Annotated in this window: 105 protein-coding genes, 1 tRNA gene and 9 pseudogenes (2 of these 115 only partly in view); 47 read left to right on the forward strand and 68 right to left on the reverse strand. The window is 65.0% G+C overall.

What is annotated here, in order from left to right; genetic code table 11:
- From LRS12_RS09200 to LRS12_RS09215, 4 genes and pseudogenes are all read right to left on the reverse strand, one after another.
- A protein-coding gene (locus tag LRS12_RS09200; protein WP_257844328.1) for a [protein-PII] uridylyltransferase crosses the window boundary here: on the reverse strand, nt 1-2614 show its 5' portion. Its footprint begins 125 nt before the window's first position; only the first 2614 of its 2739 coding nucleotides appear in the window; it begins with the start codon at nt 2612-2614; its stop codon lies off the left edge, out of view.
- Between the two features lie 162 nt (nt 2615-2776).
- Nucleotides 2777-3325 (reverse strand): nucleotide exchange factor GrpE, encoded by a 549-nt coding sequence (gene grpE, locus LRS12_RS09205; RefSeq protein ID WP_257844329.1) that lies wholly within the window; start codon nt 3323-3325, stop codon nt 2777-2779.
- Between the two features lie 24 nt (nt 3326-3349).
- A pseudogene (gene hrcA, locus LRS12_RS09210) lies at nt 3350-4392 on the reverse strand (heat-inducible transcriptional repressor HrcA).
- 30 nt (nt 4393-4422) lie between these two features.
- A complete protein-coding gene (locus tag LRS12_RS09215) occupies nt 4423-4935 on the reverse strand; it encodes a DUF6438 domain-containing protein (RefSeq protein ID WP_257844330.1) in 513 nt (170 codons plus the stop codon).
- A gap of 91 nt (nt 4936-5026) precedes the next feature.
- Between LRS12_RS09215 and rph the strand changes: the two are divergent.
- From rph to LRS12_RS09230, 3 genes and pseudogenes are all read left to right on the forward strand, one after another.
- A pseudogene (gene rph / locus LRS12_RS09220) lies at nt 5027-5742 on the forward strand (ribonuclease PH).
- On the forward strand, nt 5739-6407 hold the full coding sequence (gene rdgB, locus LRS12_RS09225) for an RdgB/HAM1 family non-canonical purine NTP pyrophosphatase (protein WP_257844331.1): 669 nt from the start codon (nt 5739-5741) through the stop codon (nt 6405-6407). The pseudogene rph and the gene rdgB overlap by 4 nt, the downstream one beginning before the upstream one ends.
- 18 nt (nt 6408-6425) lie before the next feature.
- Nucleotides 6426-7103: a hypothetical protein gene (locus LRS12_RS09230; protein ID WP_257844332.1), complete on the forward strand. Its 678-nt coding sequence runs from the start codon at nt 6426-6428 to the stop codon at nt 7101-7103.
- 73 nt (nt 7104-7176) lie between these two features.
- Here LRS12_RS09230 and LRS12_RS09235 read toward each other — a convergent pair whose 3' ends face one another.
- A complete protein-coding gene (locus LRS12_RS09235) occupies nt 7177-7728 on the reverse strand; it encodes a CAP domain-containing protein (protein ID WP_257844333.1) in 552 nt (183 codons plus the stop codon).
- A gap of 39 nt (nt 7729-7767) precedes the next feature.
- On the opposite strand from LRS12_RS09235, the gene hemW reads away from it, so the two are divergent.
- Entirely contained in the window at nt 7768-8907 is a 1140-nt protein-coding gene (gene hemW / locus LRS12_RS09240; RefSeq protein WP_257844334.1) for a radical SAM family heme chaperone HemW, read from the forward strand.
- Between the two features lie 135 nt (nt 8908-9042).
- Here hemW and LRS12_RS09245 read toward each other — a convergent pair whose 3' ends face one another.
- Nucleotides 9043-10242, reverse strand: a complete 1200-nt coding sequence (locus LRS12_RS09245; RefSeq protein WP_257844335.1) for a penicillin-binding protein activator — start codon at nt 10240-10242, stop codon at nt 9043-9045.
- 11 nt (nt 10243-10253) lie between these two features.
- Here LRS12_RS09245 and rsmI point away from each other — a divergent pair, with 11 nt between their 5' ends.
- The 4 genes from rsmI (at nt 10254) to LRS12_RS09265 (ending at nt 13177) form a co-directional block, all read left to right on the forward strand.
- Entirely contained in the window at nt 10254-11087 is an 834-nt protein-coding gene (gene rsmI, locus LRS12_RS09250) for a 16S rRNA (cytidine(1402)-2'-O)-methyltransferase (protein WP_257844336.1), read from the forward strand.
- Nucleotides 11084-11437 (forward strand): YraN family protein, encoded by a 354-nt coding sequence (locus tag LRS12_RS09255; RefSeq protein WP_257844337.1) that lies wholly within the window; start codon nt 11084-11086, stop codon nt 11435-11437. Before rsmI ends, LRS12_RS09255 begins: the two co-directional genes overlap by 4 nt.
- Nucleotides 11438-11504: 67 nt before the next feature.
- A complete protein-coding gene (gshB, locus tag LRS12_RS09260) occupies nt 11505-12578 on the forward strand; it encodes a glutathione synthase (protein WP_257844338.1) in 1074 nt (357 codons plus the stop codon).
- On the forward strand, nt 12575-13177 hold the full coding sequence (locus LRS12_RS09265; RefSeq protein ID WP_257844339.1) for a DedA family protein: 603 nt from the start codon (nt 12575-12577) through the stop codon (nt 13175-13177). The genes gshB and LRS12_RS09265 overlap by 4 nt, the downstream gene beginning before the upstream one ends.
- Here LRS12_RS09265 and gloB read toward each other — a convergent pair.
- Genes gloB through LRS12_RS09295 form a run of 6 tightly spaced genes read right to left on the reverse strand, consistent with a single transcriptional unit; the run spans nt 13174 to nt 16976 of the window.
- The gene (gloB, locus tag LRS12_RS09270; protein WP_257844340.1) at nt 13174-13902 is read right to left on the reverse strand and encodes a hydroxyacylglutathione hydrolase; all 729 of its coding nucleotides are present in this window, start codon (nt 13900-13902) and stop codon (nt 13174-13176) included. The two genes, LRS12_RS09265 and gloB, sit on opposite strands and share 4 nt — an antisense overlap.
- Nucleotides 13844-14116, reverse strand: coding sequence for a hypothetical protein (locus LRS12_RS09275; RefSeq protein ID WP_257844341.1), 273 nt, complete (start codon nt 14114-14116; stop codon nt 13844-13846). The genes gloB and LRS12_RS09275 overlap by 59 nt, the downstream gene beginning before the upstream one ends.
- Before the next feature lie 17 nt (nt 14117-14133).
- A complete protein-coding gene (locus LRS12_RS09280) occupies nt 14134-14988 on the reverse strand; it encodes a nitronate monooxygenase family protein (RefSeq protein WP_257844342.1) in 855 nt (284 codons plus the stop codon).
- 7 nt (nt 14989-14995) lie between these two features.
- On the reverse strand, nt 14996-15460 hold the full coding sequence (locus LRS12_RS09285) for a VOC family protein (RefSeq protein WP_257844343.1): 465 nt from the start codon (nt 15458-15460) through the stop codon (nt 14996-14998).
- A gap of 53 nt (nt 15461-15513) precedes the next feature.
- Entirely contained in the window at nt 15514-16254 is a 741-nt protein-coding gene (locus LRS12_RS09290; RefSeq protein ID WP_257844344.1) for a hypothetical protein, read from the reverse strand.
- On the reverse strand, nt 16254-16976 hold the full coding sequence (locus tag LRS12_RS09295) for an alpha/beta fold hydrolase (protein ID WP_257844345.1): 723 nt from the start codon (nt 16974-16976) through the stop codon (nt 16254-16256). Before LRS12_RS09295 ends, LRS12_RS09290 begins: the two co-directional genes overlap by 1 nt.
- 73 nt (nt 16977-17049) lie before the next feature.
- On the opposite strand from LRS12_RS09295, the gene LRS12_RS09300 reads away from it, so the two are divergent.
- Nucleotides 17050-17943, forward strand: coding sequence for a tyrosine recombinase XerC (locus LRS12_RS09300; protein WP_257844346.1), 894 nt, complete (start codon nt 17050-17052; stop codon nt 17941-17943).
- 61 nt (nt 17944-18004) lie between these two features.
- Entirely contained in the window at nt 18005-18589 is a 585-nt protein-coding gene (locus LRS12_RS09305; protein ID WP_257844347.1) for a superoxide dismutase family protein, read from the forward strand.
- 85 nt (nt 18590-18674) lie between these two features.
- Here LRS12_RS09305 and thpR read toward each other — a convergent pair whose 3' ends face one another.
- A complete protein-coding gene (gene thpR, locus LRS12_RS09310) occupies nt 18675-19211 on the reverse strand; it encodes an RNA 2',3'-cyclic phosphodiesterase (RefSeq protein WP_257844348.1) in 537 nt (178 codons plus the stop codon).
- Nucleotides 19212-19341: 130 nt separating this feature from the next.
- Between thpR and LRS12_RS09315 the strand changes: the two genes are divergently transcribed.
- Together LRS12_RS09315 and LRS12_RS09320 are read left to right on the forward strand one after the other, a co-directional pair.
- Entirely contained in the window at nt 19342-20088 is a 747-nt protein-coding gene (locus LRS12_RS09315) for a Bax inhibitor-1/YccA family protein (protein WP_257844349.1), read from the forward strand.
- A gap of 141 nt (nt 20089-20229) precedes the next feature.
- Nucleotides 20230-20466, forward strand: a complete 237-nt coding sequence (locus tag LRS12_RS09320) for a hypothetical protein (protein WP_257844350.1) — start codon at nt 20230-20232, stop codon at nt 20464-20466.
- 60 nt (nt 20467-20526) lie between these two features.
- Here LRS12_RS09320 and LRS12_RS09325 read toward each other — a convergent pair whose 3' ends face one another.
- The 4 genes and pseudogenes from LRS12_RS09325 to LRS12_RS09340 form a co-directional block, all read right to left on the reverse strand.
- Complete coding sequence (locus tag LRS12_RS09325) at nt 20527-21840, reverse strand: amidohydrolase (RefSeq protein WP_257844351.1); 1314 nt, start codon at nt 21838-21840, stop codon at nt 20527-20529.
- Nucleotides 21841-21887: 47 nt separating this feature from the next.
- Nucleotides 21888-22511 (reverse strand): DUF4893 domain-containing protein, encoded by a 624-nt coding sequence (locus LRS12_RS09330; RefSeq protein WP_257844352.1) that lies wholly within the window; start codon nt 22509-22511, stop codon nt 21888-21890.
- A pseudogene (locus LRS12_RS09335) lies at nt 22508-23292 on the reverse strand (3-hydroxybutyrate dehydrogenase). The gene LRS12_RS09330 and the pseudogene LRS12_RS09335 overlap by 4 nt, the downstream one beginning before the upstream one ends.
- A gap of 15 nt (nt 23293-23307) precedes the next feature.
- Nucleotides 23308-24456, reverse strand: a pseudogene (locus LRS12_RS09340) (patatin-like phospholipase family protein).
- 107 nt (nt 24457-24563) lie between these two features.
- Here LRS12_RS09340 and LRS12_RS09345 point away from each other — a divergent pair.
- Nucleotides 24564-25454 (forward strand): neutral zinc metallopeptidase, encoded by an 891-nt coding sequence (locus tag LRS12_RS09345; RefSeq protein ID WP_257844353.1) that lies wholly within the window; start codon nt 24564-24566, stop codon nt 25452-25454.
- A gap of 10 nt (nt 25455-25464) precedes the next feature.
- Nucleotides 25465-25932 carry a GreA/GreB family elongation factor gene (locus tag LRS12_RS09350; RefSeq protein ID WP_257844354.1) on the forward strand — a complete coding sequence of 156 codons (468 nt, stop codon included), beginning with the start codon at nt 25465-25467 and terminating at the stop codon, nt 25930-25932.
- 72 nt (nt 25933-26004) lie between these two features.
- On the opposite strand, the gene LRS12_RS09355 is transcribed toward LRS12_RS09350, so the two are convergent.
- A complete protein-coding gene (locus LRS12_RS09355; RefSeq protein WP_257844355.1) occupies nt 26005-26904 on the reverse strand; it encodes a DUF2171 domain-containing protein in 900 nt (299 codons plus the stop codon).
- Nucleotides 26905-27121: 217 nt separating this feature from the next.
- Between LRS12_RS09355 and LRS12_RS09360 the strand changes: the two genes are divergently transcribed.
- Nucleotides 27122-27197 (forward strand) — tRNA-Ala (locus tag LRS12_RS09360).
- A gap of 200 nt (nt 27198-27397) precedes the next feature.
- Here LRS12_RS09360 and LRS12_RS09365 read toward each other — a convergent pair.
- Nucleotides 27398-27898: a helix-turn-helix transcriptional regulator gene (locus LRS12_RS09365; RefSeq protein ID WP_066581672.1), complete on the reverse strand. Its 501-nt coding sequence runs from the start codon at nt 27896-27898 to the stop codon at nt 27398-27400.
- Between the two features lie 313 nt (nt 27899-28211).
- Between LRS12_RS09365 and LRS12_RS09370 the strand changes: the two genes are divergently transcribed.
- The 3 genes from LRS12_RS09370 (at nt 28212) to LRS12_RS09380 (ending at nt 31480) form a co-directional block, all read left to right on the forward strand.
- On the forward strand, nt 28212-28835 hold the full coding sequence (locus LRS12_RS09370; protein ID WP_257844356.1) for a GntR family transcriptional regulator: 624 nt from the start codon (nt 28212-28214) through the stop codon (nt 28833-28835).
- Between the two features lie 235 nt (nt 28836-29070).
- Nucleotides 29071-29730: a lasso peptide biosynthesis B2 protein gene (locus LRS12_RS09375; RefSeq protein WP_257844357.1), complete on the forward strand. Its 660-nt coding sequence runs from the start codon at nt 29071-29073 to the stop codon at nt 29728-29730.
- A 133-nt stretch (nt 29731-29863) separates the two neighbouring features.
- Entirely contained in the window at nt 29864-31480 is a 1617-nt protein-coding gene (locus LRS12_RS09380) for an asparagine synthase C-terminal domain-containing protein (RefSeq protein WP_257844358.1), read from the forward strand.
- Here the strand turns inward: LRS12_RS09380 and LRS12_RS09385 are convergent.
- The 5 genes and pseudogenes from LRS12_RS09385 to LRS12_RS09400 form a co-directional block, all read right to left on the reverse strand.
- A complete protein-coding gene (locus LRS12_RS09385) occupies nt 31462-33870 on the reverse strand; it encodes a prolyl oligopeptidase family serine peptidase (RefSeq protein ID WP_257844359.1) in 2409 nt (802 codons plus the stop codon). The genes LRS12_RS09380 and LRS12_RS09385 overlap by 19 nt on opposite strands.
- Nucleotides 33871-33912: 42 nt before the next feature.
- Nucleotides 33913-34437, reverse strand: coding sequence for a TonB-dependent receptor domain-containing protein (locus LRS12_RS20335; protein ID WP_374581274.1), 525 nt, complete (start codon nt 34435-34437; stop codon nt 33913-33915).
- Nucleotides 34335-36956 (reverse strand): annotated as a pseudogene (locus tag LRS12_RS09390) (TonB-dependent receptor plug domain-containing protein); the annotation flags it as partial. The pseudogene LRS12_RS09390 and the gene LRS12_RS20335, both read right to left, overlap by 103 nt.
- Before the next feature lie 535 nt (nt 36957-37491).
- Nucleotides 37492-38049: pseudogene (locus LRS12_RS20340) on the reverse strand (FecR domain-containing protein); the annotation flags it as partial.
- A gap of 13 nt (nt 38050-38062) precedes the next feature.
- Entirely contained in the window at nt 38063-38758 is a 696-nt protein-coding gene (locus LRS12_RS09400) for an RNA polymerase sigma factor (protein WP_257844362.1), read from the reverse strand.
- A 599-nt stretch (nt 38759-39357) separates the two neighbouring features.
- Between LRS12_RS09400 and LRS12_RS09405 the strand changes: the two genes are divergently transcribed.
- The 3 genes from LRS12_RS09405 to LRS12_RS09415 all read left to right on the forward strand — a co-directional run bounded on the left by LRS12_RS09405 (nt 39358) and on the right by LRS12_RS09415 (nt 41189).
- On the forward strand, nt 39358-39624 hold the full coding sequence (locus tag LRS12_RS09405) for a transcriptional regulator domain-containing protein (RefSeq protein ID WP_257844363.1): 267 nt from the start codon (nt 39358-39360) through the stop codon (nt 39622-39624).
- Between the two features lie 55 nt (nt 39625-39679).
- Nucleotides 39680-40201 (forward strand): DUF2285 domain-containing protein, encoded by a 522-nt coding sequence (locus LRS12_RS09410; protein ID WP_257844364.1) that lies wholly within the window; start codon nt 39680-39682, stop codon nt 40199-40201.
- Nucleotides 40202-40289: 88 nt separating this feature from the next.
- Nucleotides 40290-41189, forward strand: coding sequence for a HEPN domain-containing protein (locus LRS12_RS09415; RefSeq protein WP_257844365.1), 900 nt, complete (start codon nt 40290-40292; stop codon nt 41187-41189).
- A 247-nt stretch (nt 41190-41436) separates the two neighbouring features.
- Here LRS12_RS09415 and LRS12_RS09420 read toward each other — a convergent pair whose 3' ends face one another.
- The 4 genes from LRS12_RS09420 to LRS12_RS09435 form a co-directional block, all read right to left on the reverse strand.
- Nucleotides 41437-42618: a hypothetical protein gene (locus tag LRS12_RS09420; RefSeq protein WP_257844366.1), complete on the reverse strand. Its 1182-nt coding sequence runs from the start codon at nt 42616-42618 to the stop codon at nt 41437-41439.
- Complete coding sequence (locus LRS12_RS09425) at nt 42594-44486, reverse strand: hypothetical protein (protein WP_257844367.1); 1893 nt, start codon at nt 44484-44486, stop codon at nt 42594-42596. The genes LRS12_RS09420 and LRS12_RS09425 overlap by 25 nt, the downstream gene beginning before the upstream one ends.
- Before the next feature lie 59 nt (nt 44487-44545).
- Nucleotides 44546-45664 carry a hypothetical protein gene (locus LRS12_RS09430; protein ID WP_257844368.1) on the reverse strand — a complete coding sequence of 373 codons (1119 nt, stop codon included), beginning with the start codon at nt 45662-45664 and terminating at the stop codon, nt 44546-44548.
- Nucleotides 45665-45772: 108 nt separating this feature from the next.
- Entirely contained in the window at nt 45773-46108 is a 336-nt protein-coding gene (locus LRS12_RS09435; protein ID WP_257844369.1) for a helix-turn-helix transcriptional regulator, read from the reverse strand.
- Nucleotides 46109-46183: 75 nt separating this feature from the next.
- Between LRS12_RS09435 and LRS12_RS09440 the strand changes: the two genes are divergently transcribed.
- On the forward strand, nt 46184-46681 hold the full coding sequence (locus LRS12_RS09440; protein WP_257844370.1) for an NADAR family protein: 498 nt from the start codon (nt 46184-46186) through the stop codon (nt 46679-46681).
- Between the two features lie 9 nt (nt 46682-46690).
- Here LRS12_RS09440 and LRS12_RS09445 read toward each other — a convergent pair whose 3' ends face one another.
- Entirely contained in the window at nt 46691-47581 is an 891-nt protein-coding gene (locus LRS12_RS09445) for a PfkB family carbohydrate kinase (protein ID WP_257844371.1), read from the reverse strand.
- A 73-nt stretch (nt 47582-47654) separates the two neighbouring features.
- Nucleotides 47655-49580, reverse strand: a complete 1926-nt coding sequence (locus tag LRS12_RS09450; RefSeq protein WP_257844372.1) for an HAD family hydrolase — start codon at nt 49578-49580, stop codon at nt 47655-47657.
- Between the two features lie 218 nt (nt 49581-49798).
- Here LRS12_RS09450 and LRS12_RS09455 point away from each other — a divergent pair, with 218 nt between their 5' ends.
- From LRS12_RS09455 to LRS12_RS09470, 4 genes are all read left to right on the forward strand, one after another.
- Nucleotides 49799-50014, forward strand: coding sequence for a hypothetical protein (locus tag LRS12_RS09455; RefSeq protein ID WP_257844373.1), 216 nt, complete (start codon nt 49799-49801; stop codon nt 50012-50014).
- 352 nt (nt 50015-50366) lie between these two features.
- Nucleotides 50367-52634, forward strand: a complete 2268-nt coding sequence (locus tag LRS12_RS09460) for an FdhF/YdeP family oxidoreductase (protein ID WP_257844374.1) — start codon at nt 50367-50369, stop codon at nt 52632-52634.
- A gap of 23 nt (nt 52635-52657) precedes the next feature.
- Nucleotides 52658-53362, forward strand: coding sequence for a Dyp-type peroxidase (locus LRS12_RS09465; RefSeq protein WP_257844375.1), 705 nt, complete (start codon nt 52658-52660; stop codon nt 53360-53362).
- Entirely contained in the window at nt 53256-53657 is a 402-nt protein-coding gene (locus tag LRS12_RS09470) for a Dyp-type peroxidase (protein ID WP_257844376.1), read from the forward strand. Before LRS12_RS09465 ends, LRS12_RS09470 begins: the two co-directional genes overlap by 107 nt.
- Nucleotides 53658-53676: 19 nt before the next feature.
- Here the strand turns inward: LRS12_RS09470 and LRS12_RS09475 are convergent, their stop codons facing one another.
- The 6 genes from LRS12_RS09475 to LRS12_RS19980 form a co-directional block, all read right to left on the reverse strand.
- Nucleotides 53677-54204, reverse strand: a complete 528-nt coding sequence (locus LRS12_RS09475) for a molybdenum cofactor guanylyltransferase (RefSeq protein WP_257844377.1) — start codon at nt 54202-54204, stop codon at nt 53677-53679.
- Complete coding sequence (fdhD, locus tag LRS12_RS09480; RefSeq protein ID WP_257844378.1) at nt 54201-54977, reverse strand: formate dehydrogenase accessory sulfurtransferase FdhD; 777 nt, start codon at nt 54975-54977, stop codon at nt 54201-54203. The genes LRS12_RS09475 and fdhD overlap by 4 nt, the downstream gene beginning before the upstream one ends.
- Nucleotides 54978-55293: 316 nt before the next feature.
- A complete protein-coding gene (locus LRS12_RS09485; RefSeq protein ID WP_257844379.1) occupies nt 55294-55848 on the reverse strand; it encodes a hypothetical protein in 555 nt (184 codons plus the stop codon).
- 111 nt (nt 55849-55959) lie between these two features.
- Nucleotides 55960-56454, reverse strand: coding sequence for a hypothetical protein (locus tag LRS12_RS09490; protein ID WP_257844380.1), 495 nt, complete (start codon nt 56452-56454; stop codon nt 55960-55962).
- 364 nt (nt 56455-56818) lie between these two features.
- Nucleotides 56819-57130 (reverse strand): MarR family transcriptional regulator, encoded by a 312-nt coding sequence (locus tag LRS12_RS09495; protein ID WP_308222997.1) that lies wholly within the window; start codon nt 57128-57130, stop codon nt 56819-56821.
- Nucleotides 57124-57264, reverse strand: coding sequence for a hypothetical protein (locus LRS12_RS19980; RefSeq protein ID WP_308222998.1), 141 nt, complete (start codon nt 57262-57264; stop codon nt 57124-57126). The genes LRS12_RS09495 and LRS12_RS19980 overlap by 7 nt, the downstream gene beginning before the upstream one ends.
- A 142-nt stretch (nt 57265-57406) precedes the next feature.
- Between LRS12_RS19980 and LRS12_RS09500 the strand changes: the two genes are divergently transcribed.
- Nucleotides 57407-58177, forward strand: coding sequence for an alpha/beta hydrolase (locus LRS12_RS09500; RefSeq protein ID WP_257844381.1), 771 nt, complete (start codon nt 57407-57409; stop codon nt 58175-58177).
- A gap of 143 nt (nt 58178-58320) precedes the next feature.
- On the opposite strand, the gene LRS12_RS09505 is transcribed toward LRS12_RS09500, so the two are convergent.
- A complete protein-coding gene (locus LRS12_RS09505) occupies nt 58321-58491 on the reverse strand; it encodes a hypothetical protein (RefSeq protein WP_257844382.1) in 171 nt (56 codons plus the stop codon).
- Nucleotides 58492-58752: 261 nt separating this feature from the next.
- On the reverse strand, nt 58753-59982 hold the full coding sequence (locus LRS12_RS09510; protein WP_257844383.1) for an NAD(P)/FAD-dependent oxidoreductase: 1230 nt from the start codon (nt 59980-59982) through the stop codon (nt 58753-58755).
- Between the two features lie 336 nt (nt 59983-60318).
- Here LRS12_RS09510 and LRS12_RS09515 point away from each other — a divergent pair, with 336 nt between their 5' ends.
- Entirely contained in the window at nt 60319-61800 is a 1482-nt protein-coding gene (locus tag LRS12_RS09515) for a class I adenylate-forming enzyme family protein (protein ID WP_257844384.1), read from the forward strand.
- A 75-nt stretch (nt 61801-61875) separates the two neighbouring features.
- Here LRS12_RS09515 and LRS12_RS09520 read toward each other — a convergent pair whose 3' ends face one another.
- The 3 genes and pseudogenes from LRS12_RS09520 to LRS12_RS09530 all read right to left on the reverse strand — a co-directional run bounded on the left by LRS12_RS09520 (nt 61876) and on the right by LRS12_RS09530 (nt 65172).
- Nucleotides 61876-63243 carry a TonB-dependent receptor gene (locus LRS12_RS09520; RefSeq protein ID WP_257844385.1) on the reverse strand — a complete coding sequence of 456 codons (1368 nt, stop codon included), beginning with the start codon at nt 63241-63243 and terminating at the stop codon, nt 61876-61878.
- A gap of 466 nt (nt 63244-63709) precedes the next feature.
- Nucleotides 63710-64192: pseudogene (locus LRS12_RS09525) on the reverse strand (TonB-dependent receptor plug domain-containing protein); the annotation flags it as partial.
- A gap of 164 nt (nt 64193-64356) precedes the next feature.
- Entirely contained in the window at nt 64357-65172 is an 816-nt protein-coding gene (locus LRS12_RS09530; protein ID WP_257844386.1) for a metal-dependent hydrolase, read from the reverse strand.
- A 133-nt stretch (nt 65173-65305) separates the two neighbouring features.
- Here LRS12_RS09530 and LRS12_RS09535 point away from each other — a divergent pair, with 133 nt between their 5' ends.
- The gene (locus LRS12_RS09535) at nt 65306-66844 is read left to right on the forward strand and encodes an acyl-CoA synthetase (protein ID WP_257844387.1); all 1539 of its coding nucleotides are present in this window, start codon (nt 65306-65308) and stop codon (nt 66842-66844) included.
- Here the strand turns inward: LRS12_RS09535 and LRS12_RS09540 are convergent, their stop codons facing one another.
- From LRS12_RS09540 to LRS12_RS09555, 4 genes are all read right to left on the reverse strand, one after another.
- Nucleotides 66845-67585, reverse strand: coding sequence for an SDR family NAD(P)-dependent oxidoreductase (locus tag LRS12_RS09540; protein WP_257844388.1), 741 nt, complete (start codon nt 67583-67585; stop codon nt 66845-66847).
- Complete coding sequence (locus tag LRS12_RS09545; protein ID WP_257844389.1) at nt 67582-68919, reverse strand: MFS transporter; 1338 nt, start codon at nt 68917-68919, stop codon at nt 67582-67584. Before LRS12_RS09545 ends, LRS12_RS09540 begins: the two co-directional genes overlap by 4 nt.
- 90 nt (nt 68920-69009) lie before the next feature.
- Nucleotides 69010-69558 carry a glutathione peroxidase gene (locus tag LRS12_RS09550; protein WP_257844390.1) on the reverse strand — a complete coding sequence of 183 codons (549 nt, stop codon included), beginning with the start codon at nt 69556-69558 and terminating at the stop codon, nt 69010-69012.
- Nucleotides 69555-70406, reverse strand: a complete 852-nt coding sequence (locus tag LRS12_RS09555) for an amidohydrolase (RefSeq protein WP_257844391.1) — start codon at nt 70404-70406, stop codon at nt 69555-69557. Before LRS12_RS09555 ends, LRS12_RS09550 begins: the two co-directional genes overlap by 4 nt.
- Nucleotides 70407-70520: 114 nt before the next feature.
- Here LRS12_RS09555 and LRS12_RS09560 point away from each other — a divergent pair, with 114 nt between their 5' ends.
- Both LRS12_RS09560 and LRS12_RS09565 read left to right on the forward strand, forming a co-directional pair.
- Nucleotides 70521-71129, forward strand: coding sequence for a UGSC family (seleno)protein (locus LRS12_RS09560; RefSeq protein ID WP_257844392.1), 609 nt, complete (start codon nt 70521-70523; stop codon nt 71127-71129).
- 3 nt (nt 71130-71132) lie between these two features.
- Entirely contained in the window at nt 71133-72185 is a 1053-nt protein-coding gene (locus LRS12_RS09565; RefSeq protein WP_257844393.1) for a hypothetical protein, read from the forward strand.
- Between the two features lie 4 nt (nt 72186-72189).
- Here LRS12_RS09565 and LRS12_RS09570 read toward each other — a convergent pair whose 3' ends face one another.
- The 8 genes from LRS12_RS09570 to LRS12_RS09605 all read right to left on the reverse strand — a co-directional run bounded on the left by LRS12_RS09570 (nt 72190) and on the right by LRS12_RS09605 (nt 78959).
- On the reverse strand, nt 72190-72714 hold the full coding sequence (locus LRS12_RS09570; protein ID WP_257844394.1) for a nuclear transport factor 2 family protein: 525 nt from the start codon (nt 72712-72714) through the stop codon (nt 72190-72192).
- A gap of 1 nt (nt 72715) precedes the next feature.
- Nucleotides 72716-73705 carry an acyl-CoA dehydrogenase gene (locus tag LRS12_RS09575; RefSeq protein WP_066580654.1) on the reverse strand — a complete coding sequence of 330 codons (990 nt, stop codon included), beginning with the start codon at nt 73703-73705 and terminating at the stop codon, nt 72716-72718.
- Nucleotides 73702-74862: an acyl-CoA dehydrogenase family protein gene (locus LRS12_RS09580; protein ID WP_066580656.1), complete on the reverse strand. Its 1161-nt coding sequence runs from the start codon at nt 74860-74862 to the stop codon at nt 73702-73704. The genes LRS12_RS09575 and LRS12_RS09580 overlap by 4 nt, the downstream gene beginning before the upstream one ends.
- A gap of 4 nt (nt 74863-74866) precedes the next feature.
- Complete coding sequence (locus LRS12_RS09585) at nt 74867-75640, reverse strand: SDR family NAD(P)-dependent oxidoreductase (RefSeq protein ID WP_257844395.1); 774 nt, start codon at nt 75638-75640, stop codon at nt 74867-74869.
- A 111-nt stretch (nt 75641-75751) separates the two neighbouring features.
- Nucleotides 75752-76519: an SDR family NAD(P)-dependent oxidoreductase gene (locus LRS12_RS09590; RefSeq protein WP_257844396.1), complete on the reverse strand. Its 768-nt coding sequence runs from the start codon at nt 76517-76519 to the stop codon at nt 75752-75754.
- The gene (locus LRS12_RS09595; RefSeq protein WP_257844397.1) at nt 76519-77319 is read right to left on the reverse strand and encodes an enoyl-CoA hydratase-related protein; all 801 of its coding nucleotides are present in this window, start codon (nt 77317-77319) and stop codon (nt 76519-76521) included. The genes LRS12_RS09590 and LRS12_RS09595 overlap by 1 nt, the downstream gene beginning before the upstream one ends.
- Nucleotides 77316-78029 carry an SDR family oxidoreductase gene (locus LRS12_RS09600; RefSeq protein ID WP_257844398.1) on the reverse strand — a complete coding sequence of 238 codons (714 nt, stop codon included), beginning with the start codon at nt 78027-78029 and terminating at the stop codon, nt 77316-77318. The genes LRS12_RS09595 and LRS12_RS09600 overlap by 4 nt, the downstream gene beginning before the upstream one ends.
- Before the next feature lie 99 nt (nt 78030-78128).
- Nucleotides 78129-78959: a metal-dependent hydrolase gene (locus LRS12_RS09605; protein ID WP_257844399.1), complete on the reverse strand. Its 831-nt coding sequence runs from the start codon at nt 78957-78959 to the stop codon at nt 78129-78131.
- A gap of 198 nt (nt 78960-79157) precedes the next feature.
- Between LRS12_RS09605 and LRS12_RS09610 the strand changes: the two genes are divergently transcribed.
- From LRS12_RS09610 to LRS12_RS09645, 8 genes and pseudogenes are all read left to right on the forward strand, one after another.
- Entirely contained in the window at nt 79158-80030 is an 873-nt protein-coding gene (locus LRS12_RS09610; RefSeq protein WP_126003401.1) for an IclR family transcriptional regulator, read from the forward strand.
- Between the two features lie 123 nt (nt 80031-80153).
- Nucleotides 80154-81277: pseudogene (locus LRS12_RS09615) on the forward strand (CaiB/BaiF CoA transferase family protein).
- 95 nt (nt 81278-81372) lie between these two features.
- Entirely contained in the window at nt 81373-82548 is a 1176-nt protein-coding gene (locus LRS12_RS09620) for a thiolase family protein (RefSeq protein WP_257844400.1), read from the forward strand.
- Between the two features lie 19 nt (nt 82549-82567).
- Nucleotides 82568-84034 (forward strand): AMP-binding protein, encoded by a 1467-nt coding sequence (locus tag LRS12_RS09625; protein ID WP_257844401.1) that lies wholly within the window; start codon nt 82568-82570, stop codon nt 84032-84034.
- Complete coding sequence (locus tag LRS12_RS09630; RefSeq protein WP_257844402.1) at nt 84000-84194, forward strand: hypothetical protein; 195 nt, start codon at nt 84000-84002, stop codon at nt 84192-84194. The genes LRS12_RS09625 and LRS12_RS09630 overlap by 35 nt, the downstream gene beginning before the upstream one ends.
- 82 nt (nt 84195-84276) lie before the next feature.
- Complete coding sequence (locus tag LRS12_RS09635; protein WP_066580674.1) at nt 84277-85605, forward strand: amidohydrolase family protein; 1329 nt, start codon at nt 84277-84279, stop codon at nt 85603-85605.
- A 1-nt stretch (nt 85606) separates the two neighbouring features.
- Nucleotides 85607-86032 carry a Zn-ribbon domain-containing OB-fold protein gene (locus LRS12_RS09640; protein WP_257844403.1) on the forward strand — a complete coding sequence of 142 codons (426 nt, stop codon included), beginning with the start codon at nt 85607-85609 and terminating at the stop codon, nt 86030-86032.
- Nucleotides 86033-86060: 28 nt separating this feature from the next.
- On the forward strand, nt 86061-87284 hold the full coding sequence (locus LRS12_RS09645) for an amidohydrolase family protein (protein ID WP_257844404.1): 1224 nt from the start codon (nt 86061-86063) through the stop codon (nt 87282-87284).
- Nucleotides 87285-87336: 52 nt separating this feature from the next.
- Here the strand turns inward: LRS12_RS09645 and LRS12_RS09650 are convergent, their stop codons facing one another.
- The 5 genes and pseudogenes from LRS12_RS09650 to LRS12_RS09670 all read right to left on the reverse strand — a co-directional run bounded on the left by LRS12_RS09650 (nt 87337) and on the right by LRS12_RS09670 (nt 91883).
- Nucleotides 87337-88014: a TetR/AcrR family transcriptional regulator gene (locus LRS12_RS09650; protein WP_257844405.1), complete on the reverse strand. Its 678-nt coding sequence runs from the start codon at nt 88012-88014 to the stop codon at nt 87337-87339.
- 47 nt (nt 88015-88061) lie between these two features.
- A complete protein-coding gene (locus tag LRS12_RS09655; RefSeq protein ID WP_257844406.1) occupies nt 88062-89444 on the reverse strand; it encodes an acyl-CoA dehydrogenase family protein in 1383 nt (460 codons plus the stop codon).
- Nucleotides 89414-90259 carry an acyl-CoA dehydrogenase family protein gene (locus tag LRS12_RS09660; RefSeq protein ID WP_257844407.1) on the reverse strand — a complete coding sequence of 282 codons (846 nt, stop codon included), beginning with the start codon at nt 90257-90259 and terminating at the stop codon, nt 89414-89416. The genes LRS12_RS09655 and LRS12_RS09660 overlap by 31 nt, the downstream gene beginning before the upstream one ends.
- Nucleotides 90260-90272: 13 nt before the next feature.
- Complete coding sequence (locus tag LRS12_RS09665; protein WP_257844408.1) at nt 90273-91094, reverse strand: enoyl-CoA hydratase; 822 nt, start codon at nt 91092-91094, stop codon at nt 90273-90275.
- 11 nt (nt 91095-91105) lie between these two features.
- Nucleotides 91106-91883: pseudogene (locus LRS12_RS09670) on the reverse strand (SDR family NAD(P)-dependent oxidoreductase).
- Between the two features lie 185 nt (nt 91884-92068).
- Here LRS12_RS09670 and LRS12_RS09680 point away from each other — a divergent pair.
- Nucleotides 92069-92992, forward strand: coding sequence for a nitronate monooxygenase family protein (locus tag LRS12_RS09680; RefSeq protein ID WP_257844410.1), 924 nt, complete (start codon nt 92069-92071; stop codon nt 92990-92992).
- On the opposite strand, the gene LRS12_RS09685 is transcribed toward LRS12_RS09680, so the two are convergent.
- Nucleotides 92989-93702, reverse strand: a complete 714-nt coding sequence (locus LRS12_RS09685) for an enoyl-CoA hydratase/isomerase family protein (RefSeq protein WP_257844411.1) — start codon at nt 93700-93702, stop codon at nt 92989-92991. The genes LRS12_RS09680 and LRS12_RS09685 overlap by 4 nt on opposite strands.
- 148 nt (nt 93703-93850) lie before the next feature.
- Between LRS12_RS09685 and LRS12_RS09690 the strand changes: the two genes are divergently transcribed.
- Both LRS12_RS09690 and LRS12_RS09695 read left to right on the forward strand, forming a co-directional pair.
- Nucleotides 93851-94519, forward strand: coding sequence for an SDR family NAD(P)-dependent oxidoreductase (locus tag LRS12_RS09690; RefSeq protein ID WP_257844412.1), 669 nt, complete (start codon nt 93851-93853; stop codon nt 94517-94519).
- Nucleotides 94520-94529: 10 nt separating this feature from the next.
- The gene (locus LRS12_RS09695; protein WP_257844413.1) at nt 94530-95243 is read left to right on the forward strand and encodes a TetR/AcrR family transcriptional regulator; all 714 of its coding nucleotides are present in this window, start codon (nt 94530-94532) and stop codon (nt 95241-95243) included.
- A gap of 529 nt (nt 95244-95772) precedes the next feature.
- On the opposite strand, the gene LRS12_RS09700 is transcribed toward LRS12_RS09695, so the two are convergent.
- The 3 genes from LRS12_RS09700 to LRS12_RS09710 form a co-directional block, all read right to left on the reverse strand.
- Nucleotides 95773-98208 (reverse strand): TonB-dependent receptor, encoded by a 2436-nt coding sequence (locus tag LRS12_RS09700; protein ID WP_257844414.1) that lies wholly within the window; start codon nt 98206-98208, stop codon nt 95773-95775.
- Nucleotides 98209-98340: 132 nt separating this feature from the next.
- A complete protein-coding gene (locus LRS12_RS09705; protein WP_257844415.1) occupies nt 98341-100188 on the reverse strand; it encodes a TauD/TfdA family dioxygenase in 1848 nt (615 codons plus the stop codon).
- Nucleotides 100188-100922 carry an SDR family NAD(P)-dependent oxidoreductase gene (locus LRS12_RS09710; RefSeq protein ID WP_257844416.1) on the reverse strand — a complete coding sequence of 245 codons (735 nt, stop codon included), beginning with the start codon at nt 100920-100922 and terminating at the stop codon, nt 100188-100190. Before LRS12_RS09710 ends, LRS12_RS09705 begins: the two co-directional genes overlap by 1 nt.
- A gap of 132 nt (nt 100923-101054) precedes the next feature.
- Here LRS12_RS09710 and LRS12_RS09715 point away from each other — a divergent pair, with 132 nt between their 5' ends.
- Nucleotides 101055-101654 carry a TetR/AcrR family transcriptional regulator gene (locus tag LRS12_RS09715; RefSeq protein WP_257844417.1) on the forward strand — a complete coding sequence of 200 codons (600 nt, stop codon included), beginning with the start codon at nt 101055-101057 and terminating at the stop codon, nt 101652-101654.
- On the opposite strand, the gene LRS12_RS09720 is transcribed toward LRS12_RS09715, so the two are convergent.
- Genes LRS12_RS09720 through LRS12_RS09730 form a run of 3 tightly spaced genes read right to left on the reverse strand, consistent with a single transcriptional unit; the run spans nt 101642 to nt 106004 of the window.
- Nucleotides 101642-103693 (reverse strand): 3-hydroxyacyl-CoA dehydrogenase NAD-binding domain-containing protein, encoded by a 2052-nt coding sequence (locus LRS12_RS09720; RefSeq protein WP_257844418.1) that lies wholly within the window; start codon nt 103691-103693, stop codon nt 101642-101644. The genes LRS12_RS09715 and LRS12_RS09720 overlap by 13 nt on opposite strands.
- An 11-nt stretch (nt 103694-103704) precedes the next feature.
- The gene (locus LRS12_RS09725) at nt 103705-104913 is read right to left on the reverse strand and encodes an acyl-CoA dehydrogenase family protein (RefSeq protein ID WP_257844419.1); all 1209 of its coding nucleotides are present in this window, start codon (nt 104911-104913) and stop codon (nt 103705-103707) included.
- On the reverse strand, nt 104913-106004 hold the full coding sequence (locus tag LRS12_RS09730) for an acyl-CoA dehydrogenase family protein (RefSeq protein ID WP_257844420.1): 1092 nt from the start codon (nt 106002-106004) through the stop codon (nt 104913-104915). The genes LRS12_RS09725 and LRS12_RS09730 overlap by 1 nt, the downstream gene beginning before the upstream one ends.
- Nucleotides 106005-106175: 171 nt before the next feature.
- Here LRS12_RS09730 and LRS12_RS09735 point away from each other — a divergent pair, with 171 nt between their 5' ends.
- Nucleotides 106176-107012 carry an SDR family oxidoreductase gene (locus LRS12_RS09735; protein WP_237241184.1) on the forward strand — a complete coding sequence of 279 codons (837 nt, stop codon included), beginning with the start codon at nt 106176-106178 and terminating at the stop codon, nt 107010-107012.
- A 4-nt stretch (nt 107013-107016) separates the two neighbouring features.
- On the opposite strand, the gene LRS12_RS09740 is transcribed toward LRS12_RS09735, so the two are convergent.
- From LRS12_RS09740 to LRS12_RS09750, 3 genes are read right to left on the reverse strand one after another with little or no spacing between them, the layout of a single operon-like run.
- Nucleotides 107017-108267: an MFS transporter gene (locus tag LRS12_RS09740; RefSeq protein ID WP_257844421.1), complete on the reverse strand. Its 1251-nt coding sequence runs from the start codon at nt 108265-108267 to the stop codon at nt 107017-107019.
- Nucleotides 108245-109564, reverse strand: coding sequence for an MFS transporter (locus LRS12_RS09745; protein WP_257845476.1), 1320 nt, complete (start codon nt 109562-109564; stop codon nt 108245-108247). Before LRS12_RS09745 ends, LRS12_RS09740 begins: the two co-directional genes overlap by 23 nt.
- Nucleotides 109565-109596: 32 nt before the next feature.
- A complete protein-coding gene (locus LRS12_RS09750; RefSeq protein ID WP_257844422.1) occupies nt 109597-110676 on the reverse strand; it encodes an aldo/keto reductase in 1080 nt (359 codons plus the stop codon).
- Nucleotides 110677-110784: 108 nt separating this feature from the next.
- Between LRS12_RS09750 and LRS12_RS09755 the strand changes: the two genes are divergently transcribed.
- The 3 genes in view from LRS12_RS09755 to LRS12_RS09765 are tightly spaced (at most 3 nt apart) and all read left to right on the forward strand, a layout consistent with a single transcriptional unit that may run on beyond the window.
- On the forward strand, nt 110785-111192 hold the full coding sequence (locus tag LRS12_RS09755; protein ID WP_257844423.1) for a Zn-ribbon domain-containing OB-fold protein: 408 nt from the start codon (nt 110785-110787) through the stop codon (nt 111190-111192).
- Complete coding sequence (locus tag LRS12_RS09760) at nt 111189-112376, forward strand: thiolase family protein (RefSeq protein ID WP_257844424.1); 1188 nt, start codon at nt 111189-111191, stop codon at nt 112374-112376. Before LRS12_RS09755 ends, LRS12_RS09760 begins: the two co-directional genes overlap by 4 nt.
- Nucleotides 112377-112379: 3 nt before the next feature.
- Nucleotides 112380-112600: the 5' end (the start) of an NAD(P)-dependent oxidoreductase gene (locus LRS12_RS09765; protein ID WP_257844425.1), read on the forward strand. Its footprint extends 652 nt past the window's final position; the window shows 221 of its 873 coding nt (coding positions 1-221); the start codon lies at nt 112380-112382; the stop codon falls past the right edge of the window.

Raw genomic sequence — 112600 nt, forward strand, 5'->3', positions numbered from 1 at the left:
CCGCGCGCTCGCCATAGGTGGCGACGTGCGCGCTGTGGATCGTCACCTTTGACTGGAACAGCGCATAAGCGAGGTGGTGAAGCAGCGCCGGGCGGTCGCGCGCCTGCACCTCGATCACGGTGAAGCGGTTCGACGCCTTGTTGTCGATCAGCACGTTCGGTTCGATCGTGAAGGCATCGGCGCGGAGTCGGAGCGGTTTGGCGGCGAGGCGTTCGGTGAGCTTGGCGCGGTTGGCCAGCGCCTCGGCAATGCCGCTTTCGATGCGGGCGAGCTGGCCGGGATCGTCGAACGGGCGGCCGAGCGGGTCCTGAACGAGGAAATTGTCGAGCGCCATGCCGTCGCGCGTGGTGTGAATGCGCGCGTCGATGATGTTGCCGCCCGCAGCATGGATCGCGCCGGCGATGCGGTAGAACAGCCCGGCATGGTCGGCGGCATAGACGGTGACGAGCGTCGCGCCGCGATCGGGATAGACTGTTGCCTCGACCGACAGCTGCGCGTCGCCAACGCGGGCAATGAAGCGCGCGTTGCGTTCGATCACATCCTCCGGCTCCGCAACCCAGTAAGGATCGGCGAGGCGGCGGACGAAATCGCCGACATCGCGGTCGAGCGCGCGGCCAAGCGCGGCCTGTTTCGCGGCGATCCGCTCGCTGCGACCCTTTTGCTTGTGGCCGAGGCGCAGCACTTCCTCGGCGCTGTCGAAGAGGTTGGTGAGCAGCTGGCGCTTCCACCCGTTCCACACGCCGGGGCCGACCGCGCGGATATCGACGACGGTGAGGATCAGCAGCATCATCAGCCGCTGGGGCGATTGCACCACCTCGGCAAAGTCGAGGATCGTCTTGAAATCGCTGAGGTCGCGCTTGAACGCGGTCGCGGACATCAGCAGGTGATAGCGGACCAGCCAGGACACCGTCTCGGTCTCCGCCGCGGTCAGGCCGAAGCGGGGGCCAAGCTTGAGCGCGATCTCGGCACCGATCACGCTGTGATCGCCGCCGCGCCCCTTGGCGATGTCGTGCAGCAGCACCGACACGTAGAGCGCGCGGCGCGACGCGACCTGGTCGAGGATCGAGGTGGAGAGCGGGTGATCCTCCTTGAGGTCGCCCTTTTCGATCCGGTTGAGCAGGCCGACCGCGCGGATCGTGTGCTCGTCCACCGTGAAATGGTGGTACATGTCGAACTGCATCTGCGCGACGACGCGGCCAAAGTCCGGAACGAACTGGCCGAACACCCCCGCCTCGTTCATCCAGCGCAATACGGTCTCGGGGTCGCGGGGGCTGGTCAGCACGTCCATGAACAGAGCATTGGCGCGCGGATCGTCGCGCCAGTCGGCGATCAGCTTGGCATCGCGATTGGCGGCGCGCATCGCGAGCGGGTGCACCTCCAGCTTGTGGAGGTCAGCGAGCTGAAACAGCTCGACGAGGCGCACCGGATCCTCGGCGAAGAAATCGTCGCGCGGCAAGGCGAGGCGGCCGCGATCGAGGACGAAGCCCTTGAGCTTGCGCGGACTGCGGCGGATGCGGGGCAGGCCGAAACGGCTGCCCCGCGCGGCGAACTTCTCGTCCAGATGGGCGAGGAAGACGCCGGTCAGGTCGCCGACCATCTTCGCCTGGAGGAAGTAGAAGTGCATGAAGCGCTCGACCTTCGACTTGCCCGGCCGGTCGGCGTAGCGCATCCGCTCCGCGATCTCGCGCTGATAGTCGAAGGTCAGCCGGTCCTCGCCGCGACGGGAGAGGTCGTGGAGGTGACAGCGCACCGCCCAGAGGAAATTTTCGGCGCGGCGAAACTGGCGATACTCCAATTTGGTGAGCAGCCCCGCCTCGACCAAGTCGCCCGGCTCGCGCACGCCATGAGCGTATTTGCCGATCCAGAACAGGGTGTGCAGGTCGCGCAGCCCGCCCTTGCCCTCCTTGACATTGGGTTCGACGACATAGCGGCTGTCGCCCATCTTGCGGTGACGCTCATCGCGTTCGGCGAGCTTTTGCGCGATGAAGTCACGCGCCGTCCCGTTCTGGATCTCCGCCTTGAAGCGCGCGGCACCCTCGTCATAGAGCGTGGTGTCGCCCCAGATATAGCGCGCCTCCAGCAAGGCGGTACGCACGGTGATGTCACCCTTTGCCTCACGTACCATCTCGTCGAGCGAGCGCGAGCTGTGGCCGACCTTGAGCCCCATGTCCCACAGCGAATAGAGCATCGATTCGATGACCTGCTCGCTCCACCCGGTCTGCTTCCAGGGGGTGATGAAGCCGATATCGACGTCGCTGTGCGGCGCCATCTCGCCCCGGCCATAGCCGCCCACCGCGATCAGCGTCATCCGCTCGGCCGCGGTCGGGTTGCTGTTGGGGTAGAGGCGCGCGAGGGTGAAGTCCCACAGGGTGCGCAGCAGCTGATCCATCAGGAACGCGCCGCTGGCCGCGCTTTCATGCCCCTTGGCCGGGTGTTCGATCAGTCGGCGGGCGATTTCGGCGCGCCCATCCTCCAGCGCCTGTTTGAGGCGGAGCGCCCCGGCCTGACGCAGCCGCATCGTATCGGGAGCATCGAGCGCGGCGAGGTCGTCCGCCAATGCCCGCCGGTCGATGATCGCGCGGCGGTGGGGGATGGAGTCAAAACGGCCGGACATGGGGTGGAGATAGGGGAAGGGCGAGGTACGCGCTACCCGCCTTGATCGTCATCCCGGCCTCGTGCCGGGATCCACCGGGCGGCAGGCGCGATGCTCGAGCCGCTGTCGCCGGACGTGCGGCGCAGTGGACCCCGGCACAGGGCCGGGGTGACTAAGTTGAATTCAATCCGGCTTCTTCGCCACGCCGACCAGTGCGGGGCGCAGCAGGCGGTCGCGGATCATGTAGCCGGACTGGATTTCCTGCACGATCGTGCCGGGTTCCGCGTCGGCGCTGGGGATTTCCATCATCGCCTGGTGGCGGTTGGGGTCGAGCGCTTCGCCGAGCGCGCTGATCTTCGAGATGCCGTGGCGGGCGAAGACGCTGTCGAGTTCGCGGCCGGTGGCTTCGAGGCCGGTGATCAGCCCCTTCATCTTCTCGTCCTCGCGCAGCTCTTCGGGGATCGCCGAGAGGGCGCGACCGAGATTGTCGGCGACCGACAGGATGTCGCGCGCAAAGCCCGTCGCGGCATAGTTGCGCGCGTCCTCCGCCTCCTTCTGCGCACGGCGGAGCAGGTTCTGGGCCTCGGCGCGGGCGTAGAGGGTCGCGGACTTGGCTTCGGCCAGCTCTGCCTCCAGCTCGGCGACGCGGTCATGCTCGGCGACTTCGGGCGCCTGCTCGGCGGTCTCCGCGCGGAGGTCTTCGGTCGCTTCGGTCTTATTGTCTTCGGTCATGGTTCCTGCGTGTTCTGTTATGAGTCAGGCCAGCAATCTGGCCAGGGTTGAAGCGGTGAAGTCCACCATGGGCACGACGCGGGCATAGTTCAACCGCGTCGGGCCGATTACCCCCACCACGCCGACGACGCGGCCGTCCATCGCGCGGACGGGTTTGGCGATGACCGAGGAGCCGGACAAGGCGAACAGCTTGTTCTCGCTGCCGATGAAGATGCGTGCGGCGTCGGCCTCGCGCGCGCTGTCGAGCAGGCGGGCGATTTCCTCCTTGCCCTCCAGCTCGTCGAGCAACTGGCTGACGCGATCGAGGTCCTCGGCGGCGGCACTGTCGAGCAGGCGGGCCTGGCCGCGCACGATCAGAACGGGGCGATCATCGCCATCCTGCGACCAGACCGCAAGGCCGCGTTCGACCAGCGCGCGCGCAGCATCGTCGAGCGCGGCGCGTTCGGTGGCGATCTGGCGGCCGATCCGGACGCGGGCTTCGGACAGGGTCAGGCCGCCGAGCGTGGCGGTGAGGTAGTTCGCCGCCTGTTCGAGCGCGCCCGGCGGCAGGCCGGGGGGAGTTCGACGACGCGGTTCTCGACCGATCCGTCCTCTCCGACCAGCACCGCGAGCGCGCGGTCGTTGCCCAGTGGGACGAAACCGAACTGGCGCAATACCCGCTCCGCCTTGGGGACGAGCACCATGCCGGCACAGGCGGACAGGCCGGACAGCGCGGCGGTGGTGCTGGCCAGCGCCTCCTCAACCGGACCGCGCGTCGCGGCGCGCGATTCGATCGCGGCGCGCTCCTCCGCCGAGGGCTCGTTGGCCTGCATCATGCCGTCGACGAACAGGCGGAGGCCGAGTTCGGTCGGCATCCGCCCCGCGCTGGTATGCGGCGCGGCGAGCAGGCCGAGCTCCTCCAGATCCTGCATGACGTTGCGGATCGAGGCGGGGGAGAGGTTGAGGCCGGGCGCGCGCGAAATGGTGCGCGACCCCACCGGCTGGCCCGCGTCGAGGTACGACTCCACCACGACGCGGAAAATGTCGCGGGCGCGGTCGGTCAGTTCGGTGATCGGCGGGATGGTCACATCATTGATGTAGCGTGTCGGCGCTGGCTCTCAAGGCCGTTCGCCGATCAGCGGGGTCAGCGCGGGGATCAGGTCGGGGGCGTTGCCGATGGCGTCGGCCATGGCGCGGTTCGCCTCCATGTCGCAGCCGAAATAATAGTCGAGGCGACTGGTTCGTGCGTCGGCATATTCCCAGCGCACCTCCACGCTCGGCAGATCCGTCGCCGCAGCCTTGCAGTCCGGCGTGCCTGGAACGATCTCCCGCTCCGTATCGGGAGCGGGACGGAAGCGGGAAAGCGCAGCGACGAAAGCATCATATTCGGCGCGCGTGAGGCTGAATCGACGGGTGCCGGTCACGCCTGTATGCTTGCGCCCCTCAAACGTCCCGTTCCCATCGCTGGAAATGCTAAAGCGATAGACTGGACAGGCACCAAAGCAGGGTCCGGTCGTGTATTCGATCGACGTCACCGCGCGTGCAGCTGGAACTGGTCCCGTTGGCCCCGGCGTGCGGGCGCAGCCCGCCATTGCCAGCCCCAATGCGAATACAAGACCCACGCGCCGCATATCGTTTCTCCGACGGATCGAAGCGTCAGACTGGCGCGTTCGTTCCATCGCGTCTAGGTCCGCTGCCAAACCAGTTCAGGAGACTCCCCCTATGCGCCCCAGCGGCCGCGCCCCCGACCAGATGCGTGCAATCAGCATCGAGCCCAACTTCACCATCCACGCCGAAGGATCGGTGCTGGTGAGTTTCGGCAATACCAAGGTGCTGGTGACCGCGAGCGTCGAGGAGCGGCTGCCGCCCTGGCTGCGCGGCAAGGGCGAGGGCTGGGTGACCGCGGAATATGGCATGCTGCCCCGCGCGACCCACACGCGCGGCAATCGCGAGGCGGCGAAGGGCAAGCAGTCGGGGCGGACGCAGGAGATCCAGCGGCTGATCGGGCGATCCCTGCGCGCGGTGACCGACCTCAAGGCGCTGGGCGAGCGCCAGATCACGCTGGATTGCGACGTGATCCAGGCCGATGGCGGCACGCGCACGGCGGCGATCAGCGGCGCGTGGGTCGCGCTGCGACTCGCGGTCGACAAGTTGATCGCGGAGGGGAAGCTGACGAGCGATCCGATCATCCAGCAGGTCGCGGCAGTGTCGTGCGGCATCTATCAGGGCAATCCGGTGCTTGACCTGGATTATGACGAGGACAGCGCGGCGGATGCCGATGCCAATTTCGTGCTGCTCGCCGACGGCAAGATTGCCGAGGCGCAGGCGACCGCCGAGGGCGCGTGCTATGACGAGGAAGGGCTGCTGCGGCTGTTGCGGCTGGCGCGGATCGGCTGCGGCGAGATTTTGCTGCGCAGCTGAAGGCGACGGGACGATGAGCGGCGAGGGAGACGCCCCGCAGGCGATCCGCAAGCTGGCCCCCGGCAAGCTGGTCATCGCCAGCCATAATGAGGGCAAGGTCCGCGAGATTCGCGAGCTGCTCGCGCCCTATGGCATCGAGCCGATCAGCGCGGCGTCGCTCGACCTGCCCGAGCCGGAGGAGACGGGAACGACTTTCGTCGCCAATGCCGAGCTGAAGGCGATGCAGGCGGCGGACCTGTCGGGTCTGCCCGCACTGGCCGACGATAGCGGGCTGTGCGTCGAGGCGCTGGGCGGCGAGCCGGGGATTTTCTCGGCGCGCTGGGGCCTGCCCGATCCGGGCATTCCGGCGCTGGAGCCTGAGGAGGGCGAAGGCCGCGATTTCGACCGCGCGATGCGGCGGGTCAACACGTTGCTGGACGCAATGCCCGAGGGGACGTCGCGTGCGGCGCATTTCGTCTGCGCGCTCGCGCTCGCCTGGCCCGACGGGCATGTCGAATGGTTCGAGGGGCGGGTCGACGGCACGCTGATCTGGCCGCCGCGTGGCGACCGGGGCTTTGGCTATGATCCGATGTTCGTGCCCGAAGGCCATGACCGCAGCTTTGGCGAGATGAACCCTGCGGCGAAGCACGCGATGAGCCATCGTGCTGACGCTTTCAGTCAGCTGGTCGCGGCGGTGTTCTGAAGTGGCTAGGGTGGGCGAATGGCGACCTTTGTCCACCTGACCAGTCACCGCAATCTGCCCGGTATCCGGCGCGGGGGGATCGCCTTCGTCAAGAAGGACGGGTGGCGCGCCGATCGCATCTATGCGCTGCCGGTGACGCGCGAGTTCAACATCGCGCATCAATGGCTGCGCGAGCTGCGGCGGATGGGCGGCGGGACGATCGCGGGGGTCTATTTCCGGATCCCCGATGACGAGATGGTCGAGGTGTCGCATTTCAACGGTACCCCCGTGGCGATGCGCGCGGCGGAGGCGGTAGCGTTGATGCTGGCCGCCGAGCAGCGCGATCCGGCTGCGGCGCGGGTGACGGACAAGGCGTCGAAGGCGGTGCAGCGTGGGCGGGCGCTGCCGTCCTCGCCCGAGGGCTTCCAGGTGACGATCGCGCGGCCGATCGCACGGAGCGAAATTCTGCGCTTCAAGATGCTGCCGCAGGTGACGGGGTGGCGCTACATGCCCGGCGCGAATGGTGCGCCGCCATGCGGGTGCGTGTGCTGCCTCAAGGGCAGTTTCGGTATCCGCAAGCTGGAGCGGCGGCTGGAGGGCGACGAGGCGGCGGGGCGGAAGGCGAAATTCTACCTGTTCGGGCGCGAGGAAGCTTCGTTCGCGCGGGTGGAGCGGTTGAAGGCGCGAGCCACCAAATCATCGTCACCCCGGGCTTGACCCGGGGCCCCGCTTCTTCATCCGTTGGGCAAGGCAGCTGGGCCCCGGGTCAAGCCCGGGGTGACGAAGTTGGTTAAGGCAACGCGACCTGTCCCATCACATTCCCCGCGGGGGAATAGCGGCACACCAGCACATCCTCGCGTGCGTTGCTGGCCAGTGCGCAGCCGACTCGGGTGGTGCGCGACCAGACGATCTGGGCATAGTGGCCGGCATCGACGAAGCGACCGGTGCGGCTGATATTGGGGATCGGGCGGTTGAGATAGTCGCGCCTTTCCGCGACCCAATGTCCGGCCATCTCTTCGTAACGATAGGCGCTGCGGGTGCCTTTCCACAGATTTTCCCCCTGTGCAGCGGGGCCGCGCGGTTGCCTTGAATGTTCGAACGCGCCGCGACGGGCGAGGTCGCGTGCATAGGTGGCGGCGTCACGCGCAAGCCCTTCGTCCCAGCTTAGCGGCGGTACGCGCACAGCGGCGCGTGCGGCGTTGTGGGTGTCGAGCATCGCGGTGCGCAGCCGGTCGGCTCCGCGCGGGGCGGGCGCCATCGACTCCCGGCGTTCGACGAATCGCTTGGGTTCTTCGGCCTGGGGCGAGCAGGCGGCGAGGATCAGCAGGGGGAACAGCAGCATCTTTCGTGAGACCTCAATCCGGCGCATAGCGCGCGCCAGATGAACGCTTCCCAACCGAGTGATGCCGAACCGCTGGCGCTCTATGTCCACTGGCCGTTCTGCGTGTCCAAATGCCCTTATTGCGATTTCAACAGCCATGTCCGCGAGGTGGTGGACCAGGATGCGTGGCGCAAGGCGCTGCTCGCCGACCTGGCGCACGAGGCGGCGTTGCTGCCCGGGCGGCGGCTGGGATCGATCTTCTTCGGCGGGGGCACGCCGTCGCTGATGCCGCCCGAAACGGTCGCGGCGGTGATCGACGCGGCGGTCGCGGCATGGACGCCGCAGGGCGATCTGGAAGTGACGCTGGAGGCCAATCCGTCATCGGTCGAGGCGGCGCGGTTCGCCGATCTGGCTGCGGCGGGGGTGAACCGTGTGTCGCTGGGGTTGCAGGCGCTGGACGATGAAGCGCTGGGCTTTCTGGGGCGGGCGCATGGCGTGGCCGAGGGGCTGGGGGCGCTGGCGACGGCGCAGCGGCATTTCGGACGGGTGAGTTTCGACCTGATCTATGCGCGGCCGGGGCAGACGGTGGCGGACTGGGAGACGGAACTTCGCCAAGCGCTCAGCTTCGGGACCGAGCATCTGTCGCTGTATCAGCTGACGATCGAGCCGGGGACGCGCTTTGCGACGCTCGCGGCGAAGGGCGATCTGGTGATCCCCGACGCCGATGCGGCGGCCGATCTGTGGGACGTCACGCAGGCGTTGACCGGCGCGGCGGGGCTGCCGCTGTACGAGGTGTCGAACCATGCGCGGCGCGGGGCGGAGAGCCGGCATAACCTCAGCTACTGGCGCTATACCGATTATGCCGGGGTCGGGCCGGGAGCCCATGGGCGGCGGACGGGGCAGGCGACCACGCGCCACAAGAAGCCGGAGAACTGGCTGAACGCGGTGGCGCGCAACGGGCATGGGATGCAGGAGGAGGTTGCGCTGACGAAGGCCGAACGCGCGACCGAGGCGCTGGTGATGGGGCTAAGGCTGGCCGAGGGCGTCGACCTGGCGCGGATCGGGGCGGGGTTTGTCGATCTGGATGCGGTGGAGCGACTGGCGGCACATGGGCTGATCGTGCGCGAGGGCGATCGGCTGCGGGTTACCGATGCGGGGATGCCGGTACTGGAGGGGATATTGCGGGAGGTGGTTCGGTAAACCCTCCCCGGAACGGGGGAGGTGGCAGCGCGCAGCGCTGACGGAGGGGGCCCGAGGCAACGGATGCGCTTGCCTCGGGCCCCCTCCACCATGCTGCGCATGGTCCCCCTCCCCGTTCCGGGGAGGATTTTTGACTTACCGCCCGAAACCCTGCGGTGCGGGGGACACCGTGACGGTGGTGCCACCGCGAATCTCCTGCACCTCCAGCGCGCGTTCGGCGACGCCGTCGCGGCCGAAGCGGAACGCGCCGTCGATGCCGCCAAAGCCGCCGCTGTCGCCCAGGCGATCGGTCGGAAAGGCGTCGCCGGGGCGCCAGTCGCGGGCGATGCGGACGGTGAGCAGCACCGCGTCATAGCCGAGCGTCGACAGGCGATAGGGTGCCGCGCCGAAGCGCGCCCGATATTTGGCGGCATAGGTGCGGTAGAGCGTGTCGGAGACGCTGGCGAACCAGCTGCCGGTCAGGGGCGTCATCCCGCCAATGCCCGAATCGCTGTTCCACAATTCGGTGCCGAGCACCTTTGCGCTGGCATTGGCGCGGCGGATGCCGGGGATCGCGGTGACCGCGCCGCTGGCGCTGTCGGCGATCAGCACCGCCTGGAATGGCGAGCGAGCGAGGCGGGCGATCGCGGCGTTCATCGCCGGTGCGCCGCGGTTGTAGGTTTCGAGCGCGGTGACCTTGCCGCCCGCACCCTCGACCGCGCGGAGGAAGGCGGTGCTGGCGCGGTCGCCATAGAGGCCGGTCGGCATCAGGCCGGCAAAGTCGGTGACGCCGCTGCGCCGGGCATAATCGACCACGCGCTCGATCGACTGGGCGGGGGCATAGCCCATGACATAGGTGCCGTTGCCGGCGACGCTGGTGTCGTTCGAGAAGGCGAGCACCGGTACCCCGGCGCGGCGGGCGAGCGGCGCGATGGCGCGCGCGTCCTCGGACAGGAGCGGACCGAGGATCAGCTTGTTGCCGTCGGCCAGCGCGCGGGTCGCTGCGGCGGTCGCGCCGAGTGCGGTATCGTAGGTCGTGATGCGGACATTGTCCGCCTTGAGATCGAGGATCGCAAGCTGGGTCGCATTGGCGAGGCTGCGGCCGATCCCGGCATTGGTGCCCGACAGCGGGACGAGCAGGGCGACGCGGTGCCGTTCGGTATCCGCCTCGGGCAGACCGGGGCGGATCGGCGGCGGGGTGGTCGGGCGGACCGGCGTGGTCGGTCCCGGCCGCACCGGCTCCGGCGGCGGGGCTGAGGGGCGGACGCAGGCCGACAGCGCGAGCGCCGCGCCGATGACGATCCCCCGGACGATGGTCGCGATGCCCGGTTGGCGTTTCAGTCCTGCCTCTGCCATGACGTTCCCCAATGACTTCTGTTCTTCAGCCCGGCCTCTACATCGTCGCGACGCCGATCGGCAATCTCGGCGATCTTTCCCCGCGTGCGGCTGAAATACTCCTGAACGCCGATGTGGTTGCAGTCGAGGACTCGCGTGTGACAGCGGGGTTGTTCCGGCATCTGGGTGCGAAGCGACCGATGACGCCATATCACGACCACAATGCCGAGGCGGTGCGGCCGGGGCTGGTGGCGCGGATGGAGCGTGAGGCGGTGGCGTTGGTGTCGGACGCGGGGACGCCGTTGATCTCCGACCCCGGATACAAATTGGTGCGCGACGCGCGTGCGGCGGGGCATGCAGTGGTGACGATTCCCGGGCCGTGCGCGGGGATCGCGGCGCTGACGCTGGCCGGACTGCCGACCGACCGGTTTCTGTTCATGGGATTTTTGCCGAGCAAGCAGCAGGCGCGGGCGGAGGCGATTGCCGAAGTGTCGGGGGTGCGCGCGACCCTGGTCTTCTACGAAAGCGGGCCGCGGCTGTCGGCCGCGCTGGCGGCACTGGCCGAGGGGCTGGGGGATCGCGAGGCGGCGGTGGCGCGCGAGATCACCAAGAAGTTCGAGGAATGCGTGACGGGATCGCTGACCGAATTGTCGGCGCGCTATGCCGAGGGCGGGCCGAAGGGCGAGATCGTGGTCGTGGTCGCCCCGCCGGGCGAGGCGACTCCGGCGAGCGCGGAGGATGCGGATGCGGCGCTGGCCGAGGCGCTGACGCGGCTGCCGGTGTCGAAGGCGGCGGGCGAGGTGGCCAAGCGGCTGGGGCTGGATCGCAAGGCACTGTATGCGCGGGCGATGGAGCTCAAGGGGTGAGAGACCGCCGCGCTGCCGAGCAATCGGGCCGCGACGGGGAGACGCGCGCCGCGTGGTATTTGCGGTTGCGGGGGTGGCGGATCCTCGACCGGCGGGTGCGGACGCCGGCGGGGGAGGTCGACCTGGTGGCGAAGCGCGGACGGCTGGTGGCGTTCGTCGAGGTGAAGGCGCGCAAGACGGCGTCAGAACTCGATTTCGCGATCGACGAGCGGCGGCTCGCGCGGGTCGCGGCGGCCGCGGAGTATCTGATGCCGCGCTATGCAGCGAACGGCGAGGATATCCGGGTCGATGTGCTGCTTCTCGCGCCGGGCGTGCGGCCGCGCCATATCGAGAATGCCTGGATTGGTTAGAGGGGATCGGGTGACATTCGCCCACCGGCTCCCTACTTGCGGCGTTGAAGCCGACAAAGGACCGCGAATGCCCCTCACCGTCGCCGTGCAGATGGACCCGCTTGCCTCGATCAATATCGCGGGCGATTCGACCTTTGCGCTGATGCTGTCGGCGCAGGCGCGCGGGCATCGGCTGTTCCACTATGCGCCCGAAGCGCTGAACTATGCCGATGGGCGGGTGTGGGCGAAGGCGCACCCGGTGACGGTGCAGCGGGTCGCGGGGAATCATTTCGAGTTCGGTGAGCCGGTGTCGCTCGATCTGGGCGAAGAGGTCGATGTCGTGCTGATGCGACAGGATCCGCCGTTCGACCTCGGCTATATCACCGCGACGCATCTGCTCGAGCGGATTTCCGACAAGACTTTGGTGGTCAACGATCCCGCCAGCGTGCGCAATGCGCCCGAGAAGGTCTGGGTGCTCGATTTCGCGCGCTTCATGCCGCCGACCTTGATTACGCGCGACTATGACGAGGCGAAGGCGTTTCTGGCGAAGCATGGCGCGATCGTGGTCAAGCCGCTGCATGGCAATGGCGGCAAGGCGATCTTCAAGATCGACGCCGACGGCGCGAACCTGTCGTCGCTGATCGAGGTGTTCAACACCGCCTATCGCGAGCCGCATATGGTGCAGGCGTTCCTTCCCGATGTGGCGAAGGGCGACAAGCGCATCGTGCTGGTCGATGGCGAGGTGGCGGGCGCGGTCAACCGCGTGCCGGGCGAGGGCGAAATCCGGTCGAACCTGGCGGTCGGCGGGACCGCAGCGAAGACCGAACTGACCGCGAAGGAAGCCGAGATTTGCGCGGCGCTGGGGCCGGAGCTCAAACGGCGCGGTCTGATCTTTGTCGGGATCGACGTGATCGGCGGCGAATGGCTGACCGAGATCAACGTGACGTCGCCGACGGGGATCGTGGCGATCGACCGGTTCAACGGGACCGATACCGCCGCGATGATCTGGGACGCGATTGAGCGTCGGGTGGCGCATCTCCCCTCCCGCTTGCGGGAGGGGGTCGGGGGAGGGCCTGTAACCTCCTGCGTTTCGCCTTTGGACAGACCCTCCCCTAGCCCCTCCCGCAAGCGGGAGGGGGACTTGAGCGTTATCCCCTTATGACCGAGTTCATCCTCAACCTGATCGCCTGGGGCGGCTATGTCGGGATCTTCATCCTGATGACGCTCGAGAATGTGTTTCCGCCGATCCCGTCCGAGGTCATCATGGGCTTTGGCGGGATGGCGGTGGCGCGCGGCGACATGGACATGACGCCGTTGCTGATCGTCGCGACGCTGGGGACGACGCTGGGCAACATGTTCTGGTACGGCGTGGGGCGCTGGATCGGGATTGAGCGCATCCGGCCGTTCGTCGAGCGGCACGGGCGCTGGCTGACGCTGACCTGGGAAGATGTCGAGAAGCTCGACCGCTTCTTTAACCGGCACGGGCTGTGGGTGGTGTTCGTGTTCCGCTTCTTTCCCACCTTCCGCACGATGATCTCGCTGCCCGCAGGGATGGCAAAGATGGGGATTCCGCGCTTTCTGGCGGCGACATTCATCGGCAGCGCGATCTGGAACGCCGTGCTGGCCTATGCCGGGCTGCTGCTGGGGTCGCAGTTCCAGCAGCTGCAGGTTTATGTCGGTCCGGTCGCGATCGGCACCTCTGTGGTGGCGGCGGCAATCTGGGCCTATCGCGTCGTGACCTGGAACCGGCGGACGCGCTAGCCGCGAAAGCTGTCCTTCGCCGCACGGCGTTCGGCCAGCTCTTCCACGGATGATGCACGCATGAAGGGGTTGGTCGCCCGTTCAAGCGCGATGCTGGTCGGGACGGTGGGGAGGCCCTGCGCGCGCATCGCATCGACCTCAGCCATCCGCGCGATCAGCGCCGCATTGTCCGGCTCCGCGACCAGCGCATAGCGGCCGTTGGACTGGGTATATTCATGCGCGCAATAGACCGTCGTGTCGCCCGGGAGCGCGGCGAGCCGCTGCATATTGGCGAACATCTGCGCCGCTGTTCCTTCGAACAGACGGCCACAGCCCATTGCGAACAAGGTATCGCCGACGAAGACGATCTCCGCCTCGGGCAGGTGGTAGGCGATATGGCCGGCGGTGTGGGCGGGGACGTCGATCACCTCCGCCTGGAACGTGCCGAGCATCACCATGTCGCCCTCTGCCACCAGCCGGTCGGCGGTGGGGATCTTCGCGGATTCGGCGGCGGGGGCGATCACGGTGCAGCCGGTGGCGGCCTTGATCGCGGCGTTGCCGCCGGTGTGGTCGGGGTGCCAGTGGGTGTTCCAGATCGCGGTGATCGTCCAGCCCCGCGCGGCTGCCCCTTCCAGCACCGGGTCGGCGGCGGCGGGGTCGACGACGATGGTTTCGCCCGAGGCCGGGTCATGCGCCATCCAGATATAGTTGTCGCTTAACGCTGGGATGCGGACCACTTCGATCATCGGACTCTCCTAGCAGTTCGAAAAGTTCCCGCGCCAGCCGTTCGGTGAGCGCCTGTGCGCCTTCGGGAGGCTCGCCGGGGAGCGGGGCGCCGAGCGACGCGGCCTGTCCGGTCCAGAGCGGGGAATAGTCGCCACGCCCGTCCGCCTCGGCCATGCGGCGCAGTTCGGCGAGCGCGGCGGAGGCATAGGGGAAGCGCGGGGCGGCAGGATGCACCGGCCCGATTTCGTCGATCAGCGCGTTGCGTATCCCGCGCGCGAGTCCGCCGGAGAAGAGGTTGGTGACGACCGTCTCGCCGCTGCGCAGCGCTGCGCGATGGGCGGGGAGATCGTCGCCTCGGCCGTGTGAAGATAGGCGGTGCCGAGCTGGACTGCGCCTGCGCCCAACTGAAGTACTGCTGCGATACCCGCCGCATCCGCGATGCCTCCCGCAGCGATCGCAGGAACGAGCGGCAGATCGGCATCGAGCGCGACCTGCCGTACCAGCGCCAGCGTCCCCTCGGGGCGGTAGCCGTCGAGGAAATGGCCGGCATGGCCACCGGCTTCGAACCCCTGCGCGATGACCAGATCGACCTGATCGGTCAGGGCGCGGGCCTCGGCGCGCGTGGTGGCGTTACCGACAATCAGCGCGCCAGCGCGGCGGACCCGATCCAGCAGGGCGGGTTCCGGGAGACCGAAATGGAAGCTGACGATCTCGGGCCGCACTTCCTCGACCACGCGGCACATCGCATCGTCGAACGGCGTGCGCAGCGGAGGCGGGGTTTCGGGCGGGCCGACGCCTTCCTTGTCATAGAAGGGCTGGAGCAGCGCGCGCCACGCGCTCTCATTGGGCGGGTCGCCGAGCACGTGGCAGAAGAAGTTGAGGTTGAGCGGGCCGTCCGCCTGCGCGCGCACCTGCGCCACTTGCTCGTGCACCTGATCCGGCGTCAGCATCGCGCAGGGGAGCGACCCGACCGCGCCGCCGCGGATCGCGGCAGCGGCGAGCGCGACTCCGCCAGCGCCCGCCATCGGTGCCTGGATGATCGGTACTTGCGCACCGGTCAGCCTGAAAAATTCCCGGACGGGCCAGCCATGAAGGATGCCCGTCATCGGTAGCTCACCACACCCCGGTGTTCGGCATCGACGCCCAGGGTTCGGCGGGTTCGAGATGGCCGGCCTGCAGCAGCTCGACCGAGATGCCGTCGGGGCTGCGCACGAACGCCATATGGCCGTCGCGCGGCGGGCGGTTGATGGTGACGCCGGCGTCCATCAGTCGCTGGCACGTCTCGTAGATATTCTCGGCCCGATAGGCGAGGTGGCCGAAATTACGACCGCCGGTGTAGACCTCGGGCGGGCTGCCGTCCTCGGGCGGCCAGTTATAGGTGAGTTCCACCTCGGCGCGCGGGCGGCCATCGGCTTCGGACGTGTCGGCTTCGATATCGCCCGGCGCGGCCATGAAGATCAGCGTGAAGCGACCCTTCTCGCTCTCCATCCGCCGGGTCTCCTTCAGGCCGAGGAGTTCGAAGAAGCGGATCGAGGCTTCGGGATCGGTCACCCGGATCATGGTGTGGAGGTAATGCATGGGACTTCCCTGTCGCTGGTTCGCGCCAGAGATAGGGATGCGGGGCCTGGTTTCTATTCCTGCTCGGCAAATTGTTGGAGCGCGGCGCGCGCAGATGCGCCGATCGGGCTGTCCGGAGCGAGTTGCGCGGCGCGGGTCCAGGCGGCCTTTGCCCCCGCCTCGTCGCGCGCGACTGCGGCGATATTCCCCGCCTCCAGCTGGACCGAGGCATCGTCGCCGGCCATCTCCAGCGCCCTGGCGATATGGTCGCGGGCGAGCGGGATATTGCCGGTGCGGCGCGCGAGATTGGCGGAGAGCAGCCAGGCCATCGGGTCCTTCGCGGCATGGACCAGCGCCTTGTCGAGATCGCCGCGCGCGCCGGCAAGGTCGCCCGATGCGACGAGGGCGCGGGCGCGGTCGAGGTGCGCCTCGCCGCGTTCCAGTCCTTCGAGTGTGCCGGTCGCCAGCGCTGCATCGAGCGCGGAGCGCGCCTTGGCGGCCTCGCCCGCAGCGAGCCAGGCATTGCCCGCCTGAGCCCAATATTTCGACGCCCGGCGGTCGCGCGCGACTTCGGCCTCGCGCGCGGCGGTTTCGAACGCGCCGCCAGCGCTGACCCAGCGCTGTTGCCGGGTATAGGCCATCCCGCGGCATTGCTCGGCGAGGAAACGCCCCCCCGACAGCCGCCAGCGATCCGCCTCGGCGATGCCCTGCACGGGATTGTCCACGGCGAGTTCGACGCAGCGTTCCCAGCGCTGCTCCTCGGGCGAGGGTGGTCCGGCGACAGTCTGGGCGGCGGAAGCGAGGAGCAGGAACATCATGGCGTAGCGAGTAGATCCTCAAGGGTGCGCAGGATCAGGGCAATGTCCTGCGGGCGCGACAGGCGGTGGTCGCCGTCCTTGACCAGAATTGTCTGCACATCGTCTGAACGGAGGAGACCGGCGAGGGTGACGCTGCGTTCCCACGGGACGTCGGGGTCGCGCTGGCCGTGGATCAGCCGGGCGGGGATGGACAGGTCGATGGGGCCATGCATCAGCCGGTTCGCCTCGCCCGACGACCAGAAGGCGCGGGTAGTGATCGTCGGTTCCGGAGCATATTCGGAGGGCTGTTCGAGGCGCCCTTCATTGAGCAGCGTCATCTTCTGCGCCTGGGTGAACCCCCAGTCGGTGAAATCGGGGGCGGCGGCGATGCCGACCAGCCCGACGACGCGGTCGGGCCGTGCCCTGGCGACGAGCAGCATGATCCACCCGCCCATCGACGACCCGACCAGGATGATCGGTCCATCGATCAGGCGGTCGATAAGCAGCAGCACATCGTCGCGCCAGCTGGCGAGCGTCTGATCCTCGAACGCGCCTTCGCTGTCGCCACATCCGGCATAGTCGAAGCGGAGGAAGGCGCGGCCGGTGGATTGCGCCCATGCCTCGATCGCCACCGCCTTGCTCCCGCTCATGTCGGAGGCATAGCCCGGCAGGAAGACGATGGTCGGCCCGGTGCCGGGGCTGTGGTGAAAGGCGAGGCGGTGGCCGGCGGCGTTGATCATGGGGAGGGTCTTAGGGACAAAATCGCGCCGATTGAACCATGACGCGCGACGCGGGGGCGGTTAGGTTGCCGTGATGGACGACAAGCCATTGCCTTTGCTGTTCGGTGCGCATCTCGCGCGGGATCGGCGGCGGTCGGCGCATACGGTGCGGGCCTATGAGGCGACGGCGGTGCGGTTGATGACGTTTCTGTCGGGGCATTGGGGCGGGGCGGTGGATCGCGCGGGGCTGGCCAAGGTGAGCGCCGCCGACCTGCGCGCCTATCTGGCGCATCGCCGCACTGACGGGATCGGCAATGCCAGCGCCGCGCGGGAGCTGTCGGCGGTGCGCGCGTTTCTGAGCTTTGCGGCGGGCGCGGAGGCGGAGCTGCCCCGGCTGCGCGGGCCGCGGGTGCGCAAGGGGGTGCCGCGCCCGGTTTCGCCCGACGAGGCGGTGGCGCTGGCCGAGGAAGTCGCGGACGAGGCGCGCGAGCCGTGGATCGCGGCGCGCGACTTGGCGGTGCTGCTGCTGCTCTATGGCGCGGGACTTCGAATTGGCGAGGCGATGGGGCTGACGGGCGCGGCGCTCCCGCTTGGCGAGACGCTGCGCGTCACGGGCAAGCGCGACAAGGTGCGGATCGTGCCGCTATTGCCGCAGGTGCGCGCGGCGGTGGAGGATTATGTGCGACTCTGCCCCTATGGGACCGCGAGCGCCGCGCCGCTGTTCCGCGGTGCGCGGGGCGGGCCGCTCGATCCGGCGCTGGTGCGGCGCGCGGTGCGCGCGGCGCGGGTGCGGCTGGGGCTGCCCGAACGCACCACGCCGCACGCGCTGCGCCACAGCTTTGCGACGCATCTGCTCGGGCGTGGAGCGGACCTGCGCGCCTTGCAGGAACTGCTCGGCCATGCCAGCCTGAGCTCGACGCAAATCTACACGGCGGTCGATGCCGCGCATCTGCTCGACGTCTACCGTAACGCCCATCCGCGGGCGTGAAGCGGAACCCTTTACCCGCTCGCTCATTGGCGACGCGAGCCTTTGCAACAGGAGACCAAGGATGATCCGGACCGGCTGCGCGATTGCCGCGCTGATGCTGACCGCTGCGTGCGGCGGCGCGGAGACGACCAACACCGCAATGCCCGCAAACGACACGATGATGTCGGGCAATGAAGTGCTGCCGGTCGAAAATGGCAGCGCCACCGCCGAGAGCGCCACCGCGACGCTGACCAAGGCGGACGGCAGCGCGGCGGGCAGCGCGGTGGCGACCACCACCGCCGATGGACTGGCGGTCACCGTGTCGGTCACCGGGATCACGCCGGGCGAGCATGGCGTGCATGTCCATATGACCGGAAAATGCGATGCGCCGGGATTCACCACTGCGGGCGGCCACTGGAATCCTGAGTCGACCCAGCACGGCCTCGACAATCCGCAGGGCGCGCATGCCGGCGACATGCCGAACCTGACCGTCGCGGACGACGGCAGCGGCACGCTGAGCTTCACGCTGCGCTCGGGCACGATGGCGCAGCTGCTCGATGCCGATGGCTCGGCGTTCGTGGTCCATGCCGGCAAGGACGACCAGAAAACCGATCCGTCGGGCGACAGCGGCGACCGCGTCGCATGCGGCGTGTTCGCGGCGGGGTAACGGGCCGGTGCTCCTGCTCAGGCAGGAGCACCGGGGTTGCGACGCCAATCGCATGTGACTCTGGGCTCCTGCCTGCGCAGGAGCTCTAGGCGGTCAGCGCGTAGCGCTCGACCGGTTCGTAGCTCGCGCCCCCATGGCCGAGGCGGCTTTCGTAGAGGGCCATGTGATCGACGGTGAACTCCGGGCTGGTCAGCGCGGCGTGGCGGGCGAGAAAGCCGTCGACCGGTCCCGCCGATCCGGCGAGGCGGGCGAGCGTGATGTGCGGGACATAGGCGCGGTGCTCGGGTTCGAGGCCGATGCGGATCATCGCGCGGTCGATCTTCTTGTGCAGGGTCGCGAGCGCATCGCGCGGGGCGACCCCGGCCCAGAGCGCATTGGGACGCCCCTTGGTGTCGAATGTGCCGCAGCCGTCGAGCCGGAGCGGGGGAAGGTCGAACCGGATCGCCGACAGCGCGGTTGCGACGTCCTCGGCGGTGCGGCGATCGACTTCGCCGATATAGCGCAGCGTGATGTGGAGCTGGTCGTCGCCCTGCCAGCGCGCGCCCTCGACCCCATCCATCAGGTCGGTGAGGCGGTCACGAATCGCGGGTGGCGGGCGCAATGCGACGAACAGACGGTGCATCGCGCGGGCATTAACCCATTTCGTCAGACGCCGCGATGCCGGTTTTCCTTGAATCTCGTCGGCAGAACCATGATATTCGATAACATCCGGGCGGCCGATCATCTGAGACCGCCGGGCAAAGGAGTTTGAGATGGCTAACTGGTCTGACCCCCAAACGACCGCCGCGCCGTACGCGACGGCCGCAGGTACGCGCGATGCCGCGTATGATGCGGGGCTGCGGTCCTACATGCTTTCGGTCTACAACTATATGGCCTCGGGCGTGCTGCTCAGCGGCATCGTCGCGCTCATGTTCGCATGGGGCGGCGAGCAGTCGATGGCCTATTCGGTCTTTGCCAATGGCGGGCCGCTCGCCTGGCTGATCATCCTGTCGCCGCTGGCGATCGTGTTCGCAATGAGCTTCGGCCAGAACAAGATGTCGACCGGCACGCTGCAGGTTCTGTTCTGGAGCTTCGCGGTGCTGATGGGCCTGTCGCTCTCGACGCTGCTGCTGCGCTACACCGGCACGTCGGTCGCGCAGGCGTTCTTCGCGACGGCGGCGGGTTTTGTGGGCCTCAGCCTCTATGGCTATACCACCAAGCGTGACCTGACCGGGTTCGGCAGCTTCCTGATCGTCGGCCTGATCGGCATCATCGTCGCGTCGATCATCAACATCTTTACCCAGTCGAGCATGATGGCGCTGATCATCAGCATCGCGGGTGTGCTGATCTTCGCGGGCCTGACCGCCTATGACACGCAGCGGATCAAGAGCATGTACGCCTATGTCGCGGGCACCGACATGGTCGGCAAGGTCGTGATCATGAGCGCGCTGAGCCTGTATCTGGACTTCATCAACATGTTCCAGTTCATCCTCAGCATCTTCGGCACGTCGCGCGACTGATCGCTGCGACAGGCTTGGGAAATCGGGAAGGCCCGGCCAGCGATGGCCGGGCCTTTCTGCGTTGCGCCATCAGCGTTTCGGAGGCGGAACGCGAATCGCCCGGCGCGCGTTTTCGACGTCCACCCCTTTGGGAGCAGGACAATGGAAGACGACAAGAAGCGCGGTGACGCCGGGACCGACGAGAGTATCGCCGAACGGCTCGAGAAGAATCCGGAGAGCAAACAGGCGCGGCTCGATCGCGCGCTGGATGAATCGATGGATGCTTCGGACCCGCCTGCGACGACGCAGCCGGTGCATTCGCACCATGCGCCACCCTCGACTGGCTATGATGCCGAGAAGGAGGCGGAGCTGGCCAAGAAGAAGGCCGAGGCGGAATAGCGCTAGTTACGGAGCGATTCAGATTTGGCTCTGGGCTCCTGCCTTCGCAGGAGCGCCGGGTCAGCGTTTCATCACATCCAGCGCCGCTGCGGTCATTGCTTCCGCAGCGGTGCCGACCACCTTTTCGGCATCGGGCGCCCATTTCGGGCTGTGGAGCGAAGGGAGACCTGCGCCGCCATTGGCCTGCGCCTTGTCCCATGCGTCCTGCGGGACGCCGCCCACCCAGTAGATCACGCTCTGCACAGAAGGATCGGCGATCGCGTAGCGGCCGAAGTCCTCGCCCGCCATGGTCGGGGCGATGTCCTGAACGCGGTCCTCGCCGAAGCGGGTCGTGAACAGCGTCCTGAGCTGGCCCGCGAAGCCGGGGCTGCTGACCGCCGGCGGCGTGAAGGGTTCGCGTATCGTCACCACCGGCATCCGGTCCTCGGGCACGCCCGCCGCGATTGCCTCGCCCTTGGCGATCCGCGCGATGCCGTCGAGCAATTGCTTGCGCACCTGCGGCGTATAGGCGCGGACGGTGAGCAGGAGCAGTGCCTGATCCGGAATGATGTTGTGCCGCGTCCCGCCCTGAAAGCTGCCGACCGTGACCACGGCGGAATCGAGCGGGTCGATCTCACGCGCGACCAAAGTCTGGAGCGCGGAGACGATTCGCGCGCCGAGGACGATCGGATCCTTGGTCGTCGCGGGATAGGCACCATGACCGCCGACGCCCCTCACCACGATATCGACCGAATCGACGCTGGCGAAGGTCGGGCCGCTGCGGATGCCGATCGTGCCTGCGGGCAGCGCGGCGCTGTTGTGGAAGGCAATCGCGTGGGTCGGCTTGGGGAAGCGGGTGTAGAGCCCGTCCTTGAGCATCGCGAGCGCGCCTGCGCTGCTCTCCTCGGCCGGCTGGGCGATCATCACCAAAGTCCCACGCCACTGGTCCTTCATCGCGGCCAGATTGCGCAACGTCCCGACCCATGCGGTCATGTGCGTGTCGTGGGCGCAGGCGTGCATCACGCCGCTCTCGACCCCCTCCGGGGTGCGCGTGCGGACCTTCGATGCGAAAGGCAGCCCGGTTTCCTCGGTGACCGGAAGCCCGTCCATGTCGGCGCGGATCATCACCACTGGCCCGTCGCCATTCTTCAGGACAGCAACGACGCCGGTCCCGCCGACCTGTTCGGTGACGGTGTAGCCCGCCTTGCGCGCCTCGGCGGCGAGCTTGGCGGCTGTCTTCACCTCAGCAAGGCTGATCTCGGGATTGGCATGCAGGTCGCGGTAGAGCGCCATCAGCGACGGTAACTCGCGTGCCGTAGCATCCCGCACGCTGTCGGCGGCGGCGGGAAGGGCGAGCGCGAAGGTCGCGGTTGCGGTGGCGAGGAACGTCTTCATGGCGATACCCTAACCCGGCACGGCCGCGACGCAACGACCAAGAACGACTAGCCCGCCGGGACCATCTCGATCACGTCGAGCTGCGATTCGAAATTGGGGTAAGGCAGCACCAGCCGCCAGCGGCCGATCGCGACGCGCTCGACATAGCCCGCCATGTCCCGCTTGCGGTCAAGGCTGTAGGCGAGCGCGGTGGTTTCGTCGCCGAGTTCGAGCGTGCCGAGGAAGATCACCCGCGCATCGGTTTCGGCGTAGAGCGTGCCTGACGGCCGCTGATCACCCTCCAGCACCGCGAAGACCGGCATTTCGCCCTCTCGACCGACGCGGCAGCGGACCCAGGGGCGTTCGGCAAAAACGCGCAACTCGGGACGTATCGCGCCCAGCTTGAACGTGCGGCAGCGATAGTCGCCTGCAGGCGGCATGGCGTTGGCCATCGCCCGGTCTGGTTCGAACAAGGCGCCTTCGCGAGCGATCGCCCCGCCATCGGCCGTGCGCGCGGCGGGGAGCGCTTCGACCCATGCCTTGCGCCAGTTGCGCAGCCGCTCACGGTCCTGATCGGTGGTGACCGCGCGCCAGCGGGTTTCAGGCGCGGTTTCGACGAGGCTGAGTCCGTCCTTTGCACAGGCGGACAGCGCCAGGCCGAGAACGAGCGCGAGGAGGGCGGGGCGGGTCATGCCGCGGTCCACCCGCCGTCCATCGAATAGTTCGCGCCGGTGATCGAGCGCGCTTCGTCGCGGCACAGGAAGGTCGCGAGCGCGGCGATCTCGTCCGGCTGGACGAATTGCTTGGTCGGCTGGGCGGCGAGCAGGACGTCGTTGATCACCTGCTCGCGGGTCAGGCCGCGCGAGGCCATTGTGTCGGGGATCTGGTTCTCGACCAGCGGCGTCCAGACATAGCCGGGTGAGATGCAGTTGACGGTGATGCCGTCGGTCGCGGTTTCCAGCGCGATCGTCTTGGTGATCCCGGCGACACCATGCTTGGCGGCGACATAGGCCGACTTGTTGGGGCTGGCGACCAGGCTGTGGGCCGAGGCGGTGTTGATGATACGGCCCCATTTCGCCGCCTTCATGTGCGGCACGGCGGCGCGCATCATGTGCCACGCCGAGGACAGGTTGATCGCGATGATCGCATCCCATTTCTCGGGGGAAAGTCCTCGATCTTCGCGACATGCTGGATGCCGGCATTGTTGACGATGATGTCGGGACCGCCGAGTTCGGCATGGCAGCGTTCGACCATCGCATAGATCGCGTCGGGCTTGCTCATGTCGGCAGCGTCATAGAGCGCCATCGCCCCGCTGATCCCCGCAAGGCTCGCGCGCTCGGTTTCGATCGCATCCGCGTCGCCGAACCCGTTGATCATCACGCTCGCGCCCTCTGCTGCCAACGCCTTGGCGATGGCCAGGCCGATCCCGGAGGTGGAGCCGGTGACGATGGCGGACTTGCCCTTGAGGAACATGGCGAAAACTCCCGGTTAGCGTCTGGTCAGGTCGAAGGCGGCGGTGCGGCCGTCGGCGATGTTGCTGGCGATCAGGCGCGCATTGGCCATGGTGCGCGCGACATCGTCGCGGCCTGCCTGCCAATGTTCGCGCATCGAGCGCGCTGAGAATTCGAAGTCGCGACTGCCGCCCTCCCACGCATTGGCGCGGTAGATGAGGTGGACGAGCGCGACCGGCTGTTCGTCGGCGGCGGCGCGCAATGCGGCGACATCGGGGTCGTCGGCGAGGTTGTCGGGCAGTTTGGCGAGGACCTTGCGGATCATCTCGCGCTCCTTGCGCAGCTTCAGCCGTTCGTCGCTGACCTGACGGGTACGGCTGGAAAATCGAATCTCCTTTTCGCGTGCCATCACGTCGGTGATCGTGTGCGGCATCGGCGCGGCGGCGGAGAAGAGGTCGACCTGAAACACCAGCATCGCGGTGTTCTGGTGATCGAGGACGTGGATCAGCGGCGTGTTGGAGACGAGGCCGCCGTCCCAGTAATATCTACCGTCGATCTCGACCGGGGGCAGGCCGGGGGCAGTGCGCCCGATGCCATGATGTGCCGCGCGTCGATCCGGTCCTGCGTCGTGTCGAAATAGCGGAAATTGCCGCTTTCGATCTCGACCGCGCCGACCGACAGGCGGACCGGGCCGGTGTTGAGCAGGTCCCAGTCGACCAGCGAATCCAGCGTCTCGCGCAACGCGGCGGTGTCGTAGAAGCTGAGCGCGGCGCAGCTGCCCGGCGTGGCGAAGAGCGGCGGAAGCGGGCGCGGGTGGAAGAAACCGGGCACGCCCTGTGCCAGCACGGCGGCGGCGGACCATTCATGGACCAGCTCGCGCACTTGGTCCTGCGGGAAGATCGGGGAAACTGGGCAGGCCGCTGGTCACCCTATCCCAGAATGCCTCAAGTCGCTCGACCCGGCGTTCGGGCGGATTGCCCGCGACGATCGCGGCGTTGACCGCGCCGATCGAAATGCCGGCGACCCAGTCGGGGGCGATGTCCGCCGCCGCCAGCGCCTCGATCACTCCGGCCTGATAGCTGCCCAGCGCGCCGCCGCCCTGAAGCACCAAAGCGACGCAGCCGGGGAGCGGGAGCGGCGCGTCGCTGCCCATGTTCCTGCGGCGTTGCGGATCGGCGTCGGCCATGGCGCACATGTGGTGCAACGCAGCGCGAAGGGCAATGCGGGATTATGCATGCAACGTCCGTCCGCTTCGGGCATTGTCGCGGAGTAGCAACGAAAAGGGGATGGGCCATGCGGCTCGACGATCTCGATCCCAGCGACAATGTCCGCGACCTCGGCTCCGGTGGTGGCGGGTTCGGCGGGGGCGGGGGCAACATCCTGTTCGCGTTGTTGCCGATGCTGCTGGGCAGCCGGCTGGGCTGTGGCACGATCGCGCTGATCGGCATCGGCGCGGCGATCTTTATGGCCGTCGGTGGGGGCGGGGCGTTGTTGACCGGTGGGGGCACCACCGGCAGCGGCGGGCAGCAGGTGACGCAGCAAAAGGCATGCGACACGCCCGAGGAGCTGCAGGCGTGCCGGGTGATGACCAGCACCGAACAGACCTGGACCAAACTGTTCGCCGCGGGGGGGCAGCGCTATCCGGCACCGGTGCTCAATTTCTACGAAGGCGGGGTGCAGTCGGGCTGTGGGTCGGCAACCTCGGCAGCGGGGCCGTTTTACTGCCCGGCGGATCGGGGCATCTATCTCGACACCGGCTTCTTCCGCGAGCTGGCGACGCGGTTCGGCGCGGCGGGCGATTTCGCGCAGAATTACGTGATCGCGCATGAGGTCGGCCATCATATCCAGAATGTCACCGGCACGATGGAGCAGGTCCGTGCGCGCCAGGCGCGGATGAGCCAGGTCGAGGGCAATGAACTTTCGGTGCGCGTCGAGTTGCAGGCGGACTGTTTCGCCGGGGTCTGGGCGGCGCAGAATCGCGACCGACTGGAGGCGGGCGATATCGAGGAAGGGCTGCGCGCCGCCGAGGCAATCGGCGACGATACGCTGCAGCGCCAGTCGCAGGGGACGATCGTGCCGGAGAGCTTTACCCATGGCACATCGGCGCAGCGCATGAAGTGGCTGAAGCGCGGGCTGGACAGCGGCAACCCGGCCGCGTGCGACACGTTCAGCGGGCCGATTTGAGGATGAGCCGATGAGCGTCGCCTTCCGCCGCGAGAGCGACGAGGATCATAAGGAGCCCCGCTTCGAACTGCCGATTCCGGTCGGCCCCAATCCGGTGACCGAACGCGGGCGGGCGCTGATCGACCAGCGCGTGCGCGACATCGAGGCGCAGCTCGACGGGCTGGAGGGCGAGGAAGCGCGTGCCCCGCTGCTGCGCGACCTGCGCTATTGGCATACGCGCCAGACCACGGCGGAGGTTGCGCCGGTGCCGGAGCCGGGCGTGGTCGCGATCGGATCGCGCGTGCGGTTTCGCATTGATGGGCGCGAGCGGACGATCGACATTGTCGGGCATGACGAGGCCGATCCGGCGGCGGGCCGGGTCGCGTTCCAGGCGCCGCTCGCCGCCGCGATGATCGGTGCGGAGGACGGGGAAGCGGTCGATTTCAACGGGCGCAGCGAGGCAATCGAGATCGTGTCGGCTGAACCGATCCCGGCCTGAACCAAAACGGCCCGGGCGTCGCCGCCCGGGCCAAGGGTCGGGCCGGACATCCGGCCCGCCTGGGAGTTCCGGTCAATAGGTGCCGGAGAAACTGCGGTTGAGATAAGGCGTGCCGCGCGTATCGTCGCGCTCGCCGAACAGCGCACCGCTGCGGTCCTCGTCGCGCCAGGCGGCCTTAGCCTCGTCTGCGGTCTTGCGGATCGTCACCTTGTCGTCGACCGAATCGATCCAGCGCGACGGGATCGAATGGTGATGGCCACCGGCATCGGCGTCGTTCTTGGTCAGGATGATGCGATCGCCGCGCACCTTGTCGACTGTGCCGATATGCGCGCCGTCGGATCCAACGACTTCCATATGCTCGGTCACGCGGCTCAGGGAACCCCGCTGGGTCTGGCGCTCGTTGCGCCAGGCGCCGAACTCATTCTCGAACCGCGCCTGATTTTCGCGGCGATATTCGTGATAGTCGCGGTCGAGATCGTCGATCTGACGGCGACGCCAGCCATGGTAGTCCGCGTCGCGCGCACCCCAGTCATTGCCGTAGCGCGCGTCGTAGCGCGCATCCATTTCGCGGCGGCGCTCCGCGTCCTCATCACCGAACCATGAGCGGACTTCGTCGCCCGCGCGGTCAAAGAAGCCGCGATCGTCATAGCGATAGCCTTCAGGTCCGTGCTCGCGACCGCGACCGCCGCGGCCCTCGTCATACCGGTCGCGATAGCCGCGGCTGCCGCTGGTATAGCGATCGTCATGGTCACGTCCGCCACGATAGCCGCGCGCGCCATAACGATCCTCGCCACGATAGCTGCGGCCCCGCTCGTCCGGGTCGGCGGCATAATGTTCGCGCGCGCTCGACCGGTAGCGGTCGCGATCGGGATCGTAGCCATAGCCATAGCCATAGCTGGAACCGCGCGACGCACTGCGGTCGCTCACGCCCCAGTCGTTGCGGTTGTCGTTGCGATAGGGTTCGTAGCCCATCGGGTCCTCCTCATCCTGCCGGTTTCCGGGCACGCGCCATCCGCGTGCCCCACAGCAAAAAAATGAATGAACAGCGGGGCTTGTTCCCGAGCATCGCGCCGACGCTGCGACGAGCGGGGGCAAGGATCGGCCCACCGGAGAACCGGTGCGATTGGCGTTGCAAAGCGGGTGGAGGAAAGCTAGACGAACCGCCGTCCGGCGCAGCCGGACGTGGAGCGGGGCTGTAGCTCAGATGGGAGAGCGCTGCAATCGCACTGCAGAGGTCAGGGGTTCGATTCCCCTCAGCTCCACCAGTCCGCCGTGTAAGGCGCTGATTTTCCACGGAAAAACCTAGCAAGGATATTGCCTCCCCACACTGTGCCCTACAAAATCGTTGGGCTCTTTGCGGAGCAGGGAATCAGCTGGTGATCTCGCCCAAGCCGCTACAGCGGCCTCTGCGCAGTGCGGAATTCGGTCCTAGCCAACGGCCAATCAGCCGTTGAAAATCCAACTTTCAGGATTTGAGACGCCAGCGAGGCTTGCTGGAATGTCGTGCGCCATCCACCTTTGAACTGTTCTCCCTGAGCCAGGTTTCGGCGAAGAGATCGCGGTTCGCGACATGGCTGTTCAAGTCCTTCACCACACGCGTGAATGCACCGATCAACGTGCCCGGCTCCAAGAATTCGATATCGTCGCCAAGCTCGTCATTCAGCTCACCCAAGGCGATCGTGAGGATCGTCGCGAGCTTGTTGTCAGCGCAACGGACGGCAAATTCATGCGACTTCAGCGGCAGCGACAGCAGAATCGCAACTGGGTCGCTATTGGTGGCTTCCGCGAACCGGACGACCTTGTCGTAGGTTATCTTGCCTCGTCCTGCCTCCAAGTGTTCGTAGGTGCGCAGTGGCATCCCGAGCTCGCGCGCCAGCTCGCTCGTCCGCATCCGCCGTGCCAGACGGATGTTCCGCAGCGCGGTTGCAAGTAGCGCGGCGTTGATCTCGTCCTGCTCGTTCTTCACGCCTAATCCTCAAACGAACCTGTAACAGTCCCAGCGTACCTTGTGCCCGCCGTCGCAGCTGCGAAACCGCGCGGACCTGCAACAACCCACAGTAGAATCCTGATTCAGGTGGATGCACCCGCTTTTTGCGGAAGGTTTTCATTTCGGGCACGATTCTTGGGCGTCGTTCGCGCGGAAACTGGCGGTGTCTGCGCACATTCGGCCGATTTTCGGCGATACGCGGTCAAGCAACACTCAAATTCTGGTTGGAAGCTGATTCGACTCGGGCCTAGCCCCTCCTTGGCCATGATCGGGTAGGGAGTTGAGCCGTATCATGAGCAAACGCCAGGCATCCTTTTCGCGCGTATATACTTCGACGAAGTCACAGCTGCGTAGCGCGAAGCTCGCGCCGGGCACACAGCTGCTGGTCAATGAATGGGCGTCCTTACACGGAGTAAGTGCTACTCCCGTGCGCGAGGCGCTCGCCAAGCTCGCCGGAGAGACCCTCGTCGAGGACCGCGAACGGCTAGGCTATTTTGTGCCGCTGCTATCGTCGATCGAGGTCGCCGGGCTCTACGAATTGCTCGAACTCTATCTCGTTCGCGCGGTCGTGCATTGGAAACGCAACTCGCGGGACAATTCGAGTGGCTTGCTGGTCACCGATTCAGATGAAGGCGATACCGCAATTCTCGTGCTGATCGCACGGCGATCAAACAACCCGCTACTGATCGAGGAGGCCCAACGCTGCCTCGATCGGTTAGCGTTTGCACGACGACAAGAAGCGGAGATTTTCGGCCCGTCCGAACAGGTGGCGAAGCTCGTCGAGGTGTGCACGCGCGGTAACACGGAAAAGCTCGCCGGCACCGTCCGCAGCTATTGTCATGCCGGACGTAATCGCGCTGACGCCGTGGCGCACGCGATGGCCGCTGGCTATCGCGAGACAATAGCCCGAAAATAGTTTGAGTAGAGAGGTGCGCCGCCGCCTTCTTGGGCTGCCGCTATGTTGCGGCAAGCAAGCATGGAGGTTGCAATGTCCGACAATCCCACCCCGCGGCTCGTCCGTGTCGGCCGGGTCAGCAGCGCCACGAAATCGGATGTCATCGTGGTGCCGCTCGAAGCCGGCAGCCAGTTCCTCGGCCGCACCGGCTGAAGGGAATGCGGGAGCGGCGCTGTGCGCCGCTCCCCTTGCCGCAATGCTCTACGGTCTTATTCCGGAGGTCCATCTTGCTGATGTGGATGGCGACATCGTGCTGATGGATACCAAGCGCAATCAGTATTTCTGCATCGCGCGTGATGCGGCCCAAACGGTGCGAGGCGAGCTTGTTGGCGGCAACCGGTTTCGCGGCGACGCTCCCCTACTCGACGAGCTTGAGGCGGCAGGTCTCTATGGCGCGCTCGATTGCGTCACTCCCTTTCGGGCTGTGCAGCATCTTGCGGAGAACGACATCTTCGGCGACGCGCCTGATCGGCTTTCCATTGGAGACGCGCTCGTACTGATGCGGGCAGCTGGACGTGCGTGGCGTCGTCTTCACGTCGGGCAGCCCGCGGGCTGGCTCGAGTTGACGCGCCGCCGCAATCGCCGCGCGTACGGTATCGCAGCGGACGCGGACCGTGTCCACACGCTCGCGCGACAAGCCTACCTGGCCCGCGCGCTGTTTCCGGGAGCGGCACGATGTCTCCCGAATTCGATGCTGCTGCTTGAGCTGCTTGCCTTGAATGGGCTTGGCGCCCGCTGGGTGTTCGGCGTGCGGACCTTTCCGTTCGCCGCCCATTGCTGGGTCGAACATGAGGGGGTGATCCTCAATGACACCGTCGACCACGTCCGTTGGTATACGCCGATCGCCGCAGCCTGAGGCGGGGCTGGTCCCGCATTATGTCGCGCTCTTCTGGATGAATCCGGAAGCTGGCGAAGCGGCCGCTGATCGTCTGGTCGCGCGCGCCGCCAAAGAAGCTACGCGCTTGAAGATTGCACGGCGCACGGCTGACATGTTGGTCCTCGGCGATGTGGTCGATCCGCGTGGTCAAGTGAACGTCGAAGGACAAGTGACGCTTATCGGCGAGATTTTCCAACGAGCGGACCGTCTCGCTGATGAAAACGAGCCCAACGGGTCAACCAGCGGCATCTGGGGCACCTTCGTCACCTTCGAGTGCCGTCCCGACGGGTCGATCGAGATCGCCCGCGATCCTAGCGGCGGGCAGCAGCTCTATTTGGCGCAAAAGGATAACATGCTCATCGCGAGCGACGCGCTTCCACGCTGGCTGCGCGAGCCCCTTGGCCTGAATGCGCGCTGCGATCTCGACCAACTCGCCGCCGCGCTCGCCGACCCCCTGCGGCTGACCTACGCCTCGCCACTACGTGGGATCCACATCGTCCCGGCTGGATGCAAGCGCGAGTGGCGCGGTGCGACGCTTGGACCGGTAGAGCCTGCCTGGCAGCCGCATCTGCTGTGCAGAACGCGACCCGGTCTTGACGCCGCAGCTGCGGGCGCGCGGCTGCGCGACGCGGTGAAGGACAGCTGCCGCGCCTTTGCGGCGCGACACGATCGGCTGACAATCGAACTCTCGGGAGGACTCGACTCTGCGATCATCCTGGGTGCCATAGCTTCTGGACCGCGTCCTCCGGAAATCAGCTGTGTCCATTTCGATGTGGGGCATTCGGGCGGCGACGAACGCGAACATGCCCGCGCCGTTGCCGAACGCTGGGGCGTGCGCCTTGTGGAGGTCAGCGCGACGGCGTCGGAATTCCGCTTCGAAGATGCGCTTCAAGCCGAGCAGCCGCTCGAGCCGGTGATCTTCGGCCTCGATCCACTGGTCGAAGGCGCGTCGCTAGGCGTCGGGCGTGCACTGGACGCGACCGCTATCTTCACCGGACAGGGCGGGGATGCGGTGTTCCTCAACTCGCCTTCGCCATGGATTGCTGTTGACCGGGCTCGTACGCAGCGGTTCGCAACCTTCGCCTCGCGCGTTCCGCTCGAGACGGCGCTTCGCGCCGGAACATCGGTCTGGCACGTCTATCGGCTGATGCTCGCCGACATTGTCTACGCACGGCGGGAAGTGTCAGCGAAGCTCCCTGGCGGCCATCTGGCCGAGCGCGCCATACGTGCTCGCCTGCAAACCGAGCACCCCTGGCTTGAGCACCTGGCCAGTCTGTCGCCTGGCCGCCGTGACCAGTTGCGCGCGATCGCCAATTGTCAGCATTTCCAAAGCCCGACCGCGCGCGCTGCTTTTACGCCGCTGCTCCATCCGCTGCTCTCTCAACCAGTGGTCGAGACCTGCCTCGCCATCCCGACCTGGCTGCTGGCCCATGGCACGATCAACCGCGCGCTTGCGCGCGAAACGTTCGGCGTGTGGCTCCCGGAAAATCTGCGCCGGCGCCGCGGGAAGGGCGATGCGTCCAACTACTACCGCCGCGCGGCCGCCGAGAACGCTGCCTTCCTGCATTGCTATCTCGGCGACGGCACACTGGTCAGCCACGGCCTGCTCAATGGGGATGCGATCCGTGCGGCGCTGCACCCAGACAGCCTGATCTGGAGCGAGGATGCGCGGCTGATCGCGACTTATGTCGCGTTCGAGGCTTGGGCGCGCTATTGGGGCTTGGGCTGAGGCTGCGCTTCCTGTTCGCGGTGTGTGGCAAGAAACGCGAAGACGCGCCGCCAATAGTCGCGGATATTGTGCGGGTTGATCAGCACATGGCCTTCGCCCGCATAGCGCGCGAGCAGAACGTCGCGGCCCGCGCGATGCAGCGCGGTGTACAGCCGCTCGGCCTGATAGGCGGGGGCATAGTCGAGCTCGCCATGCACAAGCAGCAAGGGCGCGCGAAGCTGCGGAATCGCGAAGTAAGGGCTGTTGCGCAAATAGCGTTCGGAATCCTGCCAAGGCGCAGCGCCCATGCGACCGGCTCCCATCTCGTACCAGCCAACTGACATGGTGAGCGCGAGGCCCGAGCCATTTGGATCGCTGCGCGGGTTGAACCCGCCATAGCCTGCCGCAAGATCATAGATACCGGCGGCGGCGATGCCCGCGGCGAAGCGATCACTACGTGCCAGCAGCCCCGCCACTGCGTAGCCGCCGAAGCTGTGTCCTAGCAGCAACGGCTTTGTCGTAGCGATTAGTCCGCGGCGTTGTGCTTCGTCGATCGCCGCAATGACCGGTGGCCCGAGATGCTTGAGCGGATCGGCCGGGGCGGGGGGAACAGGAATGCTTGGCTCGAGCACCGCATAGCCTTGGCCTGCGATCAAGTGGGCGTGGGTCATCATGTTGGCGCTGGCCGCGCTCGTCTCCGGGCGATTTGCCATCAGCAGCCCCGGGTAAGGCACCACTACGAGCTGCGGCGGTTGCGCAGAGGTTCGAGGCAGTGTCAGACGGTGCGTAAGCTGCGCGCCGTCGATCGCGGTCGTCGTAAGGTCGATTTCGCGCGGCGGTTGGATTGCGGCGAGATGCACGTTGATGCGATCGACCACGCGCCGACGATGACGGTCCGCCACGACGATCGCGCCGACGCCATATGCGTCTTCAGCATAGGCAAGGACGGTATCGCGGCCAAACGCGAAGACGCGATCCTTGTGATCGAGCGCAAGCGGCGATCCCAGCTGATCGCCGGCACCCTCAATGCGTGCCCGGGCCTTTCCAGTTCGCACGACCAGCGGTAGCGGCGGAATGGCGTTCATCCAGTTGCGGGTACCCCAACTGTGCGGGTCGAAGCGGATCAGCGCTTCCGGACTTCCCGCGATGGACCCGGCTATGCGGCCCTGTGCATCGACCCATCGCGCGTGCGATCCGTCGCCGATCAACGCGAGCCTGCCGTCGATCGCCAAGAGCCTCGCCGATGACGCCGACATATCGCGACTCAAGGTGACGAGGCCGTGAGGGGACGCAGCGACCCAGTCCGACCGGCGGTTCCGCTCGACGAGGGCGATCGGCGTGGAGCCCAGCCAGTGCACCGCGAGCGTCCGCGCACTTCCACCATCGATGCTGAGGCGAGGACTGATGCCCGCCGGCAAGGGTAAGCTTAACGTGCTAGTGGAGGCACTCCATCGGCGAAGGCTGCCCGACGACCAGGATTGTCCGTCGGCACGGGCATGAAACAAGAGCTCGTTCCCGATTGGACTCCAGCTCAGGAAATTCGGCAGAACATCGCAGCTTGCACAGGGCTGGGCGACCCGTCCGCTTGGCAACTCGATAACCGCCAGGCGGTGCCGGCGGGGCTCGAAGGCCTGGTCGAGCGGTACGTCCGGATCGGGCAAGATGTTGCCTGTTCGCAAGACGATCGCCACCCGCGTCCGGTCGGACGACAAGTCAAAATCGGAAATGTCGCCGCCGTATAGCTGCTGTGACGCGCCGGTGCGCAGGTCGATCAGGCGAAGCTGCCGCGCGCGGGGCGTCACGCCGATGGCAGCATATTTTCCGCTGCCGAGCACCGAAACAGTCGCTGCCATGCCGGTCTCGGCCGAATGCCAATAGGTGCTGGCGCGGCGCTGCGCGCGCGTCGGAGTGTCAAGCAGATCAGGCAGTTCGGTCCCTTCGAGGGTGACCAACAGCAACCGGTCGTCATCGAGCCAACGCGGTGCGGGGCTTGCATCGGGCAAGTCCGGTGCCACCGAGAGCCAGCGCACCGAACGCTTCGCCATATCAAGGATGCCGATGTGAAGCCGGGCCGCGTCGAGCCGGAAGATCGTGAGCTTGCGTCCCGAGGGCGAGAAGCTCCCGGCCCAATAGCCCGCATTCGGATCCTGCGCGAACAGCACGCGCGCGGGCGAGTCCGCCGCGAGATCGACGATCATCAGATTCGAGAGCAGCCGGCGCGTCATATAGTCGTAGCGATAGCTCGGAGCGCTGGCATAGGGCCGGCGGCGTTCGATGATGCCCCAGCGACCGGTGGGATCGGTCAGTACCTGCCCGTAGCTTTCTAGGTTGAGTTGATCTTCGATTTGTAACGGTCGCGCGCTGGCGACCGTGGCGACGAGGCACAGCGCCGCCGCCCACGAGCTTCGCATGGGTCTGATCCTTAAAAGAGGAGCGTGATGGCTAGCTCGTCTTCACCATCGCTTGACGACCTGGATCGACAGGATGCGGCCGAGGGGGTCGGCATTTGCCGCACCATAGCCGACGCCTGTCATCTGATCGACGAATGGCGGACGCGCATCGAGCAGGTTTTGCACGTTGAGTGAAAGTCTGAACCCGCGTTCGGCGAGCGCCTTGGGCTCGAAGCGTAGCTGAGCGTCGATCGTCGCGAACGCATCAACGCGCCGCGGCGGGCTGCCGATATCCTCAAGATAGGAATGAGTGTAGTTGAGCGTTGCTGATGCCCCCCAACCCCGCGCATCCCAACTCGCCATCGCCCGTCCGCGCCACGAGGGGGATCCGCCAGGGTGCCTGCTTGTTCGAGCGGACGTGCGAGTGGCGTGATCTGTCGCTGATAGTCGATCATATGCGAGGCGCTGAGGCTGAACGATGCCTCGCCGTCCGGCGTGGCAAATCCGCCAGCAGCGGCGATATCGATTCCACGCACGGTCAGCTTGGTCGAGTTCACCAGTCGTGCGTCGAGAATGGCGCGAAAGAATTCAGGGGGATAAGAGTCGGGCGGCAGCAATGATCCGGGATGGTTGAGATAGTCCAGTAACAACGCGCGATCGGCTGCGCTCCCCGCCGGATTTACCCGGCGCACATAGGGGGTGTAGATCGGGTTGGTCAGCGCTTGGGTGATGTTGTCGGCTGCGGGCCGTTCGATCCGATCGCGAAAGTGCGTCTCGAAATAGCCAAGCTCGAAACGCCAACGCCGCGCGTCAGGCGGGCTATAGCGCATGCCAACGGTAAACGAGCGCGCAGTTTCGGGTTTGAGGTCGGGGTTGCCGCCGAACAGCGTCATCACCGAAAGCACAGTTCCGTCCGTATCACGCAGTGGCGAGTATGAAATCTGTAATGGGTCGCGTAGTTCGCGGATCGCTGGTGCCCGAAACGAGGTGCCGTAGCTGGCTCGCACCGTGAGGCCAACGGCCGGCTCCCATACCATCCCCACCTTGGGATTGGTGGTCTCGCCAAAGTCGCTGTAGCGCTCGTGACGCAACGCCGCCGACAGCAGCAGACGCTTGAGGCCGGCGCGCGCATTGCCCTCGCCAAACAGGGGCACTGCGAGTTCGGCGAAACCTGCCGTCACTGAGCGGTTCGCATCAGTATGATTGAACGGCCGAGGCGCGGGATCGGAGGTGAAGTTTTCGCCGTCACGCTCGAACCGGTCGCGTCGATAGGTCGCGCCGACGGCAAGCCGGACACGGCCACCCGGCAACTCCAACAAGGTGCCGTCGCCCTTGATCGTCGCTGAGGTGACTTCGCTGTCGAGCCGTGTCGCGGTCCAGCCTTGGCCGATAAAGTCGAGCACCGCCTTGGAGTTCACAGCACCATCACCAAACGGATTGAAGAATCCGTGCGTTGCCGTGCTGAACGTGGTTCCAGGGTCGTCGGATCGGGTGCCGAGTGCTTCAGCGAGATAATAGGAGTTAACATAGTCGCTGCCGCGCAACCTGCTCCGCTCTATTGAATGTGAGCTATAGGCCTCGATCTGCCAGTCGGCGAACGCATCGACGGTGACCCCTCCTGCCGCATTCCACGCCTCGATCCGCCCCTGTTGCTGGATTGGGCCCAACTCGCGCAGGAACGAATAGCCCACCAGCGTGAACGGCATGCCCGTGGGACTGACGAAATAGGGGTTGCTTGGCAGCACCTGCATCACCGATGTGCTTGCCTGCCCATTATATTCGAAATCGCGGCGGCCATAGCGTCCTTCGGCGAACAGCCTCACCCCTGGCGTGATTTCCTGCTCGATGGTTGCATAAGCGCTATGCCGTTCCTGGCGGGGTAAGGTATCGGACTGCTCACGGAAGTTCTCTAGGTTGGCGCCGGGCAGGAAGTCGCCAGGGGTGAGATTCTGACCATTTTGTTCCGGCGGCACCGCGTAGAGGGGAACGAGCGCGCCACTAGTGCTGAAACCGAGTATCGTGCCCGGATTGGACAGGAACGAACGCCAGTCAGAGCCACCGAGCGGGCGCAGGTCGGCCGACCGCGTATAATCGCGCTCCCTCGCCCGCAGCCGTTCGCGCAGCGAATACTCATAGGCGATCAACGCATGGCCACCGCCCCAGGCAGTGCCGAGCACCTGGCCAACCTGGACTTCCGAAGCGCCGCCTTGCGTTGGAACACCCGAATAGAACCGGGTCTCGCCGCCTTTGAAGCTCTTGCGCAAGATGACGTTGATCACTCCGCCGACCGCATCCGAGCCGTAGATCGCGGATGCCCCGTCGGCGAGCACCTCGATCCGCTCGACAGCCGCCAGCGGGATCATCGAGATGTCGGTGAACTCGGCTTGGCCGCCAGCACCCGCCACGCGGCGTCCATTGATGAGCGTGAGTGTCGCATCGCTACCAAGTCCGCGCAGATTGGCGCCGCTGCCCAGCCCTTCGTTGAGCGTGGTGCGATCCGAACTGGTCAGGCTGGTGTCCTCGGTGCTCGTGCCGCCGAAATTCTGTGGGAGCGCAGCGACCGCGGCACCGACCGTCGACTGGCCGGCCCGCTCGATTTCATCGCGCGAGACCGTCACCAGCGGCGAACTGCCGCCGCCCGCACCGCGAATGTTCGTCCCCGTCAGCACAATCGTCTCCGTCTCGTTTTCGGGTGCTGGGTCGGGCGATGGCGTCCGTTGTTGGGCTCGCCGCGGCGGCCGTGGGGTTGGTGTGCGCTCAGCGCGTGACTGGCGTGACGTTGCTTCGATCAGGACAAAGGCTTTGCCCGCTCGACGCACGCGAATGCCGGTATCGGCGAGAAGCAAGGCGAGCGCTCGGTCGGCGCTGTGCCGCCCTTGTAATCCTTTCGACGTGCGGTTTGCGACGAGCGCACTCGAATAGAGCAGCTGACGACGCGTCGTCTCGGCATAAGCGGCAAGCGCGCGGTCGAGCGAACCGGCCGCAATGTTGAATTCGATTGCCGTCTCGCGCGCGGCTGCCTCCGCCGGGCTGGTGAAGATCGCGGCCGCTGTAGCCGCCAGCACCCATCGCCTTGAAAGCGTATATCGGTCGTCCACTTTGATCACATCCCGCTCCCCGCTCGGCGCCGGTGTTTCCGGCGATCCGTCGCGCCGGATATCCCGGCGTCGATGGGGAAACGGGGCTGGAGGGGGGGACCCTAACTACGGGCTCAACTTTTTTCGCGTCACCTGCCGGCCGCGGTTCGAGAATGATGTCGGTGTCTTGCGTGCGGACGCTAAGATCGAAGATCGTCGTCACCGCGGCGACGAAACTCTCGCTGTCGCCGATCTCGAAATTGCCATCGACGCGCCGAGCGCCGAGCGCCTGGCTGCCAAGCACGATACGACGCGCCGAGTAGCGATTGACCTCGCTAACCGCGCTGGCAAGCGGCGTCTGCCGAAAGAGCAGCTTGCCGCGGGTCCACGCCGTTGCCGCTGCCGGATCGGTCATCCCGGGCACGATCGGCTTTCCCGGGCGTGCCACGGCCGCTCCGCCGGAGCGGGTGAGCTTCACTTCTGCCGATCCAGTGCTGTTCACCGCGACTTGGCCTTCGATCAGAACGACCCTGAGCGCATCGTCCGAACGGCGGGTCGAGAAGCTGGTGCCGAGCGCCCGCACCGACTGTGTGCCGGCTTCGACGATAAAGGGTCGGGCAGGGTCACGCTTGACCGCGAACAAAGCCTCGCCGCGCTCGAGTTCGACCACGCGTTGACCGTCGCTGAAGCTCACGCGGATCCGGCTGTCGGTGTTGAGCTGCACCTGTGTCCCATCGGCAAGCGCGAACGCGAGCCGTTCGCCGCGCACCGTCTCATGCACTTCGGCCTGACCGAACGTCCACCAAGCCGCTACGCCGGTCACCGCCACCGGTATCGCAGTCAGGCCGGCGACTAGTAGCCGGCGGCGGACGAGCCCTGCCAAGAAGCCTCGCTGCTGAGGGCGCTCGAGCGCCTCATCCACCGCCGTGGCGATCGTGGGGTCGGATTCCAGACGATGCGCCTCGCGCCAAACGCGTTCGACACGGGCATAGGCCGCGGCGTTCGCGGGGTCGCGCCGCCACGCATAAAAACGATCGAGCTCGTCGGTTGTAACTGAACGCGCGTTGAGCCGGGCCAGCCAGCGCGCGGCCGCCTCACCCTCTGCTTCGCTGCCGCGATTCATGGCGCCTTGCCTTTCAGTCACGCAGCCTGGCCGCGCATATTGCCAACGCCTTACTCATTCGCCACTCAACAGTCTTGACCGAGATGCCGAGATGGCTCGCGATCTCATCATAGGTGAGCCCGCTGAACCGACTCAAGACGAACACGTGACGAAAGCGCGGCGGCAAGGCGAGCACTGCTTGCTTGAGTTCGAGCTGATAGTGCTGGTCGGGCGCTTGGGTTCCGAGCTCGGCTTCGCCGGCTTCATCGAGGGGTATCGACAGACCGCCGCGTACCACCCGCCGGCGCAACTGGTCGCGTGCGAGATTGATCGCAATCTGGAGCAGTAGCGCGCGCGGATGGCCACGTTCCTCGACATCGCCGTAGCGCGCCGCGCGCAGATAGGTTTCCTGGACAAGATCATCGACGTCGAGAGCGCTCGCTTTGAACCGCAGCGCCAGGATTTTGCCCAACCAGCCGGCATGGCGCCGATAGAGTTGCTCCGATGGCCGCGGTTCGCGTCGCTCGTGGACCGTGATCTTCACTATTGTCTTCGGACCGGTGTCCGGCATCGCTTCGTTCCTTCCCCGGATGGGAAGGGGCGGGGAGGGAAGAACCAGCCCGGTCGGAAGCCCTGCACAGGACAAGCCCGGCGGCGCCATCAGCACCACCGCATCGGCAACGGGCAGCCGACGGCGCGTCGCCGTGGGATGCGATGTTGCGTCACGCACAGGGGTTTCCACGCCCCTGCCGCCGGTTCTTCGGCGGCGCGCCCATGCTGGAACATCATGGACTCGCGCGCAAGGGGCGGGGAATGGAGGGGCCGGGTGTTGGAAACCTCTGTGCGAGAGGCCCGCTATTTGCATTCGTCCCATGCCCTGCCGCTTGGGCGGCACCCCGGGCTTAAGGACGGATCCTATTTCACGGCACCCGGCAGACGTGTTGGTAGGAAAAGGTCGGGCCGAGGGCAACGCGTGGGCGGCCCGCCATGACGATCGCGGCGCGGCCAATCGAAAGCACTCACGCTCCGCTCTGATTCTATCCGCACGCCGCATCGCCGGTTCCAATGACATCGCCGCTGAACGTGCGCCGCTGCTCGATCCGGTGCAAATGCGGATGTGCTGGCGGCACAGTCTCCATCAATGATCGCGAATCGTTGCCGGACAGAGCTGTGAACACAGGCGTCGTGTGGGGTGGAAAGCGCCTTGCGTAACGATTGGTCCGCAAGGAACTGAGTGATTCTCGGCAAAATCTTGCGGACTATCTGCAAAAATATTGCGGAGGGTTGCGCCTGATCGAGTCGCGCCGCGGCAATTGCGGACACCCGCTCGTGCTTCTGGTCCCTTTGCCCTCGGGGGACATGGAGGCCAATGCGATGACCTTCTCGAGCGAGTGGCGTGAGCCCGACCCCTATCGTTACGTGCGCGATCTCGATCGTGCCGGCTTTGCCTGGGAGCTGCTTCGGCGCAATTCGCGCTATCGCAGCGAGGCGGCGGATGCTTCAGGCGTCAGCGTGCCGGCTGCAGGATATCTGCGGATCGAAGCCCCACCGGGCCACGGACCGAGCTGGGGCTTAAGCTTTCGCGCTTCCGGCTGAACAGCCTGCCTCGATCGCTCCGCTGTTCTGGCTGCCCGGACTCCATGACGCGGTGGTGAGCGTCGATGCAATCCCCGCCGATGCAAGGGATCCCTATGCGCTCGACATCCGCTGCACTGGTGTCGAAGCGCTGCTTCTCGGGTGCGAGAGAGGAGGCGAGGAATTGCTGTTACGTCAGGGCGGGCGGTCGATCCGCCTGCATGTGCGAAGCGGTACATTGAGCGAGGGGCCGGTCCGGTTGCGCTATGCGCTCGCGGGGTTTGCGCGGCTGGAGCCGCAACTCCTTACCCTGCGACGTCTTGCCGGCCTATGGCGGCTCGGTCGCATGCCTGCCGAGCTGTTCTCGGTCGAGCGCCGCGCGGAGCGGTGGATCATGCTGTTGCGGACGCATGACGGGCTCACCCAAGGCGCAAGCCAGCGCGAGATCGCTGCGGCCCTGTTCGGGATCGAGACTGTGGACCGCGATTGGCGCGGTCGCAGCGACTATCTGCGTCTGCGTGTCCAGCGGCTGACGGCAACAACACGCGCGTTGATCGCGGGAGGCTATAGGAATCTATTGCGAGGTTCCGGCGCGTAATAGAATTGGCTGCCGGACACCGGGCGCCGATCCCATTATCGGCCGAACGGCTTGCATCGACAGGCAAACCTGCGAATCTGATTTCAGCATGCGTACTGAGCTGAACCACCTTCCCGACCGCAAGAAGCGTGAACTCGAGCATGTCGTGCGCGTGCTCTTCGAGGAATTTGAGGACGCGCTCGCCGGGCGCAACGCGCCGCACCGCAAAGCGGGGCGCCTTCTCAAGGTGATCCTGTTCGGCTCCTATGCCCGCGGCGACTGGGTCGAGGACCCGGTCGGCGGATATTTCTCCGATTACGATCTGCTGGTCGTCGTCAACCACGACGAGCTTGCCGAGGTCGCCGATTACTGGACGGCGGCCGAGGACCGTCTCGTGCGCGACTATGTCGTGACCAAGCGGCTGGCGACGCAGGCGAGTTTCATCGTTCACAGCCTCACCGACGTGAATAAGCAGCTCAAGCACGGGCGCTATTTCTTCATCGACATCGTGCGCGACGGGATCGCGCTCTACGAAGCGCCCGATCATCCGTTCGCAACGCCAGAGCCACTAACGAAAGAAGCTGCTCGGACAGAGGCGCAGGGCTATTTCGACAAGTGGTTTCCGAGTGCGGAGGCGTTCCTACGCGGGGCGCAGTTCTATTCGAACGATGGCTCCCCGAATGAGGCCGCGTTCAACCTTCACCAGGCGGCCGAGCGCTTCTACCACTGCTTCCTCTTGGTTCAGCGCCTCTACAGCCCAAAGTCACACAAGCTGAATTTCCTGCGCAATCTGTGTGAGGAACTCGACGGCAGCCTCGCGTCCGCATGGCCGCGCGATAGCCGATTCAATCAGCGTTGCTTCGAGCTACTGCGGCGAGCCTATGTCGATGCGCGCTATTCGCCGCACTACAAGATCACGCCCGAGGAACTCGGTTGGCTGATCGAGCGGGTAGGGATTCTCCGAGACCTTATCCAAGAGGCCTGTGAAGCTTGTTTGAAATCTCGTTGAACGTCTGGAGCTGGGCCGCAAGCGGCCGATCCGCTATCGGCTTCTAGAAGGCGATAACGGACTATCGATCAGCATGGCCGATAGATCACCCCGTCAAATCCGTCGTCGGGAAAGGGGAGAACAAACCCACTGGTTAAAAGACGAAATCTTCCTCGCTCACGTTGCCGCTGTCGCTTCTCCGGCGAAGATGCGCTTCACGATCCTATCGGCAATAGGGACGCTTCGGTAGATCGCAGGAAGCAGCAATTCAGTTCGGCACGGGCGGCTTGTCGGGCCGGCCCTGTTCATCGCCATCGGCGACGATAGGGGCCGAGAGCGCCTCCTCCCAATCGCCTCGAATCCACATCGAGTGCAGCTCGAACCCGACGGTGCCGGCTTGATCGGGATCGCCGTAGACCGCCGTTTCGACATATGGGATGCCAACGTCGAAGTCGTCGTTCGAGCCCGATCCGTAGCGATGATCATAGCACGCTAGCAGGACGCCGATCGACAGCAGCTTGGACGACAGCGGCGACACGAACAGTTTGCAGCCTCCCATCGTGCTAAGCGCCCGCTTGTATTGATCCATCGCGGTGTAGATCTGCTTGTACGCCTCGAACGGGTTATACTCGCTGGCGAGCAGGATGTTGGCTGGCTCGATCAGGAAGTCGTCGAACAGCGTCTCGCGATGTTCGCCCACCACCTCATCGCCGCGCCGGGGCTTCTTGGTCGGAAATGGGATGACCGGACAGATTTCGTCCGGATCAAGCAACTCCTGAATCAGGCTGAGGCGATCTTTCTGCCCCTCGCCCAGGACTGGGAACCAGACACGTGGCCAATTCTGCGTCGTCTGCTCCTCAAGATGCCCCGAGAAGCCGCGGACAAACGATACATTGTCGCGGAGGCTGCCCTTTGCGGCGCCAACATCAGCCGACACACTCTCGGCGATCGTTACGTGGAGGTTGACGCTCGCGCCGCCGGCCTTGGCAACCTTGTCCAGCCTGTGCAGCAGAACGCTTACCGCTGTCATCGCGACCATGCGCGGCATGGCGCTGATGTCGACCACGATGTCGTCGAACTCCAACGGATCACCTGCACCTTGTAGGGCCGTCTGCGTATTCAGCGGCGTAACCGCCGCCCCCGATGGCCCGCCGATCTCGATCGGGACAACTTTCACCCGATCCTCGCCAAACAGTTCGAGGAGACCCTCGTGGTTCTCCGTCGTCTTCGCGGACCGCACGGCGCTGTCGCCTAAGCCGTTGTCGAACGCCAGCTGCCACACCCGGATGTCGGCGCCGAGCGCGTGCAAGCGACGCGCGGCCGCTAGCGTCCGGACGTCGAACCCGCGCCCGAGGATTAGCAGCAACCTGCGTCCACCGCCGTTCAGCCGGTCGCTCCAAAATGGCTCAAAGTCGGCATCGGCCGTCAGTGAGTAGGGATCCCAGCGCATCGCCACGACTCGGTCAGACAAGGGTTGCCTCCTCCACGACCGCAACCGCGTTTGCGCCCTTCTCCTGCCAGAAGAGCAAATCCCGCAGCGTCTGGGCGCGCCACCCCCCCATAGCCCAGCGGCAGCCCGAAATGCACGCACAGCAGACGGTTCAGATAGAAGACCACGTACTCGCGATTGTTGTTGCGGTGGTCGAGCCGCGGCACCAGCAGGTTGTGCGCCACTAGAGACGTCATCACGTCACGCAGCCGCAGGAAATGCGCGATTTCGTCCTCATCGCTGTCGATCAGGATTTTGCGGTCCGCCATCGTGATCGCAATCCCGGTCACGCCGGGCGCGTACGGAGCGCTGGGTCGAAACGTCTGTTGGCGACAGAACTGTCCGATCGCCTCGAGCAGCCGTCGCGCCTCGATCCCGCGGGGGAGGCGACGGATGATGTCCTCCCAACGCTCCTGCGCCACGCCGCGTACGAGCGCATCCTGGCGCTCGGCCGATAGGGGCACCAGCTGATCGCGGCGGAAGCGGATCTTGGCCGAAATCTCCTCGAACAGCGCGCCCGCCACCTCGAGGTACTGATCGACATTCGAAGTTGAGACCACACTCAGTACCTCACGGCCGAAGTAGATCGGTGCCTTCACCTCGGTTCGCAGGAAGTGCTCCGCCGCCCGGTCGGTGCCGCTGCCCGAGCGGTCGTCGAACTCATCCACGGTCAGCGCGTCGAAGTCGAACGCCGACTGCGCCTTGCGCAGGTCGCGAATGACCAAGATCTGCAGCAGCCGCCATTGGATGGCGCGCTCCATAGCGTTGCCCGGCATGCCGCGCGTTGCCTCGAGCCATGCCGAGTAGCGGTTGCCCGCACCGCCGGCTCGGATGATCTCGGCCTCGATCTCGGCGCTGCGCATGACCAGCGCTTCCTCGAGCGACGACACGTCATCTGTCTCGCCTATCAGGGGGAAGAGCTCACGGCCTTGGAAGCCATCAGCGCGCGCGGCCCGCAAGTTGGCGATTGATTCGACGAACCTGGTGTAGGGCTTGATCTTTGAACCGGACCAGCGGTCCTCGAGCTGGATCACGGTATCGTAGTCGCGCTTCTTGAGCGCCCCTTCCGACAGCAAATCCTTGTGCGTCAGCGCCTCCAGCCGCTCAGCGATCCACACGCCGCACTGCTCGCGGGCGTTGGTCACGAATTCGATCAGGCTGCCGCGCTGCGCAGGCGCGAGCGTTTGCAGCTCGTCCATCAGCAGCACACGCTTCGCCTCGATCACGCCTTTGGCGCTACTGATGCGAGATTGAGCGAACCATTTGAGGCCGTCGAGGCGCGAATGGCCGCCGTCGATTGGCGTGGGGGCATCCAGCTCGTCGAGTCGATTGTAGAAGCCGCGCTCGATGCGCGAAGCCCACTCGAACAGCTCGCGGCCGTTCGCCCGCCCCGGGATCGTCGCGTCGGAATCTGGCTGCCACTCGAAGGTGAATTCGTCCAGGTTATCGGGGAACCGCCGCTCGGCGCGCTCCACCACCGACCGCAGAGTCGCCACCACAATTCGCGAGTTGAGCAGCTCACGGAACAGCGTATTGCCACGATCGAAGGCAGCCAGCTCTTTGTACTCGGTGGTGAACACCACCATCGCTCCGAGCAACTGGGGGCCATCGGCCCCCAACGCGCCCACGTCGCGGAGTGCGTCACGCGTCGCCTTAACCTGCTGATTGGTCTCGGCGATCGCATGGGTAAGCTTCAAGGGGCGCGGCGTAAGGATGCGCAGGAAGGTGGTCTTGCCCCCGCCTGGCGCGCTGCGCAGGAAGACAAGGCCGCCCCAAGGGTCGTCGAACGACTGGATTACGTCGAGCGCGCCCGCGCCGAACAGGCGCACGAACTCATCGTCGCTGGTCGAGCGCTGGGAAGCGCGAATGCGAAAAGGGTTTCTCACGGCTACTGAAGCTTCCGGTGACGGCTGACGCGCGGGAAGAGGCCGAGCACGCGCTGATCCTCCTCTGCCCAGAGCAGGTACACCGAGTTGTTCGGCGTGTTGTGAGCGAGTACCAAGGGCAACCGACATCCGGCGAAGCCAAACTGCTTGCTCGCCTTTCCGACTTTCGAGTGCTCGTCGTCGGCGTCGTCGTCGAAATACCGCTCGTCCCCGACCAAGCTCAGGATGGCCTTGTCGCGTTCATCGTCGAGCGGCGTCGACGTGCCCAGCTTATGGATGACGTGGAACGCGATCGTGCCCTTCCCGAAGGCGAGACTCGGCAATAGCTCCTCGATGTGATCGATCGCCTGATCGGCTGCGACGTAGAGCACGATGATGATCTTCACGCCCTCGTCGGCGATCGCGTCGCCCAAATTCCCCGCGGTCATGAGATTGGCGACGATCTTCGCGATCTTACCCGTCCAGCCTCCCTTGCCGTCTTCGCGGATGAAGCTGGTGCCGCTACCGGTGAAGTCGTCGAGCAGCACCACGTAGCGGAAGCGCGCCTCCTCCGCCGTGGCGTCGCGTCCCAGAATCTTGCCGAGATGCTTGCCCAGGTCCTCGACCATCCCGCCGGTCTTCGCATCCGACACGTCGTAGGCATGGAATACTTGCTCGTTCGACATTTCCTGTGGGTTGGCCCGCCGGAACCAGTCGGTGCGCGCGCCGTCACTCAGCCCTAGCACCAGCGTCTGGCGTAGTCGCTTACGATACTCCGTCTCGCGCACGATCGCCTTCACGCGGCAAGGATGGACGCCGAGCGCCTGCGCTGTGTCGGAGATCAGGATCGGGCGGACCACCGTAGGGAAGGTCAGCTCGACCAGATGGTTCATCTCGTTATTGGAGATGAACAGCAGGCGGCGACGGACGAAGTCATAGGCGGCGCGCCGGTTAGCGCCGGGGTCGAACTGGCCGAGCCATAAGGCGAGACTCTCGATGAACCGCCGGCCGGGCGAGAACTGCTGGTACTCATCATATTTGTAGCTCGCGAAGCTCTCGAGATAGGCGCGCTCCGCCGCCTTCTCATCGTCAGACCAATCCATGATCTTCGCGAGAAGGCTCTCCGCCAGATCCTTCCTCACGCCTAGTTTGCCTCCCCTGCCGACCCTCCCCCGAGGTCGTGCGACATATGGGCGGGAAGTGCTGCCGCCGCCACAGGAAAATTGGGTCCGATTGGAACGTACCGAGGGCTAGCGGCGGCCGATCTCCCCCACGGCGGCGATCACCTTCGCCAGCCGTTCAGCGCCGGCAGGAGTCTCGTCCCACGCACTGCGCACCGAGCGCTCAAGCTTCGCCCAGGCCGCATCCGTGCGGCGCGCGGCGGGCAATGCGGGCAGCGGTTCGGCGTCACCCGACCGGAGCCGCTCGCCCAGCACCGTGCAGATCCGCACGACACTGTCACTGAAGGTTGCATACTCGCCCCGGCAAATCCGTGACACCTGGCTGGCATCGACGCCTGCCCTCTCGCCCAGCGCCGCATAGGACAGGCCGAGCCGTCCGCGCGCGGCCTGCATGCGGCGAACCAATTCAGTCCTTTCCTTCCGAGTCGGCTTCATGTAGATTTGCATGACTGATATCGTGCAAATTTACAAGGAGGCGACATGGCTGACGACGAACAGGAGATCCGGTTCTACCGAGCCAGCGAGAAGCCCTACGGCGCCTTCAGCAACCTCTACCGGCGTGAGATCGAGTTCGAGGGCGACGTCTTCCCGACCAGCGAGCACGCTTACCAGGCGGGCAAGGCTCGCAAGCCCGAGGTCAAGGCGTGGCTGATGGCAGCACCGTCGCCGGCGCTGCTCGCGATGGCCGCCCATGGCCTATATTATTGGGATGTGAGCCCGGGCTGGTCGCAGACCAAGTTCGACCGGATGCGCGGCGTGCTCTACGCCAAGTTCACCCAGCATGAGGACCTGCGCAAGCTGCTGCTCTCGACCGGCTCGGCGCGCCTCATCGAGACCGCCACGGTCGATAATGAGGTCAATCGCTTGTGGGGCGAGGTCAACGGACAGGGCCGTAACATGCTCGGCACGATGCTGATGGAACTGCGCGACAGGCTGAGGGCCGAGCGCACCGACGATGTGGTGAAGCGAGCCGCCTGACAGCGGCGATCAACCGGCCAGGACCGACCTGGCGTAATCCGCACCGCGCTCGCGGAAGATGCCGCGTGCTCCGACGTAAGCACAATTCTCTGCAGCAAGCCGCTGGCCCGCCTCTATGCCGCGCACGAAGTCGCACATCGACAGGTCGGCGGTGGCCGCGTGTCGATGTGTCAGCAGCCAGTCGATCAGACCGACACTGACCATGTCTCCCGCGCCGCAGGTATCGCGCACATGCGGCGCCGGTTGCGACCGGCACCAAAACCGCTCGGCACCGCGCCGCACCTCGAGACCCGCGTCGCCATGCGTGACGATCATCACGACCGCATCGGTCAATTGTACACGACCGGCAAGCGCCGCCAGCCGATCGGCCGAGAACTTGAGCACCGCCGTCACCGCGACGGCGCGCCTGAACAGCTCCTCGTCGCCGACTTCGGACGGCTCGAAATAGATGACCGAGCCGGATTCGGCCGCAGCCTCCATAGCATCGACGATCGCCGTCGAGAGGCGGTCGGCGTAGAAGACCGAGCAGTTTGTGATCACCGGGAGCGCCCGCTCTACGTCTTCGCCGTTGATCGGCGCGTAACGCGGGAGGTCGATATCCGTCTCGGGGCATCTGAAAGCGAAGGTGTGGACCCCAGGCGCATGCAGATGCTGCGCGAGAATGGGCGATCTAACGCCGCCGTGCATGTGGATGTAGCGGGTCTCGGCACCGGCGTGATGGAAGGCCCCGACCAGACGGACTCCGACCTCGTCCTCGCCGAGTCTGAGGACAGGGGCGACATTGCGCTGGAGCATCGCGAGCGAGATGAGCACGTTCCCGCACGAGCCGCCGAGATCCTCGGCCGACACCGCCCGCGAACCGGCATATACGCGGTCGAGCACCGTGAAGCCGGTTCCCACGACGTCTACTTCGCTCATCGAGCTCTCCGAACCACAAGCCGAATCATTTCGTTCCTGTTTTGTACACACTTCTTCAACATCGGTCGAGGTCCAGCGACCCCAAATCAATCGACATCACTCCCCCGTCCACGCGCGCCGAGCGCAGAATCCGGGAAAGCGCGTCCGGACCGCGCAACCTTGAGCCGAACAACGTCCAAGTGCCCAGATGGCTGCCACAGACGCTGTCGACGCTTACGCCATGCGGCCCCGAGAGTAGCTCGCGATCGTTACCTAATGGCGAACCGCTGTCGCCTACACCCAGGACGGAAGCGCCCGGCCGGCCGGCGCGCCCGGCGAGCGCCTCGACCACCTTGAGCTTGGTCGTGCCGCGCGGCACGACGTCGAAGCTGTGATGCGAGCTCAGCACCCGCACGCTGCCGTTGGCCACTTGGGGGCATATAGCGAGCCGCTGGGCGAAGCTCGCGACGTCGACGACGTCCGAGTGGTTCACGGTCACCTGCACCTCGCGCACCTTGAGCGCGACGCCGTCGAGAAGCAGCCCGGAGTTTGCGATCCACCTCGCAACGCTCGCGACGTGCTCATCGGGCATAGGCCGGTCCTCGCTGATGTCGACGTCGAGGGGGCGGACATGTGCGCCGTTATAGTATCCCATAAGTACGAGCTGGTGGATTCTCTCCGGCAAGGCCTCGCGCAGCTTCTCACCCGCCGAACCGCCCCTCCCGGTCGCGAATCCAACCTGAACGCCATCATCCACGAGTCTGACCAGTTCGTCCATCACCTCCTTCGACGGCGGCCCAAGCCTCGCCTCTGTCGGCTGGTTCGGAACCACGGTCCCGTCATAGTCAAGTGCAAGCCCGACGAAGCTGGCGTCGCCCAGCTCGCGCAAGCGATCCCTGCCTATGGCGCACAGCGACACCTCGCCGTCATCGACCGGATCATGGAGCAGCCTCGCCGTTGCCTTGTGACGAACGGCTGGAGTCAGGTTCGTAACCAGGTCCTGTAGGGCGTCGTCGTCATAGATCGCCTCGGCAAAGTCACCCCGGCCGGGCCTGCCGGGATCGACACCCGCGATGCCGCCGAGATGACCAACGATGGCTAGGCCCCGGACGATACCCACAGCGTTGGCGAGTCGTCCGCCGTGACCGACGGCCAGTCCGCCACCGCGTACCTCCAGCGGCAGGGCGCTCCGGATGGGCTGCCAGACGGCCTCGCTCTCGCAGGTCGTCAGCGCCAGCGTGAACATCGTTGTAGGGTGCCGCGCCGCCCATACATGTCGACCGTGCGCGAAGTTGCGGAAATCGGTGCGTTGCACCGGAGCTATGCCGGTCTCCCACATGGAGGTCTCGATCAGTGTGGCGACCGCGGCGACCTGCGGATCATGCACGATCACCATCGTGTCGCCTGGCTGGAAGCTGGCGACCTCGTCGACGCCGTTGGCGACCGCCGATCGGGAGAGGTTCAAATAGATGGCGGCCAACTCCGCGCCGTGCGGTCGTTCCGTTGTCAAGTCGCTTGCGAGCAGCAGCCCAGTGACCATCGAGATCATCGAATGGGTAGCGAGGAAGCCGTCTTTGGGGTCGGCCACTGGCAGCACGAAGACTTGAGCGCGGGAATGAGCGGCGGCGGCGATTGCCGTCGCGCCGTCGGCGCGCGTCGTCACCAAGTGCGTCGCGTCCGCCGACGCAACCGCGCCCTGGAACGCTGCCGAAATGTCGGGATTGTTGGCACCGGCGCTGAAGAGCCAGACGTCGATCCCGTCCCACTCGGCCATCGATAGTGCGAGTTGCATGGGCGTCATGACAAGCGTCTGCCCGAGCCCAAGAGTTGTGCGGCAGCGGGCGAAATACTCTGCCACCACCATCGAGCCGCCAGATCCGATCGCGATCGCTAGCCGGCCGCGTCCGCTGGCGATTGCTTCCGCGATATCGCGCGCGCCGCGGTCGCCCACCAGCGAAATGGTTTCCGCTAGGCGACTCAGCTTCTCGGAGAAAATTGACATGACGGCGGACAACTAAACGAAAGGCAGCTTTTGGGAACGCTGAGATTGAAATTGTGCGGCCATAGGGCGCGGAGCGGTCCGTCCCGGCTGCCGCAGGATCTTGCCGTGAGGGAACAGGCCGCTTTGGGTAACCCGCCGGTGCCTAGACGGGTAAGCCAAATCCGAAACTGCGTTCGTGGACGTGCGGTGAGCCGACATCGGTCGCGATAGCGGGCAACATGACGCTGGCGATCTCTGGTCTAGTCCAGAATTTCCAGGCCGCGTTCGAAGCGCCGGTCTTTTGTCGCGAAGCGCTGATGTGGTGCCTGCTTATCGTCGCCCGAGTTGGCAAGGCCAGAGGCAGCGCCGATCTGTCAGGGTTCCTCTTCCACTGGACCGGAATCTACGGCCTGACCGAGGCGCATATCCTGAACGAACTCGGACTCGCGCCCTGACTATGAAGAGCCCGTTTCCACCCAGTAGCGGACGCAGGCCAGCAACTGAACGAACGACTGCTTTCAGGACCGCCCGCAGGCGGGCTGAACGTCCGGAATTGGGGCGCATTGCCGACCAACAGGTTTCGCTGGGAGCCGCCTAGCGGCTAATCGGCCGTTTGCTCTGTCAGCGTTCAGTCTGAAACTGGACAAAGCCGATATCGCGCTGCGGATAGACCGAGTTCCCCGTACCATGGGCGAGGGCCTCAAGAGGCTTCGTCAACCGCTTGAACGTCCTGTGTTGATCTACGTGGCTCGGATTGCTGCTGTCGGCGATTGATGCAACGATGAACGTGTTTTCGGAGATCGAGTCATGGCGGACGGCAAACCAAGATATTCGCCATATCATCACCCGGCGGGCGGCTGGGGCGCCGCAGCTGCAACAGCGAAGGTGCTGATCGAGCAGAGCGTCGTCACCAAGGGTTCGCGCGCGCTGCTGTCGATGAATCAGCCCGGCGGCTTCAAATGCCCCAGCTGCGCTTTCCCGGACGCTGATTGCACGAAGAAGCTCGAATTCTGTGAGAACGGCGTCAAGGCACTCGCGCACGAGGCGACCAAGTTCCGCGTGACGCGGGACTTCTTTGCACAGCACACGGTCACCGCGTTGAACGAACAGTCGGATTACTGGCTGGAGATGCAGGGCCGCCTGACCGAGCCGATGCGCTACGACGCCGCCAGCGACAAATATGTGCCGACAAGCTGGGAAGGTGCCTTCACCACGATCAGCCGTCATCTGCGCGCGCTGGACAGCCCCAATGAGGCGGAATTCTACACTTCCGGCCGCACGCCCAACGAAGCGGCGTTCCTCTATTCGATCTTCGTCCGCGAGTTCGGGACCAACAACTTCCCCGATTGCTCGAACATGTGCCACGAGCCCACCAGCCGCGGCCTTCCGCCCTCGATCGGTATCGGCAAGGGCACCGTGGTGCTGGACGATTTCGAGCATGCCGAGGCGATCTTCGTCATCGGGCAAAATCCCGGAACCAATTCGCCCCGGATGATGACTAACCTGGTCGAGGCGCGGAAGCGCGGCGTGCCGATCGTCGCGGTCAACCCCATGCCCGAACGCTCCCTGATCCGCTTCACCGAACCGCAGGACGTGGTGCAGATGGCGACGTTCGGCTCGACGCCGATCGCCAGCGAGTTCGTCCATATCCGCATCGGCGGCGACCTCGCGCTCATCAAGGGCATGATGAAGGCGATCTTCGAGCGCGACGCCGCGGGCGAAAACGTGCTCGACCACGACTTTCTGCGCGACCACACCGCCGGGATCGAAGCGATCCGCGCCGAGATCGAGGGGATCGAATGGGCGGATATTGTCCACGTTTCCGGCATCGACGAGGCACAGATCCGGCGCTGCGCTGAAATCTATGTGCGATCGAACGCGACGATCATCTGCTACGGCATGGGCATTACCCAACATCAGCAGGGTTCGCGGTTGGTTCAGCAGATCGCCAACCTCCTTCTGCTGCGCGGCAATTTCGGCAAGCCGGGCGCCGGCATCGCGCCGATCCGCGGCCATTCCAACGTGCAGGGCGACCGCACCGTCGGCATCGACGAGAAACCGTCGCAGGCCTATCTCGACCGCGTCCGCGACGTGTTCGGGTTCGAGCCGCCGCGCGCGCACGGCCACCATGCCGTCGAGGCGGTGGAGGCGATGGAGAATGGCAGCGCGAAGGTGTTCATCGGGATGGGTGGCAATTTCGTCCGCGCGATCCCCGACACCGATCGCTCCTATGCTGCGATGCGCAAGCTGAACCTGACCGTCGCGATCACCACCAAGCTCAATCGCGGGCATCTGATCCACGGCAAAGAGGCGCTGTTGCTGCCCGTGGTCGCGCGTTCGGAGCGGATCGAGACGGCGGCGGGCGAACAGTTCGTCACGATCGAGGATGCGATGTCCAACGTCACCGCATCGCGCGGCGTGCTGACCCCCGCCAGCGCCGACCTCATGCCCGAGGTCGAGATCGTCTGCCGCATGGCGATGGCCACCCTGCCCGAAAGCAAGGTGTCCTGGGCGCGCTATATCGAGGACTATGGCCTGATCCGCGACAAGATCGCCGAGGTCTATCCCGCGATCTATACCGAGTTCTCCGCGCGGATCGCGAACCCCACGGGCTTCCACCTCGACGTGCCGCCGCGCCGCCGCGTGTGGAACACGCCAAACGGCAAGGCCAACTTCCTGCCGCTCCCCGGACTGGAGGTGAACGACATCGTCGACGATCCTGCGATGCTGCGGCTGGCGACGGTGCGCTCTCACGATCAGTTCAACACCACCATCTACAGCTATAATGATCGCTATCGCGGCGTGTACAATGACCGAATGGTCCTGTTCATGAACGCCGAGGATCGCGCCGAACGCGGGCTGGCGGCGGGCGCGACCGTCGCGGTGGAAACGATCGCGCGCGACGGCGTGGAGCGCCGGGTCGGAGGCCTGACCGTGATCGACTATCCGATGGCTCGCGGAGCAGTTGCGGGCTATTATCCTGAACTCAACCCACTGCTGCCATTGGATTATTACGACCGGACTAGCGGCACCCCCGCCGCCAAATCGATCCCGGTCAGGGTGCTGGCGGGATGACCGTGAAGGGGAGGGGGCATGCAGTGGAACCGCACGAACAGGGGAGCGGAGATCCGCGCGGGATGACCGGGCAGACCTGGGAGCGCGTTCCGATCGATGCCCAGAGTATCGCGGCCCCGCTGTCGAGTTCGGCGGTGTTCCTGGTGGTCGAGGTGGCAGCTGGCGAGGCCGCGCTGGCCAAGGTGCGCGGTCAGCTCGCGGCGATTGACGACCTGATCAAGACGGTCGGATTCCGCGATCTTTCCGGGCGTTTGTCCTGCATCGTCGGTATCGGCCACAACCTGTGGAAGCGGCTCGGCGCCTCATCGCTGCCCGCCGAGCTCCATCCGTTCAAGCCGGTGCAAGGCCCGGTGCATGCGGCGCCAGCGACCCCGGGCGACATCCTGTTCCACATCCGCGCCGAACGGGCTGATCTGTGCTTTGAGTTCGAACGGCTGCTGCTCGCGGCGCTGGGCGATGCCGTACGCGTCGTCGATGAGGTATCGGGATTCCGCTATTTCGACGCGCGCGATCTGCTCGGCTTCGTCGACGGCACCGCCAACCCCGCCGGCCACGATATCCCGACCGCCGCATTGGTCGGGGAAGAAGATCCCGATTTCGCGGGGGGGCAGCTATGTCGTCGTGCAGAAATATCTGCACGACCTTGCCGCATGGAATGCGGTGCCGACGGGCGAGCAGGAAGCGATCGTCGGCCGTACCAAGATCGACAATGTCGAGATCGACGATGACGACGCCCCGCGCAAGTCGCACAAGTCGCTCGCGACGATCGAGGACGAGAATGGCGAGGAGCTCGACATCCTGCGCGACAACATGCCGTTCGGCAGCCCCGGGCGCGGTGAGTTCGGCACCTATTTCATCGGCTACTCCCAGCGCCTGTGGGTGATCGAGAAGATGCTGGAACGAATGTTCGTCGGCGATCCGCCGGGTAGCTACGACCGCCTGCTCGATTTCTCGACGGCGAAGACGGGCACCGTGTTCTTCGCGCCGTCGCGCCGCGTGCTGACCGGGCTATGCGGCGGCTAGGCAACTGCCCGGCGCTGCATCAGTCGCCACCGGCCAGCAAGTCCAGGTCTTCGCGCGCGTTGATATTCAGTGGCGGCGCGCGGTCCAGCAGGGTCGCGCCGATGGTGTGCGCCCAGCACCGGATCGAAAGATTGGTGGCTTGGTCTAGATAGGCGTCGAGCTGGTCAGCCAGCGCGCTCGGCCAGCACCCCAGCACGGGGAGGGACGACAAATAAACAGGCGCCGGCGCGGCAAGCAGGGCGGTAAGCAAGTCTTTGCTGATGCGCGGCGTATCACAGGGCGCCGTCAGCACTTTTGCGAAGCCATTGTCCGCGGCGTAACGGAGTGCCGCGTTGATGCCGCCAAGGGGGCCTAAAGAAGAGTGGGGCCGGTCCGGCACGTTGATCAGGCCCGAATAAGCCCGTCCGCAGACGATCGCGCCATCGACCTCTCGCGACAATGCGAGGGCAACATGATCGATCAGCGTGCGTCCATCGAGCACCGCCATCGCCTTGTCGCTCCCAAAGCGTGAGGCCTGGCCTCCGGCAAGGATCGCGCCGAGGATCATGCGCGGACCGCCAGCAGGGCGTCGGGGCGGACCAGCACGTACAGCGCCAGGCCCGCTTGCTGTGCCCGTTGGAGCGCGAGATCGGTCGGTGCGGAGATCGTCGCCAGCAGCGGACAACCGGAGATCGCGGCCTTCTCGACCAGCTCGTATGAGCAGCGCGATGACAACAGCGCAAACCCGCCATCCCATTCCGCGCCCTCGCGCAGCATCGCTCCGATGAGCTTGTCGAAGGCATTGTGTCGGCCGACATCCTCCCGCACCGCGAGGATCGTGCCGTCGGACGCGCACCGCGCCGCTGCGTGGACGCTTCCCGTGGCCCGGTTGAGCGGCTGATGCCCATCGAGCAGCGCCGCTGCCGTGAAGATCGCATCGGACGATCCGTTCCAGCGCTGTGCGATCTGCGGCAGTGGCCGCATCACCTGTTCGATATTCTCGATTCCGCAAAGGCCACAGGACGAATCCGTCGTGCGGTGGCGTACCCGTTCGAAGACGCGATCGGACAAGTGTGCGGCAAGCGACGCGCGGACGATGAAACCGGCTTCGACCGGATGGATTTCCACATCGTCAATATCGCCGGCGCGATCGATCAGGCGCTCGCTCAGCGCGAAGCCTCGGGCTAGGTCTTCCAGATCCGCCGGCGTCGCCATGAGGGTGGCATAGCCGATACCGTTGAATTCGAGCGCGACCGGCACTTCGCGGGCGAGCGGACGATCCACCGCCTCACGCTTGCCGGTCGGATCGACGCGTTCGAACCGCCAAGCATGTGTGGTCACTTCCATATAGTCCTGCTCCCCACAGTTTCGGTTCCTGCAACGCAAGACCAGAAGCCTAGCGGTTGCGAGCAAGGCGAGCAAAAACCGAGCAATGGCTTTTGGTACTTTGGACGGTTGTCCTAAAGAGCCACTTCGGCATCGCACCGCTTCAATCAACGACCCCGTTTAGCATTTCCAGCACTACGGATGGTTTCCTGAACGACCGCGACTAGGCGCATAACGGCGCCAACGATTGAAATAGGGCGATCAATCTGGAGCGATTGATCGCCCTTATCATCGAGCAATCAGCGAGCACGCAAACCGGAGAGTTGCCTGCTCATGCCTGCGCCTCCAGAACGATCCAGCCATTGTCGATCTGACGACCCAGCATGCGAACCACACGCTCGATCTGTCGATCCGCACTCCAACGTCGGCGAATGTCGAAATAGGCACGGCACGCCTGCCTGCATGCTGCTACTTCATCCGCGTTTCCTTCCAGCATCGCGCGAGGAATGCCGCCCCCTTCGCCAAGATGGCCCTGCGGATCGAGCAGGATACGTCCTTCAAATTTCAGGAAATCACGGATAGCGGCCGTCGTTTGGCGCGGATTGGATGGGCGATCGTCCGTGAACCAGCCTTCCCTGCGTAACTGACGAATCAAATAGCTTCGTCGCTGCTCATCTCGATCGAAATGTTCGAAGAGAAAATGTATCCAGCGCGACCGATGGCGAATTTGAGAATCGCACCGGCTGCCGACCATCAGGCATTCGGTACCGTCGCGCTCGATAGCGACCGACACGTTGACGCCGATCGTGTCGAGCAGCGCGCGAAACCGCTCTGTGTATCCAACTACGTCCTCGTCGCGCACAAAGTGCTCGAGTTCGTCGAGCATGTTGGGGATGGACGGGGCGTGGCGCATATCGGGCCCTTCGGAACGATGGCCATGCAGCGCAGGAATCGGCTCGCCGCTGGCGGCGACATGAAGAGGGGAGCGGCCCCATGATCAACACTCCCCCGCGAAGGCGACCGGCGCATAGATGCCGACCACCGGCCCTAACAGCAGCGTGTTGAGCGCCCAAAGATAGATGGGACCCTCCGGCCGCGCATACCGCCGAGCACCGTTCACCACCTGAGAATGGAGCGCGACATATTCCCACGCGCTGCCGGTCTCGATCTTGCCAGGTCCGGAATAAGGTCTGGCGTAAACCACCTCACGCGAAATCAAACGCGGGCTGTCGGGCAAACGGGAGTCCGCAACAGGACGTTGGTGCTCGAGGCAATACAGACCCGCCACCAGTTCGTAGGGGCGCTCCTCCTTGTAGACCGCAACCTCTCCGGGTTGGAGCAGAACCGCACCAGCTTCGAGTACGGGAACCACCCCGTATCCTCGTTCAATGTTGCTGATGATACGAAGCCTTGTCCCAAGTGCGGTGAGTTCCGCCTCGATACTCTCGGATCGAGTACTCTTCTCGGTTTGCGCCGGAATCAGGGTCGTCATGTGGAACCTCCTTCACCAGAAGGCTGCCGTTGACACCATGTCGAACAGCGAACCGCCGTCTGATGCACACAGAGGCTATCATCGATGACACGGCGGACGAGGATGAATACGGGCGTTTACAGCCGGGCTGAACTGGCGGCAGTCTTCCAGCTTGAACCGTCTGGCTCAAAGGGCCGCAACGAGGCGCAAAGCTGTCGCGTGCAATCTGAAGCCTTACTTCGCGGTCATTGCCGCTTCCAATACCCAGCGCCGGTTCGCATGTAGCTTGCATTCTGAGATGGCGCCGGTTTGCTCGGGATCGGGCTTGTCGCCCGCATATGCTCGGAGATCGATCCGGCACTTGGCTGAATGCCACGGCAGCTGCTTACGATTTTCCTCCCAGCGCGCCGCGCAAACGCTGCACCTGATCGTTGAGGGCGATCATCTCCTCAACCTTCAATCCGGAGTTTTCGAGCAGCGCATCGGTGAGGCACGAGGCCTCGCGGCGCAGGGCCTTGCCCTTGGCGGTGAGGAACACCTGCACCTGGCGTTCGTCGTTCGGGTTGCGCTGACGCGAGACGAAGCCTGCGGCCTCGAGCCGCTTCATCAGCGGCGTGATCGTGCTTGGCTCGAGCGCCAGCCGGTCGGCAATCGCCGAGATCGTCTGGCCGTCCTTCTCCCACAAGGTGCTCAGCACCAGATATTGGGGTAGGTCACGCCGAGCAGATCGAGCATCGGCTTGTAGAGCCGGTTGATCGCGATCGTCGTCGAATAGAGCGAAAAACAGAGCTGCGCGTCGAGCGGCAGCGGTTCGCTGGTGGTCTGGGTCATCAAATCCTCACTTCCGAATCAATCTCTTATCACAAAAATACATATCGCGATAATTTTCTGCTGGACAAGGCCGCGATGTGAAGAGTAGTAAACATTTATCGCGATAAATAATATCGCAGCAAATTAAGGAAGGAGACTGATCATGACCAAGTCGAACAAGCTTCTCGCTGCCGCTGCCTCGCTCGCTCTGGGTGCGGCTCCCGCCATCGCCCAGGACAAGGCCGGTGAGCCGGTCAAGTCGGTGGTTCTCGTCCATGGCGGCTTCGTCGATGGCTCGGGCTGGATGGACGTCTACAAGATCCTCAAGAAGGACGGCTACAAGGTGACCATCGTCCAGAACCCGACCCTCTCGCTCGAGGATGACGTCGCGGTCACCAAGCGTGCGATCGCCGCCGCCGAGGGCAAGGTGATCCTGGTCGGCCACAGCTATGGCGGGGTGGTCGTCTCCGAAGCGGGCACCGACCCCAAGGTCGCCGGCGTCGTCTACATCGCCGCCTTCGCGCCGGACAAAGGCGAGTCGGTGTCGAGCCTGATCGCCAACCCCGTGCCGGGTGCGCCTGTGCCGCCGATCCTGCCGCCCAAGGACGGCTTCCTGTTCCTCGACAAGGTCAGGTTCGCGGCCTCATTCGCCGCCGATGTCCGCCCCGATCTCGCGGCGTTCATGGCGGACTCGCAGGTTCCCTGGGGCGTCGCCGCGCTGGACGGCAAGGTGACCACCCCCGCATGGCGGGTGAAGCCGAGCTGGTATCTGGTGGCGAGCGAGGACAAGATGATCCCGCCCGCGGCACAGCGCCAGATGGCTGCCCGCGCCGGCGCCAAGGTCGAGGAGGTCGCGGCCAGCCACGCGCTCTATGTCTCGAAACCGGCCGCCGTCGCCGCCATAATCGAGAAGGCGGCGAAGGGCTCTGAATAGACCGTCATCTGATCATATGTACTGGCGTCGGCTCCCGGGGGCCGGCGCCAGTTGCATTAAAGGACCGCTTTCGGATCTCGTAAACCATTAATTCTATGGTGAAAGTGGGGGGCGCATTTCAGCTGGGCGGGTAATCCTCAACACTATGCCCGTTCGAGCGGCCCGATCTCGCGCAAGGCACCATCCGCTATGCGTTGGTAATGCTCCGCCAGCATCTGATGCGTCCGGCGGGCGCAGCTATCATTCGCTGCCTCCGCCATGGCCCGCTCCTGCTTCGCACGGGCCGCATAATATTCGGCGTCTTGCCGGGGCATTTCTCGTCCCTCCGTTTCCAAAATCCCCGCTCGAAACGAGAATAGGAAATCGACTCGTTGAGGTTCAAGAGGGCGCGCGTTTGTGGGGGGACGGCGGCAATCGCACTTGTGGCGTCAACCGAGGATCCGAGAGGCCGGAGGCAAGGCGCGTCTCGGCTTTGGCCAAGGGATCCTTGATACTTGGCCAATGAATGCCCGGGCACCGGCACGAGGGTACTTCGGATCGCCAGTCCCCCTCATGTGAAGGGCGGAGCTACGATCCTAGCCGGCCAACTCCTTCAACGCTGTCTCCGCGTCGACGAGCTTCACCGGATCGATTGTGAGCCGCTCGACCACCAGCTTGCGGCCCTGGACATAGTCCTTGGTCGCGTTGACGCAGTCGAGGGCGATGACGTGGCCGTCCTTCAGGTAGATGACCGAGAAGCTGCGCGTTGCCGGATCGCCGCGCACCACGCTGGCGTCATGGCCGGTCGAAAGGCCGACGGTCTGGAGCTTCAAGTCGTACTGGTTCGACCAGAACCACGGCACCGCATCATAATGCGCCTCGACCCCGGCGATGGTCTTGGCGGCGACGGTCGCCTGGTCGTTGGCGTTCTGGACCGATTCCAGCCGCACTGGCATGTCGTCGGCATAATGATTGGCGTGGAGCGCGCAGTCGCCGATTGCGAGGACATCGGGCAGCGAGGTGCGGCAATGTCCGTCCACCGCGACGCCGTTGCCGCCCTCGGCCCCGGCATCGATCAGCGGCTGAACCGCCGGGATGATGCCGATGCCGACGATCACCATTTCCGCCGGGATCACTTCGCCGTCCTTGAGGTGCACACCGGTCGCCTTGCCGTCAACGGTCTCGATGCAGTCGACCGCGACGCCCAGCCGCACGTCAACGCCATGTGCGCGATGCTCGCCCTCGAAGAAGCGCGACAGCGGTTCGCCCGCGACGCGCGCCAGCACCCGGTCGAGCGCTTCGAGCAGCACGACCTTCTTGCCAGCCTTGGCAAGCACCGCCGCAGCCTCAAGCCCGATATAGCCGCCGCCGATCACGACCGCCTGGGTCACGTCGGGCAGTTCGGCGACCATCCGGTCGGCATCGGCGCGGGTGCGGACCGTGTGGACGCCCATGGCGTCGCCGCCGCCACAGCCGAGCCGGCGCGGCGAGCCGCCCGCCGCCCAGATCAGATGGCCATAGCCGATCGTCGCGCCATCAGCGGTGGTGACGCTGTGGCCCTCGGGGTCGATGCTGGCGACGCGGCGGCCGAGCAGCATTTCGACCTTGCGCTCTTCCCAGAAGGCAGCGGGGCGGATCAGGATGCGCTCGAACGCCTTCTCGCCCGAGAAATACTCCTTCGACAGCGGCGGGCGCTCATAGGGCAGCTCGGGCTCGTCGCCGATGACCGCGATGCTCCCCTCGAACTTGGCCTGGCGCAGCGCGATCGCCGCCTGCGCGCCGCCATGTCCGGCCCCCACGATCACCACATCATAGCCGATCGTCATCTGTCCTGTTCCCAAGCTTGAGTTGGTGGCGCGCGAGGAAGCGTCGCGACCGTCGCGGCGGGTTCGGACCCTGCTGGAGCGCGCAGCGGCGGCGCCGTCACTGGCGATACCCTGACCGTCCCAACAGGCCTGGCCTTTGCCGTTGCGGCCTGACCTCATCCATTGCCACTACGCGCACATTGATTTGCCATACGGCCTTGTTGGCCAGGTTGACCAATATCTTGTCCACATCGGCCGAAGCATCAGCCTTATGCTGAATACGCCGTTTCGCGGTCCCTGGCTTTCGAGCTGCGGCCGGGCGGGATAGATTCGATGCGGACCATGAAGGTGAGGTGCATGAATTTCATAGCGCAGTTGCGAGCCTCGCTGAACGGCGCGCCGGCTCATAACCTGTTTGAATATCGCCGGCGCGATTACCCACGCGGCGAGATCAACGCGCTTGCCGAACGGACGATCTCGCTCCTCGATGCGGCGCAGGTTCCGCACGATGCTCGAATCGGTGTCGTCGTGCGCAATCGGCCGCTTCACGCGGCGGCAATGCTCGGACTCATTGCCTATGGGAGGGCACTGACCACCATCTACGCAATCCAGTCGCCCGAAGCGATGGCGGCAGAAGTCGAGGAAACGCGGTTCGGCGCGGTAATCGCGGACATGCGGGACTGGACACCGGCGCTCGAAGCGGCGGTTCGTGCAACGGGCGCCGCCGCGATCCTGCTCGACCACGATGCGATCGCGATCGAGGCGGCGGCGGGTTTTGAACGGATGGAACCCGGGCCCCGTCCCTTGATCGAAGGGGAACGCGGGATCGAGATCCTGTCGAGCGGCACGACCGGGAAGCCGAAACGTATCCTGTTTCCCTTCCGCATGCTGACGCGTGCCGTGGAGAGTGTCGCCGCAGCGCGGACGGGCATCGATCCCGAGCCGGATATTCTGACCTGGCCCTATGGCGGCATTGGCGGGATGTGCAATCTGGTGGCCGGGGTCATGCTCGAACGTCACACGACCTTGCTCGACAAGTTCAACGTGCCCGAGTGGATCGAGGCGGTTCGCAAGCATCGCCCCAAATTCCTGAGCGGCCCGCCGACGGTTGCGCGAATGGCGCTCGACGCGGGCGTGACGCGGGAGGACATGGCGAGCGTTCAATATTTCTTTGGCGGCGGCGCGGCCTTTTCGCCCGAGCTTCAGGATGAGTTCGAAGCCGCCTATGACGTCAAGGTCATCTGGGCTTATGGCGCGACCGAGTTTTGCGGGACGATCATCAGCTGGACCCCGGCGCTCTATGAAGCCTATCGCGACACCAAGCGCGGCGCGATTGGAAAGGCGCTCCCCGGCATCGAACTGCGTGTCACCGATCCCGAGACGGGCGAACCCGTGGCTGCCGGCGAGGTCGGATATCTCGAAGCGATCGTGCCGGTGGTGAAGGAGGGCTGGATCCGCACCACCGACCTGGTGACGATCGATGTGGATGGCTTCGTCTTTCACCGCGGACGCGGTGACGGTGCGATCGTCCGGGGCGGGTTCAAGGTGCTGCCTGAAAAGATCGTTTCGGCATTGCAGGAGCATCCTTCGGTCCTCGACGCGGCCGTTGTCGGCCTGCCCGACGCGCGGCTGGGCGAGGTTCCTGTCGCAGCGGTCGAGCTACGCGACGGCGCACCGCGCGTCGGCGAGGAAGCGCTGCGCGACTACGCCAAGAAGATGCTGGTCGTGCACCATGTGCCGGCCCGCATCCTCATCCTTGACCAGCTGCCGCGCACGACGTCGCTCAAGGCCGATCTGGGTGCGATCCGGCGCTTGTTCGCCGAAACTGAGCCGGCCTGAACCCCGCCTCCCATCGGTAATGAAAAGGGGAGCCGGTCGAAACCGGCTCCCCTTTTCTGTTCGACGCCTATCCCTTCAGAAGTCGAACCGGACCTCGAAGCCATAGGTGCGTGGCGCACCGACAAACCCTGCGGTGTAGCCAAGGCCCGTATTGGCCAGCTCGGTGCCGCTCGCGATATATTCGGCGTTCAGCAGATTCTTCGCCCATAGGCTGGCGCTGATGCGGCTGCCGCCGATATCGCGCAGGTCGACCCGCGCATTCACCAGCGTATAGTCACGCATGATCGACGTCGGCGACACGCGCTGTTGCGCCGCGACCCAGTTATTGTCGGACATGTTGGTCTTTGTCTGATGGTAGAGATCGACCCGCGGCGCGAGCTCTCCGGCATTGCCAAGCGGTATACGCAGCCCGAAATTGGCGCCGATCGTCCATTCCGGCGTTCCGGCAAATTGTGAGCCGGAAAGATCGACGCCGTTGGCAATCCAGCTGCGATAGGCTGCATCGACATGGGCGATGTTGACGCCGAAATCGATGAAATCGACCGGTTGAAGCTGCAGCTCGACCTCGAAGCCCTTGATCGTCGCTTCCGCCGCATTGACGATCGTCTGGGTGAAGACCCCGTTGATGAGCGACCCCTGGTTGCGCTGGATGTTGCGATAGTCCTGGGTATAGGCGGCGATGTTCAACCGTCCCTTGCCGTTACCCATGCGGAAATCGGTTTTCACGCCGATTTCATAGTCGGTCACGTCCTCGGGCAGGAACGGCGTGAACTGGGCCGGCGTCGTCGCGGAAATGTTGAAGCCACCCGTGCGGTAGCCGGTACGATGGGCGAGATAGACCAGCACACCGCGGGCGATCTTATAGTCCGCGGTGAGCGAATAGGTGAACTTGTCATAGCTCTTCGAATAGGAGGTCATGCACGGGTTCAGCGGCACGCCGGCGCCGTCGACCAGGCGGCAGCTGCCATTGCTGACGATGTTGCGCGTGGTGAGCTGGCGAAGATCATGGGTCTGGCGTCCACCTGCGGTGAATGAAAGCCCGGGCGCGAAGGCCGGGCGCCAGGTGAACTGGGCAAAGGCCGAATAGCTCTGATTGCGGACCGGGTCAGCGAAGGTGACGCGGTCGCCCTGATAAATCCCGCCGGCGGAGACACCGCCCTGGCCGCCGGTCTGCTGGCGGTCGCTGCCGCGCTCAAGGAAATAGAAGCCGCCCAGAATATAGTCGAGGCTGCCGTCGAAGATCGTGCCAAGCAGCTGAAGCTCGTCGCTATATTGCCGCACCGTCATGTCTTCACGTGACGGGAAGTAGGGAATGATGCTGCCGGCTGCATCGGTGAATGTCAGGCTGGACCCGTCGAGATCGAACGGGATGCTGGAACTTACGAAGCGATAGCCTGCGATATTCTTGAGCGTGACCCCCTGGGCGATGTCGATTTCGGTCACGTTGGAGACCGAGAAGGTTTTGATCTTCGTCTCGAGGACAAGGTCGCTGGTCGTGCTGTGAAACGGGAGCGCGTTCACCCGGTCGAGTTCTGCGACCACGTTGGGGGGCGGAGCCAAAGCCGATCCCCGGAAGCCGGCCGAGCAGCTTATAGCCGATGCCGTTTTCGTCGGCGCGGAACCCGCTGACAACCGTCCGGTTCTCGATGCCATCCGCCGGCGACAGGGTCAGCGACACCCGCCAATTGTCCTTGTGCTCGTCATCGAGCTTTTGGCCGGTGGTGACATTGTTGGTGAACCCGTCGCGACGCTGGAGCGATCCGGCGACGCGCAGCTTGGCCCAGTCTGCCAGAGGGACGTTCACTGCGCCTTCGAGCCGCCAGGCATCATAGTTACCGTAGCCGCCGACGACATAGCCCTCGAACCGGTCGGTCGGCGCCTGCGGCGTGATCAGCATCGCGCCGCCGGTGGTGTTGCGGCCGAACAGCGTACCCTGCGGCCCCTTTAGCACCTGAACCGATGCCACGTCGAAAAAGGCAGAGTTCAGTCCCTGCGGACGGTTCTGCACGACATCGGCAAAATATACCGCCACCGCCGGATCCTTGGTAATATAGGGATCGAACTGGCGCTGGCCGCGGATCGCGACCTGAAGCACGTTTGAGCCGAATGCCGAGGGCTGGATCGTGAGGCCCGGCACCTTCTGGGGCAGATCCGCGACCGAGACGATGTTCGCTTCGACCAGCGAGTCCGAGGTGAGCGCGGTCACCGCGAGCGGCACGTCCTGCAGCCGTTCTTCGCGACGTCGCGCAGTGACGACGATTTCCTGCGTGCCACGCTCGAGCTGCGGATCGACCTGGGCGTCAGGCGCGCTGGTCTGGGCAAATGCAGGTGCCGTGCCCGCGGCGATGCCCATGACGAGCGGTGCCAACAGGATTCGTGTGAAGCGGGTCATGCGACGTTCCTCCCCATGATGTTTTGCTTTGTTTTGCTGTCCGTCCGGCTGAGCCAATTACCGAACCCGCCGGACGTCCCGGCATCCTGCCGCGCGGTTCAATGTGACGAAACGTCAATTCCTTCCTGGAACCGAACGATCACGGATATGCTGCGGTCGCTGGCTCAGCCCGGCGGGGCGAGCGATGCGAGATAGGCGGTCATCGCCGCCGAAGCCCGTTTGCGAGACGGGTTGTAGAAGGGCGACAGCACGGTGAGCATCTGTTTCAGGTCGCGCTTGCGGGTCATCTTGCGGTGGCTCGCGACCCTGATCTTCGACTTCTCCCGCTGCGCTTCCGACATGCTTTCCCGGTCGATCGCGATCAGATAATCGGCCACGCCGTCCATGAAGCGGGTCAGGTGGCGATAGGCGTAGAGATAGCCCCAGCAGCGATAGAGCCAGGCAAGCGGGCCGCGCCCGTAAAGCGTGTGATAGACGTCGAAACAGACGTGCCGGTGCTCGAACTCTTCGGCCAGATGCCATTTCCAGAGCTCGAGTGCAGCCGGGTCGGCGCTGCGCTCGAGCAGCGGAAGGACCTGAAAGAAGGTTTCCGCATTGCTCGATCCGATCGCCTCAAAGCCTTCCGAATAAGCAAGGTTGAAGCGCAGGGACCGGTTCTCGAGCCAGTCCCGATATTCTGCGGCGATCCGCTTCTCGAAATCGATCAGGCCGGGATAACCCTTTTCGCGCAGCATCTTGTTGAAAGCGTTGTGGCGCTTGCAATGCTCGACTTCCTGCTTGTTGAAGACCTCGATGTCGCGGGAGAGCTGCGGGTTGTGACTTGCCACGCTGGGCTGCGCCTTGAGCATCACCCGGACCAGATAGGGCTCGATGTGCGAGGGTACGATCGACGCCGCATTGTAATGCTGCGCCAGCTCGCTGTTGCGCGACCAGTGCGGATCGACCGAGCCGAATTCCATCTTGGGATATCGTGGGGTCATGGTGGCGGGATAGGCCAGCCTTGCCCGCGCGCCCATATCGTCGCGTCATTCAGCATATGGGTGATGGAGCGGCCTTGGCTCTTGTTCCTGTACGAGATGCGGCAAAGGGTGGCGCAAAGCCGGAGAGGAATTCATGAGCAAAGCGACGCTGCCGCATCTCGCGCACCACGCGAAGGAGACGCCCGACCGGCCTGCGGTGATCATGGCTGGTGCGGGCACGCTGCTGACCTATGCCGAACTCGAGGCGCGTTCGCATGCGCTGGCCGGCCAGCTTGCGGCACATGGCATCAAGGCCGAGGACCATGTCGCGATCCTGATGGAAAATCGCGCGGACTTCATGGTCGCGGCCTGGGCCGCGCAGCGCGCCGGCCTCTATTATACACCGGTCAACTGGCATCTGACCGCCGACGAGGTCAGCTATATCGTGCAGGACTGCGGTGCACGCGCGATCCTGTCGAGCGAGGCAAGGCGCGACGTGCTGGCAGGGGTGGCCGAGACCTGTGCCGATGTGGCGATCTGGTTGTGCGATCGCGGCGGCCCCTCCGGGTTTGCGCCCGAAAACGGCGACCCGCCAGCGGCGGCAGACTATGCGTCGCTCGAAGGTTCCTCGATGATCTATTCGTCCGGCACATCCGGGCGACCCAAGGGAATCAAGCGCCGCATCACGGGCGCGGCGTTCGGCCAGCTTGGCGCGGGCGACCAGATGCTTCGCGGCCTCTATGCCTGGGACGCGGAGACGATCTGCCTCAACCCCTCGCCATTATACCATGCCGGGCCGCTCAATTTCGCGATGTCGACCCACCGGTCGGGCGGAACGGTCGTGCTGATGCGCGACTTTGATCCGCTCGAGGCGCTCGAGGCGATCGGGAAATACCGGGTGAACAAGGCCTGGCTGGTGCCGACGATGATGATCCGCATGCTCAAGGCGCCGGATCGCGACCGCTATGACATCAGCAGCATCACGCATGCGGTCCACACCGCGGCGCCCTGTCCGCAGGATACCAAGCGGGCAATGATCGACTGGTGGGGGCCGGTGCTCTACGAATTCTACGCCGCGACCGAAGGCAACGGCCTGACCGCGATCACGCCGCAGGAATGGCTGGCACATCCCGGTTCGGTGGGGCGCTCGCCCGATGTCCGGATCGTCGGGGAGGATGGCGCGGTGCTGCCGGCCGGCGAGGTGGGCGTGATCTATTTCGCGTCGGACTGGACGGTGTTCGAATATCATAATGATCCGGCCAAGACCGCCGAAGCGCATGACCGCAACGGTTGGACCACGATCGGCGACATGGGATATCTGGACGAGGAGGGCTATCTCTACCTCACCGACCGCAAGACCAACATGATCATCGCCGGCGGGGTAAACATCTACCCGCAAGAGGCGGAGAATGTGCTCGCCGTCCATCCGGCGATCGAGGATGTCGCGGTGATCGGTGTGCCCCATCCCGAATATGGCGAAGAGGTGAAGGCCGTGGTGCAGCTGGCGGCCGGACAGTCGGCGTCGGCTGAACTGGCCGCCGAACTGGTGGCGCACTGCCAGTCGAAGCTGGCCAAATACAAATGCCCACGCAGCGTCGATTTTGTCGAGGCGCTGCCGCGCATGCCCAACGGCAAGCTGCTCAAGCGCGACTTGCGCGCGCGCTACTGGAACGATGCGAAGATCCGCATCTGATCAGTGGAAGGTGCGGCCGCCATCGACTGCCAGCACCGTGCCGGTGACATAGGAGGACGCTTCGCTGCTCAGGAACAGGATCGCCTCGGCCAGCTCGGACGGGCGCGCGACCCGCTTCATGGCATATTGCTGGACGAATGGCGCGTCGTCCGGGCTGGCATAGCCACCGAGCACGCCCTGGACCATCGGCGTATCGACGATACCCGGGGCGACGACATTGGCGCGGATCCGGGGTGCGAGCTCCGCGCCCAGTGCCTTGGTGAAGGCGACAAGCCCCGCCTTGGTCGCAGCATAGGCGGCGATGCCCGGCGCGTTGGGCAACAGCGCCTGTCCCGAGGCGATGTTGACGATCGTCGCGTTCCCGGTGACCTGCAAATGGGGCAAGGCCGCGCGACAGATCAGATAGGGCGCGGTCAGGTTGATCGCGACGAACCGGTCCCAGCTTTCGCGGTCGAGCGCGTCGAGCGGCTGCGATCCGGCGATGCCCGCACCGTTCACGATGCCATCGATTCCGCCCATCGCCTGGGCCGCCTTCGCTACGGCCGCGAGCAATTGAGCTTCGTCCGCCAGATCGGCGAGCACCGCCGTTCCACCGCTTGCCTGGGCCGCCGATCGCAAGAGGTCGTCGCTGCGATCCAGCAGCGCCAGCGCCGCGCCTTCGCGAGCGAATAATTCGGCCGTCGCGCGACCGATGCCGGAGGCCGCGCCGGTGATCAGGATCCGTCGCCCGGCCAGCTTCATGCCACGGCCTCCGCCGCCCGCCGCGCAGGTGCCAGCGCCAGCCGGAACAGGGCGGCTGCACAGAGACCTACAACCACATACATGATCGTCAGCGACCAATGGACCTGCATCGGATCGTGAAGCACGAAGGTTGTGATGAACGCGACCGAGGGCGGTCCAAGGCACATGCCCATCAGGTTGAACACCAGCACGAACAACGCGGAAATGCGCCCGCGATATTCGTTGGGCGTCACGATCTGGAGGTGCGCGACGGCCGGGCCGGTGAATGGTTGCAGAAAATGGAGCAGCGCATAGGCCGGGATGAACAGCCAGAGGATGCCATCGGCAAGCTGGAAGGCGATGATCGCCATCGCGACGCCGATCAGGCAGGCATAGACGAAGTATCGCAGATGCGCGTCGCGCTGGCCGCGCGCGAACCAGCGATCGACGAACCAGCCACCGAAGATGAAACCGGGAATGCCGCTGAGCGCGCCGACGGTGCCGAGAATGATGCCGACCTCCGCAACACCGAGGCCGTAGCGGCGCATCAGCATCGCCGGTGCCCAGGCCGCAGTGCCGTAGGCCATGACCGCGACCAGCCCGAAGCCGAGGAAATGACAGATGAAATAGCGGCGGTTGGCGAGGAGGAAGTGCATCACGCCCCGATCGGGAGCGTCAAGGTCGAGCTTGCGGTGCCGGCGAACCGGCTCGGGAACGAGGAACATCAGGGCGGCGATGCCGACGCCGGGCAGCCCGGTGACGAGGAAGACCAGCTGCCACGGCTCCAGCACGCCGACACCGGGCAATGCCATGGCACCCATCGCCTCGAACTTCGCGATCAGCGCGCCCCCTGCCATATAGGCGAGCGCGCCGCCGATCGACGATCCCGTCGCGAATACGCCCAGCGCCAGCGCCAGGCGTCTGGGCGGAAACAGGTCGGCGATCATCGAATAGGCAGCGGGCGATAGCGACGCCTCCCCGACACCTACGCCGAAACGGGCCAGAAGCAAATGGGTGTAGGTGGAAGCGAGCCCGCAAGCACCGGCCGCCAGCGACCACAGAGTCATACCGAAATAGATGATCTTGCGCCGCGAATAGCGATCGACCAGCCATCCGATCGGCAAGCCGAACACGGCATAGAACAGGCCGAACGCCACGCCCTGGAGCAGTCCGATCTCAAAATCGCTGACGCCGAGGCTGGCCTTGATCGGTTCGACCATCAGCGAGATGATCTGCCGGTCGAGATACGACATGATCGCGACGAGCAGCAGGATCGTCACGCTGAACCAGGCGATGCGCGGCGAAACCGCCGATTGGACGTCGGTTTCCGCAGCAACCGTGTCGACTGTCCTCATCCCTGGCCTCATTTCCTTGTTTCCGGGCATGATGGGTCAAGCCCAGACGCCGGTCACGCCTGCGCGCCGATTGCGCACATCTATGCTCGATCAGCGCGGAAGCTGTTCTTCGATCGCTGCGAGGATCGCCGGGTCGGCGGGCAGCGTATCGGGCGCGAACCGGGCGGTGACGCTGCCGTCCGGAGCGACCACGAACTTCTCGAAATTCCATTGCACTTCGGGTGCCGGGTTCACCGCGATGCCGTGGCTCTCCAGCCTGGCACGCATCGCGCCGCCGCTGGTGCTGACGGCGGCAGGCTGCGCCTCGGTCAGGGCAGCGTAGAGCGGGTGCTTGTCCGGGCCCGCCACGACCATCTTGGCGAACATCGGGAAATCCACGGCGTAGGCGGACTGGCAGAAGTCGGCGATCTCGGCATCCGTTCCCGGCTCCTGCCCGCGGAAATCGTTGGAGGGAAACCCCAGCACTTCGAACCCCCGGTCGCGATAGGCGCGGTACAGCGCCTCAAGTCCTTCATATTGCGGGGTCAGGCCGCATTTGGAGGCGGTGTTGACGATCAGCAGCGCCTTGCCGGCATGTTCGGAGAGCCGCGTCTCGCGGCCATCGATCGTTCTTACCGGAATGTCCTGAAGCTTCGTCATGGCGATGCAATTCCTTTGCCGTTTGTTGGCGGATGTGACCGGTGCTGGTTCCAATCCAGCCAGCGCAGGATTGCGCCGCCCATGACCTGATCGCGCGCCTGTCCTTTGAGCCAGGGCAGCTCCTCGTGGAAGAAGCGCACCAGCATCGGATAGGGGCAGGGCAGGCGGCTGAGGTCCGATCCCCAGAAGGTCCGTTCGGCGCCAAAAGCGTCGAACAGCCGCCGCAGATAGGGGGTGACGTCGGGCCAGGGATGGCCCGCCGCGCTGTAGCCGGGCAGGCAGGTCGCCTTGATCGCGACATTGGGCAGCGCGGCCATCGCGATCACCTCCTCAACCTGCGCGAACGCCGTTGCGCCAGTCTTGTGAACCCGCGCACCCATATGATCGATGATCAGCCGCAGCGCGGGATATTCACGCGCGATGCGGGCGAGCAGCGGCACTTTGCCGGCAGGGGCGATCATGAGCGGGACATTCTGCGCCTGCGCTTCCGCCCAAAGCCAGTGATCGACAGTCTCGGCACCCAGGATGATCCGGGCGCCCAACATGCCGGGCTGATGCCGCCACCGGGCCAGCGAACGCAGATCGGGCGGGAGGCGCCCCATCACCGCGAAGCGGTCCGGGTGCGCCGCGGCGGCGGCGAGGACGAGGTCGTTGCGCTCCCCTTCCCAGGAAGGCGGGACAAGGATTGCGCGGGTGACGCATGCTGCGTCCATCGCCGACAGTGCCTCGACCGCGGTCATCGGATTGTCGCGCTGGGCCCGAGCGGTCCGGCCATCCGTGCCGGCGCGCGGCCATGGACGCTGGGGACAATCCGCTCCCCAGACATGGATCTGCGCATCGACGATCATGTGCCGACGATAGCATCGCAGCAGCGATCCGGCCCATCACCTGTGTGATCAAACGCCCGGTTGCTTGATCCGGGAAGATGGACGGAGAATCGTCACCGGCGAAGGAGAGAGTGCATGACCGGCCGCCTGCTCAGTCCCATCGGCACGAACAGCGTCGAGCGCCATCCCATCGCCCCGCGGCTCGATACGCTGAACGGCAAGAGGATCGGCCTGCTCGACAACACCAAGAAGAATGCGGCGCTGCTGCTCAAGGCGGCAGGCGAGATCCTGCAGCGCGACTATGGCGTCGCGGACGTGCATTTCTACCGCAAGATCAGCTCGTCGCCCGGCGCTCCCGCGGCGATGCTGGACGCACTGGCGGCGTGCGATGCGGTGATCAACGCTTATGGCGACTGCGGCTCGTGCACGTCCTGGTGCATCCATGACGGCGTGACGCTGGAGAAGCGCGGCGTGCCGACCGCGACCGTCAACAGCGACGCTTTCGTGGTGCTCGGGCAGCAGGAGGCGATCGCACTGGGCCTGCCCGGACTTCCAATCGTGATGGTGCCCCACCCGATGGGCGACGTCGCAGCAGAAATCGTTATCGAACGTGCGCACGGGATGATCGAACAGGTGGTGCGGGTCCTGACCGGCAGCGCGGCGCAGCTCGAGAGCGACTATACCGACCGCTATATCGGCGAGAGCAACAATTTCGCGCGTAGCAACATGTTCTGCGAGATCTGATCCATGACCGACGACCGATTTCTCGACCTGGCCGACGATCTCGATTTCGAGGCGGCGAACGAGGCGCTCTATCAGCTGGGCGTGACCGACGGGCTGCCCGTGATCCCGCCGACTGAAGCGCGGGTGGCGCGGATGCTGGCCGGGACACGCCGCGATGCTGGCCAGTCGCTTGGCGCGATGGGGCCGGGTTACGGCAAGGCGACGATCGAGAAGATCGCGGTCAACGCAGTCATGGCAGGTTGCCGTCCCGAATATCTGCCCGTGCTGATTGCCGCGTGCGAGGCGATGCTGGAGGACGAATTCAATCTCTATGGCATCAACGCCACCACCCATCCCGTCACGCCGATGCTGGTCGTCAATGGTCCCGCGGTCGAGCGGCTGCGCATCAACTCGGGCTATAACTGCATGGGGCCGGGCTGGCGTGCCAATGCGACCATCGGACGGGCGATCCGCCTGATCCTCATCAATATCGCCGGAGGATCACCGGGAAATGGCGACCGCGCAACGCATGGCACGCCCGCCAAATTCTCCTTCTGCATGGGCGAAAACGAGATGGCATCGCCCTGGGAGCCGCTGCACGTCCGCCGAGGGTTCGACCCCGGAGTAAGTACCGTCACTGTTCACGGCTCCGAAGCGCCCCATGAGATTAATAATCATACCAGCGAGGATGGAGCGGGCATCCTCAAGACCTTCGTCAGCACGATCTCGACGCTGGGCCATAACAACAGTTATCTCGGGCATGGCGAGGTCGCGATCTGCATCGGCCCCGAACATGCCGACACGATCGCGCGCGACGGCATCGGTCTGCGCGAGGTTCAGGAATATCTGTTCGCGAACGCGGGCAACACGCTGTCCCGACTGGTCGGGATCACCCGTGACAATTACGACGCCATGGCGCCGTTCAACCGTGACTCTGTGAGTGATCCGTTCGTGCCGCTGGTGTCGCGCCCGGAGGATTATCTCCTCTATGTGGCAGGCGGCGTCGGCAAGCACAGCATGGCGATGCCGAGCTTTGGCCTGACCAAATCGGTGACCAGGGCGATCGAACTGGATTGACCGGTCAGGGCTGCGCCGAAGCGCCCCGCCGCAGCCTTTCGATCACATCGTCGAGGTCGCGCTGGCCTTCATAGCGGCCGCCCATGTCGAGGATCAGCGCGGGGTCGACCGGCGCGTTCAGCACATGATCGACAACGAAGCTGCGATGCGCGATCCGCCAGCCGTCGTCGCGCCGAGCGAAGCTGTCGCCATAGCGGACACGGTAGATGCGATCGACCGCCGGGGTACCCCTATGCTGCTCGACGGCGAGGCACCAGCTTTCGACGAATGCGGTGTCGGCCGCGGTGAATTCGATCAGGTGATTGGCCACCATATGCGACGCACGGGGAACGCCGGGGTGGCGCGCCGCGACCGTCGCGATGAAATCCGCCACCGGCACCGCACCATCGCCCTTGTCGATGATTGCGTCGGGGTGGAATACGCTCGCGAGCAGAGCCATGTCGATCCGGTCGATCGCGCGGCAATAGAGATAGAGCTGCTCCTCGATCTGCAACCGGTCGACGATGCGTTCGGGCGACCAGTCGCGCATTCTAGGCTGCGCGCCGGTTGCCGGCATCGGCGATCGCCGGCCAGAATTCCTCGCGGCTGCAGGTCACGAACCCGCCGGCGAGGCGGCGGCGCCAGAACTGGACGCTGCCGAAATCGTCCCGCCAGGCCATCAGCCGGCGCGTGCGGTGGTTGAGCGCATATTCCTTGCTGAACCCCATCGCGCCATGAACCTGATGGCCGATGCCGATCGCGGCGTCGGCGGCATCGCCCAGCCGCGAGCGAGCGGCAGCGATGAGCGTTTCGCTGGCCGCGTCCGCCGCTGCTTCGGCAATACCGGCGGATGCGAGCATATGCGCGGCGAGCTCGGCCAGCATCTGCTGGATCACCTGGAATTTCGAGATTTCACGGCCGAACTGCTTGCGCTCGCCCGCGTAATCGATGCTGCGTGCCAGCGTCCATTCGATCGCGCCCAACATCTGCCCCGCGCGCAGAATGGCGGCGGTGCGCAACGCGGCGGACGTGTCGAGCGCGACGATCGCGCCGAGTGAGCCTCTCAGCGTGTCGCGCGGCTCGTCCGCCGCATCGAGCGCAGGTTCGATGTCCCAATTGGCCGAGGCGCTCAGCGAAATGCCGGACGGGGTGACCGCCAGTACATGATCGACGCCGCCGCCCCAGGGCACCGCATGCAGCATGGCCGCGCCATCGTCGGCAAAGGCAAGCGCGATCAACCCGTCTGCGGGGTCAAGTCCGGCCTCGGCCAGCAGCTTGTTGCCCAGCATCGTTTCGACAATCGGTCCGGGTGCAGCAGCGGCACCCATGGCGCGCAGGATCGCAAAGGAATCGCCGATATCCGCGCCGATCCCGCCCTGGCCCTCGGGTACCAGCATTCGGGTGACGCCATTCTCCTCCAGGGCTTCGTAGAGCGCCGCCGGTAGCGTGCGCTGTTCGCTCGCCTCGATCCGGCTCTGGTCGAGCGTGTCGGCAAGGATCTGTTCGACCGTTTCGCGGAAGAATGCGCGGTTCTCGCTCATCTCAGGCCAATCCCCCGCGCGATGATCCCGCGCAAAATCTCGTTGGTACCGCCACGAATGGTGAAGGCGGGTGCATAGACCTGCGCATGGCTCAGCAGGCGCCCCAGCCGCGCATTGCGGCCATTGGCAGTCAGATCTTCGGAGGCGACGAGGTTGCGCACGACGCGCACCGCCTCCTGCTCGAATTTGGTACCGAGGTCCTTGACGATCGAGGCCTCGAGATTGGGTGACAATCCGCGCTGGATCATGCTGGCTACCGACATTGAAAGCTGGCGCAGCGATAGGAGATGCGAGAGCAGCCGCCCGAGTTCCTCAAGGCTCGCCGGCTGGGCGTCCGGGCCGAGAATGTCGATCAGTTCGGAGACCAGCCGGAAGCTCGACAGCCACCGTTCGGGTCCGGATCGTTCATAAGCGAGTTCGGCCGAGACCTGGTTCCAGCCATTGCCTTCCTGCCCGATCAACGCGTCGTCCGGGACGAACACGTCCTCGAGCAGCACCTCGTTGAAGTCATGTTCGCCGGCCATCGAGATGATCGGACTGATGGTGACGCCCGGCGTCTTGAGATCGACGATCAGCTGGCTGAGACCGGCATGGCGCGAACCCTCGACCGTCGAGGTCCGAACGAGCGTGATCATGTAGTGAACGCGGTGTGCATTGGTGGTCCAGATCTTGCGCCCGTTGATGCGCCAGCCGCCCGCGACCTTTTCCGCGCGCGCCTTGAGCGAGGCGAGGTCGGACCCCGATTCCGGCTCGCTCATCCCGATGCAGAAATAGCAGTCACCCGCAGCGATCCGGGGCAGGTAGAAGTCTTTCTGCGCGTCGTTTCCGAACTTGAGCAGAACCGGACCACTCTGCCGGTCCGCTACCCAATGTGCGCCGACAGGGAGTGCGGCGGCGAGCAGCTCCTCGTTCATCACATAGCGCTCGAGCGCGGTTCGCTCGCCGCCGCCATATTGCCTGGGCCAGGTCAGGCCGATCCATCCCTGTGCCGCGATCCGCTTGGTGGTTTCGATATCGAAGCCGAGGCCGATCTTTTCCGGCGGCGGCAAATGCCCTTCCGCGCGTTCGCGTGCGACGAAAGCGCGGACCTTCGCACGCAGCGTCTCGGCGGCTTCGGGGAGTTCGGGCAGGTCCAGATGAAGGGCGGTTGCGGACATAGGCTCAGGCCGTGATGTGCGAACCGCCATTCACCGACAGATGCTGTCCGGTGATGAAGGCGGCGGCGGGAGACAGCAGGAAGGCGATGGAATTGGCCGCCTCCTCCTTGGTCAGGAACCGGCCGAGCGGAATATTGGCGAGATAGCGATCGCGGAATTTTTCGCTGCGCACCGTCTCGGTCATGTCCGTCTCGACGATACCATAGGCGACCGAGTTGGTGCGGATCCCGTAGCGGCCCCATTCGCGTGCGGCCGACATGGTCAGGCCCAGTACGCCGGACTTGGCCGCGCCATAGTTGATCTGGCCGATCGTGCCCTTGCGGCCCGCATCCGACGAGATGTTGACGATGGCCCCGGGATCGCTCTCGCCGCTCTTGGCGCGAGCGATCATGTCCATGCCGACCGCCTGAAGCATGTTGAACGCGCCGGTCAGGTTGACGTCGATCACCGCCTGCCAGTCATCGGCGGTCATCTTGTCGATCATCGCAGTGCGGGTGATGCCCGCATTGTTCACCAGGCCATGGATACCGCCGAAGCGCGCAGCGGCCTCCGCCACAGCCTGTTTCACGAACGCGCGATCCGTGACGCTGCCGGCGATCTTCATCGCCTTGCCCGAATCGAACGATGCCAGCGCCGCGTCGAGTTGTTCTTCGCTGCGATCGAGCAGGATGACATTGGCGTCGAGCGCAGCGCAAAGCTGTGCGGTCGCCAGCCCGATCCCCTGTGCAGCTCCCGTGATCAGGATGGTGCGGCCTGACAGGTTCATTGGATTGGTCACGAAATTATTCCCCGAAATCGAAGTCTCCCGATCCGGTATGACGCGGCGCGCTCAGGGGGCAACCAGCGCAAGGCAAGCATCACGGGGATGCTGAAACAGCGTCAAGAACGCCTATCCGGGCATGGTCGCGCCGCCATTCACCCGCAGGATCTGACCGGTGACATAGCGGCTGGCATCGGAGGCGAGATAGAGCATGGCATGGGCGATGTCGGCAGGCTCGCCGGTTGCGCCGATCGGCGAACGGGCAGCGTTGCGGCGGAGCGTTTCCTCAAGCTTGTCCGCCGTCATTCGCGCCTGACCGGTCATCCCGGTCAGGACGAAGCCCGGCGCGACGGCATTGACGCGTATCTGCTTCGGCCCAAGCTCGACCGCCAGGCTGCGCGTCAGCATGTTCACCGCGGCCTTGGTCATCGCATAGACCGACAGGCCCGCCATCGGTTGGTCCGCGGCATTGGACGACACGTTGATGATCGTGCCCCCTCGCGTCCCCATCGCGCGTGCGGCGGCGGCGCAGCCCCAATAGGTGCCGTCCATGTTGATCCGCGCGATGCGCGCATAGGCCTCCGGTTCAGCATCGACCAGATCGAACAGGCCCGCTGTGCCAGCGACATTCGCCCAGATATCGATCGGGGCAATGGACGCGGCGAACCGGGCCAGCCGTTCGAGCGCCTGGGGGGCGGACAGATCGGCTGCGAAGGCATGCGCGGACTTGCCGATCTCGGCTGCGCGTGCGGCCAGCATCTTTCCGTCGATATCGGCCATCACGACCGTTGCGCCCATCGCGACATAGAAGCGTGCCGTTTCGAGCCCGATGCCGGATGCGGCCCCGGTAACGACAGCGAGCCGGTCATCCAGCCGATATACCGCGAGCGGATCCATCACTTGCCCTTATAGGCGGGCGGGCGCTTTTCCACCGCAGCCGCGACCGCCTCATGCTGATCGTCAGTCTGTTGGACGACGGCCTGCATCGCCGATGCGATCTCCAGTGCGGCGGACAGATCGAGCCGCGCCGATCTGCGCAGCAATCGCGTATTGAGCCGGATCGAATGGGCGGGATGCCGGGCGATCCGCTTCGCGAGTGCCTTGGCTTCATCGAGCAGCGTGGCGTGCGGCACCACGCCACTGACAAGCCCGATCTCGAGCGCACGTGCAGCATCGATCGTGTCACCGGTAAGCGCCAGTTCCGCCGCAGCCGATGCGCCGATCGCGCGATTGAGGAACCATGCGCCGCCGGCCGCCGAAGTCAGACCGAGCTTGATGAAGCTCTCCGCGAACTTTGCCCGTTCCGACGCGATGCGCATGGTGCACATCGTGGCGAAGTCCATCCCCGCGCCCATCGCTGCGCCATTGACCGCCGCGATCGAGGGGACTTCGAGGTCATACAGCGCGCGCGCGATCGTCTGCACGCCGGCCTGATAGGTCCGGCGGATTTCCGCCGCATTGCCTGCGAAGTGATTTGCGCGGGCATACATGTCCTTGATGTTGCCGCCCGCGCAGAACACGTCGCCTGCACCCGTCAAGATCACACAGCTGACGCTCATGTCCGAATTGGCTTCGGCGCAGGCGGCAACCAGCGCGCGCGTCAGCTCGGGGCTCAGCGCATTGCGCGTCGCGGGATCATCGATCGTCAGGATCAGGATCGGCCCCTCACGCTCGGCCTTGAGGACGGGGCCGCTCATGCAGAAGCCCTTTCGCGTGCCGTTTCGGGTTTGCCGATCTGGTCGCGTGATTCCAGCCTCAGGATCGGTCCGGCGAAGGTTTCGGGATCTTCGATGATCGCGCAGACATGCTCACCGACCTCGGTGTCCATCACCCAATGCGGTTCGGCGATGTCGCGCTTGCGCTCGCCATTGATCATGCTGATCAGCATGAGCTCGCGTATCTGCGCACCGTCGCGATATTCTCTGGCGAAGCCGCGGTACATCATCCGTTGTGCCGCCTGGAGCATCGAAAGCTGAGCCATTTTGGGGAGGATGAAGTCCGCTGTGCCGCCGCCGATCCCGATCAGCATCCCGTCTCGTGGCAGCCGTGGGAGCATCGCCTTGATCGCATGGAAATGGGTCAGCAAATTGGACGCATAGACCTCCGCCATTTCGGCGCTCGACCATTCGAGCAGGGGCTTTGCCGCATTGGGTGCATTGACCGCGATGGCGACTGCATCGATGCCCCCAAACGGCACCTGCGCTGCCTCCCACAATGCGATCGCGGCCTCGACCGAGCCGAGATCGCCGACCACGGTGGCGATGCCTGAGCCGTCATCATAGCGAACAAGGCGCTCGGCGTTTCGGTCCCCGGCGACAAGCCGGAAGCCCTGTGCGTGCGCGCCGCGGACGATGCCCTGTCCGATGTCCCCGCAAGCGCCGAGGACGAGAAGCCGTTTGGCTGCCATTTTGCTGTTCCTTCCGGGCACGATCCTAGACGCGGTGCCGCGCGCTGACACCGTGGCGCCGACGATCAACACATCCGTGCTGGGATGGCCCGGGACAGCCTAGGCTGTCCCGGCAGCCGGCTTGCGGGCGTAGCGATCGAGGACTTCCTGTAGGCCGCGCGGCGGCAACCGGTCGGCGGGCTTGTAGAAAGGCGACAGGATGCGCTTGAGATGCGCCTTGGCGTGCCGACCGGTGACCTGCTGGACATGCTGCTGCCGCGCGATCGAAGCGGCGCGTTCCTCCGCGCTCATGCCCTCGCGGTCCTTATCGAGCAGATAGGTCTGCACTTTGCGCACATGGCCGCGGATATGCTTTACCGCGTAGAAGAACGCCCAGATACGATAGAGATATGCGATCGGTCCGCGACCGAACAATGCGTGATAGACGTCGTGCGCCACCTCGCGATGCTCATATTCCTCGGCCAGATGCCATTTCCACATTTCGACCGCTTCGGTATCGGCGCCATCGAGGAATGGCGCGAAATCCTCGAAGAAATTGTCGACCGCGACGGAACTGACCGCCTCGAATCCCTCCGAATAGGCGACGTTGAAGCGCAGCGATTTGGTCTTCAGGAAGCGATCGTAATCCGCCTCATATTCCTTCTCGATCGCCAGCATGCCTTCATAACCGTCAGCGCGCAGCGCCTTGTTGAACAGCAGATGCTGCCGGCAATGCTGCATCTCCTGCTTGATGAAGATCGCCAGATCCTTGTGAAGTTTCTCATATCGGGCGGGCAGCGCAGCCTGCGCTTGCAGCATCACCTTGACCAGATAGGGTTCGATATAAGCCGGGACGGTCGATGCCGCGTTCTGCATCTGCGCGAATTCGCGATGCGGCGCCCAATGCGCCCGGACTTTCGAGAAATCCCATTTGGGAAAGCGTACCTGCATCATGCCTCTCCGGATGCGGCGGTTCTACGATCCGCCATGGCCAGAAAATAACATATTGTCGGCTTTTCGGGGAGGAGGGTGGAGCATATCACATATGTGATCCGTCTGCTATGGACAGCACGGATGTGATTGAGGCAGCTTGCGGTTGCCGATGGATCGCAAGCGCTCGTCAGCAGCGCCGAAATTAGGAGAGAACCGATGGCACGTCGCCGTTCGGCCCCGTCGCGAGACCGTATTCTGGTTCGCGCGCCGATTGAGAACAAGACCGTCAAATCTGCCGGTCGAGTGCTTGAAATCCTTGAATATTTTGACGATTTGCAACGTCAGTCGACGGTGATGGAGATCGCCGATGCGCTTGGCTATCCCCAGTCCAGCACCTCCGCGCTCCTTCGCAGTCTGGTGAGCTTGGGTTACCTCAACTATGATCCAATGGCGCGCACCTACATCACTTCGAGTCGCGTTGCGCTCCTTGGCAGCTGGGTCAACTCGCAGTTTTTTGCAGAGGGCGCCATCATCTCCATGATGAAGGAGCTAAACGAGCAGACGGGCGACACCATCGTCCTTGCCGTGCGCAACGGTCTGCATATCCAGTACATCCATGTGATCCAGGCGACCAGTCCGGCGCGACTGCACATGACGCTTGGGACCGTGCGCCCGCTCGCCGCATCGGGCGCGGGCTATGCGCTGCTCAGCACCATGACCGATTCGGAGATCACCCGGCTGGTGATGCGGATCAATGCCGAAGCGCAGGATGGCGAAGCTCTGGTCAAGATCCGCGACCTGCTCGAGGAGATCGCCGTGATCCGGCGCAAGGGCTATGCGTTCACCTGCGACATGGTGACCCGCGGCGGCGGCATCATCGCCGCGCCGCTGCCCCGGATCAGCGGGCAGCAGCGCATGATCGTCGGCATCGGCGGCATCAGCGAAGTGATGCGCGGGCGCGAGGAGGAACTGTCCAAGGCGCTGATGGAACAGATCGACGCGCGCTTTGGCCGCGGCAGCCGCAACGTCGTGCAGATGCCCAACCGGGAGCCGTCGCGCATCGTCATGCCGAGCCTGCAAACCGCGTGATGCGCTGCCTGCCAATCTGACCAATCGGGGGATCGAATGACGAACATGAACAAGGGTGCGGCACCCCTTGCCGGGCGCCGTGTCCTTGACTTGTCGCGTGTGCTGGCCGGCCCCTGGTGCACGATGGTGCTCGCGGACCTGGGTGCCGAGGTCACCAAGGTCGAGCATCCGCGCGGTGGTGACGACACGCGCCATTGGGGCCCGCCCTATACCGGTGGCGAGTCGGCCTATTATCTGTGCGCCAACCGCAACAAGCGCAGCATCGCGCTCGATATCTCGAAGCCCGAAGGACAGCGCATCGTGCGCGACCTGGCGGCGCAGGCCGATGTGCTGGTCGAGAATTACAAGCTTGGCGGGCTGGAGAAGTTCGGCCTCGGCTATTCATCGATCGCCGCGATCAACCCGCGCATCGTCTATTGTTCGATCTCGGGCTATGGGCGGCGCTCGCCCATCGCGGAGCGGCCCGGCTATGACTATGTGATCCAGGCCGAGGGGGGCTGATGTCGGTCACCGGCCCGGTCGATGGCGAGCCAATGAAGGTCGGGGTGGCTGTTGCCGATCTTTTCACCGGCATGGCGGCGGCGCAGGCGATCCTGGCGGCGCTGATCGCCGCCGATCGCGACGGGGCCGGGCAGCATCTCGACATGGCGCTCTATGATTGCCAGCTTGCGATGCTGGCCAATGTCGGCAGCGCCGCGCTTGTCGCCGGCACCGAGCCGCGCCGCTATGGGAACGGCCATCCGACGGTCGTGCCCTATCAATTGTTCGATACCCGCGACGGACAGGTAGTGGTCGCGGTCGGCAATGATGCGCAGTTCGCGGCCTTCGCAACCCGTCTGCTCGACCGGCCCGATCTCGCGACGGATGAACGGTTCGCGAAGAATGGTTCGCGCGTCGCCAATCGCGATGCGCTGCTGGCGGAGATCATGCCGCTGATGCGCGAGCACACGACCGAATGGTGGTTGGCGGGTCTGCGATCGGTCGGCGTACCGACCGGCGCGGTGCGTCAGGTTGGGGAAGCGCTCGCCGCGCCGGAAGCGACTGCGCGCGATATGGTCGCTAAGGTCGCGCATCCGAGCGCAGGCGAGCTGAAGCTCGTTGCTTCCCCGCTCAAGCTTGGCCGTACGCCGGTTGTCTCGCCGGTCGCCCCGCCGATGCTAGGCCAGCACAGCCGGACCGTGCTGGCAGAGCTCGGCTATCGAGCGGACGAGATCGAGGCGCTCCTCGAGACGGGCGTTATCGCCTGAACGCGGTCACGTATGTGATGAAACAGACAGTTGCACACGCAGCTTTGGAAAGCTGACATGATGTCAGCTATGCCGCGGACAGGAGAAGGATGAACATGACGGGAATCGACGTCGTCATCACTGGCATCGGACAGTCTGCGGTCGGGCGAAAGCTGCCGCAGTCGGGCCTCGAGCTGACCGTGGACGCGGCGCTTGAGGCGATCGCCGACGCCGGGCTGACTGTCGCCGACATCGACGGCATGTCGACCTTTCCGGGCCGCCGGCCCGATGCGATCCCGTTCTCCCCAGTCGGCACGATGGATCTCAAGGAAGCGCTCGATTTCAAACTGAACTGGTTTGCCGGGGCGATGGAAGGGTCGGCGCAGCTTGGTTCCATCATCAATGCCTATGCTGCGATCAAGGCGGGGTTGGCGCGGCACGTCCTGTGTTTCCGTACCGTCAAGGAAGGGTCGGGCGGGGCGTCGTGGAAGGAGAATGCCGAAGTCCGCACGCAACGCGTTCGGCTCGACGGCGAATTTCAGTATATTTTCCCCTATGACGCGATCTCGGCGACCAACTGGTTGTCGCAATATGCGCAGCGCCATTTTCATCTGTACGGGACCCGGCGCGAGCATCTTGGCGCGATCGCACTCAACGCGCGGCGCGGCGCGATGGACAATCCCAAGGCGCTGTTCCGCGAACCGATGACGATGGACGATTATCTGTCGGCGCGGATGATCAGCACGCCGTTCGGTCTGCTCGATTGCGATGCACCGACCGATGCCTCGACCGTGATCCTGCTCTCCGCCGCGGATGCGGTGGCAGACCGCAGCAAGCCGGTCGTGCGCATCGACTCGGTGGGTGGTGGCATCCATGGCCGGGCCGCCTGGGACCAGGCGGACATGCCGCGCATGGCGGCACATGATGCGGCACGGATGCTGTGGTCGCGAACCGATTTGAAGCCTGCGGACGTCGATGTCGCGCTGCTCTATGATGGGTTCAGTTTCCTCGCATTGACCTGGCTCGAGGCGATGGGGTTTTGCGGGATCGGCGAGGGCGGCGCGTTTGTCGAAGGCGGCAGCCGAATCGCGCGTGACGGCGCGCTGCCGCTCAATCCGCATGGCGGGCAATTGTCCGGTGGGCGCACCCATGGCTTCGGTTTCATTCACGAAGCTGTGGTCCAGCTTCGCGGGCAGGGCGGAGCACGGCAGGTTGCCGGAGATCCCAAGGTTGCAGCGGTCACCAATGGCGGCGGTCCGATGGCGGGCGCGATGCTGCTGGTACGCGACTGAACAAGATGAGAGGACGATCATGACGAACCCCAACTGGTCTCCCGGCACGCAGACGACCACGGTCGAAGTGCTGCGGAGCGCCCTGGCGAAGCGCGGCCCCAACTGGGAGTTCGTGGATTATTCGGGCGAGAAGTACACGCTTGGCTTCCTCGACGCGCAGAGCACGAGCCTTGCCCATGCCTTGCGGGCATCGGGCGCGCGTCCCGGCGAATGCGTGATATCGATCCTCGACAACTGCGTCGAACAGCTGCTGCTGCTGTTCGCCTGCGCAAAGATCGGCGCGGTCCATGTCCCGCTCAATACCGCCTATAAGGGCGAGTATCTGCGCCACCAGGTCGCGGACTCGCGGGCCGCCGTGCTGGTCGCCGAAAAGGAATATGTCGAGCGGCTGATCGCGATCGAGGGTGGCCTGCCCGACGCCCGGGTGCTGCTGATCAAGGGCGAGCTGCCGGAAGGCATGGCGGCGAACAAGCTCGAGATGCGCATGCTCGCCGATGTGCTGGTCCCGACCGAGGAGCCCACGGGCCATGAGAGCAAGCCCGGCGATCTTGCGATGCTGGTCTACACCGCCGGCACCACCGGCCCCTCCAAGGGCTGCATGATCAGTCAGAACTATCTGTGCAACCAGGCACGACAGCTTGCGACCTGCCTTCATTATGACGGGGATGATGTCGTGTGGACGCCGTTGCCCGGCTTCCACATGAACCAATATTCCGCGACCGTCCTGTCGTCGATGATGGTTGGCGGGAAATGCGCGATCTATCCGCGCTTCTCGGTGTCGCGTTTTTGGGACGAGCTGGAGCGGGTCGGCGCGACCGTCACTCATATCCTCTCGTCGATGGTGCGGTTTGTGGCCGAGGCGCCCGACAACCCCGCCTCGTTGCGTTACAAGGGCAAGCTGCGCGTGGCAGGGGGCGCGCCGTTTCCTGAAGAGCTGCAGACGATCTGGCGCGAACGCTTTGCGCCCAAACATGTCCATGCGCCCGTAGGCTACGGCCTGACCGAATGCGCGATCGTCACGAGCGTCGACATGACCGTGCCGCGCCCCACCGCAAGCTCGGGCACCCACAATGACGATTTCGAGGTGATGATCGTCGACGATGACGACGCTGAGGTTCCGGCCGACACGCCAGGCGAAATCCTGGTCCGCCCGAAAAAGCCCCATGTGATGTTCGAGGGCTATTGGGGCCGGCCCGCCGAAACGATGAAGGTGCTCAAGAACTTCTGGTTCCACACCGGCGACATCGGCAAGTTCGACGCTGACGGCTGGTTCTACTTCCTCGACCGGAAGAAGGACTATCTGCGCCGCCGCGGCGAGAATATCTCCTCGATGGAAGTGGAGGGGGTGTTCAGCCTGCATCCCGCCATCCAGGAAGTCGCCGTCCATGCCGTGCTCGCCGATCTGGAGGACGATGTGAAGGCGACGATCGTCCTCGTCGAGGGGGGCGGGGTTGACCGAGGAAGAACTGTGCCGCTGGTCGGTTGAGAACCTGCCCTATTTCGCGGTGCCGCGCTTTATCGAATTCCGCGCGGCGTTGCCCAAGAACCCCGTCGGACGTGTGCTCAAATATGAGCTGCGCGATCAGGGGATCACTGAGGCGACCTGGGACCGCGACACCTCGTCGGTCGAACTGGTCAAGCGCTGAGCTGAACCGCCTTTACGCAGGGTGCGGATTGTTGTAGTCAGAAAACCAACAATATGTCAGTTTTAGGAAGAGGATCGATGCCATGAAGGTTGAGGATCTCATTATCGTCAGCGTCGACGACCATATCGTCGAGCCGCCCACCATGTACGATCAGCATCTTTCGGTGCAGCACAAAGCGATCAAGCCGGAGCTGCGCAAGGATGCGAACGGCGCAGATTTCTGGCTGTACGAGGGCAAGCGTACCGGCTCGATCGGGCTGAATGCCGTCGTCGGCCGGATGAAAGAGGAATATGGCTGCGAGCCGGTTTCCTTCGAGCAGATGCGCAAGGGCGCGTGGGACATCGATTCACGCATCGAGGACATGAACGCCAACGGGATCCTGGCTTCGCTCAACTTTCCCAGCGTGGTCCGATTCGACGGCGCGCTGTTCCACGAGTTCGACAACAAGGCGAACGCGCTGACGCTGTTGCGGGCCTATAATGACTGGCATATCGACGAATGGTGCGGCAGCCATCCGGGCCGCAACATTCCGCTGGCGCTGGTGCCCTATTGGGACATCGATGCGACGGTCGAGGAGATCAAGCGCGTGTCCGCAAAGGGCTGCCACGCGATCACCTTCAGCGACAATCCCTCGCTCAAGGGACAGCCGAGCATCCACAACGAGCATTGGGAACCGCTCTGGAAGGCGTGCGCCGACCACGACATCGTGATCAATATTCATATCGGATCGGGCGCGCAGGCCCCGCATGCATCGATGGAATCGCCGATCGATGCCTGGATCACGACCATGCCGATCTCGATCGTCAATTCGGCGGCGGACTGGCTGCACCTTAAGGCATTGCAGCGCTATCCGCTTCAGGTCTCGCTGTCCGAAGGCGGGATCGGCTGGATTCCCTATTTCCTCGAACGTGCCGACTTCGTCCATGAGCATCACAAGGCCTGGACCCACGCCGATTTCGGAAAGAAGAAGCCGAGCGATGTGTTCCGCGAGCATTTCCTGACCTGCTTCATCGACGACGCCTTCGGCCTCGAGAATCTCGACAAGATCGGCGAGAACAATGTCGCCTATGAATGCGATTATCCGCACTCCGATACGGTGTGGCCGGAATCGGCCGACCGCCTGAGGGCGACGCTGAGCGGGATTTCCGACACGGCGATCGAGAAGATCACCCATGGCAACGCGTTGCGCCTGTTCAACTTCGACGCTTTTGGAATGATGGGCGGCCGGGAGAACTGCACCGTCGGCAGGTTGCGCAAGGCAGCCGAGCATATCGACACCGCGCCCCGAAGCTATGGTGGCCCCGCACCGCTCGCCGAGGGCGAGGTCGCGCGCCGGGTGACCTCGGGCGACATCACCAAAATGTTCATGGACGTCGCCAAGCAGGACGGCGAACTCGAAGCGGCCGAGTGAGATGGGTGCCGGTTATCAGCGGATGCTGCCCAGGCTCGACGATCTGAACCGCTTCTATTGGACAAGCGGCGAAGACGGCGTGCTGCGCATGCTGCGATGCCAGGATTGCAGCTTCTGGGTGCATCCGCCCCAACCGGTCTGTCCGAAATGCCTGACCAAGCATCTCGCCCCCGAGCCGCTGTCCGGACGAGGCACGGTGTTCAGCTATACGGTGAACGAGAAGGCGTGGGGTCCGGGCCTTGAGGTGCCCTATGTCATCGGCGTCGTTCGGCTGGACGAGCAGGATGGGCTTCAGCTCACCACCAACATACGCGGCATCGCATCCGATCAGGTCCACATCGGCATGCGTGTCAGAGTCACGTTCGATCACGATGAGGATATCTGGCTTCCGATGTTCGAACCCGAAGCAATACGCAACGCGGCCTGATACGGCTGCGGCGATCAAGGGAGAGATTGTGGCTGTAACGGCTGTACTTGAACGCGAACCCGAAACCCGCATTTTGCCCTATGCGGTCTATGACGGCGATGGACATCTCTATGAGACGATGGACACGTTCCGCCGCCATCTGCCCAAGCAGTTTCACAAGGATTTCCAGTATGTGCAGGTCGAGGGCCGCACCAAGCTGGCGATCAACGGGCATATCAGCGAATATATACCCAACCCGACCTTCGAGGTCGTCGCTGCGCCGGGCAGCCATGAAATCTGGTATCGCGGCGAGAATGCCGAGGGCAAGACGCTGCGCGAGCTCACCGGCGATCCGCTGGCCTATCAGCCCGAGTTCGGCAATCCCGAAGCCCGGCTGAAGCTGCTCGACGAGCAGGGCGTGCACGCCCAGCTCATCTTCCCGACCCTGGCCTCGATCATCGAGGGGCATATGGGCAACAATGTCGAGCTGATGGCGGCGCTGGTTCATTCGCTCAACGCCTGGGTGCTCGACGAATGGACCTTCAACTACAAGGACCGGCTCTATCCCTGCGCCTATATCTCGCTGGCCGATGCCGAGAAGGCCGAACAGGAACTGGATTGGGCGCTGAAGAATGGCGCACGCCATATCCTGATCCGTCCGGCGCCGGTGCCCGGACTGTTCGGCCCGCGTTCCCCTGGCCTCCGCGAGTTCGACCGTTTCTGGGGCAAGGTCAACGGATCGAACATCTTCGTCGTACTGCATGTGTCCGACAGCGGTTACGATCAGATCTATCGCTGGTGGGGTAGCGGCGCCAGCGAGATGGTCGCGTTCGACCGTTCGGATCCGTTGAAGGCTTGCATGGATACGCAGGGGCGCTCGATCGCCGACACCATCGCGGCGCTGATCGCGCATGGCGTGATGGATCGCTTCCCGAACATTCGCTGGATGTCGGCCGAGAACGGCTCGATCTGGGTTCCGCATCTGATGAAGATGTTCAAGCGCGCCCATGGCCAGATGCCGCAGGCGTTCAAGCGCCATCCGATCGATACGTTCCGAGAGAGCGTGTTCGTCGAGCCATATTACGAGGAGGACCTGAACGAGCTGCGCGAATTCGTCCCGGTCGAGCGCCTGGTGTTCGGCAGCGACTGGCCGCATGCCGAAGGGCTCGCGATGCCGCTCGACTTCCTCCACGAGGTGAAGGATTTCACGCCGGCAGAACAGGAGATGTTCATGAGCAGCAACTTGAAGGGCCTGCTCGACGGCAAGCGCTGAACATCGCGATAGGCAAGCTATGCCGCCCGGACCCTGGGTCCGGGCGGCTTCTTTATGCCTGGTGGCGAAACGAGGCGAGTGCGCGATCTGCGGGCGAACCCTTGACGGTCGGCGTGAACAGCAATGTCAGGATGTCGATCTCGGCCTGTTTCAGGTCATCCGGCGCGACGATCGCAGGATTCTGTCGCATCGTTGCGGGACGCGCTGCCATGCGCTCGATCGCCGAATAGATGATCACGCTGCGCGCCAGTGCCGATTTCGGATCGACGTCATCGGGGTGCGCCGCGAGGATGCGTTCGGCGATCGCGTGGATCAGCGGCATTGCCGCTTCCTGGCGGACGGCGAGGAACGCGGGATGCGCGCTGTCCGACAAATAGTTGCGGACCGTGAGGATCGTTCGATGCCGGTCCCAATAGGCGCTGAAGGCGTCGATGAAGCGCGTCGCATGTTCTGCAGGCGTGGCCGATGTCCAGTCGCCGCGTAGCGCCTCCTGGACCTCATCCATGTCTGCCCCGGCCTCATGGCTGAGGGCCAGAAGGATTTCGTCGATATCCTTGAAGTACAAATAGAATGTTTGCGAAGCCAGTGTCGCAGCGCGGGCAATGGCACTGGCCGTCAACTTGTGCGCCGGCTCGACCGCGATCAGCTGACGGGCCGCATCGAGCAACCGCCGCCGGCTTTCGGCGCCCTTGCGGCCGATCGACTGTCCATGCTTGTTCGTCTCGTCCATCCCGCTGTGGAACGCCGCGAGGCGCTCCCTGTCAAGCGTGGGCGGATTCAGCTTCGCGATTTGGGCATGCCCAGCGACTTCTCGGCGATCAGGCTGCGGTGCACTTCGCTGGTGCCGCCATAGACGGTCATGGCGATGGCCCGCCGCATCGTTGTCTCGACATAGTCCATGTCGGGATCGACACCGCGCACCAGCGAACCGGGCGCGCCGGCCTCGACGATCGCGCTGGCATCCCGGTACATGGTTTCGGTCGTGAACATCTTCGCCATCGGACCATAGCTGATGTCGTGGATGCCTTCGACATCCGCCCACACCTGGCGCCGGCAGAGCACGTCCGCCACTTCGTCGTTGATTGCGGCACGAGCCAGCACGCGACGAAGAAACGGGTTGTCGATCGGCGCCGCGCCATTGCCGCTGGGCTTGCGCGCCCAGGTAAGGGCTCGGCGCATCATCGCGGTCTGCGCCGCGTGATAGCCTGATCCACCATGTTCGAAGCCGAGCGCCGATGCCATGACGCGCGCGCCGTCGCCGACCTCACCGATGCGGTAGCGATCCGAAATGCGGACATCCGTGAAGTAGGTGATGTTCGTCTTCTCGTCCTGCAGCGTATAGACCGGGTGCAGTTCGATGCCGGGCAGCTTCATCGGCATGATGAACATCGTCAGGCCCTGGTGCTTCTTGCCGCTATTGTCGGTGCGGGTCAGCATCAGGATATAGTCGGCCTGGTGGCCGTTGGTGGTGAACATTTTCTGCCCGTTCAGCACCCATTCGTCACCATCGCGTACGGCACTGAACTTTGTCCCGAACACGTCCGAGCCCGATTGCGGCTCGGAGAAGCCGAGCGCGCCCAATGCTTCGCCGCGGGCGATGGCGCCGACGATCTCTTCCTTTGTTTCCGGCTGCGACCAGAGCTGCGCCATCTTGGCGACGAACTCGGTGACAGCGATCGGCGTGCGGGTCCAACCGATATCTTCCCACATCGGCGCAGCGGCCATCACTTCGTAGCGGCTGCGGACCTTCTGGCCGTCGGCGCCGAGGTCGGGATAGGCATGGCCAGCCTCGGCCAGCTTCTTGTGGAATCCGGGATGGTGGCCCGCGGTGGAATGATGCTTCTTCGCCTCGATATCGGGGGTCATCTGCCCTTCGACGAAGCTGCGCAACTCGGCGGCATAGGCGTCGGCCTCCGCGCCCCATTCGAAATCGATCTCCACCTCCCCGGCGCGGGGCAGGGCTACGGTCTCGCCGTCCCAAAGGCGCGCGGCGATGCGGTCGAGCTCGGCATTGGGGTCGCCCGCGATCAGCGACAGCAGCTTGGCGCGGCGGAAATAGAGCTGGACGTCATATTCGAGGCTGAGGCCATAGCCACCAAAGGTACGCACCGAATGTTGCACCGCCTGGTCTACGCTATGGGCCGCCCACCAATAGGCCATGGCGGCGCGCGCGCCTCCTTGGCATCGCCCGCTGCAATCGAGGCAATGGCGCGCCATGCCAGCAGCTTTGCCCCGTCCATATGCGTCGCCGCGTCGGCCATCGGATGCGCAATGCCCTGATAGGCGCCGATCGGCGAGCCATAGGCATGGCGTTCGACCGAATAGGCGGCGGCGAGCTCGAGCGCCCGGCGGCCAAGACCGGCCAGATAGGCAGCGGTGAGGACCTTCCATTCCTCGCACGCGGCGGCGAACTGCGATACCGCAATGTCGCCGGTCGCCAGCACGAACCGCTCGCCCGCGCCGTCCGACAGATCGAGATTGGCGACCGCGGCGGCGGCGATATTGGACGCTTTCGCGGCATTCAACCCGGTCAGGGCGACGAGGTCGTTTCCGTCAAGCGCGAGCACGACATGGGCGCGCGACCCGCCGAGCACCGGTTGGGCCACGCCCGGCACGACCGGGTTGAGCGCAAGCGTTGCGATCGCCCCGCTATCGACCGCGGACAACAGCGCGGCGGGGGCATCCAGCCGGTGGAGCAGCGCGATCGCAACGATCGCTTCGATCAGCGGCACGGGCGCGACATGGCGGCCTGCTTCCTCGGCAACGATGGCCGCGTCCATCAGCGTCATCCCGCCATCCTGCGGCTCGATCGCCCGGATACCGACAATGCCCAGCTCAACCAGCTTGTCCCATAGTGCCTGATCGACCCCTGTATCCTCGGCGGCGCGCAGCCGCTCCGGCGTCGCCTCGTCCGCGAACAGGCGGGCGACGGTGTCCTTCAGCATCGACTGGCTTTCGGAGAGGGCAAGCTTCATTGGACGGGATCCTTCAGGCCTTCTTGTTGGCTGCAGTCATTTCTTCGAGATTGGCGAGCGTGACCCGGCCTTCGGCGGCCCAGGCATTGGCATGGCCCAGAGAATGGGTATCGAAGCACGCCTGGATCGCGGCATATTGTCCCATGATGTCCATCGTCTGATTGACCGCGCGCTTGGCCATGAGCAGGCCGTGCGGATGCTTGGTCGCGATGTCGTTCGCCAATGCCAGCGTGGCCTCATGCAGCTGCTCAAGCGGGACGACGCGATTGATCATGCCGACCTTCTCGGCCTCTTCGGCATTCATCCAGCGGCCGGTGAACAGCATTTCCTTGGCCTTGCGGGGGCCGAACTCCCAGGTGTGGCCGTGATATTCGACGCCGCCGATCGCCATGTTGATCACGGGATCGGAAAAGCGCGAATTGTCGGCCGCGACGATCAGATCCATCGGCCAGATCAGCATCAGCCCGGCCGCGACACAGGCCCCCTGAACCGCGGCGATGGTGGGCTTGGGGAGGTTGCGCCACTTGTTCGAATAGCCGAGGAAATGCTTGCTTTCCCAGCGGTACATCCGAAGCAGGCCGTTCGCGCTGACATCGTCGAACATCGACAGCCAGGGTTCGTGCTTCACCACCTCCGCCGAGATGTCATGGCCGGCCGAGAAATGCTTGCCGCTGGCATTCAGCACGATGACCCGGACATTGTCGTCGGCGACCGCCTTGTCGAACGCAGCGTCCAGTTCGGCGAGCAGAGGCGGGTGCTGCGCGTTGTTCGCCTCGGGCCGATTGAGTGTGACGATCGCAACGCGGTCGCGAACTTCGTACAGGATAAAGCTCATCTTGCTGCTCCTCAGCGCATCGGCATGCGGATGGCGCCATCGAGACGCACGGTCTCGCCGTTGAAATAGCCGTTTCGTACCATTTCCAGCACCAGGCTGGCATATTCAGCCGGCGCCCCGAAGCGTTTCGGAAAGGGGACCGATGCCTCCAGTACGCTGCGCACATTGTCCGGCACGCCCAGCATCGGCGGCGTCGCGAAAATGCCCGGCATGATCGTGTTGATGCGGATCGCCGAACCGGAGAGATCGCGCGCGATCGGGAGCGTCATGCCGACCACGGCTGCCTTCGACGCTGAATAGGCCGCCTGACCCATCTGCCCGTCCTGGGCTGCAGCGGATGCGGTGCAAACGATCGCGCCGCGCTCCCCGTCCACCGGGTCGAGCGTCAGCATGCCCGCCGCCGAACGGGTGATGCAGCGAAATGTGCCCACCGTGTTGACCATCAAAACCCAGGCGAACTTGTCGCTGGGGAAATACTTGATCTCACCGGTCTTCTTGTCGACGCCGGCGGTCTTGATCGAGTTGCCCGTCCCGGCGCAATTGACCAGTACCCGCTCCTGGCCATTTGCCGAGCGGGCCTTCTCGAACGCCGCATCGACTGACTCGTCGGACAGCACATCGACCTTGCAGAAAATGCCGCCGATTTCGGCGGCGACCTTCTCGCCCAGTTCCTCATTGAGATCGAAGATGGCGACTTTCGCGCCTGTTTCGGCGATCGCCTTCGCGGTTGCGTGCCCCAGGCCGGAGGCGCCGCCGGTGACGATCGCGGAAATCGAGATCGAGTTTCATAAGCGTCTGCTCCAGGAAGCATTGTGAACGTATCGGCCCCTTCAGCCTGTCGGACATTGCGGTATGTCTCGCGCCGTCTCTGCGCAATGGAGCGGCAGCCAAGCGCATGGTTGTGATGCGTCGCGCCAAGGATACGAAACGGCGCCCGCATCCGATAAGCTCGCCCGGGGCAACAGGATATCAACATGGCCATCGCTGAACGGCTTCGGTGCAATCTTGAGCTACCCGTGATGGTGGCGCCGATGTTCCTCATCTCAAATCCGGCGCTGACGATTGCGGCATGCAAGGCAGGGATCATCGGAACCTTCCCGTCGCTGAACGCGCGCAGTGCGGCGGACTATGAGAGCTGGCTCGAGCAGATCGGCGCTGCGTTGGACGAGACTGATGCGGCCTATGGCGTGAACCTGATCGTCGGCAAGCAGAATGGACGGCTGGCTGAAGATCTGGCGATTACGGTGCGACGCCAGGTTCCGCTCGTGATCACCTCCTTCGGAGCGGATCACGATGTCGTTGCGGCGGTACATGACTATGGTGGCACCGTCTTTCACGACGTCGCCAGCGCGCGCCACGCCGAGATCGCAGCGCAGGCGGGGGTCGATGGCCTGATCGTGTTGACCACAGGTGCCGGCGGGCACACCGGCTGGCTCAACCCCTTTGCGGTGCTGAACGAGGTGCGCGCCGTATTCGACGGCACCATCCTGCTTGCCGGGGGCATGTCAACGGGGCGGGACGTAGCTGCAGCGCGGATGATGGGAGCGGATCTTGCCTATATGGGCACCCGCTTCATCGCGACGCGCGAGGCATCGGTACATCCCGACTATCACGCGATGCTCATCGCATCGCGCGCAAAGGATGTGCTGGCGACACGCGGGATCAGCGGGACGCCGGCGAATTTCCTGACCAGATCGCTCACCGCCAATGGGCTCGACCCGGCTTTGTTTCAGGCCGCGACCGGCCCGCTTCCCGTGCTTGACGAACGCGGACTCAGACCCTGGAAGGACATCTGGTCGGCGGGGCAGGGCGTCGGTGCGATCACGGACGTGCCGTCCGTCGCCGAACTGGTCGAGCGCTTGTCTGCCGACTATGCGGCCGCGATCCGGGGCGGTTAGCCCGCCTTGAAGGCTGCGAGCGCGGCCTTCGCCTCATTGCTTCCAGACGTCGCGATTGCCAGTTCGCGCTCCACGTCCAGGCCTTCGGCAAGCGGCATCCCGCTCGCGCGTACCGCTTGACGTATCGCGGCTTCGGCCGAGGGACTGTTGCCTGCGCGTTGCAGTGCGAATTCGACTGCGGCCTCGACCACATTCTCGCTGATCCGATCGATCAGCCCCCAGGCCAGCGCGGTGACCGGGTCGATCGGGTCGCCGCTCAGCATCAGGTCGAGCGACCGCGTCTCGCCGATCAGGCGGGGCAAGATCTGCGTCGCCCCATAAGCGGGTATCAGGCCGAGTTTCACCTCGGGCAGGCCAAGCACGGCATTAGGGTCGGCGATCCGAAACTGCAGTCCCAATGCGATTTCCAGCCCGCCTCCCAGTGCGTAGCCGGAAAGCGCGGCGACCCCGATTTTCGGAAATGCCCGGAGCCGCTGGATCAACGCATGCATGTGACGGATGCGCAACTCGCCATCCGCGCCCTTCTCCTTGAGGTCGGAACCGACGCAAAAGGCGCGCGGCGAACCTGTGATCACCAAAGCGCGGCTGGCATCGCTCTCGATCGTGTCGAGATGGGTGTTGAGCTCAGCCAGCATTGCCGTGTCGATCGCGTTCAATCGCTCCGGGCGATTGAACATGAGCACCGCGACATCGCGGTCATCGGTCCGCATGATCCTCATCACGGGCCAGCTTCCTATCTCCGCAGTGCGCAGCGCAAGGTGCCGGGTAGAGCATCGCATATTCGATGCTTTCTGGTTGCGTTGGCGGCAGCGGGCGATCGGGTTAGATCGCGTAGAATCGAGTGTATGGAGGACAGCGATGGGACATGTGATCGTCACCGGGGGACTGGGCGGATTGGGGCGCGCGGTCGTGACGACCTTGAAGTCGCGGGGGCATCGCGTGGTTGCAGTCGATATCGCATCGGGCGAGAGTGACGCAGACCGCGTCATCGCGGGTGTTGATCTTGCCGATGAAACGGCGGTGGCGACAGCATTCTCCGAAGCAGCGGGTGCGTTGGGCGAGATCGACGCGTTGATCAATGTCGCCGGCGGTTTCACCTGGGAGCCGGTGGAAACCGGGTCGATCGCAAGCTGGGACGCCATGTATCGCATCAACCTGCGCACCGCAGCAATCAGCTCGCGGGCGGTGCTGCCTCACCTGAAATCGGGTGCGATCGTGAATGTCGGCGCGGCGGCATCCGCCGCGCCGGGCATGGGCATGGCGCCCTATGCGGCCTCGAAGGCAGGCGTCATGGCGCTGACCGAGAGCCTTGCCGAAGAGCTTCGGGGCAGGGGCATCCGCGTCAACGCAATTCTGCCGACCATCCTCGATACGCCGGCCAACCGCAAGGACATGCCCGACGCCGATCCGGCGGGTTGGGTGAGTCTCGAAAGCGCGGCGGCTGTGGTGGCGTTCCTGCTCTCGCAGGATGCCGCGGCGATCACCGGGACCGGTATCAAGCTTTCACTCGGTACAGCGGGCGCCTAGATTCCACATCATGACGCGTGCTGATGCTTCCTTTCGATCCTCGTCGCCGCACGCGTTGGGCCGCAAGGGGCGCGAGACGCGCCAACGCCTGGTCGACGCGGCCGCGCTGTTGCTCGCTTCGACCTCGCCGATGGACCTCACCGCGATGGCGATCGCCGCCGAGGCCGGAACCGCATCGGCAACATTCTACGTCTATTTTCGCGATGTGCAGGATATTCTCTATGCGCTCAGCGAGGCGGCGACCGAAGACATGCTGGCAGCATTTTCGAAGCTCGACATCTTCCACAGCAACGCGCGGGTTGCGGAAGACAGCGAGGCATTCCTGAAGATGCTTGCCGAGCAATGGGAGCGGCACAATGCGGTGCTTCACTATCGCATGATGGAAGCCGACCGGGGGGATCCGCGGTTCGCCAGATTGCGCGGCCGATGGGCGGAAGCGGTGCTCAACCGTTTTTGGGAGTTGTTGAAGCGGGCGCCGCATCTCGAACCGCCGCTGGATGAAACCGACGCCTATGCCGAGAGCATCGTGCTGTTCGCATCGATTGAGCGGCTGGCCGCTGCGGTGCACCGGGAACCCCGGCTGACCATATCGGCGCAGCGTATCCGCGCCGCACAGGCGCGCATTTTGACCCGCATGATTGCGCCGCAGGGCTGGGGAAGGGGCCGGCGCGCCGGCCCCTGCGCGTCAGAGACCGATCGCCTTGCGGGTCAGGGGTGGTCTTGAGTCGCGCCCCGTCGGCCGACAGCGTCGAGATCGGCACGCGATACACCTTCATCTGCGCGGTGAAGGTAACGAAGCCGCCCGCATCATTCACTTCATAGACCTTGCCCAGCACGCGGCCGTCGGCGTCGATGATCGTCTGGTTCTTCTTTACGGCGATCGCCGCCGCGGGCGCGGCCTGCGCGGCCAATGCTTGCATCGGCGCGGCGAAGAGGAGTGCCGTGCACACGCACGTCAGATAGGGTTTCATAATTTGATCGGTCTCCAAGCCTGTCCGCGGACAGCACGAACAACTCGCACTTGCCGCGATGCAGCATGGCTTGCAATCGTATTCTTGATGGATTGTCAGAATTAACGAGCAGACTGTCCGTTCTTGCTCTGGGGAGGGTGTCGAGCGGGAAACGGGATCATCGCGACCGAACATGATCGCTCTTGTTCGCTATAGTGTCCGGCCTCGATCGTCATCGGCCCGCAAATGAAGACGGCGGACCGCAAGGCCCGCCGTCTCGTCATGACAACAGTCAGTCGAGTGTCAGAATTTCAGCTTGGCCTGAACACCATAGGTGCGCGGTTCGTTGTAGAACAGCGACGCATATCCAGCTGAAGTCGCGGTATTGGCACCACCGACCGCATAGACTTCGTTGAACAGGTTACGGGCAAAGACGCCCAGCGTCAGCGGGGTCCCGCCGACATCGGTCCAGTCCAGCCGCGCGCCAACCACCGCATAGGCGCCTTGGCTCAACTGCTTGTCGCTCTTGAACGGACTGAAATAGGTCCGGCTCGCCCGATAGACATCGGCGTTGAACGTCAGACCCCCGATATCCGGGCCGAGCGAGGTTTCGTAGCTGACATTGCCGCCCAGGGTGAGCGCGGGCGCATAGGGGAACGCCGTGTCCTCGGGCTTAGCCGGGAAGGCGTTTCGCGATGCAAGGACTGCCGGGGTTCCCGTATCCAGATATTTTGCATCATTGTAGCTGATAAAGCCGCCGAATGTGAGGCCGCGTGTCGGCGTGATCGTCGCGTCGATGTCGAAGCCCTGCACCCGCGCCTTGCCGGCATTGATGATGATCGTGCCCGCCGACGGGTCGTTATTGGGATTACCGTCGCCATCGAAATTGTTGTTGGTTCCGTTAACGCCGCGCTGCGACCCGTTATACGTGCCCCGGAAGACATCGATGTTGAACGTGCCGCGCACCCCGCCCGCAGACCAGCGTGCCTTCATGCCGATTTCGGCATCCACCACCGTTTCGGGTTCATAGGTCTGGAACGGGGTCAGGATCCCGCCAAGAACCGGCGTGTTGACGCCGCCCGCGCGATAGCCGCGGCGAACCGTGGCATAGAGGAAAATGCTCTCGGTCGCCTGATAGTTGACGCCGAAATTCCATGTCCAGGCGGCGGAATCCGCGACGGATTGCGTGCCCTTTATCGCCACCGGAGCGCCGTTCACCGTGAGCGTTCCGCCGTTCCGGCACTGATCGAGCGATGCGACCGGCGTGCCGGGAACATACGGATTGTTCGCGCTATAGCCAGTCGCGCACGAGGTGGTCTTGTCCCATGTGTGACGGACACCGGCATCGATCTTGAAGCCGCCGCCCAGGTTGAAACTGGCTTGTCCAAACAGCGCTTTGCTTTCTTGCGTACGATAGCTCAGCACAAGCGAAGCGGGCAGGCGGGGCGTGAAGGGAGCGACGATCAGACCGGTGCGGCCGCTGGGCTTCGATTTGAGATAGAATGCGCCGAAGATGGTATCGAGCCGGTCCTCGAGGAAGCTTCCCTGGACCTGGAATTCCTCGCTGAACTGGCTGAAATCCTGAAGATTCTCAGCCGTTGTCAGCCCCATCTCGGTGCCGTCGGTATCGGTCAGGCTGTAGTGATAGGCGGTTCTGTACCCTAGAATGTTCTTCAGCGTGATGTTGCCGAGATTGAGCGTGGTCGTGTTCGACAAGCCCTGGAGCTGAACATTCTGGAAGACGCGCGGAGCGGTGAAGTTCTTGCGGACCCCCGCGGCCTGTTGCCGCGCCAGCGCGAGATCGACATCGCAGGAGGCCGAGGTACCGCAATCGAAGAAGGTGTTGAAACCGGGAAAGCGCGGCGTGATCGTTCCGGGATACAGATGGGTCAGGACGGCAGCGTCGCCCTGCCGTTCCCAGCGGATATTGTCATAGACCGTGGTGTTCTGGAAATCGCCGAGATCGATCAGCAGCGACACGCGGAACGACGTGTCGTTGATGTCATTCAGATCCTGCCCGGTGACCTGGGATATCGTGTGCCCGTCGCGCTTGTTGCGCTGGCCGGCGACGCGGATCGCAACCTTGTCCTGGACGATCGGCACATTGAGCGCCCCTTCGACAACGATCGCGTTGTAATTGCCATAGCTGGCGGACAGGTAGCCGCCGAGTTCGTGCGACGGCGCCGTGGGATAGACCAGCACCGCGCCGGAGGTCGAGTTTCGGCCGAACAGGGTACCCTGCGGTCCCTTCAGAACCTGGACCGAGGAAAGATCGTAGGTCGGGATGACGCTGGCCACATAAGGAAGCGGCACATCGGCAAAATAGGTAAGAACGGGCTGCGCGGCATCGCCGATATTCGAGCGGCTCTGCGCACGGATCACGATCTGCGGGTTGGCGCTGCCGCCCGAGCGGCCATAGGTGAGGCCAGGCGTCGCCTGGGTCAGCTGGTCGATCGAGGTGATCGAACGCTCGGCCAGCATCGAGCTGTCGAATGCTGTGACGGCAACCGGGACGCGCGACAGAGCTTCCTCGCGGCGACGGGCCGTAACGACGATTTCCGCCGGTGCGCCGGCGTCGTCCTGTGCGGCCGGTGCGCCCGGGTCCGCAGCCGTTTGCCCGGCCGTTTGAGCCGGCGACGCCGCGCTGGCCACAGGCTCGTCCGCGGCGAAGGAAGGCGTGGAAATCAATGCGGCGATTGCACTTGCGGTCAGCAAGGCGCGCTTGGAAACAGGCTTCATATCCCCTCCCTCGGGTCCATCATGGCCGTATCTGGTCCGGCTCTTGAGTAACATACAGCATGTCGGTTCTTGGGCCATGCGGCGGATGGTTTCAGCACATTCCTGTTGATGAACCGTCAGAAATCGCTGTCGCTACTCGTCCGCCACGGTGGTTCGCCGCATGTCGCGACGGTAAAGATCGTCCCGAAACGGGGTGGCGCGGTGCATCGTGCAGCGATTGTCCCACATCACCAGGTCGCCGTCGCGCCAGACATGGCGATGGACGAACGGCGCACTGGTCGCATGCGCGGTAAGCGCGTCGAGCAGCGCGCGACTCTCACCTTCCGGCCAACTCACGATCCATTCGGCATGCGAAGCCAGATAGAGGACGTCGCGGCCCGAGGGATGACGCCGCACCAACGGATGCTCCGCACCCGGCAGGTTGCGTGCTTCTTCCTCGCTCAGGGCTGGAGCGCCTGCCAGGCGACGGGACCGGTCGAGTGAATGGTGGACGATGAGCGTTGCGATCCGGTCTCGGGTGGACTGGTCGAGGGCATCATAAGCCGCGCGCATATCCGCGAATTCGGTATCGCCGCCTTCGGGTGGAAGCGTACGCGCCGCCAGGAATGTGTAGCGTCCCGGCGGATTTCGGAACGAACTGTCGGTATGCCATAGCCGTGCGGGCTTCTGGAGCAGCCTGCGCCGGTCGTCCGCCGCCAGCCTCTGTCCCGTCTCGTCGACATTCGAGATGTCGCTGAGTTCGTCCCGTTTCAGGCGGCGTTCGGTATCCTTGCGATGAACCGTGATCGAACGCTGGAGCGGACCGAACAGTCCGCTGAACGCGATCTGCGCATCGTCATCCATCGCCTGCTGATCGCGAAAGACCAGCACGGCATGTTCGTCGATCGCCCGCTGCAGAACCGCAACCTGATCGCCGTGCAACGGTTGCGAAAGGTCGAGGTCCACCACCTCGCCGAAAAACTGGGGATGAAGCTGGCTGATTCTCATTTGGCACCTATTTCGATGACGATTTTTTCCGGTTGCCGACCGTTCGGCCAGCGCCGCGAGCCCCTCCGCGGCGCGCTCGAGCGGCAGGCGGCGGGAAATATGCGGACGGATCGCTCCGGCAGCGTGCAGCGCGACAATTTCCGCCAGATATTCGTTCCGCCTGTCCGGGTTCCGGCGGGTGAAATCGCCGTAGAAGACCCCGACGAACGATGCGCCCTTGAGCAGCAGCAGATTGAGGGGAGGCGTGGGAATTCCCGCGGTGAAACCGACGATCAGGTGTCGTCCTTGCCACCCGATGCTTCGCACAGCGGCTTCGCTGAGCGGGCCGCCGACGGGATCCAGGATCACGTCGATCGGTCCCTCGGCTTTCAGAGCGTCCGTGAACGCGCGCTGGCTGTCGCGACCCGAAAGATCCGCCGGGTAGACAATCGTAGCATCCGCACCCTGATCGCGTGCGAGCGCCGCCTTTTCGGGCGAGGATGTAGCCGCGACGACGCGCGCGCCAAATGCCTTGCCAAGCTGGATCGCCGCGATGCCGACGCCGCCGGTCGCACCCAGTATGAGCAGCGTTTCTCCAGGACGAAGCGCTGCCCGGTCGCGCAGCGCATAATGGCTGGTCGCGAAGGTGACGATCAGGGCGGCGGCTTCATCGAACGGCATGCCGGCCGGGATTGCGATGCAATTCGCTTCGGGAACGATGAACTGGGTCGCAAGGCCGCCCCATGCTGCCGTGCCGATGACCCGATCGCCGACACCAAAGCGGGTAACGCCGCTGCCGACCGCCCGCACCACGCCTGCGACTTCCGACCCCGGTGCGAAGGGGCGTGGCGGGCGGATCTGGTAGAGGTCCTGGATGAGCAGGACGTCGGGATAGTTGAGCGCGGCGGCATGCACATCGATCAGCACTTCGCCAGGGCCGGGGGCGATGTCTGGCCGTTCCTCGATCAGGAGTGTTTCCGGTCCGCCGGGGCGGTGACTGAGCAGCGTCCGCATCAAATACCGCCGCCCACCGCGATATCGGCGCCGGTGGTGTAGGAAGCGGCGTCGGATGCCAGGTACAAGGCGACACCGACGATTTCGTCGGGCTGTCCGAACCGCTTCATCGGGATGCCTGCCTGCATCGCCGCGGTATTCACCCAGTGCCGCGAGATGTCGGTCGCGAACATACCCGGCGAGATCGTGTTGACGCGCACCATCGGGGCAAACTCGCGTGCGAGCCCCAGGGTCATCGCATTGAGCGCGGCCTTGGCGCCGGCATAGGGGATGATGCCGGGTTGCGGGTTCTTCGCGCCCAGCGACGAGACGTTGATGATCGAGCCGCCGCCGGCCTCGCGCATTCGCGTGCCGAGCAGCGCGGCGAGGCGGAACGGCCCCTTGAAGTTCACTGCGATGATCTTGTCGAACAGCGCTTCGCTGGTGGCCACGCTGCTGGGTTCGACCGGGGACATGCCCGCATTGTTGACGAGAATATCGACCCGTCCCCATTCGCTCCAGGCAGTGTCGGCGAGCGTCTCCATCTGCCCCCATTCACCGGCATGCACGGCGAGGGGGAGCGCGCGTCGGCCGAGCGCGCGGACCTCTGCCGCGACTGCCTGGCATGAGTCGAGCTTGCGGCTGGCGATGACGACGTCCGCCCCTTCGCGGGCGAAGGCGAGGACCATCTCGCGACCCATTCCGCGACTGCCGCCCGTGACAAGCGCAACCTTGCCTTCGAGATGGCCGGTCATGGTCTTGCGCCGCGGTTGCGAGGCATTGCGTGGTTCATCCAACTCTCCTTGGCTGGACAATCGTCCAGTCAACTGCCACCTGTCCATTGTCATGGACCAGCGATCACATATGCATTGGGCGAGGGGCCGCCTGTGAGCCTCGTGCGGCCCGTCACCCGGCAGGATCAGCGGCGCCTCACCCGTCGGCGCATCGCCGACGCTGCGCGCCAGTGTTTCTACGAGCATGGTGTCGCCGAGACCTCGATCGACCAGATTGCGCGGGCGGCGGGGGTCGGGCGGGCGACCCTCTACCTTCACTTCGCCAACAAGGACGCGATCCTGCGTGAGTTGCTCGCCGCCAATATGCGCGGCGTACGGCTGATCTTCCGCGAGCTGTGCGATGCACCGCTCGTCGACGTTGCCGCCGCCCGGCATTGGCTGAGCGAATATGTCGCTGCGCTCAAGCGGCATCGGGATGCGATGCCGCTGTTTCACCTCGGCCTGGCGAGCGATGCGGACGCGCGCGCCTTGTTGCGCGAGCACCGCGCCCTCCTGTCGACGGCGCTTGCCGAGCGGTTTCCGGCCCTGGCGAGGTTCGACGCGCGCGATCGCGCGCGGCTTGCTCTCACGCTCGCCCGGATCGACCAGTTCGCCAGCGCCGCGGCGGAAGACGAAGCCGCGATCGATGTGGAAGCCGGGCTGGATCTGGTTTCGGAGGAGCTTGCCGCGTTGCTGGACGATCAGCCCGCATAGGCGGCGAGCGAACCGCCTTCCGATGCGAGCTTGAGCAATAGCGCTGCCGGCTCAACCCCCATGCGGCGAAGCCCGTCCACCACCCGGGTCAGCCCGATCGCGTCGGCATGGAACATGGGTCCGCCTGTCTGCGCGGGCCAGCCATAGCCGGTGATCCAGACCAGGTCGATGTCGGACCCACGGAGCGCGATCCCTTCCTCCAGGATCTTTGCCCCCTCGTTGATCATCGGCAGCAACAGCCGGTCGAGGATTTCTCTGTCGGAAAGGGTGACTGATCCGGGAGCCACGCTTGCGAGACCGGCGATCATATCGAGTGTCGTCTGCGAAGGGCTGGGCGTCTTGTTCTCATAGTCATAATAGCCAGCGCCGCTCTTCTGTCCCTTGCGGCCAGCCGCGACGAGGCGGGATTTGACGCTGTCCGTGTCGCCCTCCCAGCCTATATCCAGTCCGGCAAGATCCAGCATCGCGAACGGCCCCATCGGAAAGCCGAACCCGGTCAGTACCCGGTCGATGTCCCAGGGCAGTACCCCCGCCAGCACCATCGCATCGGCATGGACCTGGCGCGCCGCCAGCATCCGGTTGCCGATAAATCCGAAACAGACGCCGGAGACGACCGCCGCCTTGCCCAGCTTCTTGGCCAGCGCCATCACGCTCGCGAGCACCGCTTCGCTGGTCTTTGCGGCTCGGACCACCTCGAGCAGCCGCATGACGTTGGCCGGCGAGAAGAAATGCATCCCGAGCACGCGCTCGGGTCCCACCGCACCGGCGGCGATGGCGTCGACATCGAGGAACGAGGTATTGGTTGCGAGGATCGTGTCGGGCCGAACGATGGCGGACAGCGTGCCGAACAAGGCCTGCTTCGCCGCCAGATTCTCGAAGATCGCCTCGATCACCAGATCGGCGTCCGCGAGCTCCGATAGATCGAGCGTCGGGGCCAGCGCCGCGATCTGTGCCTCCGCCTTGTCTGCCGCGAGCTTGCCGCGCTCGACCCGCGATTGCAGCGTCGCCGTGATATGCGCCACACCCCGGTCCAGTGCTGCCTGCTGCGTCTCCACGATCGTCACCGCGAATCCGGCGGCGAGGAACGCCATCGCGATGCCGCTCCCCATCGTACCGGCGCCGACGATGCCGACCTTGGTGACGGGGATCAGCGGCAGGTCGGCGCGCAATCCGGGTATCTTCTGCGCGGCCCGCTCGGCCATGAAGGCATGGCGGAGCGCGGCCGATTGCGGACCGGCCAGCAGTGTCTGGAATTCGGTACGCTCGATCGCGAGACCCTTTTCCCATGGACCCGCGACCGCCGCCTCGACACAGCGGACGATTGCCTGCGGGGCGTCGAGACCGTTCAGTTGCTTTGCGTGCGACGTGCGGAACCGGTCGAACAGGCCTGCATCCTTGCGATCTGCAGCCACCTTGGCTTCGCAATCCCGTATCCGCTTGGGCGGCTCGCCCGCATCGACCAATTCCTTCGCAAAGGCGATCGCATCCTCGCGCAACGCGCCTTCGGCCGCCAGCCGGTCGATCAGCCCGATGGTCAACGCTTCCTTCGCGCCGACCTGCCGTCCACTGATCAGCAGGTCCAGCGCGGCCTCCGCGCCGGTGATGCGCGGAAGGCGCTGTGTACCGCCGCCGCCGGGCAGCAGGCCCAGATTGACTTCAGGCAGACCCATCCGCGCCGATGGGACCGCGATGCGATAGTGAAAGGTCAGGGCAGTTTCCATGCCGCCGCCAAGCGCCGTGCCGTGCAGCGCCGCCACGGTCGGCTTGGGGCTGTTCTCGATACTGTCCTGCAGCGCAAAGAAATCGACCTTGGGCTGAACCTTGCCCAGTGATTTGAGGTCAGCGCCAGCAATGAAGGTACGGCCCGCGCAGATCAGCACGATCGCTTTCGCCGCATCGTCGCTCAGCGCGGCCATCAGCGCGTCGTATAGGCCGTCCATCAGGGCGGGAGACATTGCGTTGACGGGAGGAAAGTCCAGCGTGACGATGGCGACGCCATCCTCGATGGTGAGTGAGGTGCCCTCATTGATTGCAGTCATTGCATGCTCCGTCAGCGGCTGGGCTGGATCTGGTCGAACGGTACCGCCTTGTCGGGGCGATAATCCTGGGGAAGACCAAGCAGCCTTTCGGCGATGGTGTTGAGCAGCATTTCGTCCGCGCCGCCCGCGATGCGCAGCGTGGGAACGGTCAGCCAGCTATGCGCCCAGTCGTCCTTGGGAAAGGCATGCGGATCGAGTTCTGCGCCCGCCGCACCCTTCAGGTCCATCGCGGCTGCCGACAGCCGCTGCCGCAAGCGCATCGACACCAGCTTGTGGATCGATCCTTCGGCGCCCGGCTCGGCTCCTTCCTGCAGCGCCATGAACGTCTTGGTGCGGATCGCCACCAGTGCGCGTTGCTGGCGGAACGCGTTGGCGATCTCCCGGCGGGTGCGTCCGTCCTCGATCGCGGGCTTGCCGTCGATCGTCGTTACCTTGGCCAGCGAAACGAAGGAATCGAGCGCAGGGCCGAATCCGGCCTCGTCCGCGGCCGAATAGCGTTCGATCATCAGCGTATCGATCGCAACGCCGAAGCCGCCGCCGACCGGTCCGAGCCGCTGGCTGTCGGGAATGCGAACCTCGTCGAAGAACACCTCGTTCACATCCTCCTCGCCATTGGCGAGGCGAACGGGGCGAACGGTGATGCCCGGCGTCTTCATGTCGAGCCAGAAATAGGTCAGGCCCTTATGCTTCGCGACGGCCGGATCGGTTCGGGTGACGATCACGCCATAATCGGAATATTGCGCCCAGCTCGTCCACAATTTCTGTCCGTTGAGAACCCAGTCGTCGCCGTCGCGAACGGCGCGCAACCGGATGCCTGCAAGATCCGAACCCGCGGCGGGCTCGGAAAAGAGCTGGCACCAGATTTCCTCGCCCTTCAGCGCGGGATGCGCAAAACGCTGGCGCAGGTCTTCGGAGGCATATTTCAGCATCACCGGGATCGGCTGGCCGAGCGAGATGCCAAAATAGCTGGTGCCGAAATTGAACTTGGCCTCTTCCTCGGCGAAGATTGCCTGCTCAAGTTCGCTCAGGCCCGCGCCGCCATAGGTTTTCGGCCAGGAGATGCCGGCATAGCCCGCATCATATTTGGTGCGCTGCCAGCGACGGGCAAGGGCAAGGTCGTCGGCTTCGCTCAAGCCGCGGCGCGCTTCTACGCCGAACTCGGCGGCATGACCGGCAAGCCAGGTGCGGACCTGGCTGCGAAAGGCATTCAGATCGGACATTATGCGGCCTCCAGATAGCTGGCGATGCGGTCTTCCCAATAGGTCGCGCCGCCCGCCTCCAGCGCGAGGCTGCGTGCACGGCGATAGTGGAGGTGCGGCTCGGCCTCCCAGGTCACGCCGATCCCGCCATGGACCTGGGTGGACGCTGCGGCGGCATAGTCATAGCCATGGATCGCGTTCAGCCGCGCTGCCGCGACATAGGCTTCGGCATCGTCATCGGCATTCTCGAGCCGTACCGCCGCATCGAGCACCGACGCGCGCGCCAGTTCGTTCGCGACATAGATTTCCGAGATGGCGTGCTTCACCGCCTGGAACTTGCCGATCGCCTGGCCGAATGCCTGGCGCTGATTGGCATAGTCCGCCGCCAGTTTCAGGCAGGCTTCGATGCCGCCGACCGCCTCCGATGCCAGGTGCAGCGCGAACCGCGCGAGGCATTGCCGGGCGACCAGCGCTGCGTCGTTCAACCGCAGCACCGTTGCGGCCGCGCCGTCGAACGACAAGGTGGCGAGGCAGCGGCTGTTGTCGATGCTGGCGATGGGCGCGCGGGTCACGCCGGCGCTGTTGAGGTCGATCAGCGCAATCGCCGGGACGCCGCCCGCGTCGTGGCACAGGATCAATGCCACATCGGCGACGGCGCCGCCCAGAACCGCGGTCTTCTCCCCGGCAACGCGGCCGTCGGGCCCGATTGCCACAGCAGGGCCGAGGGGAAGCGGCTCGTTTCCTTCACTGAAGGCAAGGGCCACGATCTTCTGGCCGCTGGCAAGCGCGCCGAGCAATTCGGGCTGATCGCCGAGCTTGAGCGCGTGCGCCGCGGCGAAGCCGGTTGCCAGAAACGGCGCGCCTGCCAGTACCCGCCCGGTTTCTTCGGCCACGATCATGGTCTCGACCAGCGAGAGCCCCAAACCGCCATCGGCCTCGGCGACATTCATGGCGGTCCAGCCCATGTCGCGCGCCGTTCGCCAATAGCCTTCATCATATTGGCCGCTGGTCTCGAGCAACCCGCGTAGTGTCGCCGGATCGGCCGTGCCGGACAGCGTGCGGCGTACTTCTTCGCGGATCTGGTTCTGCTCGTCGGAATAGAGATAGGGCATGGTCGTTCATCCACTCCTTTGCATCTGTCCCTGATCCATTGGGGGGCGGCGCGTAAAGGGCTGGCGCGCCCTCGCGCCAAGTATCCGATATGTGCTGCGCAACGCGTTGACCTTTGGACGTCCGGCGCGCCAAGCCCGTGGGGAAGGAGAAGGGCGATGTTTGCAGAGGGGTTGTTGCGGAATTCCCGTATCCTCGTCACCGGCGGGGGCAGCGGCCTGGGCAAGGAGATCGCGCGGTCCTGCGTCGCGCTCGGCGCAACCGTCTATCTGTGCGGCCGCCGTTCCTCGGTGCTGGAGGAAGCCGCGGCGGAACTGGGGACGGGCGCGATCCCGATCGTGTGCGACATCAAGTCGTCCGAGGCGATCGAGGCGATGCTCGATACGATCTGGGCCAGCGGTCCGCTTACCGGACTCGTCAACAACGCCGCCGGAAATTTCCTTGCCCGGACGGAGGACCTGTCGATGCGCGGGTTCGATGCCATCGCCGACATCGTGTTCAAGGGCACGTTCCAGATGACGCAAGCGTGCGGCAAGCGATGGCTCGCCGGCGGAACCAAGGGGTCGGTCGTGTCGATCCTGGCGACCTGGGTGTGGAACGGATCGCCCTTCGCGGTGCCCTCGGCCATGTCGAAGGCCGGGGTTCATGTCATGACGCAAAGCCTGGCGGTGGAATGGGGCGGGCGCGGCATCCGGCTCAATGCGATTTGCCCCGGCCCGTTCGAGACCGAAGGGGCCAGCGCGCGCCTCAATCCCACAGGCGACAGCCGCTTCGGCTGGAACCCGATGGGGCGGCACGGCACGCCGCAGGAACTGGGCAATCTGGCCATATTCCTGCTCGCGCCGGGCGCCGAGTTCATCAACGGGCAGACCATCGCGATCGACGGGGCCGCCTGGCAAGGCACGGGACAGAATTTCTCGGCATTGACCGAGTGGAGCGACGCGCAATGGGCGGACGCCAAGGCTGCTGCCCGCGGGATCGATGCGCGCGACAAGGCCGCGCGCGGCTGATCACTCAGGCTGCCGGGCCATGGTCCGGATATCGGCCCAAGGTACCAAGCAGCACCGCGGAGAGACCGGCCAGCGGAATGACGATCCACAGGAACAAGTCATAGGCGCCGGTGGCGTCGCGAATCGTTCCCGCGATCCACGGTCCCAGCCCGACGCCTGCGAGCAGCGCGGACGTGATCCAGCCGAACAGGCTGCCGAAGCTGCGCATCCCGAAATAGCGCGTGGAGAGATAGATCACCGAATCATATTCGCCACCGATACACAGGCCGAGAAACGCGATGGCGACGATTGCCATCGGAACCGAGCCAGGAAAGGCGAGCAGCAGCGCTGCGGCGATGATCGGCAACGCAACGCTGATGGCGCCGACCGGCGGCCCGGGCAGCCGGTCCAGCATGAACCCCACCCCCAGCCGTCCGATGATCGAGAAGATGCCGGCGATCCCGGCGGCATAGGTCGCGTTCGCGCGGCTCAGCCCCATTTCCGACAGCAACGGCACGAGATGAAAGACAAAGCCGACGATCACGCCGGTGATGATGATCGCCGTAAGCAGGAGCTGCCAGAACTGCCGCGTGCGGACGCCTTCGCGCAGCGTGTACCCGGTGACGGCATCGGAAATCTTCTTGCCGCTGCCATCCCGTTCGAAGCGCGCGTCGTGGAAGAAGAACCAGAGCACGGGGACGACAACCAGGGCAAAACCGGTGCCTAGCGCAAGATATGCGCCTCGCCAGCCCAGGCCGTCGATCAGCAGCCGGGTGATCGTCGGCAGGCACGCCTGCGCAAGGCCAGTGCCCGACAGCATGACCGCCAGCGCCAGCCCGCGCCCGGCCGAGAAATGCGACGATACCGCGGTCGACCATATCGTCGGCTTCAGGAAGAGCGTGGCGACGCCGAACACGGCCCACAGCGCCCACCAGCTGTAGATCGAGGGACCCGCAAGCGACAGCGAGGCGGTGGTGGCACAGACCATGATCGTGCCGGGGATCGCCATCCGCCGTGCACCCCATCGGTCGATGAAGATCCCGAACAGGGGCGACAACAATACGCCAAGGAGCGCGGGCGCCATCAGCGCCGCCGATATGTCCGCGCGCGACCAGCCGAACTCCGCTTCGAGCGGGGCCACGAACACACCGGTCGCATAGATCTGAACACTGCCCAGCGCGACGCCGCAACAGGCTGCGACGACCAGCGCCCAGCCGGTTCGCCATTCAGCAAGCGTTTGACCGCGCGAGGGTTCAGGCGCTGAGGGGTGATGCATCGATACGCTCCAGTTCGAGCCGGATTTCGGCATGACGGGCCGCGGTGAGCGGATAACGGAAGGCGACCCATGCAGCCGCGAAGCACAAGAGGATCGGCAGGCCGATATAGAGGATCTGCAGGCCCGTCATTGCCGACGCGGCGTTGGCGGCGCCGGGCGCGGGGTCGAATGCGAACAGCGACAGCGCCCAGAACATCAGGCCGACGGACACGGCCTGGCCGATCTTCCAGACCCCGATCAGCAGCGCGTAGAGCAATCCGGTCCGTTCCTGCCGCGTACGAAGCCGCTCCTCGTCGCTGACATCGGCGATCATCGCGCGGGGCAGCAACGACGAGCCGCCATAGGCGATGCCGACGATGCCCTGGGCCAGCAGCAGCAGGACAAGCTGTCCGGCCGGTACCGCCCAGATCGCCGCCTGACCGGCCGCATAGACCAGCGCGGCGACGGCCAGCGCATTATGCTTGCCGATCGCAATGGCCATCCGCGACCAGAGCGGCGTCAAGGCCATGCCGGCGATGGCATGAACGATGAACAACAGACCCAGATCGGCCGCGTCCAGCCCCTTGGTCCGCGTGAAGTAGAACAGCGCCAGCGTCGATGTCGCGCCGCCGGTAATTCCGAGCAATGCCTCGCAGGCAAGCAGGCGCTGAACGGTGCGGTTGCGCATCATCTCGAAATAGTCGCGCAGTCCGCCGCCCTGGCGTTCGGCCACCACGGGACGTTCGCGGACCAGCGCCAGCGTGATGGTGACCATGACGGGCGCAAGAACGATCACCAGCCAGGCCATCGCCGCCATGCTTGCCGCCTGCCCGGTGATGCCGGCTATGCCGACAAGCTTGGGCATGAGCATCGCACCGATCATGCCGATCGAGAAGGCGATCTGCCACCAGCCATAGATGCGGGAGCGTTCATGATAGTCTGGCGAGACATTGGCGGCGAGGGCGAGCTGCGCCAGCGTCATGATCGACCACCCGGCATAGGCCATCAGCAACCAGCCGGTGAGGTAGAGCGGACCGACACCCGGTCGCGCCATGAACAACATGCCCATTGAGAGCATGATGATGGGCGCGGCGATGGCCAGCCACGGGCGATAGCGCCCGAACCGGGTCTTCACTCGGTCCATCACCCCGCCGATAAACGGATCGAACCCGATATCGAGCAGGCGGACGACCATGAACACCGTGCCGACCATCGCGAGGTCCAGCCCGAGCGTACCGGAATAATAAGCAGGGAGATAGACGACCAAAGGAAGACTGAGCGCTGCCAGCGGAATGCTGGGTCCGGCAAGCGCGAGCATCACATGGCGGGGCAAACGTTTGGGCGTTTCAGTCATAGGATCGCCTGCGCGCGCGCATCGGACTCGAACCGCGCGATGAAGTTTTGGGGATAGGGGATTGCCGGCGCCGATACCGTATCGAGCGCGGTGCGCTCGGCGGCGGTCAGCTCCAGATCGGTGGCGGCGAGGTTGGCGTCGAACTGTTCTTCAGAACTGAAACCGATGATGGCGGTTGCGACGGCGGGCCGCTCCAGCACCCAGGCAAGCGCGACCGCAGCAACCGGAACCCCACGCGCATCGGCGATCTGCTTCAGCGCATCGACGATGCGGTGACCCTGCTCCCGGTCGAAGGGCAGCAGGTCCATCGAAGCCAGCCGGCCATTCTGTCCCCCGGGATCATCGCGCGTGTATTTGCCGGAGAGGAACCCGCTCGATAGCGGACTCCACACCATCGTCCCGATCCCCGCGTCCAGCGCGAGCGGCACATATTCCTGCTCGATGTCGCGGGCGATGAGTGAATAATACATCTGCCCGGTCACGAACCGGGCCAGCCCGTTCGCCTGTTGCATCGCGATCGCCTTGGCGGCGAGCCAGGCCGGCCAGTTGGAAAAGCCGATATAGCGCGCCTTGCCCGCGCGAACCACGGCATCGAGCGCGGTGAGCGTCTCGTGCAGCGGGGTCAGCGGATCGGGGCGGTGGCAGATAAAGACGTCGACCCAGTCGGTCCCGATGCGCGACAGGCTGGCATCGATCGATCCATGGATATGCCGGGCGGAGAGACCGGCATTCTGCAGGCCCTGATCCATCCTCATGCCGACCTTGGTGGCGATCACCGCTTCGCCGCGCCGCTTGCCGAGCGCCCGTCCGAACAGCGTCTCTGACTCGCCCCGATGATAGACGTCGGCGGTGTCGAAGAAATTGAGTCCCGAGTCGAGCGCGCGATTGACGAGCGTTGCGCACACGCGCTCGTCGATCGCGGCCAAAGGCCCCTTCCACGCGGCGCCGAGGGTCATCGTCCCGAAGGCGAGCTTTGAAACCAGCAGCCCGCTGTCGCCGAGCCTTGAATAACGCATCCGCTTCTCCCGATCGGGAGAGTGGGCGCGCATGCCGGCAAAGCCAAGCGGAGCCGCCATGCGAACAGATAGGCGATGAATCGCGGCCGCCGGTGGCGGGGGAACCGCTTTTGGTCCTAGCTGCGGCCGAGGCGAGAAGTCCGAGAAGCGCGCGGGAGAGAGAAAGCGATGAACGGCCCTGTTCGGCCACTGCCCGCGGTCGATGGCGATAACCGGCCTTTCTGGACCGGCGGTCGCGATGGGCTGCTGATGATCGCGCGTTGCGCCGATTGCGGCTATCATGTGCATCCACCGACGCGCTTCTGCCCGGCTTGCGAAAGCCGCGCAGTCGCGCCGCAAGCCGTGTCGGGACGCGGGCGGGTCTATAGCTTCACCGTCAACTACAAGGCCTGGGTACCGGACTTGCCAGTGCCCTATGTGCTGGCGCTGGTCGAACTCGACGAGCAGGCGGGTCTGCGGTTGCCGGCGAATATCGTCGGCTGCGACCCGGACGATGTCGAGATCGGGATGGCGGTCTCGGTGCGGTTCGAGACGGTCGAAGATCTCCATGTGCCGCTGTTCGGGCCTGCGGCATGAGCGGTTACGGCGAAAAGGAATGCGCGATCACCGGAATCGGCATGTCCGAAGTATCGCGCGGCGCCAGCAAGACACCGCTGGGCCTGACGATCGACGCCTGCATGGAAGCGATCGAGGATGCGGGGCTGACGCGCGCCGACATCGATGGCGTGTCGAGCTATCCCGGTGGCGACAATAATGCTTCGGGCTTTTCGCCGGTCGGCGTGCCCGCATTGATGGATGCGCTTCGGATCGAACCCAATTGGTATTCGGGCGGCGGCGAAACGCCGGGACAGCTGGGCGCGGTATTCAACGCCATCGGCGCCATCGCGGCGGGGCTTTGCAACCATGTCCTCGTATTCCGCACCGTCTATGAAGCCTCGGCGCGCAAGGGCGGGACCTTTGCCAACGCCTTGTTCAAGGGGCGTGAGCGCGCCCATGGCCAGCTCGCCGAATGGGCGCCCTATTGGGCGCTCTCGGCGGCGGTACAGCAATCGCTCTATTTTCAGCGGTTCATCCACGATTATGGCGCGCGGCCCGACCAGGTCGGCTGGATCGCGGTCAACAACCGGCGCAACGCGGCGCGCAATCCCAAGGCGGTGTATCGCGACCCGATCACGATCGACGACTATCTGGCATCCCCGCTCATATGCACACCACTGCACCTCTATGATTGCGACGTGCCGTGCGATGGCGCGGTGGCGCTGATCGTATCGCGCCGCGAGATTGCGCGCGATCTGCGCAACCCGGTGCTGCGCATCGAGGCGGTCGGGTCGGCACTCCATCGCCGCTACAGCTGGTCGCAGATCGAGACGCCCGCGACGCAGGCGACGCGGTCGGTAGCGAAGATGATGTGGTCGCGCACCGATCTCACGCCTGCCGATCTGGACATGGCGCAGCTCTATGACGGCTTCACCTACCATACGCTGGCCTGGCTCGGGTCGATGGGGATTTGCGACCACGCCGACGCCGCCGCGTTCGTCGAAGGCGGCAAGCGGATCGCGATCGAGGGTGAGATGCCGATCAACACCGGGGGAGGTCAGCTCTCGGCCGGGCGCCTGCATGCTTATGGTCAGTTGCACGAGGCCTGTACCCAGTTGTGGGAGCGCGGCGGTGCGCGGCAAGTGCCCGGCGATGTCAGGGTGAGCGTGAACTGCACGGCGGGTGGCCCCCTGGCGGGCTGCATGCTGCTGGTGCGGGAGTAGGCGATGCGGGTCGGATTCATCGGTCTGGGCGATCAGGGCGGCCCGATGGCGCGCATGATCGTGGATGCGGGCTTTCCGGTCACTCTTTGGGCACGGCGTGCGTCCGCGATCGAGCGGTTCGTGGCGCGCGGGGCAGGGGTTGCGGCAGATCCTGCGGCGCTGGCGTCAGCCTGCGAACTGGTCTGCCTGTGCGTGACCGGTGATGCCGATGTGCGTGAACTGCT

Origin of the sequence: Sphingomonas sp. J344, from assembly GCF_024700005.1 — a bacterium.
GTDB lineage: Bacteria > Pseudomonadota > Alphaproteobacteria > Sphingomonadales > Sphingomonadaceae > Sphingomonas.

Bases quoted from the DNA above. Each gene is read 5' to 3' on its own strand.
- grpE (WP_257844329.1), bottom strand. From the start codon at position 3,325: ATGACCGAAGACAATAAGACCGAAGCGACCGAAGACCTCCGCGCGGAG.
- LRS12_RS09215 (WP_257844330.1), bottom strand. From the start codon at position 4,935: ATGCGGCGCGTGGGTCTTGTATTCGCATTGGGGCTGGCAATGGCGGGC.
- rdgB (WP_257844331.1), top strand. From the start codon at position 5,739: ATGAGCGGCGAGGGAGACGCCCCGCAGGCGATCCGCAAGCTGGCCCCC.
- LRS12_RS09230 (WP_257844332.1), top strand. From the start codon at position 6,426: ATGGCGACCTTTGTCCACCTGACCAGTCACCGCAATCTGCCCGGTATC.
- LRS12_RS09235 (WP_257844333.1), bottom strand. From the start codon at position 7,728: ATGCTGCTGTTCCCCCTGCTGATCCTCGCCGCCTGCTCGCCCCAGGCC.
- hemW (WP_257844334.1), top strand. From the start codon at position 7,768: ATGAACGCTTCCCAACCGAGTGATGCCGAACCGCTGGCGCTCTATGTC.
- LRS12_RS09245 (WP_257844335.1), bottom strand. From the start codon at position 10,242: ATGGCAGAGGCAGGACTGAAACGCCAACCGGGCATCGCGACCATCGTC.
- rsmI (WP_257844336.1), top strand. From the start codon at position 10,254: ATGACTTCTGTTCTTCAGCCCGGCCTCTACATCGTCGCGACGCCGATC.
- gshB (WP_257844338.1), top strand. From the start codon at position 11,505: ATGCCCCTCACCGTCGCCGTGCAGATGGACCCGCTTGCCTCGATCAAT.
- LRS12_RS09265 (WP_257844339.1), top strand. From the start codon at position 12,575: ATGACCGAGTTCATCCTCAACCTGATCGCCTGGGGCGGCTATGTCGGG.
- gloB (WP_257844340.1), bottom strand. From the start codon at position 13,902: ATGATCGAAGTGGTCCGCATCCCAGCGTTAAGCGACAACTATATCTGG.
- LRS12_RS09280 (WP_257844342.1), bottom strand. From the start codon at position 14,988: ATGACGGGCATCCTTCATGGCTGGCCCGTCCGGGAATTTTTCAGGCTG.
- LRS12_RS09285 (WP_257844343.1), bottom strand. From the start codon at position 15,460: ATGCATTACCTCCACACCATGATCCGGGTGACCGATCCCGAAGCCTCG.
- LRS12_RS09290 (WP_257844344.1), bottom strand. From the start codon at position 16,254: ATGTTCCTGCTCCTCGCTTCCGCCGCCCAGACTGTCGCCGGACCACCC.
- LRS12_RS09295 (WP_257844345.1), bottom strand. From the start codon at position 16,976: ATGATCAACGCCGCCGGCCACCGCCTCGCCTTTCACCACAGCCCCGGC.
- LRS12_RS09300 (WP_257844346.1), top strand. From the start codon at position 17,050: ATGGACGACAAGCCATTGCCTTTGCTGTTCGGTGCGCATCTCGCGCGG.
- LRS12_RS09305 (WP_257844347.1), top strand. From the start codon at position 18,005: ATGATCCGGACCGGCTGCGCGATTGCCGCGCTGATGCTGACCGCTGCG.
- thpR (WP_257844348.1), bottom strand. From the start codon at position 19,211: ATGCACCGTCTGTTCGTCGCATTGCGCCCGCCACCCGCGATTCGTGAC.
- LRS12_RS09315 (WP_257844349.1), top strand. From the start codon at position 19,342: ATGGCTAACTGGTCTGACCCCCAAACGACCGCCGCGCCGTACGCGACG.
- LRS12_RS09320 (WP_257844350.1), top strand. From the start codon at position 20,230: ATGGAAGACGACAAGAAGCGCGGTGACGCCGGGACCGACGAGAGTATC.
- LRS12_RS09325 (WP_257844351.1), bottom strand. From the start codon at position 21,840: ATGAAGACGTTCCTCGCCACCGCAACCGCGACCTTCGCGCTCGCCCTT.
- LRS12_RS09330 (WP_257844352.1), bottom strand. From the start codon at position 22,511: ATGACCCGCCCCGCCCTCCTCGCGCTCGTTCTCGGCCTGGCGCTGTCC.
- LRS12_RS09345 (WP_257844353.1), top strand. From the start codon at position 24,564: ATGCGGCTCGACGATCTCGATCCCAGCGACAATGTCCGCGACCTCGGC.
- LRS12_RS09350 (WP_257844354.1), top strand. From the start codon at position 25,465: ATGAGCGTCGCCTTCCGCCGCGAGAGCGACGAGGATCATAAGGAGCCC.
- LRS12_RS09355 (WP_257844355.1), bottom strand. From the start codon at position 26,904: ATGGGCTACGAACCCTATCGCAACGACAACCGCAACGACTGGGGCGTG.
- LRS12_RS09370 (WP_257844356.1), top strand. From the start codon at position 28,212: ATGAGCAAACGCCAGGCATCCTTTTCGCGCGTATATACTTCGACGAAG.
- LRS12_RS09375 (WP_257844357.1), top strand. From the start codon at position 29,071: ATGCTCTACGGTCTTATTCCGGAGGTCCATCTTGCTGATGTGGATGGC.
- LRS12_RS09380 (WP_257844358.1), top strand. From the start codon at position 29,864: ATGTTGGTCCTCGGCGATGTGGTCGATCCGCGTGGTCAAGTGAACGTC.
- LRS12_RS09385 (WP_257844359.1), bottom strand. From the start codon at position 33,870: ATGCGAAGCTCGTGGGCGGCGGCGCTGTGCCTCGTCGCCACGGTCGCC.
- LRS12_RS09415 (WP_257844365.1), top strand. From the start codon at position 40,290: ATGCGTACTGAGCTGAACCACCTTCCCGACCGCAAGAAGCGTGAACTC.
- LRS12_RS09420 (WP_257844366.1), bottom strand. From the start codon at position 42,618: ATGCGCTGGGATCCCTACTCACTGACGGCCGATGCCGACTTTGAGCCA.
- LRS12_RS09440 (WP_257844370.1), top strand. From the start codon at position 46,184: ATGGCTGACGACGAACAGGAGATCCGGTTCTACCGAGCCAGCGAGAAG.
- LRS12_RS09450 (WP_257844372.1), bottom strand. From the start codon at position 49,580: ATGTCAATTTTCTCCGAGAAGCTGAGTCGCCTAGCGGAAACCATTTCG.
- LRS12_RS09455 (WP_257844373.1), top strand. From the start codon at position 49,799: ATGACGCTGGCGATCTCTGGTCTAGTCCAGAATTTCCAGGCCGCGTTC.
- LRS12_RS09460 (WP_257844374.1), top strand. From the start codon at position 50,367: ATGGCGGACGGCAAACCAAGATATTCGCCATATCATCACCCGGCGGGC.
- LRS12_RS09475 (WP_257844377.1), bottom strand. From the start codon at position 54,204: ATGATCCTCGGCGCGATCCTTGCCGGAGGCCAGGCCTCACGCTTTGGG.
- LRS12_RS09485 (WP_257844379.1), bottom strand. From the start codon at position 55,848: ATGCTCGACGAACTCGAGCACTTTGTGCGCGACGAGGACGTAGTTGGA.
- LRS12_RS09490 (WP_257844380.1), bottom strand. From the start codon at position 56,454: ATGACGACCCTGATTCCGGCGCAAACCGAGAAGAGTACTCGATCCGAG.
- LRS12_RS19980 (WP_308222998.1), bottom strand. From the start codon at position 57,264: ATGACCCAGACCACCAGCGAACCGCTGCCGCTCGACGCGCAGCTCTGT.
- LRS12_RS09500 (WP_257844381.1), top strand. From the start codon at position 57,407: ATGACCAAGTCGAACAAGCTTCTCGCTGCCGCTGCCTCGCTCGCTCTG.
- LRS12_RS09505 (WP_257844382.1), bottom strand. From the start codon at position 58,491: ATGCCCCGGCAAGACGCCGAATATTATGCGGCCCGTGCGAAGCAGGAG.
- LRS12_RS09510 (WP_257844383.1), bottom strand. From the start codon at position 59,982: ATGACGATCGGCTATGATGTGGTGATCGTGGGGGCCGGACATGGCGGC.
- LRS12_RS09515 (WP_257844384.1), top strand. From the start codon at position 60,319: ATGAATTTCATAGCGCAGTTGCGAGCCTCGCTGAACGGCGCGCCGGCT.
- LRS12_RS09530 (WP_257844386.1), bottom strand. From the start codon at position 65,172: ATGACCCCACGATATCCCAAGATGGAATTCGGCTCGGTCGATCCGCAC.
- LRS12_RS09535 (WP_257844387.1), top strand. From the start codon at position 65,306: ATGAGCAAAGCGACGCTGCCGCATCTCGCGCACCACGCGAAGGAGACG.
- LRS12_RS09540 (WP_257844388.1), bottom strand. From the start codon at position 67,585: ATGAAGCTGGCCGGGCGACGGATCCTGATCACCGGCGCGGCCTCCGGC.
- LRS12_RS09545 (WP_257844389.1), bottom strand. From the start codon at position 68,919: ATGAGGACAGTCGACACGGTTGCTGCGGAAACCGACGTCCAATCGGCG.
- LRS12_RS09550 (WP_257844390.1), bottom strand. From the start codon at position 69,558: ATGACGAAGCTTCAGGACATTCCGGTAAGAACGATCGATGGCCGCGAG.
- LRS12_RS09555 (WP_257844391.1), bottom strand. From the start codon at position 70,406: ATGATCGTCGATGCGCAGATCCATGTCTGGGGAGCGGATTGTCCCCAG.
- LRS12_RS09560 (WP_257844392.1), top strand. From the start codon at position 70,521: ATGACCGGCCGCCTGCTCAGTCCCATCGGCACGAACAGCGTCGAGCGC.
- LRS12_RS09565 (WP_257844393.1), top strand. From the start codon at position 71,133: ATGACCGACGACCGATTTCTCGACCTGGCCGACGATCTCGATTTCGAG.
- LRS12_RS09570 (WP_257844394.1), bottom strand. From the start codon at position 72,714: ATGCGCGACTGGTCGCCCGAACGCATCGTCGACCGGTTGCAGATCGAG.
- LRS12_RS09575 (WP_066580654.1), bottom strand. From the start codon at position 73,705: ATGAGCGAGAACCGCGCATTCTTCCGCGAAACGGTCGAACAGATCCTT.
- LRS12_RS09580 (WP_066580656.1), bottom strand. From the start codon at position 74,862: ATGTCCGCAACCGCCCTTCATCTGGACCTGCCCGAACTCCCCGAAGCC.
- LRS12_RS09590 (WP_257844396.1), bottom strand. From the start codon at position 76,519: ATGGATCCGCTCGCGGTATATCGGCTGGATGACCGGCTCGCTGTCGTT.
- LRS12_RS09595 (WP_257844397.1), bottom strand. From the start codon at position 77,319: ATGAGCGGCCCCGTCCTCAAGGCCGAGCGTGAGGGGCCGATCCTGATC.
- LRS12_RS09600 (WP_257844398.1), bottom strand. From the start codon at position 78,029: ATGGCAGCCAAACGGCTTCTCGTCCTCGGCGCTTGCGGGGACATCGGA.
- LRS12_RS09605 (WP_257844399.1), bottom strand. From the start codon at position 78,959: ATGCAGGTACGCTTTCCCAAATGGGATTTCTCGAAAGTCCGGGCGCAT.
- LRS12_RS09610 (WP_126003401.1), top strand. From the start codon at position 79,158: ATGGCACGTCGCCGTTCGGCCCCGTCGCGAGACCGTATTCTGGTTCGC.
- LRS12_RS09620 (WP_257844400.1), top strand. From the start codon at position 81,373: ATGACGGGAATCGACGTCGTCATCACTGGCATCGGACAGTCTGCGGTC.
- LRS12_RS09625 (WP_257844401.1), top strand. From the start codon at position 82,568: ATGACGAACCCCAACTGGTCTCCCGGCACGCAGACGACCACGGTCGAA.
- LRS12_RS09635 (WP_066580674.1), top strand. From the start codon at position 84,277: ATGAAGGTTGAGGATCTCATTATCGTCAGCGTCGACGACCATATCGTC.
- LRS12_RS09640 (WP_257844403.1), top strand. From the start codon at position 85,607: ATGGGTGCCGGTTATCAGCGGATGCTGCCCAGGCTCGACGATCTGAAC.
- LRS12_RS09650 (WP_257844405.1), bottom strand. From the start codon at position 88,014: ATGGACGAGACGAACAAGCATGGACAGTCGATCGGCCGCAAGGGCGCC.
- LRS12_RS09655 (WP_257844406.1), bottom strand. From the start codon at position 89,444: ATGGCCTATTGGTGGGCGGCCCATAGCGTAGACCAGGCGGTGCAACAT.
- LRS12_RS09660 (WP_257844407.1), bottom strand. From the start codon at position 90,259: ATGAAGCTTGCCCTCTCCGAAAGCCAGTCGATGCTGAAGGACACCGTC.
- LRS12_RS09665 (WP_257844408.1), bottom strand. From the start codon at position 91,094: ATGAGCTTTATCCTGTACGAAGTTCGCGACCGCGTTGCGATCGTCACA.
- LRS12_RS09680 (WP_257844410.1), top strand. From the start codon at position 92,069: ATGGCCATCGCTGAACGGCTTCGGTGCAATCTTGAGCTACCCGTGATG.
- LRS12_RS09685 (WP_257844411.1), bottom strand. From the start codon at position 93,702: ATGCGGACCGATGACCGCGATGTCGCGGTGCTCATGTTCAATCGCCCG.
- LRS12_RS09690 (WP_257844412.1), top strand. From the start codon at position 93,851: ATGGGACATGTGATCGTCACCGGGGGACTGGGCGGATTGGGGCGCGCG.
- LRS12_RS09695 (WP_257844413.1), top strand. From the start codon at position 94,530: ATGACGCGTGCTGATGCTTCCTTTCGATCCTCGTCGCCGCACGCGTTG.
- LRS12_RS09700 (WP_257844414.1), bottom strand. From the start codon at position 98,208: ATGAAGCCTGTTTCCAAGCGCGCCTTGCTGACCGCAAGTGCAATCGCC.
- LRS12_RS09705 (WP_257844415.1), bottom strand. From the start codon at position 100,188: ATGCGGACGCTGCTCAGTCACCGCCCCGGCGGACCGGAAACACTCCTG.
- LRS12_RS09710 (WP_257844416.1), bottom strand. From the start codon at position 100,922: ATGACCGGCCATCTCGAAGGCAAGGTTGCGCTTGTCACGGGCGGCAGT.
- LRS12_RS09720 (WP_257844418.1), bottom strand. From the start codon at position 103,693: ATGACTGCAATCAATGAGGGCACCTCACTCACCATCGAGGATGGCGTC.
- LRS12_RS09725 (WP_257844419.1), bottom strand. From the start codon at position 104,913: ATGTCCGATCTGAATGCCTTTCGCAGCCAGGTCCGCACCTGGCTTGCC.
- LRS12_RS09730 (WP_257844420.1), bottom strand. From the start codon at position 106,004: ATGCCCTATCTCTATTCCGACGAGCAGAACCAGATCCGCGAAGAAGTA.
- LRS12_RS09740 (WP_257844421.1), bottom strand. From the start codon at position 108,267: ATGCATCACCCCTCAGCGCCTGAACCCTCGCGCGGTCAAACGCTTGCT.
- LRS12_RS09745 (WP_257845476.1), bottom strand. From the start codon at position 109,564: ATGCTCGCGCTTGCCGGACCCAGCATTCCGCTGGCAGCGCTCAGTCTT.
- LRS12_RS09750 (WP_257844422.1), bottom strand. From the start codon at position 110,676: ATGGCGGCTCCGCTTGGCTTTGCCGGCATGCGCGCCCACTCTCCCGAT.
- LRS12_RS09755 (WP_257844423.1), top strand. From the start codon at position 110,785: ATGAACGGCCCTGTTCGGCCACTGCCCGCGGTCGATGGCGATAACCGG.
- LRS12_RS09760 (WP_257844424.1), top strand. From the start codon at position 111,189: ATGAGCGGTTACGGCGAAAAGGAATGCGCGATCACCGGAATCGGCATG.